This is a genomic window from Methylobacterium sp. Leaf93 (assembly GCF_001422345.1).
GTDB lineage: Bacteria > Pseudomonadota > Alphaproteobacteria > Rhizobiales > Beijerinckiaceae > Methylobacterium > Methylobacterium bullatum.
Genome location: NZ_LMMS01000023.1, coordinates 336436 through 426192, shown reverse-complemented (window position 1 = coordinate 426192; position 89757 = coordinate 336436). Strand labels below are relative to the sequence as shown.

Sequence of the window (89757 nt, the reverse complement as noted above, 5' to 3'; positions counted from 1 at the left end):
AGAGCGCCTAACAGAACCGTTTGATCTGGTTGAGAGTGATGAGGCTGGTCGCGAGGCTCGTGAAGGCCTCGTAGATGTCTGCACGTCGCTCGTAGCGGACGGGCAGGCGGCGGAAGCGGTTGAACCAGGCGTGGGTACGCTCGACGACCCAGCGATGCCGACCGAGTTTCTCGCTGCTTTCGATACCCTTCCGCGCGATGCGCGGGACGATCCCCCGCGCCCGGCACTCCTGACGGCGGGGTCGGGCATCGTAGGCCTTGTCGGCGTGCAGCTTGTCCGGACGGCGTCGCGGTCGCCCTCGTCGACCACTCCGCAGAGGCGGAATGGCATCGAGGGTGGCCGCCATCATGACGGTGTCGTGTCGGCTGGCCCCGCTCAGGCGGAAGCCGAGCGGCGTGCCGCGCGCGTCGGTGACGAGGTGGCGCTTCGTGCCCGGCTTGCCCCGGTCCGTCGGGTTCGGGCCGGTGGCAGCCCCCCTTTTTTAGCCGGGACAGACGCGCTGTCCAGGCAAGCCCGGTTCCAGTCGATCTCACCCGCTGCGTGCAGGCGCTCCAGCAGCACGTGATGCAGGCGGCTCCATCCGCCCGCCGCTTGCCAGTCCCGCAGCCGCCGCCAGCAACTCATGCACCCTTTTTTAGCCGGGACAGACGCGCTGTCCAGGCAAGCCCGGTTCCAGTCGATCTCACCCGCTGCGTGCAGGCGCTCCAGCAGCACGTGATGCAGGCGGCTCCATACGCCCGCCGCTTGCCAGTCCCGCAGCCGCCGCCAGCAACTCATGCCGGAGCCGCAGCCCATCTCKGCCGGTAGCATCTCCCACGGCAGACCCGAGCGCAGCACGAACAGGATRCCCGTCAGTGTGGCCCGGTTCGCGATCGGACGACGCCCGCCCTTCGGASGGGGCCGAGGCGGCGGGAGCAGCGGAGCGATCTCATCCCAGAGATCATCGGGGAGAAGCGGTCTGGCCATGCCAAACCAACGCTCAACATCCGACTCGGTGCCGTTCTGTTAGNGGAGCAGCGGAGCGATCTCATCCCAGAGATCATCGGGGAGAAGCGGTCTGGCCATGCCAAACCAACGCTCAACATCCGACTCGGTGCCGTTCTGTTAGTTGCTCTTAAGGTCCAGGCCGTGTCAAAACTCTGGGATTGAGGCTTTCGCGGTCGGGTGACGTCCCGGTCTCGCGAGAATGGGCTATTTATCGCGTCGGATGGGTTTTTGCGATTGAGAGACGACCGGTTTTAGGTGGAGGCGCCTCCTGAACGGCTCCTCGGCATCTCTGGCAAGCGGTCCATGCTCCCGCTCAGGTGGGAATCGCCGCCAGAAGTACCCGGCTTCCCAGGATGTTGAGAACGCGCGTCAGATTGTAGGCGAGGATCTGGAGCGCCATCTCGGTCGAGACGCGCGGCAGGGTCTTGCTCAGGAAGTGCGTGGCCCCCACCCGCGCCTTCAGCGTACCAAGGGGATGCTCGAGAGTCTCGCGCCTGACCCGCATGGCCAGCGGATCGGCGTCCAATCGGCGCTGCACCGTCTTCAGCACGTCCTCATGCTCCCAACGCGTCACCCGGCGCTCTTTGCCCGTCGTGCAGGCCGCCTTCATTGGTCAGGCCGAGCATACGTTCGTTCAGTAACGATGCAGCATCAGACCCTTCTCCACCGTGGTGCAACGGTGGGCCAGCGTCTCGCCCACCGGACACACGTAGGCTTTCTCTTCCCGACGGTATAGCGAGATCTGCCGGTCGGGCGTCGCCTTCATCTGCTCCTCCAGACCGGCCAACCGCTTCATCTCCTGCCCGAGGCGGGCGATCTTGTCCTTACGCCGCACCACCTTGGCGGCCAGTTCGGGTGTGGGATCCTGACGATCGGCCGTGTCGAGCTGCGAGAGGTAGAGCGACACGCTCTCCTCGATCTGCTGACAGCGCCGGTCGAGCTTGCCTTGGATGAAATTGCGGTCGCGGTCGTTGACCGCCTTGAACTGCGAGCCGTCGATCGCGACGCGTGTGCCGGTCAGCAGGCCCATCTCACGGCACACACCGACGAAGCGGGCACAGACGCGCCCGATGGCCGGTCCGTTCTGCCGGCGGAACTCGGCAATGGTCTTGTGGTCGGGTGACAGCTGACCCGTCAGCCACATGACCTCGACGTTGCGGCCCGCTTCACGCTCCAGACGCCGGCTCGACGGGACCCGATTGAGGTATCCGTAGACGTAGAGCTTCATGAGAGCGGCCGGATGGTAGCCCGGGCGCCCCGTCCGTTCCGCATCGACGTCCGCGAAGCCGAGCGCCCCGAGATCCAGCGCATCTACGAACGCATCGACAACGCGAACCGGGTTGTCCTCGGCGATCCAGTCTTCAAGACATGGCGGAAACAACGTCGTCTGATCGCGCTCGGCACCGACAACAAACCGTCCCATGCCATCCTCCGGTCGACCCGAAGAAAGGTACCAACATCCGGGTTTTGACACAGGCAGAGTCATGAGATCAATGCGGGGCGGGCGGGCGGGTGGGCGGCGCCGCGGGGGTGATCTCGCGCGCCTAGAACATCGGGGTGCCACCCGTCACCGGCACCAATGCGCCAGTCATGTAGCTGCCCTCACGTGAGGCTAGGAGGACATAGGCCGGCGCGAGTTCCGCGGGCTGACCTGCTCGTCCAAGGGGGGTATCCGCGCCGAGCTGCGCGATCTGCTCGGGACTTTTCACGATCGGCTGGATGGGCGTCCAGATCGGGCCGGGCGCCACGCAGTTCACGCGAATGCCCTTTGGAGCGAGCAAGTTCGAGAGACCGATGGTCAAGCTCGCGATGGCCCCCTTGGTCGCAGCGTAGATCAGCATCGTCTTGTCGGCCACCTTGGCCTGCTGGCTGGTCGAATTGACGATTGCTGAGCCGGGCTTCATATGCGGCACCGCCGCTTGGCAGAGGTAGTACATCGCAAACACGTTGGCTCGGAATGACCCTTCGAGATCCGCGGCGATCACGTCGTCAAGGTCTTCGTTGGCCGTTTGCGCAGCGGCGTTGTTCACCAGGATATCGATGCCGCCGAGGGCATCGACAGTCTGAGCGACGAGATCGCGGCAATGCGTTTCATTCCGCAGGTCGCCCGGCAACAACAGGGCGCGACGCCCAGCCTTCTCGATCCAATGCGCTGTGTCTTCGGCATCGGATTGTTCGACGGGTAGGTAGGAGATTGCTACGTCCGCCCCTTCACGCGCATAGGCGATCGCGACAGCTCGCCCGATTCCACTGTCTCCCCCGGTAATCAGTGCCACTTTACCCGCGAGCAAGTCCTTGCCGACATAGCTATCCTCGCCATGATCCGGCGTCGGCGTCATCTTCGACGTCAGGCCGGGCCGTTCCTGCTGCTGGTCTCCGGGAAAGGGCGGCCGGGGGCCGGCGGTGCGCGGGTCTGAGGTCATCGTCTATCCTTCCGAAGGCCTCGGCTAACGTGACAGAAGGTGGTTCGTAGCTGCGACAGAATGGTGTCGGAGCGCGCAATCTCTGCAGACTGGAGATCTCGTGGGCAGTAATGGAGACATCGACAGAAATCGTCCTACCGGGGGCATGGTAAAACTCGTCGCAGGCTACGCGCGGAAGGCATTCGATTGATCTCGCTATGGCTTACGAACCAACTGCGGCCCGGCCGTTTCCATCGCCAGGCCAAGGCAACAGCTCTCATCGCCGCTCATGGGCCGCTGGCCTATACCGAGGCTCGCGAGCTGGCCCGGATCGGTCGAGACGGCCAAACCCGGTACGGGGGGCGTGTCGCGGTCGAGATAGCGCGGCGCGAGGGACGAGAGGTCGGGGTGACGGACACTGACCAGTATTCAGGATCGTAGGCACCTTGCTAGGGATCAGGCTTTGCCAAGACAGGGCAAGGGCCGTTGGCAATTCGCCGACTTCCGTGGTGTAGCGCGGGCTCCGCATCTCGAATTTCGTCGACCAGCTCCGCTTTTTCTCCCGGCCTGCGCGGGCCGGCAAGACGGCCCTGCGGCCGAAGCGCCGGTTGCACTCGTCCATTGCGGCAACCAGTGGCGCGCTGCGCTCATGGTCGAGCTGCCCGACCAGGGCGCGCTGGGTATCATCCAGCATCTCGAGATCAATGGTGATGACGCCGTTTTTGCTGTAGCGCCATGGCCGGTCACCGGGGGAAGTCGATAGCGCCTTGCAGGAAGTCATCCACCGGCGACGGAAATCCTGCACAGTCCGTCGCACCGTTGATCGGCACGCGGTCCATGGACGCATCGTCGCGCGTCATCTCCTCGACGCGTAATAGGCCCACCGCTCGCTCAAATCCGTGATAGAACATAAAAAGAACAAACGGCCTGCCGGTTCGTGGTCAAGCTGAACATTGCGCGCATGTGGACAACCGGCCGACGAAGAGCACGACGATGGCGATCAAGACGACGTTCATGGTGTAGACCTTCACCATTAAGTGGAAGCGCTTCGTTCCCGGAGACCGCGAGCTAGCACCGACCGAGTTCGGAGCGCTGGAAAAGGTCGAGGCGATGGCTGACCGGATGCCGGGCACGGCAGCGATCAAGTTCATAGCCGACGACGAGACCGGCGAGCTGGAGAGGGCGACGATCCTCGGTCATTTCGGTGGGATCCCGGACAATTTCGGCGAAAGTCTACAGGGCGGGTAGGCTCGCCGCCGGATCAGGGAGACGACATGGCGTTCAAAGCAAAATCGGCCTCGGAAACGAAGGCCGCGGATCTGGCATCGGCCCTCGTCAGGATCGCGGATCGCGAGGGCGCGCCGGTCAGTATCGGTGGCGATCAACTGCGGCGGGGCAATCCGCGACTGACGCCCCTGGCAATCGGCCAGATGTACCGGAAACACCGCGACATCCTCGAAGCCGACCTCGCAGAGCGTGGCTATGCGCTGATCGACTATGCCGACCAAGGGCCAGGCAGGGGAATGGAATTCGAGATCGGGGTCGCCTGAACGTTCTCGCCACGAAGGGGCTTCTGCGGCCATCGCAATGATCCAGGCAAGTGGCACCAGGCGGACGGGCCTACTTCGCCGACAGGATCGGCACGGCCCCCTTCGGCCGGCTTGGCACGTTCCAAAAGTACTTGGTCGGCTCGAACCGGATGGCATTTGCCTCGACGGCCGACACCACCTCACCGCTCGGGACCATAGCCCCGCAGAAGTTGGATCGGATCACGCCGAGGTCGGGATGCACTCCAACGAGTTGGAACGTTGTCCACCTAAGGCGGCCGGCCTCGTCGGCGTGCTTGTCGCGGAAGGCTTCACGCCGCCGCCTCGCGGGCTGCCGGGTTCGATCTTGAAGGCTGTGACGCTGACATGAGGCCTGGCGGCTGTGATGAGCCGGACGGGATCGAGGGCGAGGATCGACCGCGCCAGGACATGCGAGCCACATGCGGCACTGCGCCTGCCGGCCCATCGCTCAAAGGCAGGCGTCCTGTGCAACCTCGAGCCTGCCAGCGGAGATCGCGGACAGAAACGCGTGATAGTCCGCGTCGTTCTGGTCCCCGTAAGCGTGTGCCCAATCCGCGAACGCTTCGCGCAGATCCGCGCGTCCGTCGTGACCACAATAGCCGGCAATGGCCGCAGCATCACCCGTGCGGGCATGCGCCCGCGCGAGGAGCGCCCCATAGGCGTGGGAAAAGTACAGAAGCGGCTGTCCTGCCATCCTGGCGATGGGGATATCACCTTTCATGTTCTTCATCTGACGGACGTAGAAGGGCCGATCATCAATCGACGTCCAACCCAGCAGAGGATCTCCCACCGCCTGCAGAAGCTTCTGTCCGTAGATGACACGCTCGCCCTCGTGGCTCGCATAGGGTTCGGGCATGCCAGTCAGATAGGGCGCGTGAGCCGGGCGAACGGCCTCCTTGACCTGAAGGAAGAGCGCGTCCTGATCGGAATTGCCGCAGAGCAGAGCCACGTAGGCGCGGGTTCCGACACTGCCGACCCCGACCACCCGATGGGCGACGTCCACCACGTGATAGCGGTTGAGCATGAAGCGGCGCTCGCGCGGTAAGGTCTCGGCATAGCGTTCGAGACCCGAGGTTACGTTCTGGCGCGTGGCCTCGTCGACGCGCATGAGGATTGGCGGCTCCTCGCGAAACCGCCAGCTGCCATCAGTGCGCCGCTCGCCAACCCGGTCGAGCAGGCTCTTGTTGTTCTTGCGGCGCGCCTTCTCGACGGCCTTGCGCACCACCATCTGGGATTGCGAGTCGCTCTCGATCCCGGAAAATTCGAGCTGGTCGGCCCGCGCCGCTCGCTGCCACACATCAAGGGAGCCGCGGGGCGCCAGATCGTCCATGGTATGTTGATACCCGGCCACGGCCGCGAGCACGGCCTCCCGCCGTTCCAAGGCCCTTACACCATCGTCACGCGCCGCCACTTCGACACTGGCGCAGAGCCTTTTCAGATCCCATTCCCAAGGTCCGATCGTCACCTCGTCGAAATCGTTGAGATCGAAAACCACTTCACCCTGCGGTGTGCCGAACAACCCGAAATTCGAGATGTGCGCGTCACCGTTCATGACGACGTCGATCGCACCGCGTGCGCCCTGTGCCAGGTCCCAGGCCATCACATGCGCCGCACCGCGCAGGAAGGCGAAAGGAGAACTCGCCATCCGGGCGATCCTCAACGGAATCAGTTGGGCTTGCCTGCCCTCATGCGCGCCCTCGATCAACGAGACTGGATCGGGGCGGTCGGAGTCTGTTTCGAGAGCGGCATGGACCGCATGAGGCACTTTCGCCCGCAAGGTCTTGCCGGCGGCGCGGCGTTTTTCCCAGGGCTCTACGCCGGTGCGAAGATCAATATGAGGGAAGTCCGCCAGCGGCTCGAGGACGGCGTCCGGCGCGGTCTTGACGGCCTCGTTCGGCTCGACATGTGTGACATTGGAAACATCCGTCGATTGATCCAAGTCGCAGATCCTTCTCATAGCGATGGATTAGAACGGGAGACAGACCGCGAGTAACGCAATGCTGGCGGCGGGCGCAGAAAATCGGCAATCGGCGAAACACATCATCGAGAACAGGCTTCAGGACTTTTGCGGGCGGATGCATCGCTCATGAGTGGCCCAGCCCCGGAGCCCCGATTTGCCTCGTGATCGAAACCAGCCGCCGTATCGGGATACCGTGGAACACCGATCGTGACCGAGGTGCATTCGAGGGAGGGTTCGAACACTCGGTGGCGCGTGCCTTCGCGCCCGTCGATGGAAATAGCAGTTCGAGAGATTGGAAAGAGCTTTGATAGAGCCCAAAACAGCGTTTGGGCTCTATCAAAGCTAACGGCCACGGACGCCGAGCCAAGGTGCGCGTACATCCGGCGTCACCCCAACCCGGCATCGTGGCCGTTCCCGATCAAGCGACGTGGGTCGCGATCGGCGTGATCCTCATATGGTGGTCATATGGTTAACGATCAATGAGGAGCCCTAACCCGCTACTCCGCAGCCTCGGCCTTGGCATCATCCTCGTCGAGGATGCCTTCCAGATCGCCGGTGAGAGCATCGAGTTGCTCGGCGGTCGCCAGGATCTTGAACTTGGTACCGTGCTCGGCTTCAACAGCGATCTCGACGTGGTCGCCAACCTTCGCCGCGAGAGCCTGCTTCAGGGTGTAGGTCGTAGCCTTGTCGTTCGCTGCCATGAGGGTCTCCTTGTTCGGCAGCAGCCAACGCGTCGGCGCTGAAAAGGGTCACGCTGCCTATCGAGTTTTAGCGCTTTCCGAGTGCGACTTCTTCGCGGAGGAACAGGCAAACCCACCACATGGTTGGTCGCCTGGACAACGATCCAGGAGGAAACATGACAATCATCCGTTCGCTCACCGCTGCCGCAGCCATACTGACGCTCACGGCCGCCACCACGATCGCGGCCCCCTGCGCCGTCGGCACAACGTCCAACAGTCAGGACAAGCAAGCCGCAGCGGACAAGAGTTCCAAAGTAGACGGTGGCTCCGACGCCAAGGTGACACCGGGCGCAAAGGCAGAGTCCCCCGGCACCGTCGGCGCCATGAACAATGTCGGTTCGAACACCCAGCCCGCCGCCGGGGAGAAGAAGCCGGCCGAGGGCCAAGTCGTGAAACCCGGCAGCGACGACTGCTGATAATCTCATTGCTTCACACAACCTGACGGAGAAAGCCCCGCGACGCCTATGGCCGCGGGGCTAATTTCGAGACAGGCTCGAGGGACACGGACTAACCCGCGCCGTAGCCACCCTTTTCGTTGGTTAAGTGATTGCTCGGGGAATGGTCGTCATACCCCCCTGTTGATGGCCCCTTATCTGTCGGGGGCTTTACAGAGCGCGGCCCTGTTGGACCGGCATCGGCGAGTCCATCAGGTTCTTTCGCCTTTTCGGCATGGTGGAGCGGTGACGGGGTTTTAGGTTCACCTGATGCGATATCATCGATCATTGGTTCGCTCCCTGTTTTCACTTCAACGGGAGCGGGATTGAGGTGTTCCTGCATGGCGGGACTAGATCGCGAAAGCCAGCAGCGGTTTGACGCAATCCAGCCCGTCGCCGATTTTGGAGAGTGAAGGTCCCATTGCTGAAATCGGCCTGTAGGGCGAACCGGAACTGGTGCGTCGTGCGAAGTACTGAGACTGGTCAAAAAGCAGTGCTGATGCCGGCCTTTTCCTCCACGACGTGTTTGATGATCGAGCGGGCAGGGCCGAGCGTCAGTCGCGCCCTGGAACGCTTCCGATCATGTGGGGCTTTGCTTCTTACAACGATGAGAGAATGAACCCATGACCGCAGCCGATACACCGCAGCCCGGCGCCGATTTGCAGCCCATCGACAGTCCGCCAGCGACGTCCCAACCGCTTGAGCAAAAGCCGCCCTCGATCCCGGAAGAAGACGATCCGGAGATCGAAAAGACTGAGGAGCAGCCGAGCTAGCACTACCTGGGCACTTTGAGGGCGTCTGCTGCGTTGTCTCGCTTGGGATGGCTTGTGGGGCGGCGATGGATCGGGATCGCGTGGGGATGGACGAGCTCGACACCTGGCTGGCGCCGTTCCTGGCGGTGATGGGTCGCAAGACCCGGCGGACCTGGGCACCGCTCTATCTCCGGGGTCTGCTCGGTCCGGGGGATCGCAAGAGCCTTCAGCCGATGGCGGCACGGCTCGGGCTGTCGGGCCACGACCAGTTGCAGCACTTCATCGCCAGCCCGGCCTGGGACGACGGACCGCTCTGGACGGAGCTGGCCCGCCAGGCGGATCGATTGGTCGGCGGACCCGATGCCTGCCTGGTGATCGACGACACGGCCCTGCCGAAGAAGGGCACGCGCTCGGTCGGGGTGGCGCGCCAGTACTGCGGTGCGCTGGGCAAGCAGGCCAACTGCCAGTCTCTGGTCTCCCTCACCCTGGCGCAGGGCGAGGTGCCCGTGCCGGTGGGCCTGCGCCTGTTCCTGCCCGAGGCGTGGACGCGCGATCCGCAGCGGTGCGGGCAGGCCGGCGTGCCCGAGCCCGCGACCGTGCCGCGGAGCAAGAGTGAGATCGCGCTCTGCGAACTCGATCGCTTGAGGGCGGAGGGGCTACGCTTCGGCACGGTGCTGGCGGATGCGGGCTACGGCGTCAGCGCCGCCTTCCGTCACGGCCTGGATGCGCGGGGCCTGCGCTGGGCCGTCGGCATCGTCAGGAACCAGAAGGTCTACGCGGCCGACGTGCAGCTCGTGCCGCCGACCGGTCGCGCGCGCAAGCCCTCGCCGGACCGGGAGCCGCGGGACGCCGAGGCGGTGCTGGCCGATCTGACATGGCGGCGCGTGACGTGGCGCCAGGGTACGAAGGGCAAGCTCTCGGCCCGGTTCGCCGCCCTCCGGGTGCGGGTCGGCGACGGTCCGGTCTGGGGCAACAACCGGCACCTGCCGGGCGAAGAGGCCTGGCTCGTGGGCGAGTGGCGCTCCTCGGGCGAGCGCAAGTACTACCTGTCCAACCTCCCGCCCGGCACGTCACGACGCGCGCTGGCCGGCACGATCAAGGCGCGCTGGGTCTGCGAGCAGGCTCACCAGCAGCTCAAGGAAGAACTCGGCCTGGATCACTTCGAGGGACGGTCCTGGACCGGGCTGCATCGCCACGCGCTGATGACGTGCATCGCCTGCGCTTACCTGCAGCACCTCCGCCTCGCCGAACATCATCGGACGGGGCGGGGAAAAAATGACGACCCGCCTGCCGAGCCCGCCGCCGTCGCCCAGCCTGCCCGCCGTGCGGCAGGCCATCCTCGGACGGCTGTTCGCCAAGCTGGCTCCACCCGTCCTGTGCCCCCACTGCCGAAGGCGCTTCCCGCTACCCTCTGACTCCAAAATGCCCAGGTAGTGCTAGAGGCTATTATGGATCTGGGCGATCTGGAATCCAGATGAAGAGGCATGACCTCTTCGTGCCAAGCCTACCCGTCCGATGTTCCCGATGATGAATGGGCGCTGGTCGCGCCGTATCTGACGCTGCTGCGCGAGGATGCAGGGCAGCGTGAGTATTCGCTTCGCTAGGCGTTCAACGGGTTACGCTACGTGGTGAAGACGGGAGCACCCTAGCGGTGGATGCCCCTGACCTTCTGCCCTGGGAGACTGTCTACCAGGAGGCGCAGTGCTGGCTGGCGGCAGGATGCTTCAAGCAACTCGCCGACGATCTGCCGGCGCTCCTGCGCCTGGCTTCCGGGCGTTCTCCCGAGCCGAGCGCGGCGATCCTCGACAGTCGGACCCTTCGCTCGACGCCCGAGAGCGGCGAGCGGGCCGGCTACGAGGACGTCAAGCGTAAGAACGGCTCGAAGGCCCATCTGGCCGTCGACACCCTGGGCCATCTCCTGGCCCTGCACGTCACGCCCGCCGATGCCGACGATCGTGCCCAGGTCGGGCATCGGGCCGAGGTCGTGCAGGCCGCCACCGGAATAACGTCGATCTCGCGTATGTCGACCAGGGCTACACTGGGGAAAAGCCGGCCAAGGCCGCCTGCGAACACGGCATAGAACTGGAGGTCGTCAAACTTCCGGAGGCCAAGCGCAGCTTCGTGCTGCTGCCGCGCCGCTGGGTCGTGGAGCGTTCCTTCGCCTGGGCGACGCGCTTCCGCCGCCTCGTCAAGGATGACGAGCGCTATCCCAGCATGCTCGCCGATCTCCACATCGTCGCCTTCGTCTGCCTCATGCTCAAACAGGCCGCTCAACTGGGAAGCGGTTCATAACAGCCTCTATCAGGTCGCTGAATAAGTCGCTGGTCGGCATGTCCTGGAGCTGATTCACTCTGTCCGAGGCAAGAGTGGGGGCGGGCGATGCGCGGGCGTGAGGATCGATCGGAGAGCCTGTTCAGCTACGTCCGCCTGGAGGAGCGCTTTCCGGCCGATCATCCCTTACGGCCGATCCGGGCGCTAGCGGACGAGGTCCTGGCCGGACTAAACGGGCGTTTCGAGGCGCTGTAGTCAGGGATGGGGCGGCCCTCGATCCCTCCGGAGATGCTGCTCCGGGCGACGCTGCTGCAGGCCTTCTTCTCTGTGCGGTCCGAGCGGATGCTGATGGAGCAGATCGACTACAATCTGCTGTTCAGGTGGTTCGTCGAGTTGAAGATGGACGCCTCCGTCTGGCATCCGACGGTGTTCACGCACAACCGCGCCCGGTTGCTGGAGGCGGATGTCGCCCGCGCCTTTCTCTCGGGCCTGATGGCCCTGAAGCCCGTCAAGCGGCTTCTGTCGAGCGACCACTTTTCCGTCGACGGCACGCTGATCGAGGCCTGGGCGAGCATGAAGAGCTTCCGGCCCAAGGACGGCTCGAGCGAACCGCCGGGACCGGGCCGCAACGGCGAACGCGACTTCCGCGAGGAGACGCGCTCGAACGAGACCCACGCCTCGGCCACCGATCCGGATGCCCGTCTCTATCGCAAGAGCGCGGGCCAGGAGAGCCGGCTGTGCTTCATGGGCCATGCCCTGATGGAGAACCGCAACGGGCTGGTGGTGGACGCGACGCTGACCCATGCCACGGGGACCGCCGAGCGCGAGGCGACGCTGACGATGCTCGACCGTCATCCGCGCCGGCATCGGATCACCCTGGGGGCGGACAAGGCCTACGATGTCCGGGCCTTCGTCGGCGACCTGCGGGCGCGCCGCGTCACGCCCCACATCGCCATCAGCGGGGCGGTGTCCAAATCCGGCAAGCCGCGCAAAACGGCCATCGATGGTCGCACCACGCGCCATCCCGGCTACGCGATCAGTCTGCGCTGCCGCAAGCGCGTGGAGGAGGTCTTCGGCTGGATCAAGGTCCAGGCGGGGTTGGCCAAGGTGGAGGCGGTCTTCACCTTCGCGGCCGTCGCCTACAACCTCGTGCGCCTGCCCAGGCTACTGGCCAAAGCGGCTGGATGAGGGGAAAGCCCGGGGCCGGGGCCCAACTACGGAAACGGAGGGGCCGCCGAAGGTGATGCCCCCCCCTCGAAGGTGCCGGTCGCCGCCAACACAGCCGACATCATCCATGCCAAGAGTCAAATCAGACTTTTTCAGCGGCCTGCTAGAAGCAAGCCGCCGGCAGGCCGCCGCCACGTCACCGGCGGCGGCGTCCTTCTCCACCGGACCTCGATGACCGTGACCCATGGATCAATGCTATCGAGACTCGGTTTGGGAGGGCTGGAGCGCGGCCGGAAAGCCGGACCGCTCCCGAAATCCCTATCTCCTGCGTCGGCGGCGGAGCCAGCGCCGGATTCCGATCACGAGTGAAGCGGCGAGCACGAGCAATCCCAGAACCGGATGCACGATGGCGGCGGCCTGGAACAGGACGAACACGCCGAGGACCGCCATCCAGGGCTTCAGCGGAGTGTCCTCCTCGACATCGCCGCCGCGCGGCGATCCGGGACGCGGCTGGTCAGTCGCCGGCGCGGGGCGACGGCCGATGGAGGGCAGGCCGCTTCGTCCGGGCACGCTTCTGGCGGGCCGCTCGGCCTCGAGCAGGATGGGATCGGGCTGCGGCAGCGGGCGTTCGGCCGGGCTCCACCAGCCCTCGCGCGGCGGCACGCCCCGGGCGGATTGCGCGCGGAAGGGGGTGATCCGGGGCTGGGCCGATTGCTGCGGCGCCCCGTGTTTCTCGGCGAGCCGCCGCGCCTGCGCGACCAGGGGAGCACCGGCTTCGGGCGTGACCATCCGGACGAAGCGGGCAAAGCCCAAAGCCGCCCCGAGCACCGCCTGCCCCTCGCTCCGGCCCCAGCGGCGGCCGGCGGGTCCGTGCCCCTCGATGCCGTGCAACAGGGCGCGGAACCGCCGCAGAGTCTCGCGCGGCACCGCGACCCGCTCGTTCACCGTGAGCCCGGTGACCTCCTGGTGCCGCCCCCGCCGCATCACCCGCGTCTTGTCGGGATGGACGGTGAAGCCTTCGGCGGCAACGATCTCGTGCACGAATTTCAGGAGCGCGCCGGTCTTGCCCGCCGCTTCGCCCGAGGCGGAAAACGTCATGTCGTCGGCGTAGCGCGTGTAGGTGAAGCCGAGCGACGCGGCGAGGCCGGTGAGGCGCGCGTCGAGGCGGGTGCAGACGAGGTTGGTGAGCGCCGGGCTCGTGGGCGCCCCCTGGGGCAGGCGGCGCGGTCCGCGCGCCGCGTAGAGACGCTGCCCGTCGATCTCGACCTCGTCCACGTCCGGCTCGGTGCAGAGCAGGGCGAGCACCGTAGCCACCGGCTCGGCATAGCCGAGGCCCCGGAACTTGCCCTTGATCCGGCGGTAATCCAGCGTCGGGAAGAAGTCCTTGAGGTCGAGGTTGACTACCACGTCCCGCCCCACATGGAGGGCGGCGTTCGTCAGGATCGAGCGGCCCGGAACGAAGCCGTGGGCCGCGTCGTGGATGCCGGCATGGGCCAGCACGGCATCGAGGATCCAGTATTGCGCCCGCTTGAGCCGGGGCATCGGCGCCGAGATGGCACGCAGCCCGCCGGTCTTCTTCGGGATGGTGAAACGCTGGTAATGGCTCACCGTGGCGAGCGCCCTGTCATAGGCGAGGAAGCGCAGCTCGCCGAGGCCGATCCCCATGGCCTCGGCCACCGCGACGGGGCTCGCCAGGTCCGGCAAGCCGTCGGCTCGCGACGCTCCGGCGTCTCCCCGCGCCGAGAGACCCGCTGAGACGCCCTCACCGAGATACAGGATCTCCCAGTTCCGGCGCCCGTGCCAGGCGAGCGCGCGTTCGTGCCGTCCGCGCGCGCCGTTGAGCTTGGTTTCGCGCCGCCGTTCCAGAGCCGCCTTCTTCCGGCGCTTGTGCATCGCCTTGAGGGCGGCATCCGGATTTTTCCAGAGCGCCGCGCTCCGATGCAGGTCCGTCAGTTCGCGGGTGAGCTCGCCCCGGCGGCGGATGACGTCCTCGGGGAGGTTCGGCTGATCCGTCCCGGCCGGCCAGTAGCCGAGCCGGATCATCTCTTCCAGGACGACCTCGTCCTTCGAGCTCTCGCGGATGCGGTCGTAGAGTTGCTGCCGGGTGAGCGAGCCGGGCTGGACGCTCATGGGCGGCTCGCCCGCACGGGAGGATGAATGAGGGACGCCGGCCGGAAAGCCTTCGTCAAGTCTCGGGACTGGTCCGGTCCACTCGATGCCGGCACGACCCCTACCGCGCGTTTGGGTTCAAGGAACCCAAACAGAAAGCGCGCGGTAGGGGTCTGTGCCGGCCCAGTGAAGAGCGGGCCAGTGACGCTTTGCCGGGCAGGGTGCAGGGACGGCGAAACGCCGCCCAGAATGCAAGGTCCGCTCCGCCCGACGTCCCTCAGGGGAAGAAGCTTAAAGCATGCCGGGGAGGGCATCAATCGGTTCCCGACGCGGTTCCTCACGCCTGACTCCTCATCGGCTTGCCCTCGACCTGCGCGTGGACGATGCGGCGCAGGGCCAGCATGTGCTCGCAGGGGCCGCGCATCAGTTTGTTGCGAATGTAGAAGCCGCAGGTGCAATGGCCGCCGACCATGCGGTCGTCCGCGTCGATCTCGACGGCGGTCGCCATGGCCCGGCCATCGTCCAGGACCGAGCCGGTGAGGCTGCGCCGGCCCTCGGCGCGGGTGATGGGGCCGAGGGTCACGAGCCCGGCGGCGAGGAAACGGTCGGCCTTGGCCTCCTGCTCCGAGGCGAAGCGCAGGGCGCCCGCATCGAGGGGTTCGCGGGTGAGTTCGCGCAGGCGAAACACCCGCTTGTCGAGATCGAACATGACCCGGCCGGCCTGGACGTAGCCGCCGAGCGCGGATTCCACCGTCGCCCGGTCGAGGCCGGTCTCGGCGGCGAGGGTCCCGGCATCGGCGAAGAGATGGCGGCCCAGCGCCGCGAAGACCCGCGCGGCCGTGCCCGCATCGACATCCGTGCGGGGCGCGAGGAGGTCGAACTGGCCGGCGCGGGACCAGTCGTTGGCGGTCCAGCCGGACAGGCCGAGGGTGAAGCGCAGGCCGCCGTAATCCACCACCGCGAAGGAGGGCAGCCCGGTGCCGAGGAGATGGAGCCGCACGGATCGGGCGAGCGGCAGGGCGCGGGCGAGGATCGTCAGACGGCGCCGGCCCCAGAGCCGGATCTCGGCGCTCGCCGGCCCCCGATAGATCGAGCGCCGGAAGGTCAGGCGCTCGTTCCAGGGTTCGATTAGCACGCTCACCGGCCGGTCCGGTTCGAGCAGGAAGCGCAGAGAGCGCGGGCCGTACCGCTCCCGGCGGGCGGCGAGCCGCGTGAGGATCGCGTGCAGGTCGACGGGGTGGAGATCGACCACGCAGGCGGGCTGCGTCATGGCGCTCGACACCTGCAGGAAGCCCCGCATCCAGGAATCGGGCAGATTGATCTTGTCCTCGCGATACTCCTCCGTTCCGGTGGTCTGGACGGAGAAGCCGGTGGGGTCGATGGCGAGTTCGGTGTCGCGGTCGCTGCGGATCTTCTGGAACTCGTCGTACAGAGCGTGGCTGTAATCGATGTTGGTGGTGCCGAAGGCCATCTCGCCCATGCGCTCGAACACGTCATGGTCGCAGGAGAGGCGTCCGTAGGTGGATTCGTCGAGGCTGAAACACTCGAAGAAGATCTCGTCGGGATGCACGGTGATGACCGGGTCGAGGACGATCCAGGCGTCGAGATCCTCCTTGTAGAGGCGGTCGAAATAGCGCTGCCGGGCCTTGTAGAACGGCCGCATCACCGTTTGGGACGCGGCATCGATGTCCGTGAGTTCGCGGCGCAGGACCTCGATCTCGGCCTCCAGACCGTCCCGCCCGGCCAGCGCCTCGGCCAGGAGCTGCTGCTCGTTGGCCTGCAGCCAGGCGAAATAGGCGCTACGGTCCTTCGGCTTGAAGCGCAGGTCCGACACCACGACGTGGTGCAGGGCCGAGATCGCCTCGCGGAACGGCAGGTGGCGGGCGACCCGTCCGTTGAAGAAGGTCGGCGCGCGCAAGGTATCGGGGGCGAAGCCGAGCCGCGTCGTACCCCCTTCCGTGACGGCGCGGCTCTCGCCGAGATAGCGGTGGACGACGTTCATCGGGCACCCTCCGGCAGGGATCCGGGGGCGGGCCGCGCCACGGAGGGGCGCCGGACGAGGGGCATCTCGAGATCCGGATAGGCGTTGGCGATGTCACGAAGCGCCAGGATTGCGGCGTTCCGGTCGCGCGCCGTGACGCTCAGGGACAGGTCGGCGAAGAGGGGCAGCAAACGGTGCGCCCGCTCCCGGCTGCGCAGGGCCTCCCCTTTCAGGAAGGCGGCCATCCTGTCCTTGGCGGTCCGCCCCGTCAGCACCTGCAGCATGACGATGCGGGCGAGCGGCACGAGACGGGCGAAGGCCTCCTCGCTGGCCACGGCCTGCGCCGTCAGCAACTCCGTCACCAGGAGGTGCATCGAGGGCGAGGGATGTTCGAGGAGGCGCAGGATCTGGGCATCCGCCTCGCCCGGCCGCAGCCGGCTGCGCAGGATTCGGCGGGCGAAGGCCAGGACCTCCGGCTTGACGCTGTCGGTGACGACGGAAAGCGCCTCCGGCGTCCAGGCCTCCTCCGGCCAGGTCGTGAAATGGCTCTCCGCGAAGGCGACGGTCTCCGGCCAGTCGCTCTCGACGAGAAGGACGGCCTCGGCCGCCTCGGCCTGGAAGCGGGCCGGCTCGGCCAGATAGGCGGCCATCGCCCATTGCCGCACGGAGAGATGCGAATGGCCCCCGAGCCGCGCGATCTGGCGCACGCTGAAGAGGCCCGGCGCCCGCTCGGCTAGCACGATGGCCCCGAGACGCTGCGCGCCCTTGGCCTGCGCCTGGAGGAGGCGCCACAGGGTGCCGGCGTCGAGGGCAGCGAGTTCCCCGGGCATCGCCTCGCCCAAGAGCGCGACGATGTCGGCGACGAACTGGTCGTCCGGCGCGGTGCGGAACAGGCTCGCGATGAGGGCTTGCGCCAGCGGGCCGGCGCTGGCCGGATCGGCATCGACCAGGCGCTTGACCAGGGGCCGCGCCGCCTTTCGCAGGACGGGCGAAGGACCGGAGGCGAAGGCGAGAATGTGGTCGGCGTGCCGGCGGAGCCGCTCATCGTCGAGGCGCGACAGGAGGCCGATGGCGGCGTCCCGCACGTCCAGGGAATCCGAGCCGATTAGGGCGTACCATTGCTCGGCGGGCAGGCCATCGGCATCGGTGCCGGACAGGGCCAGCAACGCGACGCCCGCAGCGATCATCTCCGGTGCCGGATGCGCCATCAGCGCGCCGATGTCGTGCCCGGCCACCGGCATGTCGTGGTTCGGCCAGAGCAGCGGGAGGCCGCCGCGCATGGCACGGATCGCCGCCTTCGATTCCTCGTCGAGGATGGGCGGCATCGCCCGCAGCCACGCCACCAGCCGCTCGGCCAGAGGCCCGGCCACGCCGGCCGGAAGCCCGCGCTCGCGGGCGAGGGGGACGAGCGCGGCCCCGACCTCCGGCGCGGCACTCGTGAGCAGCGCGAAGGCCAGAGCTACGTTCGACCAGGGCAAATCCGCCTCGGCCTCGATCCGCCACAGGGCGAGCATTCGCGCCTCCGGAAACCGGGCCTGGACGAGGACGGCGAGGAGTTCGGGATCGGCCCCGCCCCGGGCGAGACGCTCCCGCGCGATCTCCAGGCCGAGGGCGGCGACGGCGGGTAGAGTCGCGCCGAACAGGCGACCGATTGCGGCGGCATCGAGGGCGGCGCAGGCCGCGGTGTCGGCCCGCAGGACGCGCAGGCCCAGCATCGCCACAGGGTCGATCCGCCCCTCCGTGGCGAGACGGAGGGCGAGGTCCGGCCGCGCGCTCCAGAGGTCGGGGAAGGCCTCGTCCCGCGCGTCGAGGTCGGTGTCGGCATCGAGGAAGAACGTGGCCGAGCCCGAACGCGGCCGTGCCTGCGGGGCATGGCGGAACAGGAGATGGCTCGCCGCCCAGTGGGTCGCGAGCGGCCCGCGCAGGCGGGGCTGGCGGCCCCAGGCGCCGTCCGCCTGACGCCGCCACAGGGTCGAGACCGTGCGCTGGCTCAGATCCTCCGGCCGCAACCTCAGCAGCAGGCCGGCGGCCATCCCGGCGAAGGCCGGATCGCCGACCTCGCCGCGCTTGCGCAGGGCCCGCCAGATCCGGCGCTTGAGGTAGAGCGAGGTGGCCGAGGACAGGCCGATCCGCGCATGCGGGCCACTGCGCGCCTCGCGCACCACAACGAGCTGCCGCAGCTCGGGCGAGTAGAAGGAGCCGCTGCCGGATTTGTACATCGCCTTCGCGGTCTCGAGCCGCAGCGCGGTGGCGCCGAAGAGGCCGGCATCGTCGGCCATCTCGGCATGTTTGAAGAGGCGGCGCAGGCCGATGAGGTAGGGCGGCCGGGGGGCCAAGCGCGGGAGCGCGGCGCAGAGGCCCGCATGCAGCGCGGCATCGTGCTGCGCGCAGCGGCCGAGCGCCACCAGCGCCGGCCCGACGGCGAGCGGCTTGCCCCTGGCGAGGACGGTCAGCGCGGCGACGAGGCCGTCCGCGTCGCCGGCGCGGGCCGGCCGGGCGATGGTGTCGGGCAGGTCCGCTTCATCGCCGGGGGAGCGCCTCTGCGCGCCCATCAGCGGCGAGACCAGGGCGAAGCGGGCGAGATCGCGGATCACGACGCTGCTCGTCTCGGCCGCCACGGCCTCGAGGATTGGTGCCGCCTTGCCCCCCACGGCGCGGGCCAGCGCCCAGACCAGGGCGTAGCTCGCCCCCGCCGGTCCGACGTCCCGCACCATCGCCACGAGGTCCAGCTCCGCTTGCGCGATGCGGAGCTGGCCGATGCGCCAGAGCAGGCGCTCACGGTCCTTCTCCGGCCACGGCCCGCGCCGGCAGGATGCCAGCCGCGCGAGAAGGATGCCGTCGCGGCCCCCGGCCGGGGTGCCGCCCTCCCGCGATTCCGCCTCGGCCGTCTGTCCGGGGAAGGCGGCGGCCGGGTCGATCCGGCGGTAGCCGCTGTTGATCTTCGCAACGACGACGCTGTCGAACACTTTCGCGGCGGCATCGGCGGTGATCGGCTGCGCCGTCTTCGACCCCTCGCGCAGGATCGCGCCGCGTCGTCCGTAGCGGATATTCACGAGGAACCGCTCGGGCGCGGCGACCGCGTCGTTCTCCACGAGGTCCACCTCGTAGACCTTGTCGGAGGCTCCCTCCTTCAGGTGGAGGCGCGCCGCACGGACGACCCTCATGCGGCGGACCCGGAGAGGGCGACACTGCGATCCTCGGGTCTCTGCATCGTGGCTCCTCGCGAGACGGGGAAGAAGCGGCGACCGGCGCGGTGACATGCGGCGTTCCGGTCGCAGGGATGTCTAGCCGCCCTGGGATCGCGGGGGCAACCCTGGGGCCGGGGCGTGCATTGATGGACGCGTCCCCCATATCGCCCCGCCTGCTTAGCGCGGAACCACCGAGGCGGCGACGCGCTCTGCCCGCCTTTACGGCCGGACCGCACGTCCTTGCCGGTGGCCCGCAGGCGGATGAGGACCGCGCCGCCCTCGGTCGTGCGGCTCTCGTCGGTGACCGCGATGTCTTTCACCTCGCGGATGGTGCCCAGTGATCCTCCCCCGGTTTTGCGGACACCTCTGATACGCCCCTTACGGGCGGGGCAGGTGTTTGATGGCAAAGACGAGACGCAAGTTCACCCCGGAGTTCAAACGCGAGGCGGTGGCGCTGCTGGAAAGCAGCGGCCGAAATCGGGATCCCGCCGTCGATGCTGAGGCAATGGTGCACGGCGCTGATGGGCGGCTGCCTGCCACCGCGGCCAGCGGGATTGTCAGGAACCGCGCCGATGAGCCCGGTGTCATCGCCGTCCGATCAGGCGGCCGAGATCGCCCGTCTGCGGCGTGAACTCGACTGGACGCGCATGGATCGCCACGTCCTAGAAAAAGCGATCGGCATCTTCGCGGAGATGCCCAAATGACGTTCGCCTTCATCGAGCAGCATGCGAGCGGCCCAAGCCGGTGCGTCTCATGTGCCGCGTGCTCGGAGTCTCCCCCAGCGGCTCTTACGGCTGGCGATCACGTCCCGAGAGCGACCGGTCGTTGTCCAACCGTCGCCTCCTGGACAGCGTGCAGCGGATCCATGCCGAGCACCACAGGCGCTATGGCTCACCTCGGGTGCATGCGGCCTTGTGCGCGGAGCGCCGAACGGCCAGCCGCAGGCGGGTGGAGCGCCTGATGCGCCGTCATGGCATCCGGGCTCTGGCAGGGCGTCGATACCGGCCCTGCACGACCGACAGCCGTCACAATCTGCCGATCGCGCCCAACCTGCTGAAGCAGCTCTTCTCGGCTGCGATGCCCAACACGGTCTGGCTCGCCGAACCGAAGGACCGCGTAGCGATATCACCTACCTGCCCACCGGTGAGGGCTAACTCTACTTGGCTGCCGTGCTCGATCTCGCCACCCGCAAGATCGTCGGCTGGTCCATGCGCGATCACATGCGGACCAAGCTAACATCGGCCGCCCTGATGATGGCTACCCAACGGCAGCGATCAGCCGCTGGGCTCATCTGTAACTCGGATCGCGGCAGCCAATACGCCGCCGAGGCCTACCGAAAGCAGCTTGCCGACATGAAGGCGACACCCTCCATGAGCCGAACCGGCTGCTGCTACGCCAACGCCCCGATGGAAAGCTTCTTCCACACCCTCAAGGTCGAACTCGCCCACCAGCGACGATGAGCGGCCCGGCACGAGGCCAGACGCGATCTGTTCGCCTACATCGAAGGCTTTTCCAATCGACAGCGCATCTACTCGGCCCTCGGCTATATCACGCCCGAGCAGGCCCAACGGAACGCGAGCTAACCCCCGTGTTCGTCAAACCAGGGGAGGATCAGTTCATTCAAGGAGCACCAGCAAGAGCGCATCGAGCACGCCAGATGCAGTTTCAGAATGCGTAGCGAACGTGGCAATAGGGCATCAGCTCGGCCAGATGATCCTTGAGGCGCGCGATCCATCGGCCTTTCCATCCGGTCCGATAGCGCAGGTTGTCGCCGCCTCCCTGCGACCGTTTCCCCTCTTGGATATCGGGCCGCCAGAGCAGGTCCTCCGCGCGGGGGTGCCAGTTCAGATTGACCGCGTGGAGATCCGCATTGTGCGTGAGTAGAATGATCTCGGCCTTGAGCTGCGCCTTGGCCGCCGGGCCGATCCGCTCGTCGATGGCGGTGAACAGGTCGCGCCAATCGGCCTCCCAGCCTTCGTAGAGGATGACCGGCGAGAAGTTCACGTGGACTTCGAAACCGGCCGCCACGAAATCGTCGATGGCGGCGATGCGCTCATGCATTGGCGCCGTGCGCACATCGACGACCTTGGCGATCCGCTCCGGCATCAGCGAGAAGCGGATACGGGTCTTGCCCCGGGGATCATAGGTGAGCAGCTCCCGGTTCACGGCCTTCGTGGCGAAGGAGGCCTTGGCGTTGGGGAGATCGCGGAACAGCCCGACCATGTCGCGCACGTTGTCCGACAGGGTCGCGTCCACGGACAGATCGCCATTCTCGCCGAGATCGTAGACCCAATGGGCCGCATCCACCGTATCGGGCTCCGGTAGCGGCCCCTGGCGTGCAGCGTGGCGGGCGATCGCAGCGCAGACCTGCTCGATGTTCACGAAGAGCGAGATCGGATTGGCGAAACCCTTGCGCCGGGGGACGTAGCAGTAAGCGCAGGCCATCGCGCAGCCATTCGAGGTGGAGGGCGCGATGAAGTGGGCGCTGCGCCCGTTCGGCCGCATCGTCAGGCCCTTCTTCACACCGAGCACCAAGGTCGAGCGTTTGATCCGCAGCCAATCCTCCGCGGAGCCTGCGTTTCCGTGCAGGTTCGGGATGTTCCAGTGCGACGGGACCTCGATCCGCTCGGCGTGAGGAAAGCGGTCGAGGATCGCGAGCCCGCGCGCGAAATTCGCCACGGCGGGCTCGTGGTAGATCGTGCGGATATCCAGGATGTCGCGGGAAAGGGCCATGCGGTGTCCAGCGGCGCGCCGTTGCACCTCGGCCGGATAGATAGGGCGGAGAGCGCCGGAGAGGATGACGTTCCGGCCGGGGCGCGGCTCCACGGATACGTCGTTAACAGGAAGTTACCGTCAGCCCCTTTGTGGCGGCGCCGAAACATGCGCTCAAGGCGCTTGCGTGCGGCTCCCGTCGCAGGAGGTGAAACCATTGCCTTGGCTACCGCGTATTCCAGGCATGGTCAGTTTCGACATGCTCATCGATGATCTGGAACGAGAGAAGCAGGCGCTCGTGCAGGACACGGCGCGCCGTGGACCTGCGTCCTATGCCGTCATCGATATGCTGATCGCGCTCGACCTGAAGATCTTCGCCTTGAGAACGCTGAGCGAGGACCGCTGAATCCGGCCCGGACAGGACCGGGTCTATCGTCTCGATGTCGTCGAAACCACCGGGTTCTGCCTGCGACATCGAAAGGTCCGAGCGCCTCGGACGGCGCCGGGTCGCATCCCGCAGGCGGGGGAGATCGTGTTTCGGGCGAGCGTTGGTCGTCGGGTTACCGCTCGTGGAGCCTGTCAGGCCGCGGCGGCGTCCTTTTCGGCAAAGGCGAACTTGTACGCGTCTGCGGCGGGTAACGGCTCGCTCAAAAGGTAGCCTTGGGCTTCCGTGCAGCCTTCGCGACGGACGCGGGTCAGCTGCTCTTCGTCCTCGATGCCCTCCGCCGTGATGCTCGCCCCCAGCCGTTCGCCGAGACCGACGATGGCGCGCACGATGGCGGCCGTGTCGGCATCGGCGATCTCGCGAATGAACGAACGGTCGATCTTGATCTTGTCGAAGGGAAAACGCCGCAGGTAGCTGAGCGACGAGTAGCCGGTGCCGAAATCGTCCAGGGCGATGCGGACCCCGAACGCGCGAAGCCGGTGGAGGCAGGCGGTCACGCTTTCCACGTCGCCGATCAGCACCCCCTCGGTGATCTCCAGTTCCAGACGGTTCGGCGGCAGGCCGGAAGCGGCCAGAGCCGATATCACGCAATGTTCCAGGCCGGGCTCCGCGAATTGCACCGCCGAGACGTTGACCGCGACCCGTAGATCGCCCGGCCAGGTCGCCGCTTCCCGGCAGGCTTCCTGCAAGGCCCATGTCCCGAGGGGAACGACGAGGCCGGTCTCTTCGGCCAACGGAATGAAATCGGCGGGCGAGACGATGCCTCTCACGGGGTGGTGCCAGCGCATCAGCGCCTCGAAGCCGCTGGCGGTGTCGGTGGCAAGGTCGATGATCGGCTGATAATGCAGTTCGAACTCGCCGAGCCGTACGGCTTCGCGCATGTCGAGTTCGAGGACGTTTCGCGCGGCGATCGCCGCATCCATGGCGGGTTCGCAGAAGCGGAACGTGCCGCGGCCGGACGCTTTCGCGCGGCCGAGGGCGATGTCGGCGTTCTTCAACAACTGGTCCGGGTCGCCGCCATCCTGAGGCCCGACGGCGATGCCGATGCTGACGCCGACGCTGACCGAACGACCGTCGAGATCGAAAGGCAGCCTCAGCGCCTCGATGAGCTGCTGCGCCGCGGTGCTGGCATTCTGAGGTTGCTCGAGTCCCCTCAGCACGATGGCGAACTCGTCGCCGCCGAGCCGGGCGACGGTGTCCCCCTCGTGAACGGTCGCCGTCAGGCGGTCGGCGACCTGGCGCAGCAGACTGTCTCCCGTCGGGTGGCCGAGGCTGTCATTGATCGCTTTGAAGCGGTCCAGATCGCAGGCGAGAACCGCGAAGATGTGCCCGCGCCGTTCGACATTGTCCATTTCGCGGCCGAGTCTGTCGCGGAACAGCACGCGATTGGGCAAGCCGGTCAAGGCATCGTGCAACGCCAGATGCTCCAGCTGCTGTTCAGCATGCTTGCGCCTTCCGATGTCGATATGCGTCCCGACGATGCGCAAGGGGTGGCCTTCCGCATCGCGTGTCACCACCTTGCCGCGCGACAGGACCCAGCCATACGCTCCGGCCTTCGTCCGCATTCGGAACTCGCATTCGAAAACCGGCGTCCGTCCGTCGATATGGTCCGATAGAAGCCGCCGGGCCGTCGCGGCATCGTCGGGATGCATCAACTGTTGCAAGGCGCGCATATGTCCGTCGATCTCGCCCGGTTCGTAGCCGAGCATGGTCTGCCAACGGTCCGAGAACCAGATGTTGCCCGTGGGGATGTTCCAATCCCAGAGGCCGTCGCTGCCGCTGTCCAGGGCGAAAGCGAGCCGTTCCTCGCTGGACCGTAACGCTGTTTCGGCGGCCTTGCGGTCGGTGACGTCGCGAAGCGACGACACGTAGCCGATGGGCTCGGACGAGCCCGGCAGGCGCGTGACCTTGAGGCACGCCTCGATCCACACCCAGGACCCATCCCGCCGACGATGGCGCTGGGTCGTGATGGCCCCTTCGATCCGGCCTGCCACGAGATCGGCGAGGACCTGCTCAAGGTCGGCGACATCGTCCGGATGGATGAAATCGAGGGGCCGAGTGCCGATGATGTCCTCCGGGCGATAACCGAGGACGGTCATCGAGGCAGGCGATACATACCGGCGGGTCCTATCGAGATCGGACCAGATGATGACGTCGGTGGTATTCTCGGCCAGGAGCCTGTAGGCGGCTTCGCTTTCGCGCAAGGCGTGATTGGCCCGGCGCATACGGTCGACGAACAGGGCGAGTGCCGCGAAACCGACAATCGTGAGCATGATCGCGGCGATGCCCGCGGCGAGCGCGAAATGCGGCAGACTCGATGCCGTGTCGGGCGCGGCCATGTTCGGAACCAGCTCGGCCGCGCCCATGGCGATGAAATGCACGCCCGCGATGGAAACCGTCAGAAGCATCGCCGCCACGGCTGTCGCGTATCGCAGCGTGTCACGCGCGAAAACGACGAAGGCGATGGCGGTAAGCGACCAGCCGACGAGCAGCGCGGTCACGAGGAGCGGCAAGTTCATTGATTGGACGACGGCGAACCGGATACTCGCCATCCCCGCGAGATGCATCCCCGTCATGCTCATGCCCAGGATCACCGCGGCCCCTACGGCCACCACAGGTATGGCGCACCACCGGGACAAGGTGAGCGCCGCCATGGAACCGAGGATGCCGACGAGAAGCGAGACGAGGGTGAGTTTCAGATCATAGGCGATCGCGATGCCGGGATCGTAGCCGAGCATCCCGATGAAGTGGGTGCTCCACATCCCGGCACCGGCCGAGAAACCAGCCGCGAACAGCCAGGCCCATGTCTCGAAGCCCCGGCTCCGAAAAACGTGGCGAGCGAGCCGCAGGGCAGTATGGCACGATACCCAGCATACGAGCGCCGCCAGCGGCAGGACCCACCAATGATGCTGCTCGGTCATGCACAAAAAGGCACGATACATTCTACGACAGCCTTTCGCCACCTTAGGGGCGACACTGCCGAAGTGTGGTTTAACAAAATCGGAATTTTGACCGCAAAATAGAATATAGCTCTATTTGAGGAGTGGATTGCTTTAATGGAGCCGGCTCTTCGTGCCTCGGCGCCGATCCGTTCCCATGCCGATTGTTGATGATGGGCCTTACACGGCGACCCTCGCCGTGTAAGGCGGCGGACAATCTGCCTTGATGCGCGCGCATCGCCCGCCTCTCGGAGGGGGCGGACCGGCTACTTCCATCCGCCCCCGGGCAGGCGGCCGTGATAGGGCGTGTTGCGGCAATGGCCCCACGGCCCGCGCCAGTAACCGGGAGGGCAGCCATTGCCGGCCCGTGCCTGATACCACCCGCCCGGAAGACGTCCGACATAGGGTGTCGAGCGGCAATGCCCCCATGGGCCACGCCACGCTCCGGGGCCGCAGCCGCCCGCGACACGCAGCACGGGTGCCTCGCTCGCGGAGGCTGGGGCGATGGGAAAGGCCATCGCCGGCAGCGATGCGACGCTAAAGATGGCGACCAGGGCGACGAGGCGTGGCTTCACGTGCTGATCCTCTCATGACGAGGGAATTACACATGGGCGCGTCACGTTCGGCAACCAACATCATGAGCGGCGGTTAGCGAAATCTATCGACAAACTGCGCATTCATTGATGAATGTCGCTAAGGCGTGCGCGAAGACGCTGGGCGCCTCCTGTCGCGGGTCGCGAATTCCGCTGAAACCCGCATCGCTCAGGGCGTCCATTTCCCGCCAGCCATCCCGCATCGCGGGCGCGCCGCCGATGGCGACGCGATCGTGGCAGCCCCTTTAGGTCACCAAGCCCGCGCGGCCATGGCCGCGCATGACTTCTTCCCATCCCATCCCAGTCTTCGCCGAGGGAGACGGTGCGGTTCGAGCGCGCCGGCCATTCGGATCACGGCGTAGCGCGCTCCAGAACGCCATTCCGGGCGGCCATCCGCACCCGGTCCGCCGCATCGTCGGCCTGGGCGAATTGCGCATTGTAGAGGCGCCGGTAGGCCCCGTCCGCCGAAAGGAGCGCCTCGTGCCGTCCCTGCTCCACGATGCCCTCCGAGCCGACCACGACGATCCGGTCCGCCTTGCGGATGGTGGCGAGCCGGTGGGCGATGACGAGGGTGGTGCGGCCCTCGGAGAGTTCCACGAGGGAGCCCTGGATCGCCTGTTCGGTCTCGCTATCGAGGGCCGAGGTGGCCTCGTCGAGGATCAGGATCGGCGGGTTCTTGAGAAACACGCGGGCGATGGCGAGGCGCTGTTTCTGGCCGCCCGAGAGCTTCACGCCGCGTTCGCCGACGACGGTGTCGAGGCCGTTGGGCAGTCCCTCGATCAGGGCGGAGAGCTTGGCCCGCTCCGCGGCCTGCGCGATCTGCGCCTCGGTGGCGTCGAGCCGGCCATAGGCGATGTTCTCGCGGATCGTGCCCGCGAACAGGAAGACGTCCTGCTGCACGATGCCGATCTGCCGGCGCAGCGAGGCGAGGGTGAGGTCGCGGATGTCGATGCCATCAATGGTGATGCGCCCGCTCTCCACCTCGTAAAACCGCGGAATGAGGGAGCACAACGTCGTCTTGCCGGCCCCGGACGGGCCGACGAAGGCGACGGTCTCGCCGGCGGCGATGTCGAGATCGAGCCCCGACAGGACGGGCCGGCCGGCGGTGTAGCCGAAACTCACGGCCTCGAAGCGGATGTCGCCCTTCAGGGCCGGCACGGAGATGGCGCCGGGGCGGTCGACGATGTCGGGCTCGGTGGCGAGCAGCTCGGCGTAGCGCCGGAAGCCCGCGACCCCCTTCGGGTAGGTCTCCACGACGGCACCGATCTTCTCGAGCGGCCTGTAGAACACGCCCACCAGCAGCAGGAACCCGATGAACCCACCGGGCGAGAGCTCGCCACGCACGACGAAGGCCGCGCCGCCCAGCAGCACGACGATCTGGACGAGCCGCATGCCGAGATAATTGATCGACAGGCTGGCGGCCATAATCCGGTAGGCTTCGAGCTTGGTCTCGCGGTACTTCCGGTTGTCGGAGGCGAACAGGCGCCGCTCGTGCGGCTCGTTGGCGAAGGCCTGCACCACGCGCATGCCGCCGACATTCTCCTCAATGCGGGCATTGAAGGCGGCGACCCGGCCGTATTGCGTCTGCCAGTTCCGCGTCATGCGACCGCCGTAGCGGAGGGTGACGAAGGCGATCACCGGCAGGATGGCGGCGGTCAGGAAGGCCAGGGGCGGGTGGACGTAGACCATCAGCGCGAAGGCACCGATGAGCGTCATCACCGCGATGAAGAGGTCCTCCGGCCCGTGATGGGCGACTTCGCCGATCTCCTCCAGGTCCTTGGTGACGCGGGCGACGAGGTGGCCGGTCTTCTGGTTGTCGAAATAGCGGAACGAGAGCTTCTGCAGATGATCGAAGGCACGGCGACGCATCTCGGTCTCGATATTGATGCCGAGCACGTGCCCCCAATAGGTCACCACCACCATGAGGCCGGCATTGGCCACGTAGATCACCCCGAGGCCGAGGGCGGCGAGCACGATCAACTGCCAATCCTGGCGCGGCAGCAGCACATCGACGAAGGCCTTCACGGCCATCGGGAAGCCGAGTTCGAGCAGGCCCGACAGGACGGCGCATCCGAAATCGACGAGGAACAGGGTCCGGTGCGGGCGGTAATAGGCGAGGAAGTCCTTCAGCATGATGCTTTCGTCAGGTGATCGACGGGGCAGAGGGCACCGCAGGAGGGGACGCCCGGTATGCGGTAGCGCATACAGCAAACCCGCCGCCGCCGCTCCTCGCCGCCACGGAAAGCCTGGGCCAGCGGGCAGCGGCCGAACGCATCGCCACCGCATCGGCCGAGGCACGCCTCGGCGCGGGAGGAGGCCGGCAGGGCGTCACCACTCAACGCGCGCAGGGCGAAATCGGCGGTGACGCCGGCATTGCACCAGAGGACATGGCGGGAGAGACCGTAATGCGTCTGGCACAGGTCGAAGAACGGTCGCAGGTGACCCTCGATCAGGGGATCGAGGCCGGGCTCCGGGCCTGCGCGCCGGTCGTCCTCCTCCGCCACGATGAACCGGGAGACGATGCCGCCTTCGTCGAGTTCGAAGCCGACCCTGTCGAACCCGATCGGCAGGGGACGGCCGAGGCGGCTGAGCGCGGTGAAGTAGGGGATGATCAGGGCGGGGAGGTAGTACTGCGTCCAGAGCGAGACCAGGGCGCGACGGTCGGCGGTCTCGAAGCCGTCGCCTGACGCCCTGCCGAACCCGTCCACCACCTCGTCGAAGGCCGCCTTGCTGGTGAGGATCGAGAGCGGCCGGGTTCCGGACCCGGACGGCGCCGTGGCGATCCGGCAGCCGAAGGCCGACAGTGACGGCGGAACCAGCGCGGCGAGTTGATCGATCATGCGACCCCCGCGACCCGGTCGGCATCGAGGGTCCGGCGGATCGTCGCGCGCAGGGCGGCAACGGCGATGGCGTAGAATAGGATCGCGATGCTGAAATAGGCCGGCCAGCCCACATGCGCCGCGAGCGCCGGCACGGCGACGCGCAGGGGCATCGCGGCAAAGAACGCCGCTCCGAACAGGAGCGCGTAATCGGTGGCGGGACGAGGCCCCTGCGCCCAGCGATAGATCATGTTGAACACCGGAACTCCGAGGCCGCCGCCGCCGACGATGCCGAGGATCGTCGCCGCGATCGCGAGAGCGGCCGACCCGGTGGCGGCGCCGGCGACCATCAGACCGCCGCCGGCGATCACGCCCAGCGCCGAGACCGTGATGAGCCGCAGGGTCCCGACCCGTCGCACGAGGACGCCCGAGACCAGGGCCATGACGAGGTTGATGACAGGCGAGAGAGAACCGGTGACGAACCCGACCTCCCGCAACGACACCCCCAGATCCAGCAGGGCGAGGTTGTTCAGGCCGGAGAGGGCGAACATGGCGGCGAAGTACAGGCCCAGGACCAGAATGCGCGGCCCCAGGAGGCGCAGGCGTTCGAAGGGGGCCGTCATGCGTTCCGCCGGACCGGCATCGCGGCGAAGCCGGACTTCCGGGTAGCGCAGCATCGGCAGCAGGCAGAGGAGATTGAGGCCGGCGATGCCCAGCACGGCGACCTGCCAGCCGGTCGTGTCGTAGTACCCGACCAGCAGGCCCGAGCCGGCGATTCCGCCCAGTGACGCGCCGGAGAGTTTGGCCGATGCCACAAAGGGGCGCCGGTCGGCGGGCACCGTCTCGACCACCAAAGCTTCGAGGGCGATGTCCATGGTGGCGACGCAGAAGCAGGTCGCCACCGCGAGACCGAGGAGAAGGCCGAGCGGCCACGCCTCGCCCAGGCTCAGCACCAGCAGCAATGCGATGGTCGCGCCCTGCATCAGCGCGATCCAGCCGATGCGATGCGGCAGGCGGGGCAGGCGCAGCCTGTCGATGGCGACGGCCCAGAGAAACGTCAGACCGACGGGCAGGTTGATGAGCTGCAGCAGACCGATCTCGGCGAGCTCGACGCCGCGTGCCCGCAGGATCAGCGGGGCGCCGCTGGCCAGGAAGCCGAGCGTGGTCCCGAAGGTGATGTAGAGGCTGAAGAACGGCAGCAGGGGCCGCGCCCGGCGCCACGCTCTGGACGCCCCGTCGAACCGGGTCCCGCTCATGCGCTCCGCGCCGCCCGGCCCGGTTGCTCGTTGGGGATAGGCACGGACCCTGGGAACCATGCTTCCGCGCCGGTCACGCCGGCTCCTCCGAGACGGCGCTGTACCGGCCTCGACTGACGCGGCGACCGATCCGCGATCCGGCGCGCGACGGGACAGGGCCTCCCTTCGGACATCCGGAGCCTCCCTGTGTCTTGACGCGCGCAGTTTTTAAACAGTCTAATCTACTGTAAACATTGGCCTTTCGTTCGGATTATGACGTGCCCCGCTTTCATGCAAGGTCCGTTTGGACGCAGTGCCGCCGGCCTTCGCTCCTCGCGCTCCGTATCCGGCTCCTATTGCCCCGGCATGGTGAGGATCAGCGGCCCGCTGCGCGAGGCGATGACCGTATGCTCGTATTGCACCGTGAGGGCCTTCGGCTGGCTGTAGAGGGTCCAGGGGTCGTCGCCATCCGCGGCGAACTCGGCGCCGAGGGACAGGAACGGCTCGACGGTGAAGACCAGCCCCTCCTGCATGATCCGTCGCTCGGAGGCGTCGGGCCAGGTGGCGATCTCGGTCGGTTCCTCGTGCAATGACAGGCCGACGCCGTGGCTCGCGAGGTTGCGGACGAGAGTGTAGCCGTTCTTCCGCGCGAAGGCTCCGACGGCCCGTCCGATATCGGCCAGGGGCTTGCCGGTACCGACCTGGCGCAGGCCTGTCCACATCGCTCGGCGCCCGTCCCTGCACAGTCGCTCCACCGCCCGCGTCACCGGCGGCACCGCGAAGGACGCGCCCGTATCGGCGAAGTAGCCGTCCTTCTCGGCGGACACGTCGATATTGACGAGATCGCCCGGATTGATCCTGCGGTCGCTCGGAATGCCGTGGGCGATTTCCTCGTTGACGCTGATGCAGGTGGCTCCGGGGAAGGCGTAGACGAGTTCCGGTGCCGGGCGAGCTCCGGCCGACTCCATGATCCGCCGCCCGATCCCGTCGAGGTCGCGGGTGGTCATGCCGGGCTCGATGGCCTTGCCCATCGCCTCGAGGGTGTCGGCGACGATGCGCCCGATCCGCTTCAGGCCGGCCAGCTCGTCGTCATTCGACACCGTCATGTCGTCATCCCTTCATGGCGCCGGAGGCGGCTCCGCTCGCGCGGTTCTGCCATCCTCCGCGAGCCCGGCAAAGCCTGGGCCGCCCCAGATGCCGTTCGCTCCCCATGGGTCTGACGGGCCTATGACGTGCTGGCTCCCGCTCAGGCGGCGAAGGCGCCGCGCAAGCGCAGGGCCTCGATCTCGTCCGCCGAGAGGCCGAACTCCGAGAGCACGTCCTCGGTATGTTCGCCGAGAAGCGGCGCATGCCTGCGGGCACGCTGCGGTGTGCCCGTGAGCTTCACGGGGAAACCGATGTTCGGCACCGTGCCCTCGATCGGGTGGGGAACCTCGATGCGCATCTGCCTGTGCCGGCCATGCTCGCTTTCGAACGCTTCCGGATAGGTGTTCATGCGGCCGGCCGGAATGCCGGCAGCGAGAAGCAGAGACACCCATTCCTCACTGGTCCTGGCGGCAAAGCTCCGCTCCAGCTCCTCGATCAGCTCTTCGCGGTTGGCGAGGCGCGCGGGGATGTCGACGAAGCGGGCATCCTCGAACAGTTCGGCGCGATCGAGCACGTCGCAGAGCAGGCGCCAGAGCTTCTGGTTCGTGGCCCCCATGACGAAGTAGCCGTCCGAGGCCCGCACCGCCTGGTAGGGGGCGCTCATGCGGTTGGAGGTGCCGAGCGGCTGCGGGATCCGTCCCGTCCCCCAATATTCCGAGACGTCCCAGATCGAGAAGGCCAGGGCCGCGTCGAAAAGCGAGGCGTCGATATACTGGCCCTCACCGCTCGCCTGTCGGCCGATATAGGCTGAAAGGATCGCGTAGACGGTGAACAACGCGCAGCCGATATCGGCGACCGGCACGCCGGCCTTCACCGGCGGACCGCCCGGATGGCCGGTGACGCTCATCACCCCCGACATCGCCTGGGCCATCAGGTCGTAGCCGGGGCGCTTCGCCCAGGGACCCGACTGGCCGAAGCCCGAAATGCTCGCATAGATGAGCCCTGGATTGCGGGCGCGCATCGCCTCGTATCCGAGGCCGAGGCGCGCCATCACGCCGGGCCGGTAATTCTCGACCAGCACATCCGCATTGGCGGCCATATCGAGGAGCAGGTCGCGCCCGGCATCGGATTTGAGGTTCAGGGCGAGGCTGCGCTTGTTCCGGTTCATGTTGAGGAAGCCCATGCTGTCGGGCCCCTTCATCTTGAACCCCATGGCGCTGCGGGTCTGGTCGCCCGTGCCCGGCGGCTCCACCTTGATGACATCCGCTCCGAGATCGCCGAGCAGCATGCTGCAGAACGGCCCCGCCATCACCTGCGTCACGTCGAGGACGCGGATGCCCGCGAGGGGGAGGGGGCGGGGTTCTTCGTGCACGGAGTGATCCATCGTGCTCGATTCCTGTTTTGCGCCGGGGGTGGGTGCGGCCCGCCGGCGGTGGCGTTACGCGAGGAGGACACGACTCGCTGTGTGCATCTCCTCTCCCCGCGTGCGGGGAGAGGGGATTGCGCTCTGGCTTCGGCTCAAGCCAGCGCAGCCAGGATCGCGCTACTCCGCAGGAACCGCCCGTCCCAGGGGCGGTACCACCGGCTCCTCTTCGAACGGGCGCTCCGGGTGCATGGTGAAGGCGAGGACCGCGCCCAGGAGGCAAAGGCCGATGGAGCCGACGAAGGGCAGGGTCCAGCTTCCCGTCATGTCCACGATCATCCCGAACACGATCGGCGAGATGATCGCCGCCACCGCCGAGCCGGTATTCATCAGGCCCGCTGCCGTGCCCGAATATTTCGGCGCGATGTCCATCGGCACCGACCAGATCGGGCCGATCACCAATTCGGCGAAGAAGAAGCCGGAGCTGAGCAGCAGCGCCACCAGGGTCAGGTCCCGTGTGAAGAACACGCCGGTGAGACTCGCCGCCGCGCCGAGGAAGCCGACCACGATGACGCTGAGCCGGGCGAGCTTGAGATCCCCTGTGCGCTTCAGGATGCGGTCGCTGAACACGCCGCCCAGGGTATCGCCGACGACGCCGGCGAAGAATACGCCCGAGGCGAACAGGGCCGAATTCTTCAGGTCCAGCCCATAGTTGAGCTTGAAGAAGCTCGGGAGCCAACCGAGGAACAGCCACAAGGTCCAGCCGTAGCAGAAATAGGTCAGCGTCACCGGCAGCATGCGCCGGGTCAGGCGGCCCCAGGGCACGTTCTGCTTGGCGCCCACTTGGCTCGGGGGCGGCAGCACCGCGAGTTCCTCCGGTGTGATCGCAGGGTGATCCTTCGGGTCGTCGCGGAAGTAGAGGTACCAGACCACGACCCAGGCGAAGCTCGCCACCCCTAAGATGACGAACCCGATGCGCCAGCCGAACTGGTAGATCAGGAAGGCCACGATGGGCGGCGCCACCGCGTTGCCCAGTCGAGCGAAGGCATGCGTGATGCCCTGCGCGAAGCCGCGCTTGCCCGGCGCGGTCCAGTTCTGCATGGCGCGGGTGGCGGTGGGGAAAGTGGCGCCCTCGCCGAAGCCGAGGAGGACGCGGGCGAGGAACAGGCTGATGAGCCCGCCCACGAACCCGGTGAGGATCGTCGCCGAGGCCCAGATCAGGCCGCAGACGAGGAGGGTCCGCCGCGCGCCGAACTTGTCGCCCACCGAGCCGCCGATGACCTGGAAGATGGCGTAGGGATAGGCGAAGGCGGACAGGATCAGGCCGAACTGCGTGTTCGAGAGGCCGAGATCCTTCATGATCTCACCGCCCGCCGTAGCGATGTTCACCCGGTCGAGATAGGTGACGAAATACATCAGGCAGAGCAGGAACAGCACCATATTCGACGCGGAGACGCGTCTTTTAGCGGGCGTCATCGGGGTTTCCTCGGGTTGAGCGCGCCACCCGCCCCGGTTTGATCACCGGTTGTTTGTGGGATCACGCGTGGTTGGTATGATCGGCGCGGCTCTCCTCCCCACAAGGGGGGAGGGGGCCTGCTACTCAATCGTCGATACCGGAGCGCAGGGCGTCCATGGCCGCCAGCACGCCGCCGCGCTGGTGAGGGACGCCGCCGGCCTTGAGACCCATCTCGACACCCGACAGCGCCGCCATCAGCGTCAGGTCGTTGCATTCGCCGAGATGGCCGATGCGGAAGACCTTGCCCGCCACTTTCGCGAGGCCGGTGCCGAGCGAGAGGTCGTATTTCTCCAGGATCAGAGTGCGCAGGGCATCCGCGTCATGGCCCTCCGGCATCACCACGGCGGTGAGCACGGGCGAGTATTCGGACGGTTCCCGGCACAGAACCTCGAGGCCCCAGCCCTCGACCGCGGCGCGGGTGGCGGCGGCGAGACGCTGGTGGCGGGCAAAGACCTGGGGCAGGCCTTCCTCCCGCAACATGGCGATGGCTTCGCGCAGGCCGTAGAGGAGATTCGTGGCGGGTGTGTAGGGGAAGTAGCCGCCGGCATTCGGCTTCAGCATGTCTTCCCAATCCCAGTAGGAACGGGGCAGCGTCGCCGTCTTCGTGGCGGCCAGAGCCTTGTCCGACAGGGCGACGAGACCGAGACCCGGCGGCAGCATCAGGCCCTTCTGCGAGCAACTCACCGCGACGTCGACGCCCCATTCGTCATGGGCGTATTCGGCCGAGCCGAGCCCCGAGATCGTATCGACGAGGAAGAGCGCGGGATGGTTCGCCCGGTCGATCGCCTTGCGGATCTCCGCGATCCGGCTCGTTGCGCCGGTGGAGGTCTCGTTGTGGACCACCATCACGGCCTTGATCGACTTGGCGCGGTCTTCGGCCAGGATCGCCTCGACCTGCGCCGGATCGAGTCCGCGGCGCCAGTCGCCGGGGACGAATTCCACCTCGATGCCCCAGCGTGCCGCCATCTGGCGCCACAGGGTGGCGAAATGGCCGGTCTCGAACATCAACACCCGGTCGCCGGCCGAGAGCGTATTGACGATGGCCGATTCCCAGGCGCCCGTGCCGGAACCCGGATAGATGATCACCGGCGACCGCGTCTGGAAGATGGCCTGGGCGCCTTCCAGCACCGCCTTGCCGAGTCCGGCGAAATCGGGGCCGCGATGGTCGATCACCGGCATGTCCATGGCGCGCAGGACACGCTCGGGCACCGGGCTGGGGCCTGGAATATGCAGGAAATGGCGTCCGGTCCGTGTCGTCATCGAGATCTCCGCGATGGCCGGTCGAGGGAAAGCTGCGCCCGGATCGATGATCCACTGTGCGTCGGAGCAGAAAATTGCATTCATTTTTTGAGAGGGCAAGCATTATTATGCGAACATCTCGTCTCGACCTTCCTGCTTTCGGCTGCTAGGTTCGCATTATGGTGCTTGAGCCTGTCACTGAACCGGAGGCCGATGCCGGCCTCGAACCCGCCGATGGAGCGCGTCTTTCCGCGATGCCGTCGCTGGCGAAATCCCTCCACGGCGAGCTTCTGGCACGCCTGCGGGACTACATCGTCGAGGGCAATCTGGCCGCCGGCGCGCGGGTGCCGGAGCGGATGCTCTGCGAGCGCTTCGGCATCTCGCGCACGCCACTGCGCGAGGCGCTGAAGGTGCTGGCTTCGGAGGGGCTGATCGAGCTCCTGCCGAACCGGGGCGCGCGGGTGCGCCAGCTCGGCGCCGAGGAACTCGTGGATCTGTTCGACGTCATGGGCGGGCTCGAGGCCCTGGCCGGACGCCTGGCCTGCGAGAAGATCACACCCGCCGCCTATGACGAGATCGAGCGGCTGCATCACGAGATGTACGGCTGCTACATGCGGCGCGACCTGCACGGCTACTTCGCCTGCAACCAGGCGATCCACGACCGGATCGTGCAGGCAGCGGACAACGAGCCGTTGCGGGCGAGCTACGCCAATTTCGCCGGGCGCCTGCGCCGCGTGCGCTACTCGGCCAATCTCGACGAGAATCGCGACCGCTGGGGCGAGGCGATGCGCGAGCATGAGGAAATCCTCGATGCATTGCGCCGGCGCGCCGGCAATGAGCTCAGCGACATCCTGTTCGGGCACCTGCGCAACAAGCGCCGGGCGGCGGCGGGGCGGGAGACAGCGGGTCCGCCGGACTCCGCCGCCAACGTCGCATCGTGACGGCGGCTCAGGGGCGGGCCTCGTGACAGCGTTCGGCCTGTGCCCGGATCACGTCCGCCGCTTGCAGGATGCCGGCCCGGTCGACGTCGAGATGGGTGGTCGCCCGGATCTGATGCGCGCCGATGGCGCGGATACGCACATCTTCCGCGAGACACGCCTCGGCGAAGGCGGTTGCGCTGATGCCCAGCGGCTCCACCGAGAAGCACAGGATGTTGGACTGGGCCGCATCGGGCGCGATGGCGAGGCCCGGCGCGCCGGTGATGTGGGCCTTCAACTCGCCGGCATTGGCGTTGTCGAGTTCCAGCTGGTCCACATGGTGGTCGAGGGCGTAGAGGCCGGCCGCGGCGAGGATTCCCGACTGGCGCATGGCGCCACCGAGCCGGTACTTCCACCGCCACGCCTCGACGATGAAGTGGCTCGAGCCGCACAGAACGGCGCCGACCGGGCAGCCGAGTCCCTTGCTCAGATCGATCCAGACGCTGTCGAAGCCTTTGGCGTAGTCCCTGGCGGAGATGTCGGTGGCGGCCACGGCGTTGAGGAGGCGCGCCCCGTCGATATGCGCCTTCATGCCCTTGTGATGGGCCAAGTCGCGGATGCGGCGCATGTCGGTGAGTGGCCAGACCGAGCCGCCCGAAAAGCTCGTGGTCTGCTCCACCGAGACCAGGGCCGAGCGCGGCGCCGTGCGGGCGGGGGGGCGGATCGCCGCCTCGAACGCCTCGGGCGTATAGAGGCCGGCCGGGGTGGAAAGAGCCTTCACCGAGACGCCGCCGATGGCCGCCGAGCCGGCGGCCTCGGTGTTGTAGATGTGGGACTGATCGTCGACCACGATCTCGTCACCGGGCCGGGTCTGGACCAGAATCGAGACGAGGTTGCACATCGTGCCCGAGGGCATGAACACCCCCGCTTCCATCCCGAGCAGGTCGGCGATGCGCTCGCACAAAGCCAGGGTCGTCGGATCGGAATCGGATTGCTCGTCGCCGACCTCCGCGCGGGCCATGGCCTCACGCATGCCGGGTGTGGGCCGCGTTTGCGTATCGCTATACAAATCGATCATCTGCCGGCCCTGTTTTGCATGCAATCCGTGTGGGCCATTCTAGCCGGTCGGGACGATCCCGCCACCCTACCGGAACCCGCATCGCTTTGAAGCCGGCCCACGGCACTCCCACGAGGACGATGGATCATGACCGCAACGGCTGAGCCCGCCACCGGCCCGAACCGCGCCCCTTCGCCCGTCTCCGGGCCGGGGCCGGTCAGTCCGCGTGCCGCCAACCGCCAGGGCGCCGGCCTGCCGCGCCGCCTCGCCGAGGCGCTCGCTGGCGAGGCGAAGTTCGATACCTTCACCCGGGGGCGCTATGCCAACGACGCGTCGATCTACCAGATCATGCCGGCGGGCGTGGTCCTGCCCCGCAGCGCCGCCGACATCGCCGCCACCCTGAAGATCGCCGCCGAGCACGACGTGCCGGTGATCCTGCGCGGCGGCGGCACGTCCCAGAACGGCCAGCCCATCGGGCGCGGCCTCGCGGTCGATTGCTCGCGCCATTTTAACGGGATCATCGCCTACGACGCGCAAGCCGGAACCATCACCGTCGAGCCCGGCATGGTGCTGGAACGGCTGAACACGCGGGTGAAGGCCGATGGCTGGTTTTTTCCCGTGGAGCCCTCCACCGCCACCCGCTGCACCATCGGCGGCATGGCCGGCAACAATTCCTGCGGCGCGCGCTCCCTGCGCTTCGGCAAGATGAGCGACAACGTCCTCGGGATGGAGGCCTTGTTCCATGACGGCGAGCCCTTCGGCTTCGGCCTCACCGGGAACGCGGCGACGGGCGTCACCGGCTCGCGGCGGGCGGACGCCCTCGCCGCCGCCATGCGGGCTCTGGCCGAATCCGAGCGCGACGAGATCCTGCGCATGTACCCGCGCGTGCAGCGCCGGGTCGGCGGCTACAATCTCGATGCGCTGATCGAGGCGCGGCCGAACCTCGCCCATCTCCTCGTCGGCTCGGAAGGGACGCTGGCGGCCACCACCAGCGTGACGTTGAAGCTGTCGCGCCTGCCGACGCACCGGGTCATGGGCGTCTGCCACTTCCCGTCGTTCCGCTCCGCCATGGAGACGACGAAGGCCATCGTCGATCTCGATCCCGTGGCGGTGGAGCTCGTGGACAACAACGTGCTGGTGCTCGGCGCCGACATCCCGCTGTTCCGGGCGACTTTGGCCGACATCACCCGTGGCACGCCGAACTGTCTGCTGCTGGTGGAGTTCGCCGGCGACGACCGGGACGCGCTCCTGGCCGATCTTCGGCGTCTCGACGCGTGCATGGCCGATAACGGCCATGTGGACGCCGTGGTGGAGGTGCCGGAGCCGATCCGCCAGAAATCGGTCTGGGAGGTGCGCGAGGCCTGCCTCAACATCATGATGTCGATGAAGGGGGATGCCAAGCCCGTCTCCTTCATCGAGGATTGCGCGGTGCCGCTGGAGCATCTCGCCGATTACACCGACGCGGTGACGGAGGTGTTCACCCGCCACGGCACGCGCGGCACCTGGTACGCCCACGCCTCCGTCGGCTGTCTGCATGTCCGCCCGATCCTCGACATGAAGCAGGGCGGGGACGTCGCCAAGATGCGCGCCATCGCGGAGGCCGCGAGCGAACAGGTCCGCCGCTTCAAGGGCTCCTATTCGGGCGAGCACGGCGACGGCATCTCGCGCTCGGAATACATCGCGCCGATGTTCGGCGAACGCCTGACCCGCGCCTTCGAACAGGTGAAGGACGCCTTCGACCCGGAGAACCGGCTCAACCCCGGCAAGATCGTCCGGCCGCTCAAGATGGACGACCGCTCGCTGATGCGGTTCCAGCCGGGCTACGCGGTGAGCCAGCCGAAGAAGACCGCCCTCGACTGGTCGGAATGGGGCGGTTTCGGCGGCGCCGTCGAGATGTGCAACAACAACGGCACCTGCCGGAAGCTCGCGGGCGGGGCCATGTGCCCGTCCTACCGGGCCACGAAAGACGAGCAGCATCTGACCCGTGGCCGGGCGAACTCCCTGCGGCTCGCGATTTCGGGTCAGCTCGGCGCGGACGCCTTCACCAGCCGCGAGATGAAGCGGACCCTGGATCTCTGCGTCTCGTGCAAGGCCTGCCGCCGCGAATGCCCCACAGGCATCGACATGGCCAAGATGAAGGTCGAGTTCCTGCACCATTACCACGCCCGCCACGGCCTGCCCCTGAAGGAGCGGCTGGTGGCGGCCCTGCCGCTCTATGCCGGCACCGCCGCCTGGCTGGCGCCGCTCCTCAACCTGCGCGACCGGGTGCCCGCCTTGGCGAGGCTGTCGGAGCGGGTCGCCGGGCTCTCGGCGCGGCGCACCCTGCCGCGCTGGCGCAGGCCCTGGGTCGAGCAGGGCGAGCCGGCCCATCCGGGCGACGTGACCGGGGATTTCCGCGACATCGTGTTGTTCGGCGACACGTTCAACCGCGCCTTCGAGCGGGAGAACCTGGAGGCGGCCGAGCGTGTGCTGATCGCCGCCGGTTACCGCCTGCACCGGGTCTTCCCCAACCGTGGACGCCGCCCCCTCTGCTGCGGCCGCACCTATCTCGCCTCCGGTCAGACCGACCGAGCCCGCGAGGAGGCGAGCCGCACGCTCACCACCCTACTGCCGTTCATCCGGGCCGGTGCCCGGATCGTCGGGCTCGAACCGTCCTGCCTGCTGACCTTCCGCGACGAGTTCGCGTCCCTGCTTCCCGGACCGGAGGCGGGGGAATTGAGCAAGGCGAGCCTGCTGTTCGAGGAACTGCTCGCCGTCGATCTCGATGCCGGGCGGATCGCCCTGCCTCTGGCGGACCAGGGCGGGCGCGTCGCCCACCTGCACGGCCATTGCCACCAGAAGGCCTTCGCCGCCATGGGCGCGGTGGAGACGGTGCTGCGCGCGGTGCCGGGGCTCGACGTGCGGGTCATCGAGTCGAGCTGCTGCGGTATGGCGGGCGTCTTCGGATACGGCGCCGAGACCATCGACGTGTCGCTCGCCATGGCCGAGCTCTCGCTGTTCCCGGCCCTGCGCAAGGCCGGCCCGGACGATCTCGTCGTGGCCGACGGCACCAGCTGCCGCCACCAGATCCACGACGGTCTCGGGCTCGAAGCGCTCCATGTGGCGCGCGTGCTGGACGCGGCGATGGCGGCGTCGGCCGACCGTCACTGACGGCCGGGCAGGGCGGCCGGTCATGGTCGTGAGGGCGTGATGGATGGTATCGAGAAAGGCGGGCCGCCTTTCTCGAGTGGACTCCGCCTCGCTCAGGGGACAATATGACCGACCTGGAGCAGAACAAGGCGACTGTGATCGCCTTCTATCGGTTGATGTTCGACGAGTGCCTGCCGCGCGAAGCCATTGAGCGTTATGCGAGCGACAACTACATCCAGCACAACCCGCATGTGGCGAACGGCAAGGACGGCTTCATCGCCTATTTCGAGCGCATGGCGCATGAATGGCCGGGCAAGCGGGTGGAGGTGAAGCGGGCGGTCGCCGAGGGGGATCTCGTGGTGCTGCATTGCCTGCAGCACTGGCCGGGCGACCACGATTATGCGGCCATCGATATCTTCCGGCTCGATCAGGGCGGCAGGATCGTCGAGCATTGGGACGTGCTGCAGATCCTGCCCGATTCCTCCGCCAATCCGAACGGGATGTTCTAGGGAGCGCGTGGCCCGCTTTCGGCCTTGGCCATTTCAGTCTCAGCCATTTCCAGTCTTGGCCATGTCATCCGGATGTCGTCTGGCTGATGACGTCTGGCGATCTGGGCACGTTAGAGCTCCCCACACTTTGGCATGATGCGCTGCCGGCCGCTTCCGCCGTTCCACGCTCGATCGTGCCCCGATCTGGACCCAGTTGGGCGTCGATGCGCTCGGTTTGCCCAGGATGCGTATCGAGATCCGCGTCATCGCCATCATTCCCTGAGCCGTCCCGGCACGCTCTGCGTCGGGCCGTGGCGACAGGATATTTTGGATTGACAGCGACGCTTCGGCGTTCGACCTCTCGGTGGGCGCGGGGGCTGCCGCCGGGACGTCGTTTCTCATTCTCGATAGCGGGTTCTCTAGGTTCGGCCGCGTCGGTCCGCCACGAAAGAACTCGGTCCAAGTGGCTCACTCGACCGGGGCCGGAGTCTCCGAATGATCGTCTACGTGTCGGCCCTTGCCGGGGGCGCCCTGATCGGCACCTCCGCCGCCCTGCTCCTCGTCCTCAACGGCCGCATCGCCGGGATCAGCGGCATCGCCGCCGGGGCGATGCTGCCGTTGAGCCGGGACACGCCGTGGCGCTGGGCCTTCCTCGCCGGCCTGCTCCTCGGCCCGGTCCTGTATCGCCTCGCCTTCGGTGCATGGCCCGTCGTGCAGCTCGACGCACCGTGGAGCCTCATCGTCCTCGGCGGCCTCCTCGTCGGCTACGGGACGCGGCTCGGCGGGGGCTGCACCAGCGGCCACGGCGTCTGCGGCCTCGCCCGGCTGTCGCCCCGCTCCGTCGCGGCGGTGGCGACCTTCATGGCCGCCGCCGCCGCGACGGTGTTCCTCGTCCGCCACGGAGGATGGTGATGGACACCTTGCGTTCCGCGGTGGGCTTGCTCGCCGGCCTCCTGTTCGGATTCGGCCTCGCGCTCTCGGGCATGATGGACCCGGCGCGCGTTCTCGGCTTCCTCGACGTGGCCGGCGCCTGGGACCCGAGCCTCGCCTTCGTGCTGGCCGGCGCGGTCGCCGTCTCGGCGTTGGGCTATGTCCTCGTGTCGCGGATGGGCAAGCCCGTGCTGGCCCAGCGCTTCGAGATTCCCCACAACCGTCCCATCACGGCGAGCCTGATCGGCGGCGCTGCTTTGTTCGGCATCGGCTGGGGCCTCGTCGGCCTCTGTCCCGGCCCGGCGCTGGCGGGCCTAACGCTGGGCTTGCCGCAGGTGATCGGGTTCGTGGCGGCGATGGTGGCGGGCATGCTGCTCCACCGCTTCACCGCCGCCGCATCCGGCAAGTGATACCGGCCGACTGCGCGGCGGTGGGCGTCCGCCGGACGCGCCGAGGACGACCATCGGCCGGGATCAGCGCCGCCTGGTATGTAACGCAAACGCATTCGGCTCGGTCGGAGAACCGACCGGGCCGAATGATGTCACACCGCGTTCTCGGATCCCGACGCTACCGGCGCGGCAGGCTGTGGAGCCCCTTCAGGAAGGCGTCCACCTCCGCGCGGGTGTTGTAGAAGGCCAGCGAGGCGCGAACCGACTGGTCGACCCCGAACCGCCGCAGGGCGGGGAGGGCGCAGTGATGGCCCGAGCGCACGGCGATGCCGCGGGCGTCGAGGTGCTTGGCCACCGCTTCGTTGTCATGCCCGTCGACGACGAAGGACATGACGCTGGCTTTCTGTCGCGCGGTTCCGATCAGGCGCAGGCCCTTCACCTCGGCCAAGCCCGCCTGCGCGTATTCGAGCAGGTCGTGCTCGTAGGCCGCGATGCCGGGAAGTCCGACGCTCTCGAGGTAGTCCAGGGCCGCGCCGAGCCCCACCGCTCCCGCGATGTCCGGCGTGCCCGCCTCGAACTTCTCGGGAACGCCCTTGTAGACCGTCTTCGAGAAGGTGACGTCCTCGATCATGTGGCCGCCGCCCTGCCACGGAGACATCGCCTCCAGCAGCGCGCGCTTGCCGTAGAGGGCGCCGATGCCCGTCGGCCCGAACACCTTGTGCCCGGAGAAGACGAGGAAGTCGGCGTCCAGCGCCTGCACGTCCAGGGGGATGTGCGGCGATGATTGCGCCGCATCCACCAGCACCGGCACCCCATAGGCATGCGACAGGGCGATGATCTCACGGACCGGGTTGATGGTGCCCAGAGCGTTGGCCACATGGGTGATCGAGACGATCTTGGTGCGGCCCGACAGGAGGGTCGCGAACTGCTCGAAGATGATCTCGCCGCGATCGTCCACGGGAATCACGCGCAGGGTCGCCCCGGTCGCCTGGGTGAGGAGCTGCCAGGGGACGATGTTGGCGTGATGCTCGATGGTCGAGATGATGATCTCGTCGCCCGGGCCGATATTGGCGCGACCGTAGGAGTTGGCGACGAGGTTGATCGCTTCCGTGGTGCCCCGGAGGAAGATGATCTCGTCCGTCGAGGCGGCGTTGATGAAGCGACGCACCTTCTCGCGCCCGCCCTCGAACAGGTCCGTGGAGCGCGCCGCGAGGGTGTGCGCGGCCCGGTGGATGTTCGAGTTGTGGCGGGCGTAGAACTCGGACGTCGCGTCGATGACGCTCTGCGGCTTGTGGGTGGTGGCCGCGTTGTCGAGCCAGACCAGCGGATGCCCGTTGATGCTCTGGTGCAGGGCCGGGAAGTCCTTGCGCACCCGCTCCACGTCGAAGGGGGCCGCCACCGGGCTGGAGCCCTGCGACGAGACATGGGGCGCATGGCCGGGGCGAGGCTCGTGGCGAGTCGACGGGGCGGGCGCGGCGTTGCCCGTCCGGCTGCGGTCGGTCAGGAAATAGTACTCGCCCGATGAGAACGGCTCGTCGGCGATCTCCACCTTCCGGCCGGCGCGGGAGACCGTCTCCTGCGAGGCCTCCTGATGCGAGGCGTTCTGGCCCCGATGAACGGGCGTTTCCGGCACCAGGGACGGTGCGAACCCATGCGCGAACGCATTGGCGCGCGGGTGGTCCTTGGCGATCGTGGCGTGGAGATCGTGGCCGCCGGGGAGGAAGGCGGCGACATCGGCGACGCTCGGCACGAAGAACTCGGGCAGGCCCCCACGGGGAGCCTGCGCCTCGGGATGGACCGAGGGAAATGCCGATGATTGAGCGAAGCCCGGACCGGTGAGGCCGGGAAGGCCGACCGGAGGCGATCCGAACGAGCGGGCGGCCAGCGCCGAGGCGTCGGGCTGGAGGCCCGACGGCGCGGCGCCCGAGGGGATCGACGGCGTGCCGAGATCCGCTTTGGGGGCGAGGGGGTGGCCGAAGCCCTGGGGAATGTTCTCCAGGGCCTGCGGTGCTTGCGGCGTCTGCGGCAGGTTGGGGGTCAGGGGCGCGGACGCCGCCTGACCCTGACCGTAGATCTCGCGGGCGAGGCGCCCGACGAGATCCGCATGCGCCGTGTCGCCGAACACCCCGGTGGGGAGGCCGACAGACGGCGCGTTAAGCGTAGTCATGGTAGTTGCCCAGCAGCACGTTATCGAGGCGTGCGATGGCGTCTTCCACCAGCACCGCGGCCGAGAAGTAGCGGGTCACGAGGTGCGAGGCGATGGAATGGTCGTTGGTGCCCATGTAGCGCACCGACAGGCCGGTCTCGATCTCGCCGGTGACGCCGGACTTCTGCAGACCGACCACGCCCTGTTCGCCTTCGCCGACGCGGAGCAGCAGGATCGAGGTGGTTTGGGCGCCGGTCACCGGGTCGATGTCGATGGGGAGCTTGTCGCTGGGCACGATCGGCACGCCGCGCCAGGTGATGAAGGGCGAGCCGAACAGGTGGATCACCACCGGCGGCACGCCGCGACGGGTGGCTTCACGGCCGAAGGCCGCGATGGCGCGAGGATGGGCCACGAAGAAGGCGGGCTTCTTCCAGACCAGGGTCAGGAGCTCGTCGAGGTCGTCCGGGGTGGGCGGTCCACCACGGGTGGGGATGCGCTGGCGCTGGCTGACTTCGTGGAGCAGGCCGAACTCGGAATTGTTGAACAGCTCCCACTCTTCCCGCTCCTTCACGGCATCGACCGTGAGGCGGATCTGCTCGCGCAGCTGGTCGATCTCGTTGGAGTAGAGATCGGTGACGCGGGTGTGGGTGTGCAGGATCGTCTGGATCGTGGAGAGGTGGTACTCGCGCGGGTCGACCTCGTAATCGACATAGGTCGTGGGCAGGCGCGGCTCGCCGGTATGGACCGCCAGAAGCTCGATGCCCTGCTCGCCCTCGCTGTTGGTGTGGCCCTTGAGGCGGTCACGCTCTTCCACGAACTGGGAGATGCGCGAGCGGATGCCCTCGTCCTCGATGGCGGCGCGGTCCAGGGTGAGCAGCGTCACCGCCGAGAGCGCCTTCACGGCGGGGGCGGGGGCGTTCTCGCTCACCAGATCGTTGTCGCCGAAATAGTCGCCGCCGGTGGCGAGACCCTGGCGCAGGCGGTTCTTGAACGGACCCGACAGGGTCAGTTCGACGGTGCCCTCGGCCACGACGGTGAGGCTGCGGCCGGTGGAGCCCTCCTCGGCGATGATCTCGCCCGCCTTGTGCTGGGAGACGGTGAACTTGGAGGCCAGCGCCGACAGTTCGTTGTCGCCAAGACGGCTGAACAGCGGGACGCTGCGCAGGGAGGCCGGGCGCACGGTGCGGGTGCCGCCGTCATTGGCGAGGACGATCCGGCCGGGCTTGGCCAGCACCACGGCGCGGCGGTTGACCCGGTAGACGCCGCCGGCGACGTCGACGAAGGGCAGCAGGCGGTGGAACCAGCGGGGGGTGTTGGCCGCGTTCTGGACCGACGTGACGGTCGCCGTTGCGAGATTGCGTGCCGCCGAGGCGCTCACGCTCAGACCGGGTCCACTCATGGGGGTTCGTCTCCGTATTGCGGCAGGAGGCGTCGGCCGGCCGTGACGCGGCGCATGCCGCATCGTAGCCGCGCCTGTCACGCGTCCGCTCTCGCTCGATGATGATCTTGGACTGATCTTGGTTGGCCTCCGCTGCCTCAGACAAAGCGTCACTGCGGGGGCGGGTTGTTTCTAACTCTCGACATTGAAGGGGGTCAATGAAATTCTGTTCTATAAATTTGCGGTATTAGAGAATGGATATTCTATTTTTCATCGTCTAAGCTAATTTTATTCTATATTATACGGATATAGGAGATATTTTATCTCTATCTGTAAGGTGGGGCGGGAGAAGAAGAGTTGAAAAATCGTTCCTAAATCCCATCACCGAAAAACTGGTCCATGCTGAGGGCGGGGTCCTCGGTGGGGCTGATCCGCGACACGACGCGGGCCGGCACGCCCGCGACGGTGGTGTGGGCGGGCACGTCGTGCAGCACCACGGCGGCGGCGGCGACCTTCGCGCCCTCGCCGACCCGAATGTTGCCCAGCACCTTTGCGCCGACGCTGAGAAGGACCCCGCGTTCGATCTTCGGATGGCGGTCGCCGCTCTCCTTGCCGTTGCCCCCCAGCGTCACCGATTGCAGGATCGAGACATCGTCGGCGATCACCGTGGTCTCGCCGATGACGACGCCGGTGGCGTGATCGATGAAGACGCCCGAGCCGATTCGCGCGGCGGGATGGATATCGGCCCCGAACACCTCCGAGATCCGGCTCTGAATGTGGAGCGCCAGGGTGGCGCGGCCCTGGTGCCAGAGCCAATGGGCCACCCGGTAGCCCTCCAGGGAGGCCAGCCCCTTGTAGAACAGGAAGGGATCGAGATAGCGGCGGCAGGTGGGGTCGCGCTCGCGGATGGCGACGATGTCGCGTACCGCGTGATCGCCCGCATGCGGATCGGCCTGGAAGGCGGAGAGGCAGAGGTCGCGGGTGGACAGGCGCGAGAGATCGCCGTCGCCGAGGCGATGGGCGAGCCGGTAGGCGAGGGCATGAACCAGGCTCGGCTGATCCAGGACCGTCGCCTGGATGATGCCGGCATAGAGCGGTTCCTCAATCAACGCGGCTTCGGCCTCGGCGCGCATGGCACGCCAGAGGTCGGCTTCGACGGTGGTCTGGCTCACGGTGCGCAGGGGCGGACGGAGGATATTGGTGGGAACGCTGCGCGTCGCCAGGCTGCCCGCTGTCATGATCGGTCTTCCACTCCTCGCGCCCGGCTCGCGAGAGCCTGCCTCTTACCCCCGCGGACCGCGCGCTCAGCCGATGCGTTGGAACAGCGTCGCGATGTAGCCGACGAGCAGGCCGTGGCCCTCGAACTGGACGTTCACCGCCTCTGCCCCGTCGGGGCCGGAGACGATGTCGACGATACGACCCGTAGCGTGACGCCAGATGCCCAGCGCCTCGGCGACATCGAGTCTCGCGAATACGACTTGATCTCCGAGAACCATCGTTCCCTCCTCCGGGTGTCGTTTTTCCAGTGTTGGGGGATCGTCCGAGCGCCTGACGACCAGTACCGGTCAGGGCCTCACATGCCTCGAACCGCTCGTCTCAAGGGGTCGAGGCTATGAGCTTTCGCCGAGTATCGGCATTCGTGCGAGGCGAGGCGTGCACTCGCCATGTGCCGGGTGGGTCGTCACGTCTGCGGGTAACAGTCCAAGGGGTAACGACACGGATTTCCAATCCAAGCATTGCCTTCGGACAAACCTGTCTCGGGAGGCATGGTGCAGGCAGGCGGTGCTTTCTTTTGTCTCCCAGCATTGTGCATATCTTGGCCCGTTCTGGTCAACGAGAGTGGTTTTCAAAGACCAGGCGCTTCTCGAAAAATCCTTCCCTCGGGTCCGGTGCGAGGAGCAGGCTTGTCCTTCCGCTTCGATTCCGAGCCGTCGGCCTCAGGGGGGCCGGCATTGCCGATGCGTGACCCCGGTCAGATTCCGCTGAACCAGTTGTAGCCCTGGTCCTCCCAGTAGCCGCCGGGATAATCGTTGGTCACGAAGACCGAGACGATGTGCTTGGGGCTCTTGAAGCCGAGCTTCGTCGGCACGCGCACCCGGAGGGGGTAGCCATATTCGAGAGGCAGGGCGCTGCCGCCGAAATCCAGGGCCAGCACCGTCTGCGGATGGAGGGCGCTCGGCATGTCGAGGCTGCCGTAATAGCGGTCGGCGCATTTGAAGCCGACATACTTGGCGGTGAGGTCGGCCCCGACCCGTTCGAGGAAAGTCTTCAGTGGCACGCCGCTCCACTGGCCGATCTGGCTCCAGCCCTCGATGCAGATGTGACGGGTGATCTGACTCTCCTGCGGCAGGGCGCGCAGCTTTTGCAAGGTCCAGGGCGTCTTGTCGGCGACGAGGCCCGACACGTCGAGCTTCCAGGTCGCCTCGTCGATCTCGGGGATGTTGTCCGGCGGGTAGTAGGCGTTGAAGCGGAACGGCGTGTCGATCATGCTCGCCGGATAGGTCGGTGCCAGCGTATTCGGATCGAACAGCCAAGCCTGGACCCGGTCGTTGGCGCGCGACATCGCCCACAGCGTGCGGTCGATCAGTGTGCCGTTGGTGCCGGTGGAGAGGTCGCAGCCCGAAAGCAGCGACAGGGCGCCGAGGGACAGGCCCGAGCGCAGGAACAGGCGACGCTCCAGCTTCACCAGTTCCGGTTGGATCTCCCGGCGAAGCGCGCGCAGGCGTTTCGCCTCGGTCTCGTCACGGCTCATGAGCGCGTCTCCACGGGGTCGACGGGAATGCGGGCGCGGCCTGTGACCATCGCCACGAGGGTGTGCGGCACCAGGATGACCAGCGCGAGATGAAGCAGGATGAAGCCGACGAGGCCGGACATGGCAAGGAAATGCACGCGCCGCGCCCATTCATAGCCGCCGAACAAAGCGGCGAGTCCCTGCAACTGGACCGGTTTCCACAAAGCGAGGCCGGAGGCGACGAGGAGGAGTCCGAGAAGGAACGCCACCAGATAGGCGACCCTCTGCACCGCGTTGTACTCGCCGATCCGGTGGGCGAGGCGCAGCCTGACGGCGTCGGCGGCGTCGCGCCAGAACGCTCTCGGGCTCAGCGGCAGGAACGATCTGGCGAAGTGACGCGCGAACAGGCCGTAGAGGACATAGGCGAGGCCGTTCAGGGCGAACAGCCACATGGCGGCGAAGTGCCAGGCGAGCGCCCCTCCCAGCCATCCGCCGAGGGTCGCCCATTTCGGGAAGACGAAGGGAAAGAACGGCGAGGCGTTGTAGATCGCCCAGCCGCTGAACAGCATGCAGAACACCGCGACCGCATTGATCCAGTGGGTCACGCGCACGATGAGCGGGTGGATCACCGTGATGCGAAACTGCGTGTTCGAGGAGACGGTCATCCAGAACATCCTATGAGCGGTGGCGTCTCGGTCCCTGCTCCCATCCGCGACCTCATTCTGAGGCGCCGGAGCGAAGCGAAGGCCTCGAAGGAGATCTCCAGATATCGCTGTGCGTTCCGGAGGGCTCCTTCGAGGCCGCTTCGGGGCACCTCAGGATGAGGTGTCTGGGTGGGGAAGCGGTCGACGAGGCCTGTGAATAGCCTCGTTGACGTTGTCTCATTCACATCGACGGGACGGTGCCGTTGCGGCCGACGATGAGGATCACGGCGGTGGGCTTGCCGTCCGTGCCCTTCTTGGTGAAGGCCACGACCTTCGCGCCATCGACGACGATGGACTTGTCGCCCGGATCGACCAGGGTCACCGGCACGTCCTCGGGGACATTCACCTTCTTCTCACCGCCCTGGTACTTGACCAGCAGGGTCCGCCCCGCGGTGCCGGAGATGGTGCCGATGGCGCCGTTGGTCATGGTGGAGTTGGAGCCGAGATCCCACGGGTAATGCCCGTCCGCCGTGCCACGCAGGGAGGAGGCGAAGACGGTGACCTGGAGCGCCTTCTGCGAACCGTCCGGCTGCGGGATCGCCGCCGTGCCGATGTAGCTGTCGGGCTTGATGTCGGTGATCTTGCCGGTGGAGGCCGCCAGCACCTTTACGTCGGGTGCCATGCTGACCGTCAGCGCCTCGCCCACGCGCGGCTTGATCGTCACGGCCGTGCCGTCCACCTTCTCGATGGTGCCGCGATAGCGCGTGATGTCGTCGGCCTGGGCGGCGGTGGCCGTCACGGCGAGGGTGAAGGTGAGCGTCGTCAGGAAGGATTTCAGCATGGCGGTTCCTCGATCGTTCGGCGTCGTTGTGGTCGGGTCGGATTCATGAAGTCCGTCCCCGGTGCCGGGGCTGCGCCGCTGCCCCGGAATGACGTGTGCGTGGGGCGGCCGCCTACATCGGCGGGACGGTGCCGTTCTCGCCGACGATCATCCGGTCGGCGACCATCGTGCCGGCGGCATCCGTCTTGGTGATCGCCACCACGCGGGCGCCGACCTTGATGACGGATGTGTCGGAGGGGGTGAGGGAGACGATCGGCACGTCCTCGGGGACCGTGATGGTCTTCTCGCCGCCCTTGTAGGTCACGGTGATCGTGCGGCCGGTGGTGCCCGCGAGGGCGCCCACGGCGCCGTTCGTCATCGTGTTCTCCTTCTCGAGGTCCCACGGATAATGGCCGTCGCCCGTGCCGCGCATGCTCGGGGCGAAAACGGCGACTTCGAGGGCCTTGAGGGTGCCGTCGGCCTGGGGCGTCGCGGCGGTGCCGACGTAGCTGTCGGGCTTGATGTCGCCGATCTCGGCCTTGCTGGCGGCGGCCACCCTCATCGCATCGGCGAACTTGACCGAGACGGCCGGACCGGTGCGGGGCTTGATCGTGACGTGATCGGCGGCGACGGATTCGATCGTTCCGCGCACGCGGACCGGTGCGGAATCGGCCAGGACGGGCAGGCTGGAGAACAGGCCGAGGCCGAGGGTGGCGGCCGTGAGGATCCGTCGTGTCATGGAATGCCTTGCGCTGGGGCGGTCCCGTCTGTCGGGACCCTCGCCGGACGCCTCCGCCTTCACGGCAGGAAGCGCTCGGACAACGCGCGATGTGGCATCGGGTTCGTATGCGCACAAATCAATTGCGCGCTATCGTGGACCTGTCAGTGGGCCATCAGCATCGGCATGGTGGCATGGGCCAGCACGTGGCTGGTGGCGCCTCCGAAGATCATCTGGCGCAGGCGGCTCTGGGTATAGGCACCCTTGATCAGGAGATCGCAGCCGAATTCCTGCGCCTCGTTGAGGAAGACCTCGCCGGGCGTGCGCCGGCCTTCGGTGAAGGCTTTATGGTCTGCGAAGATGCCTTCGCAGGCGAGCGCTTTGGCCAGATCCTCCGCGCTCGGTCCCGGCACCATGCCGCCCTCCGCGCTGACGACGCGGATGCGCGAGGCCTTGCGCAGGAAGGGCATGGCGAAGGCCACGGCGCGTGCGGTCTCGCTCGACCCGTTCCACGCGATCAGGATCGCCTCGCCGAGGCTCGTGGGCGGAGTGGGGGGCGCCAGCAGGATCGGCCGGCCGCTCTCGAACAGAGCCGTCTCGAACGTGGTCATGCGCGGGGCGCCGTCGCCGGAGCCGGGCCGGCCCACCACTGTGGCGGTGAACAGGCGTGCGTAATGTCCGAGGAAGGCGTCGCCCGCCGGCACGTCCGGGCGCCAGCGGTAGCGGGTTCCGGCGGCGGCCACGAATTCCGGAGTGCACGGCCCTTCCGTGGCGACGGGAATGCCGGCGCCGGCGAGGAAATCGACGAAGCGTTTGCCGGCATCCTCGGCCTCGGCCTTGTCGGCCTCCTCGTCTCGCAGCCACGTCATGCCGCCGACCATGTCCACCGGAACGTATTCGGCGAGCGCCGGGCGCAGGGACACGCCTTCGATCAGGCTGCCGAAGCGGCGTCCCACCAGGAGCGTGGTCGCGAAGACGGAGGGCAGCGCATCGTGAAGCGCCACCGGAACGAGCAGGGTCTTCATCGCCGGGAGCCTCCATCCGCGCCATCGCCGCCGACGGGCAGGCTAGTGCGGTTTCGCGTTCCGGAAAACTCCGGCTCGTCGTCAACGCACGCTTTTCTGCGACCTTCGCGGACCGCGGCGTGAATCCGTCGCGGAGCGATGCCTTCGACGAGACGGCGAGGCTAAAACGACAGATGAAGCTTGGCTATAGAGCCGCGCCGATCATCGCCGTGATACGGACGATATCAGTAGAATGGCGCGCGTTACGATGACATTCGCCGGGAACCCAATGGAGGGACTGTCGTTGTCCGGCAAACGTGGCGTTGTCGGATACGCCGATCCGCAGGGATGTGGTCCGGTCCGCCGCCTTTGCGTTTTCAAGATCATATCCAGAGGTCAGAATCATGAACAAGTACGTTGCGCTGTCCGCCATTGCCGTCGTCATGGCGACCCCCGCCGCCGCACAGACCATGTCCGGCGATTTCCGGCTGCAGGCGATGCAGGCCAATGCATTCGAGGTCCAGTCGGGCCAGATCGCGCTGTCGAAGAGCCGCAACCCGCAGGTCATCCGCTTCGCCCGTGACGCCGTGCGTGACCACCGGGCCGCGAACGTGGCCCTGGCCGGCGGCGAGCGGACCTATGCCGGCAACGGTGGTCCCGGCGGCCTGATCGGCGCACCCCTGGCGATCGCCGGTGGCGCGGTGGGCGCGGCCACGGGAGCCGCTACGGGTGTCGTGGCCGGTACGCTGAGCGGCGGCCCTGTCGGCGCCGTCGAGGGGATCGGCAGCGGCGCGAGCCGTGGCGCCGCCGCCGGAAGCCAGGCCTTCAACGGCGATGTCGACACCACCGCCGGCACCACCATGGTCCCGGTCGATCCGCAGCAGCAGGCCATGCTTTCCGAGCTCGCCGCCGCTCCGGCCGGCCCGCGCTTCGACCGTCTCTACGGCCAGATCCAGGTGCGCTCGCACGAGGCGGCCATCGGCATGTACCAGTCCTACGCCCAGACTGGCACGAACCCGGCCCTGCGCGCCCATGCCGAGCAGGCGCTGCCGGTGCTCCAGCAGCATTATCAGATGGCGCAGCGCCTCCCCGGCGCCCGCTAAAGGGCTGACATCCACCGCCGGTCGATGGGCCGGCGGTGGAACGGATGCACGAAAAAACGCCGGGCCGATGAGGCCCGGCGTTTTGCTTGTGCGTGCATCCCACCGGATCGGATGATGGCCCCCGTATCCGGCAGGATACAGGGGGCCAGGATACGGGGGACGATGCGATCAGACTTCGCTGCTGTGCATCAGGGAGGCCGGGGTCATCGTCTTTCCGCCGCCATCGACGGCGGGCTCGAAGTCCCCCGTCTCGGGATTGCGCAGGAGAAGCTCGCCATGAGCGATGCCGAAATGCGCGCCGTGGAGCGCCAGACGGCCATCGGCGACGCGCTCACGCACGAAGGGGAACGTCATCAGGTTCTCGAGGCTCTGCGCCACGGTGGCGTATTCGAGGCGCGTCAGGTGGTCCGGCCCCTTCTGCACCTTGAGCTTCTCCTCGGCGCCCTTCACCAGGGAGACCCACTTGCCGATGAAGTCGCTCGTCGAGAGCGGGCCCGGCGGGTTGGCGTAGGCCTTGATGCCGCCGCAGGTGGCGTGGCCGAGAACGACGATGTGCTTCACTTCCAGGGCCTGGACCGCGAACTCGATGGCCGCCGAGGTGCCGTGATACTCGCCGCCCTCCTCGAAGGGGGGAACGAGGTTGGCCACGTTGCGGATGATGAAGAGTTCGCCCGGTCCGGTATCGAAGATCACTTCCGGCGAAACGCGGCTGTCACAGCAGCCGATCAGCAGGACTTCCGGGCTCTGCCCTTGTGCCAGGGCGGCGTAGCGTTTCGCCTCGTGGGACAAGCGTCCATCGAGGAACGACCGGTATCCTGAGGTCAGCTTTTGTGGGAACATGCGTTTGCCTTCCTTGAGCGTTGTTGTTGGGGGTCGCCGTGGCAACCCGGTTCTCGACATTCAGCCTCGACTAGCGAGACCTGTGCCGTATCTGGTTCCGAGGCCCTGTGTGGCCCAGTCTCGGGCCGGTGGCCCAGTGCGGGTTCACACCTGATGCCAGGTCAGGGTGATGGGCGGCTCGGGCCGCTCGCCCGACGCGATGCGTCTGGCCAGGCGAGCGAGGCCGGCGGGCTCGATCCGCTCACCGCTGGCCTCCAACTCGTCGAGCGTCCACCAGCGCGTGCCGAGGACCGTGCTGTCCTCGGTCTCCGCGAGGCGGCTGGTATCGACCTCGTCGCTGGGCAGACGCACGACGAAGTAGCGTTCGCGCGCATCACGCGGCTTCGGGAACAGGAAGAACGGACCGTCGCAGGCAGCGACCTGCGGCCCGATCTCGGCATCGAAAACCCCGATTTCCTCGCCGAGTTCCCGAAGGCAGGCTTGCGCGTGGCTTTCGCCGGGCTCCAGCCCGCCACCGGGCATGAACCAGAACGTCCGCTCCTCCGGCCTCGACGGATCGATGGGGCGTTGCGCCTCGTAGGCGATCAGGAGCAGCCGGTCCTGCGGGTCGAAGACGAGGGCGCGGGCGACGTGGCGCAGGGGGGGCGCACCGGACCCTTGGCTCGACTCGCGTTCGGGGGGCTGGGTCGACGAGGAAAGAATCATGACGACGGTCTAGCAGGGAATCGGGCCCTCGCCAGCAGGCGCCCAGATCACCACGGGCAGGCCGTGACTGTCGCGTCCCGGCGGGTCGGGCATCGGGATGGCGCGTCCGAGGACGATGTCGCGGGCGACGACCAGGGCGGCGAGGGCGTCGAGGTGATCGTCGGCCCCCACGCCCGCCGGTCTGTCTGCGTCCACCAGCGCTGCGGGGAGACCGGCCCCTCGCAGGAGCGCGCGGCGCTCCTCCAGCCCTTCCCGACGCCCCGGCCCCTTCTTGGCCGATGCCAGCGGACGGTCGCCGTTGAGGCGGCGGAACGCCACTTCCGGGTGAACCTCGTGAACCCGCTCGCGCAGCGGCGGCCGCGCGAGGAGTAGATCGTCCACCTCGCGGATGTAGCGGGTGATGTTCCAACACTGGATCGAGGGCGCGAAGGGAGGGACGCTGGCGGCGCGGGAGAGCGCCTTGGCCTCCTCGTAGCTGCCGGCATGGATCGCTGCCCGAGGCGGCACCGGGAAGACGCTCGCCCGGCCGCCCGCGAGATAGGCCCTGGCCGCGCGGTCGGCGACCCGGCCGCCGCCCTCGACGCGGTCGGGAAGGCCGATCGGGACGTCGATCCCGACGCAGACCGGGGCTTCCGGCCCGTCCAGGATATCGGAGACGCGGGCAAAGCGCCCGGCGCGGTATCGGCCGGGATCGTCGAGATCGAGGAGGGCTCCGGCCCAGGTGCCGCGGCAGCCGTCGAGTCCGGCGATCCAACGCGTCATGCGAGCCCCGCGAACCGCGACGGCTCTGGCGGGTTGACGCTGCTCAAGGACGGCCGGCTTCGAGGGCCGTCCCGTCGCACCGGGTAACGCCGCCGCCGGCGGCACGCTTCACAGGATCGTTCCATGGACATCGCCGTCGACAAGGTCACCGAGATCATCCTCCGGGTCAGGGCGCTCGACGTGAAGGAAGGTGCCACCGACCCCGATTCAGGCTCCAACCCGATCGATGACGGCTCCACTGACGTGCTCACGTCGGGCACCGACGATGCCACCGAGTCGGAGGTCCGCTCGATGATCTCCGGCCTCAACGACGACGAGCGGGCCAACCTCCTCGCCCTCCTCTATGTCGGGCGCGGCGACATGGAGGCGGAGGAATGGGGCGAGGCCGTGCGCTTCGCCCGCGAACGCGAGGCGGTGGGCGAGGGGGCGCTTCACGAGATCATGGCCTCGCCCGATGCGGGCGATCTCCTCGACGAAGGGCTCGCCGCCCTCGGGATCAGCCAGGACGTCTCGGAGGCATGAGACCGGACGGTGGTGAGCCAGCCTCACCACTGTCCTCCCGCGTGATGACTCGTGACTCCCGAACGCGCCGTGGTCGACCGTCGGCATGTGCGGTTCGGCGTGGCGCTGGGGCCACGATTTCCCGTTTCCGCAAACATGCCCCGAAATCCACAGCGTTAACCTTTTATTAACCCGACGATTGCCGATCCAACGTGGCCGTGAGACGTTCGTTAACAAGAGATTAACGGGACGAGCGGCGGCCATGCGGATCGCGATTTCGAAGTTCCACGATGCGGTGCACGCCCTCAAGCGCGGCATCGGCGGTTTGGGTCTGCTCTCCGGCCTGGCGGTCGCCTCCCTCGCCGCCATGCCGAACCTCGCCTCCGCTCAGACCCTGGCTTCGCTCCCCAGCGTGGCGAGCACCATCTCCACCACCGGCGCCGCCCGCCCGATCAGCGCCTGGGTCACCTTCTGCGAGACCTACGCCGCCGAATGCGCGGTGAATGTCTCGGAGCCCGCCACGATCAGCCTGACGCCGGGTGTCTGGAACACCATCGTCTCGGTGAACCGCCGCGTGAACAAGTCCATCCGTGCCGTCACCGACATGGAGCAGCTCGGCTTGGCCGACCGCTGGGATCTGGCCGAATCCGGTGCCGGCGATTGCGAGGATTTCCAGCTCCTGAAGCGCAAGCTCCTCGCCGAGGCCGGCCTGCCGCGTCGAGCCATGCGGATGACGGTGGTCATCGACGAGAAGGGGGAGGGTCATGCCGTCCTCACCCTGATCACCGACCGGGGCGACCTCATCCTCGACAACAAGACCAACAGCGTGCTGCCCTGGCGCCAGACCGGCTACACCTTCATCAAACGCGAGAGCCAGAGCGCCATGGCCTGGGTGTCCCTCGGCCGCGCCGCGTCGCCGGTGACCACCGCCAACCGCTAGGAGCGGGACGCGCCGTCCCAGAGGGAGATCGCATCAAAGGCAATGGATTAGCGACTTGTTAAGCGCGTGCGAGTGAGGGTTGCCGGGTTCGGGAATCCCTCGCCATGACGAAGCTGAGCCGCTCGCCCGCAGCATTGCTGCTGGCCACCATCCTGCCCCTGTGCTGCACGGCCCCCGCCTCGGCCCTGAATTCCGACGTCGCTGCCCTGCACGCCTCCTGGCGCGGATGCCTGCATCGGAATTTCGACTTGCAGGTACTCGTGACGAGCCGGACGCTGGCCGTCGAGTCGGCCGTGAAATCCTGCCGTGCCAGTGAAGCGGCTTATCTCGCCGCCCTGTCGACGTCCCCCCTGGTGGATGACGAGGACGTATCCCGGGTCCGTCCGGCCCTGATCCAGCGCGCCAAGGGCTGGCTTCTCCAGAAGGCGAGCGGCACGCGCCCGCTCTGACGCCTTGTCAGGCCGCCCTGGGACCCCGCCTGCCTTCGACCCGCCCGCCCATGACCAGGGCGGCCAGCGCCTCGGCGGTCATGGCCCGGCCGTAGAGATAGCCCTGGCCCTCGCGGCAACCCATGATGCGCAGCATCGTATCCTGCTCGATCGTCTCGATTCCTTCCGCGATGACATCCAGGCCGAAGCTCTGAGCCATGCCGAGCACGGCCCGGACGATCTCCGCGTCGTGCCGATCCGTGAGGATGTCCCGCACGAAGCCGCGGTCGATCTTCAGGCGCGTCAGCGGGAAACGCTTGAGCGAACTCAGCGAGGCATATCCCGTGCCGAAATCGTCGAAGGCGATGGAGACGCCGTGCCGATGGAGCTCGCGCAACGGGTCCAGCAGGAAATCGTCGGTCTGAAGGGCGATCCGCTCCGTCACCTCGATTTCGAGCAGGCTCGGCGGCAAGGCGTGGCGTTCCAGGGCGCCGATCACCTCCCGAGCCAGCCGTCCCGTCCTGAGATGAGCCCCGAACAGGTTCACGGCGACCCGCAAGGGAGGCAGGCCGAGGGCGCGCCAGAGCGCGGATTGCCGGCAGGCATCGTCGACGATCCATCGGCCGATGGAGGCGGCGAGGGGATGGGCTTCGAGGGCGTCGATGAAGGCGGCCGGTAAGAGCAGGCCGCGGGTGGGATGCTGCCACCTCAGCAGGGCCTCGGCACCTATGACCTGTCCCGAATCCAGCTCGACCTGCGGCTGGTAGTGAAGCACCAGTTCGGCACGCTCCACCGCTCGGGTCAGCTCGTCGTGGAGCGTCCGCCGGGCGACCACCGCATTGCGCATGGATTGTTCGAACAGGCGAAAGCAGCGCCGCCCGTCACGCTTGGCCTGGTAGAGGGCCAGATCCGCATCGGCGATCAGCTCGTCTCGGACGGTTCCCGGCCCGCCTATCGCCGCGCCGATGCTGAGACCCACATGGAAGACGTGCCCTGCCACCGGGAACGGGGTCTGGAACGCCTCTAGGATCTGCGCGGCCAGGGCCCCCGCATCGAGCGGGCTGCCCCGGCCCGGCAGGAGCAGCGCGAACTCGTCCCCGCCGAACCGGGCCACCGTGATCTGGGCGGTGACCCAGGACGACAGCCGAACCGCCACGGCCTGGAGCAGCACGTCCCCGACGGCGTGGCCCAGGCTGTCGTTGACCTCCTTGAAGCCGTCGAGATCGAGCAGCATCACCGTGGCGTACCGGTCCGTCGCAAGGCTGGCGTCCAGGCGCTCGTCGAAGAGAGCGCGGTTGGTGAGGCCGGTCAGCTTGTCGTGGTGGGCGAGTTGAACCAGCTTGGCGTCGCGGGCGCGCCACTCGCTGATGTCGCGGATGACGGCGCCCATCCCGATCCCGTCGGGTCCCTCCCAGATCGACATCGAGAACTCGACCGGGAACGTGCGACCGTCGCGGTGCAGGGCCGTCAACTCGATGGTGCGGCCAGCGAGGTGTGACGCCCCCCCGGAGACGATCCGGCGAAGCCCTGCTTTGTGGGCGGCGCGGAGTGGCTCGGGAATGATGATCTCGGCGGGCCGGCCGACCATCCCGTCCGCACCATGGCCGAACAAGGCCTCGGCCGAGGGATTGCAGAAGGTGATTGTTCCCGTCCCATCCACGACGAGCAGGGCATACTCGGCGGCTTGAGCGAAGCCGATTGCCGCTGCGTTGGCCAGTTGCGCCCGGCGAATCTCCAGCCGGTCCATGACGAGGTCGGCGAAAGCGGCGAGCTTCACTTGCTCGGCATCGTCGAAACCGTTGCGCGGCTTCGTGTCGAGAACGCAGAGCGAGCCGATGCAATGCCCCTCGGCCGTGATCAGAGGCGCGCCGGCATGGAACCTGACACCCGGCAGATCGCGAAAGAGGAGCCCGTCGTCGTCTGCGTTCACCACCACGATCCCGGACTGCGTGAGGACGCGCTCGCAGGGCTGGCCGTGTCGCGGAAGGCGGTGAAGATCGACGCCGATCCGGGCCACGAGCCAGGAGACCTCGTCGTCCACGAGGGAAACCCAGGCCATCGGCATGCCGAGGCTCGCCGCCGTCACCGCGACGATGCGTTCGAGGCCGGCATCCGGGGCGGCGCCGATCACGTGGCTGGAGTGCAGAGCGGTCAGACGCTCGGCGTCGTCCGTGGGGGCCGTTCGGTCGTCGGTTCCGGCAGGTGCCGATGGTGAAGGAAGCATGGAATCGGCACCGAACATGAGCGGTTTGAGGGGGATACTCTGTCAAATGCTAACAGACCGTGCCGCAAGGGCTCGCACGTATCGATGTCGTTGGTGTGTTCGAGATACCGCTTTCATGGGGCGAAGGCAGGATGATCGGCCGTCTTCGGAAGAACAGGTCAACAATCCTGACGGATATTGCCGAACCTCTTGGGAGGCGGTCGACGATACCTCAAACATCAGATGTGGCTACGGTTCCGCCCATGGGCCGACTTGAGGCGACATTGGTCACGTGCGTCGTTTTTCAGACCGAGAGACGTCTGGGGAAATGCTGCGCAATGATCAATCAAATATCCAAAATCCTATTAAAATCCCTTAACCATGTCGAAAAATCACCGCAAACCAAACCTTTGATAATGGCTTGATGTATATCTATCGTTCCATCAGATTTCGATCCGACGGAGGTCAATCATGGCGCATTCGATCTACGTGAGGAAGATCGGCGATGGCTGCGAGAGTTCTTGGAGGACTCTAGCCCATGCCATCCAGACCCGGAGCGAGGCGGTCATGCTCGCTCGGAGACTGGCATCGTCCTATCCGGAATCGGGTGCGGATCCCTTCAAGCGGGTGTTCTGGTTCCGCGACCGGACCGGGCTGCATGAGATCCGGGCCTCCCCCGAAAGCTAATTCCGGATCGCTGTTCCTGCGCGGTGAGAGCTTGAAACGGGAGGGGGGCGGCGGTATCGCCGGGCGGCCGGTGCATCGAGCCACGGCGTCAGGAGATCGCCGCGCCATGACCGAGATCCGTCCGCGTCGCAGCGTCCTTGCCATGCCCGGCTCCAATCCACGGGTCCTGGAAAAGGCGCGCGGCCTGCCCACCGACGTCGTGATGATCGATCTGGAGGATGGCGTCGCCCCCGAAATGAAGGCGGAAGGACGGGACGCCGTCGCAGCCACGGTGGCTTCCCGGCCCTACGGGCAGCGCGAGGTCGTGGTCCGCATCAATGGCTTCGATACACCATGGGGCGAGGCCGATCTCGCGCGCATCGCCCCTGCCGGTCCGGACGCGATCGTGATCCCGAAGGTCTCCGGACCCGATGCCCTCGTGGCGGTCGGCTCGCGCTTGCGCCGCCTCGGTGCGCCGGACCATACCCGGGTCTGGGCGATGATCGAGACGCCGCTGGCGATCCTCCACATCGCCGAGATCGCCAGCGCCGCCCGCGACGTGGATACGCGCTTGTCCTGCCTTCTCGTCGGGCCGAACGACCTCGCGAAATCCAGCCGGGTGCGACTCGGAATGCCGGGCCGTCCGGCCCTGATGCCGTGGCTGATGAACGTGGTCATGGCCGCCCGAGCCTACGAGATCGACGTGATCGACGGCATCTACAATGCTTTTCGCGATGAGAGCGGGTTCAGGGCCGAGTGCGAGCAGGGCCGCGACAGCGGCTTCGACGGCAAGATGGTGATTCATCCCGGCCAGATCGCCACCGCCAACGAATTGTTCGGTCCCTCGGAGGCCGAGATCGAGGAGGCGCGGGCGATCATCGCCGTCTTCTCGGAGCCGGAGAACCGGCCGCGCGGGGCCATCGCCTTTCGCGGCCGGATGATCGAGCGGCTCCACGCCGTGGAGGCCTCACGGATCGTCGCCCTCGCCGACGCCATCGCGGCACGGGCGGCGTGAGCGGCGCGTCTCCGACTGTTCCCCCGGCGGTCGATTTGCGAATCCGCGACCCGCGATTGCGGGAATGGGGCTTTCCGCGCTGGGGCTCGGCGGCGGCGGCGGGGCTCGACCTCCATGCCTGTCTCGACCAGCCCCTGACCCTGGCGCCGCAGGCCCCCGCAATCCTGATCCCGGCGGGTTTCAGTGTGCTGATCCGGGATCCGGACTGGTGCGGCCTCGTCTTCCCGCGTTCCGGCCTCGGTCACCGCGACGGCCTCGTCCTGGGCAACGGGACCGGTGTCATTGATGCGGATTACGAGGGGCCTCTCATGATCTCGGCCTGGAACCGCAACGCCGACCCGGCCGCGACGATCGTCATTCGCCCCGGCGACAGGATCGCGCAACTGGTCTTCACCCGCGTGACGCGACCGGCCTTCACCATCGTTGACGCCCCTGATCTCGACGAACCCGGCCCGCAATCCGGGCGCGGGCAGGGCGGCTTCGGATCGACAGGCCGACGCTAGCCGGAATAGGGCGTCGCACCGCGAAGTCAGAGAACTGAGACACGCTCCTCAGCCGCAATTTCCGTTTATGAGCCTTGTGTCCGGCCTGCCGGCGATGGACCTTGCATCCATCGCGGTCTGGCCCAATTGCGTCCCGTCTTCCGGATCGTCCGGCAGTCGCCGCGGCTTTCGATGGTCGGGAGAGACCGTGTCCTGATGCCTGCCATGCCCGCATCCGTAGAAACGGCTTCGGCCCTCATCGCCATCGTCTGCGCCTCCGCGCCCGTCCATCTCGTCCTGAATCTCCGAAGCCTCGATTGCGCCATCCGGCTCGTCACCGGGGCGAAGGCCGCCGCGAGCGACGAGCTGTTTCACCCGGCCGATCTCATCATCGTGATGCACGATCCCCATAGCGGGATCGATGGTCCGACCGTGATCCGGGACCTGCGCGGTCACGATGGACATGCCCGCACGGCGGTCCTGTTGCTCGGGGCCTCCTCCGCCCTGCGGCGGTCGGGGATCGAGGCCGGTGCCACCGACGTGATGACCGGTCCCATCGATCCCCTCGATCTGCAGATCCGCGTCTGCAACCTGCTCGAACTCGCCCTGGCGCGTCAGGTCCTCCACCGGCAATCGGTCGCGATGTGCCGCGACGTGGACCGGGCGGGCGCCGAGGCGGCCTCGCGGGAGCGGGAGATCATCCGCCGCCTGATGCTGGCCGCCGAGTTCCGCGACGATCAGGCGGGGGATCACCTCACGCGGGTCGCCGGCTGCGCCATCGCCATCGCCGAAGGGCTCGGCCTGTCGGAGGGGGATGCGAACGACATCGCCCTGGCCTCGACGATGCACGACATCGGCAAGATCAGCATCCCCGACAGCATCCTGATGAAGCCGGGGCCTCTCAGCGACAGCGAGCGCGAGGAGATGAAGCACCACGCGATCCGCGGCTACCGCATGCTCTACGACAGCCCCTCGCACCTCCTGCAGCTCGCCTCCGACATCGCCCTGACCCATCACGAGCGCTGGGATGGCGGCGGCTATCCGCAGGGATTGAGCACGACGCAGATCCCGCTCGCGGGCCGCATCGTCGCCGTCGCCGACGTGTTCGACGCCCTGATCTCCGAGCGGGTCTACAAGAAGGCCTGGACCCCGGAGGCCGCGCGCCGGCATCTCGAAGAGCATGCCGGCACCCATTTCGACCCGGATTGCGTGGCCGCCTTCGTGGCCCGCTGGGACGACATCCTCGGGCTGGTGGAAAGCAACCCGCCGGAATCCGCCACCGTGTGAGCCGCCTGGAGGATCAGGCGTCGGCGACGCCGGCCTCGTCCTGTGCCTGGAGCACGTCCGGCCGGGGCATCGAGATGATGTTGTAGCCGGAATCGACGAAATGGACCTCGCCGGTGACGCCGCCGGACAGGTCCGAGAGCAGATAGACGGCCGACCCGCCGACCTCTTCCAGCGTTACCGTGCGCCGCAGGGGGGCGTGGGCGCGCTGGTGATTGAACATCAGGCGCGCATCGGCGATGCCGGCGCCGGCCAGGGTCCGCATCGGGCCCGCCGAGAGGGCGTTGACGCGGATCCCCTCCGGGCCGAGATCGCCGGCGAGATAGCGCACCGACGCCTCCAGTGCGGCCTTGGCGACGCCCATGACGTTGTAGTTCGGCATGATCCGGGTCGAGCCGCCATAGGTGAGCGTCAGCATCGAACCGCCGCGGCGCATGCGCTTGGCCGCCCGCTGCGCGATCTCCGTGAAGGAAAAGCACGAGATCACCATGGTCCGCGAGAAGTTCTCGCGGCTGGTTACGTCGACATAGCGCCCCTTGAGCTGCGCCTTATCCGAGAAGCCGATGGCGTGGACGACGAAATCGATCCCGTCGGTGAAGCGCTCGTCGACGGTGGCGAACAGCGCGTCCACGCTGGCGATGTCCTCCACGTCGCAGGGGATGACGATGTCGGAGCCGAGGGAGGCGGCGAGCGGCTTGACGCGTCGCCCGAGGGCGTCCCCCTGATAGGTGAACGCGAGTTCCGCGCCGTGGTCATGTAGGGACTTGGCGATGCCCCAGGCGATGGAATGATCGTTGGCGACCCCAAGAATCAGGCCGCGCTTGCCTGCCATCAAACCCGTCATACGTGTCCCCGCATCCATCACGCCGAAGTGTCAGACAGTTCCGGCCATTGCGAGGACGCTTAGCGCGTGCATCGACGAACTGTCCAATCCGGCATCGAACGGATGAGCGGGCAACCGTTCGAGTTGGGCACGCTCAGACAGACAAGTGGCGATCAGAAATACCCGCGCGTCTCGTCCAGGGCCGTATCGACGAGCGCCTGTTTAGCCCGGATGCAGGCTGTGGCCACGATACCGAGGCCTGCGAGAGTGCTCAGGGAAATCAGGATCATCACCATCGTGGACTTTCGGCTTCATTCTGGAAACGCGATGTCGAATCCGCGGTTCCGCAAAAAGAAGCCGGCGTCACGCCAGCAAAGCCGAAGTCGATCTCCGAAAGCTTGGCCGTTCAGGCGTCGATATTCTTGAGGACGAGGGTGGAATTGGTTCCGCCGAAGCCGAAGGAATTCGACACGACATGGCCGAGTTGGACGTTGTTGCGGCGCTGCCGGAGGATCGGCATGTCGGCGAAGGCCGGATCGATCTCGTCGATATGCGCGCTCTCGCAGATGAACCCGTTCTGCATCATGAGAAGGGAATAGATCGCCTCGTGTACGCCGGTGGCGCCGAGGGAATGCCCGGTGAGCGACTTGGTGCCCGAGATCGGCGGACAATCGTCGCCGCGGCCGAAAACTTCACGAATCGCCTCGATCTCCTTGAGATCGCCCACCGGCGTCGCGGTGGCATGGGGGTTGATGTAGTCGATCCGGGCGCCCTTCAGCCCTTCCATCGCCTGCCTCATGCAGCGCACGGCGCCTTCACCGGAGGGGGCGACCATGTCGTGGCCGTCCGAGGTGGCGCCGTAGCCGGCGAGCTCGCCGTAGATCCGCGCGCCGCGCGCCTTGGCGTGCTCCAGCTCCTCGAGGACGAGGACGCCGGCGCCGCCCGCGATGACGAACCCGTCGCGGTTGACGTCATAGGCGCGCGAGGCCCGGGCGGGGGTATCGTTGTAGCGCGAGGACATCGCTCCCATCGCGTCGAACAGGACGGAAAGCGTCCAGTCCAGATCCTCGCAGCCGCCGGCGAAGATGATGTCCTGGCGCCCGCTCTGGATCACCTCGCCGGCATTGCCGATGCAGTGGTTGGACGTGGCGCAGGCCGACGAGATCGAATAGTTCACGCCCTTGATCTTGAAGAAGGTCGCCAGCGTCGCCGAAGCCGTCGAGCACATGGCCTTCGGGACGGCGAAGGGACCGACGCGCTTGGGTCCTTTCTCGCGGGCGAGATTGGCGGATTCGACGATCGCCTTCGTCGAAGGGCCGCCGGACCCCATGATGATCCCGGTGCGGTCGTTCGAGACGTCACCCGCCTCGAGGCCGGCATCGCGGATCGCCTGGTCCATGGCGATGTGGTTCCAGGCGGTGCCGCCGCCGTGGAAGCGCATGGCGCGCCGGTCGACGAGGCCCTCGGGGTCGACGCTCGGGCGTCCCTCGACCTGGCTGCGGAAGCCGAGTTCGGCATAGGAGGCCGAGTGGCCGATGCCCGACTTGGCCTCGCGCAGGGAGGCAAGGACTTCCTGGGTGTTGTTGCCGATGGACGAGACGATGCCCATCCCGGTGATCACGACACGCCGCATGGAAACGCTCTTCTCTTTCGCCGAAGCGCCGTCGCACCGACGCGTGTCAGGTAGGATGATGCCGGGGCAATCTCAACCACCGGCGGGCCGGAGGGCTAGCCTTAGGCCTGGAACAGGGCAACCCTCAGATCCTTGGCGTCATAGATCCGGGCGCCGTCCGCTTCCAGCCAGCCATCGGCGATGCCGAGGACGAGCTTGCCCTGGCGCACGCGCTTGATGTCGATGCCGTAGACGACCTTGCGCACGGTCGGCAGCACCTGGTCGCTGAACTTCACCTCGCCGACGCCGAGCGCCCGGCCCCGGCCCGGCGCGCCGAGCCAGCCGAGATGAAAGCCCACGAGCTGCCAGAGCGCGTCGAGGCCGAGGCAGCCCGGCATCACCGGATCGTTCTTGAAATGGCAGCCGAAGAACCAGAGGTCCGGCCGCACGTCGAATTCCGCCAGGACATGGCCCTTGCCGTAGGCGCCGCCCTCGGTCCCGATCGAGGTGATGCGGTCGAACATCAGCATCGGCGGCAGGGGGAGCTGCGCGTTGCCGGCGCCGAACAGTTCGCCACGGCCGCAGGCCAGCAACTCCTCATGGGAGTAGTGGGAGGCGCGGGGAACGGTCTGTTCTGTGCCGGCGGCGGCGGGCGATTCGGAATCGGAAGACATGATCGGTGTGTCGGTCCTTGGTGGAGGGCGCGTTCGAAACGCCGGACATCGCCCACGAACGCCGGAACGGTCGTGGCCATCGCGGGTCCACGACATCGTCCGAACCCGCGAGCGGCGCTTCGTTAACACACCGCCTGAGCGGCACAAAACACCTCGTCTCCATATGAGTCGAAGGACGAGCCGCGAAGTTGGTCGCAAGGCTGGTTGCCTGCCCTGTTGAATGGAATGACTTTAAACAAGCTGCATGTTCACACTGCGTAGCTACTCAGCACCGGCTTGGGTTGCGACGAGGGGGGAGGTTCGTATAGAGTTGTCTTGTATTTTGTTGGTTCCGTGAGATGTCAGTACCGCCGATGTCCAATCCGCTGCCGCTGCAGGCCATGCTGAACGCACGTGGCGCTTCCCTCGATATCGCTTCGGTCGCGGGGCGCCGGGGATGCCCCCTGTCCGACCTGCGCGACCGTCTGCGCCGCTCCGGCCTCCGCCCGACCCGTCAGCGCCTGTCGCTGGGCTGGCTGCTGTTCGGGCGTGGCGACCGCCACCTGACGGCGGAAATGCTCTACGACGAGGCCATGCGCGCCAAGGTGCCGGTCTCGCTCGCCACGGTCTACAACACCCTGCACCAGTTCACCGAGGCCGGGCTTCTGCGCCAGCTGGCCCTCGACGGGTCCAAGGCCTATTTCGACACCAACCCGAGCGAGCACCACCACTTCTTCCTCGAAGACGAGGGGCAGGTTCTGGACATGCCCGATTGCGGCATCACCGTCGATTCGCTGCCCGATGCCCCCGAGGGCATGGAAATCGCCGGCGTCGAAGTCATCGTCCGCCTGCGTCGCCGACACGGTGCGCGCCAGTCCTGAGAGAGGCTTCTTTCGCTTCATACTCCATGAAAAAGGCCCGGCTCAGCCGGGCCTTTTTCGTGAGGCGCTACCGATGTCGCCGCACTCGGAATGCCTCGCCAAACTTCCGATCACGGTTGGTTTTCGCTCCGAGCACGACGGCGCAGCGGAAGTTTCGCGAGAAACACTCAGTCGATCTTCTCGTTCGGATAGACGCCCCAGAGCCGGTCCTGGCGGATGTAACCGTCCACGTCGCCGCTCCTCTGGGGTAGCGCGACAATGACCCGGCACCAGCTTCCGGTGCAGCTCTTCACGCTGCCGATGACGCCGGGCTGGAGCTTGGCCTCCACGCCCGACCCCTCTTCCGCCCGTGAATGGAGTGGGATCGCGGCATCGCCGCCCCTGGCCGCCATGACGATGGACGTGCGCCGGCCGGAGAGGAGGGAGTGGAGCACCCAGCCTTCGGTCCCCTCGGAATCGCGGATGCGCCGCCAGGTCTCGAACTCGGCGACGATTTCGATGGGAAGGCCGGCCCGCTGGAACACCCACAGCGTGCGGTGGTCCTTCGACGGGCCCTCGCGCAGGTTGACTCGATCGGTTTTGAGGCTTGCATAGCGAGGCAGGGGCAGGCCCGTGGCCGGGCCGCGATTCGCGTCCGACGCGCCTCCCGCCGCCGGGGCGGCCAGCGCCGGGGAGAGCGGCGCCACGAGGGAGGAGGCCGCCGTCAGGCACGTGAAGAACAGAAGTCCAGGCAGGCGCGTCATCGGTCTTCCCAAAGGTTCACGATCGTCATGGCCACGATCGCCATCGTCAATCCTCGTCTAGCGATCCCTCGCGCGCGATGTTTGGGGCGCGGGGGCACGTTGTGTTCCGTGCCCTCTCTGGTAGAGAAGCCTCAAGAACCGGCAGCCGAGGCGTCGGGGCTATGGGACCTGTCTGGCCGATGCGTGGTTAATGCCGGGTCAAGCCTCGGCATGAACCGTCGCTCCCGGCAGCGGCCGGCCTGGCAGAAACGTTCGCGGAGGGTGCATGTCGTCGTTGAAGCGCAAGCCACTCGTTGTGGTCACGCGTCGCCTCCCCGAGGTGGTCGAGGCGCGCATGCGCGAGTTGTTCGATATCCGCCTCAATCCCGACGACGCGCCGATGGGCAGCGAAGCGCTGGCCGCCGCGTTGCGCGAGGCCGACGTGCTCGTTCCCACCGTCACCGACAGGATTGATTCCGGCCTCCTCGCCCAGGCCGGGCCGAACCTTCGCCTGATCGCGAATTTCGGCAACGGCGTCGACCACATCGATGTGGCGGGGGCGCTGGAGCGGGGCATCACCGTCACCAACACCCCCGGCGTCCTCACCGAGGACACCGCCGACATGACCATGGCCTTGATCCTCGCCGTGGCCCGCCGCGTGGCGGAAGGGGCGCGCATCATCCCGGACGACAATTGGGATGCGGGCTGGTCCCCCACCTGGATGCTCGGCCGCCGCATCACCGGCAAGCGCCTGGGCATCGTCGGCATGGGCCGGATCGGCCAGGCGCTGGCGCGTCGAGCCAAGGCGTTCGGCCTGCAGATCCACTATCACAACCGGCGCAAGGTGCCGGTGCAGATCGAGCGCGAGCTCGACGCGACCTATTGGGAATCCCTCGACCAGATGCTGGCGCGGGTGGATATCGTGTCGGTGAACTGTCCGCACACGCCAGCGACCTATCACCTGCTCTCGGCCCGCCGCCTCAAGCTGCTCAAGCCGGAGGCGATCGTCGTGAACACGGCGCGCGGTGAAGTGATCGACGAGAACGCCCTCGCGCGTCTCATCGAAGCGGGCGAGATTTCGGCGGCCGGCCTCGACGTGTTCGAGCAGGAACCGGCCGTGAGCCCCCGCCTCGTCAAGCTCGCCCGGTCCGGTAAGGTCGTTCTCCTGCCGCATATGGGATCAGCCACCCACGAGAGCCGCACCGATATGGGCGAGAAGGTCATCATCAACATCAAGACCTTCATGGACGGACACCGTCCGCCGGACCGGATCCTGCCGAGCATGCTCTGACGGCCGGCAGCCGGCCCCCCCCGGGTCGATTCCGGCGGCGGGCGCGGGTCCGGTTTGCACAATGTTTGCAGGGCCGTTGATCTATGTGCATTCGCATACCGAGGCCGTAGGAACGGCGTCATGTTCGATACGTTGACCGGCGCCGATGGGGATCATCGGTTGTCGCGTATCGGGTAGAGTGGGAGCAACATGGCCGCGGAGACAGAGTCGACCGAGGCGAGCGTCGGAGAGGCCGTGCCGTGTGACGAGTTTCGTCGCTTCGCGGATTTCGTGCCCCTGATGATGTGGCGTTCCGACATCGAAGGCGCGGCGGTCCATCACAACGAGTGCTGGCTCGATTTCACCGGCCGGAGCCGCGAAGACGAACTCGGCCATGGCTGGCGGCGTGGGCTGCACCCGGACGATTTCGACCGTCATGCTGCCCTGGTCGAGGACGCCTTCGCCTCGCGCAGTCCCTACTCCATCGAGTTTCGCCTGCGCCGTCACGACGGTGCCTACCGCTGGCTCCTGAACAACGCCCGTCCCCTCACCGAGAACGGCACGTTTCAGGGCTATCTAGGCTCGTGCTTCGACATCACCGACCGCAAGCGGGCCGAGGAGCATGCTGAGCATGCTCTCGGCGAGAAGGAGGCCCTTCTCGCCGAGGTCTATCACCGGGTGCGCAACAATCTGCAGGTGATGGTGAGCCTGATCGGTCTCTACGGCCGCGCCGCGCCGCCGCCGTGCCGCGGGAGCTTCGAGGCACTAGGCCAGCGTGTCCGTGCCATCGCCCTCGTTCAGCAGCATCTGCACGAGGCGCCGCACATCGCCTCCATCGACCTGCGCGATTACCTTCATCGGCTCGCCTCCGGCCTCGGCCAGTTGCGGCGGGCGGGCCGCATCAGCGTGGCGGTGGGCGGCAGCGGCACGAGCCTCGTGGAACCGCGCACCGCCAACGCCCTCGGCATGATCGTGGCCGAAGTCGTGGCCGAATGCCTCGACGCCACCGCCGATTCCGTCTCCTGCACGATCGCGATCACCATCGACGCCCAGGCCGGCGCGCCGGTCCGTCTCACCATCGTGTCGGGCGGCGATCAGCCTGGGGCCCATGCCACGGACGTGCCCAATCTCGGTCCTCGGCTTGTGGCGGCCTATGCCGCTCAGGCCGAGATCGCCGTTCGCGGCACCGGCACGCAGGCCGATCCGATGGAACTGCAGCTGCCCGAAGCCCTAGTGCATCCGTCGGAGTAGCGGACATTGACGCTCGCCGGACGGCGGGCCGCTCCCTATATCGACGGGGCGAGGAAGTGCCGCCGCTTCGCTCGATCGTCGCCGAGAGTTCAGCCTGACACCATGCTTCCACCCATCGCAACGATCATCGACAATTTCGAAATCCTCGACGACGGACCGGATCAGCTCGAGTACCTCATGGAACTCGGCCGTGCCCTGCCGCCCTTTCCGGACGAGTTGCTCACCGAGCAGAATCGGGTCCATGGCTGCGAAAGCCAGGTCTGGGTCGATTCGAATGTCGATCATTCGCAGTCGCCGCCGCGCCTACATCTGCGCGGCACCAGCGATTCCTTCATCACCAAGGGGCTGATCGCCCTGGTGATGGCCCTGCACGATGGGAAGACGCCGACCGAGATCGCGGATGTGGACGTTTTCCAGGTGTTCAAGCAGATCGGCCTCGGCGCTCACCTGACGTCGAAGCGTTCGAACGGCGTCCGGGCCATGGCCGAGCGCATCCATCGGGACGCGGCGCGGCTCGCGGCCTGAACCAGGCTCTGCGCTTCAGGCCCGCTCGCGCCACAGGCGTAGCCGCGACTGGCTCGGACCCACCGCCTCCCGTTCCAGCCCGTAATGCTCCGCGAGCCTCGCCAAGGCGATGCGGATGACGACCTTGGCCGAGCGCGCCGGCCAGCGGCGCTCCGCCTCGATCGTCTCGAGGCCTTTCACGAAACCGCACAGGTCGATCAGCAATCCGGACAGGTCGCTCCCTACTGCTGATAGAGCCGCGCGGACGCGCTGTCGGGCCGCCAGCATGGCATCCGACCCGGCCGAGGGATCGCGGCGGCCGCCGCCATCGACTTTGACCCCGCTCCAGTCCGACCCCAAGCGCGGCATCAGCGCCCCCATGGTCATGTCGCGGCGCAGTCGCTCGCCCGCCTCAAAACAAGCTGCATCGATCAAGGGGCTTCCATCGCGGTCACGGCGCCGTGCCATCCAGGCGAGGGGACTCTCGGACGCGTCGCGGACCGGCCGCGTCGGCTCGCCTTTGCCTTCGAGATCGAGATGCTGGGCGAGATAGGGCGTATCCCGGCCGGCCCGGTCCCGCCGCAGCCTCGCTCGCCCGGCGGCGCTGATGGTGAGCCGAGCGCGCCGTCCTGCCGCCTGTTCGGCGAGATCACAGGCGAGGAGAGCCTGTCCCGCCTGCGCACCATAGCGTCCGCTGCTCACTGAGATTCCATCGCCGCCGCTTCGCACGATGATCTCGCCCTCCGTCAGCGGATCGGGCAGCGCATAGGCTCCCTCTTCGTCGAGGGCCGCGAGGAGCTGGGCCGCATCGCGACCAAGTTCCGCCTGACCCCGGACCGGCATGGACCGCCGCCCCGTGCCGTGGGTCGCCGCATTCCGGATCTTGTTCATGATATGTTCCCTGGCGTAACGAGACGGCAATCGCCGCGGCACCGGGAATATTATAAGAAAATAGTCCTAGTGCAAGTCTCAATCGCAAGGTCGTCGACGACGGGGAAGGGCCGGGCGGCGAGAGTTCGCCAGCGCCCGACCCCACTTCCCTTACGCGGCTTCGTCGTAGGTCCCGTTGCGGGTCTGGCCGAGGCCGATGGCCTTGGCGAGGTCCGAACGCGCCTTGGCGTAGTTCGGAGCGACCATCGGATAGTCCGAGGGGAGGCCCCACTTTGCGCGATATTGTTCCGGGCTCATGTCGTACTTCGCGCGCAGGTGGCGCTTGAGCGATTTGAATACGCGCCCGTCTTCGAGACAAATGATGTGATCGGCTGTCACCGACTTCTTCACGGGGACGGCGGGCTGCTGCGGCGCGGAAGCGACCTTGGCCTCGGCCTCACCGCTCGCGACCTGGGTCAGCGAGGTATGGACGCGGGTAATGAGTTGCGCGAGCTCGCCGACCGGCACCGGGTTGTTGCTCACATAGGCCGAGACGATATCGACCGTCAGTTCCACGAAGTCGGCCGAATTCTCAATGTCGCTCATTGTTTAAACAGTTCCTCTTAGCACGATGCCGGACGCGGTCTGTTGAGTATGCAGGCGATGGGTCAAGGGACAGTCTGGCAATCCATAGCTGGACTCTCGGCAACGTGGCTTCATCCAGTGGTGCTCTACGATGGTGGGCGACGATAATCGCCATATCGCTCATTTAATATATTCAAATTGATCTCGCAAGACGGGAGTCAGTCATGACGGGCCGCAGAATCAACGGTTCTGAACGATATTTCAATTTAACGTGAGTTCGCATCGACGCAGGGTAAGTCGACGCGCTGTCAACCAAGCCTTTCAAGGATAGAGTACCAGTTGCATCCATGATGCCTTCGCCTCTCGTCGGTCGAGCGCTCCGGCACCGCGCCGAAAAGACTTCCACCTCGACCTTGCCCATGGCCCCCGGCTGGGACACATGCAGGCATTGAAGGCGACCGGTAAACGGATCGGACGCCGCTACGCTATTCAGCCGACGGTGGTTGGCAACCTTACAGGTCTATCCATGGACGATCTTTTCCACTTGGAAAGCAAGCAACCCGTCGCCGAGGTGCGCCCGCACACATTCACCGTGCATGGCCGAGCAATTTCCGACAATTATTCTTGGCTCAAGGCCGAGAACTGGCGCGACGTGCTCAAGGATCCCACTGCGCTCCCGGCCGATATCCGTGCATATCTCGATGCCGAGAACGCCTATACCGAAGCGGCGCTTGGCGATCTGGTTTCTTTACGCAAGACATTGGTCGCGGAAATGCGCGGGCGCATCCGCGAAGACGATAGCGGCGTCCCCGAGCCGGACGGCGCCTTCGCCTATTACACCCGGCATCGCGAGGGCGGGCAGCATCCCCTCGTCTGCCGCCGTCCGCGTACGGTGGTGGTGATCCCCGGACGGGGGGCAGAGACGGCCGGGACGGGCGGTCCGGAGGAGGGCGAGGAGATTCTTCTCGACGGTGACGAGGAGGGCAAGGGATTGCCCTTCTTCGAGCTCGCCGCGGCGGTTCACGCGGACGATCACACCCGCCTCGCCTGGAGCGCCGATTCCAAGGGGTCCGAACTCCATACCATCCGTGTCCGCGACCTCGGCACCGGGCAGGATCTCCCGGACAGCATCGAGGCGACCACCGGCGAGGTGGTCTGGTCCGCCGACGGGTTGTCGTTCCACTACGTCGCCGTGGACGAGAACCATCGTCCCGCCCGCGTCATGCATCACGTGTTGGGCACGGAGCAGGCCGCCGATACGTTGCTCTACGAGGAGCGGGATTCCGGATTCTTCGTTCATATCGAGACCACGCAATCGCGCGATTACCTCGCCATCACGGCGAGCGACCACGAAACCTCCGAAGTGCATCTTCTCGACCGCAAGTCGCCGGACGCAACCCTGCTATGCGTTCAGCCGCGGGAGCCGCTGCTGATCTACTCCGTGGAGAATTGGGGGAACCACCTTTTCATCCTGACCAATGCGGACGGAGCCGAAGACTTCAAGATCGTCACCACCCGCATCGGCGCGTCGGGCCGCGCCGATTGGAACGACCTGATCCCCCACCGGCGCGGCGTGATGATCCGCCACCAGCACGTCATCGCCCAGCACCTCGTGCGCCTCGAGATCGAGAATGCGCGGCCCCGCATCGTCGTCCGCGACACGCAGGGCAACGAGCACGTGGTGGCCTTCGCCGAGGAGGCTTATTCCCTCGGCCTCCAGCCGGGGCACGAGTTTGAGACGGCGGTGATCCGCTTCACCTACTCGTCGATGACGACGCCGGCCGAGACCTACGATTACGATTGCACGACCCGCGCACGCCAGTTGCGCAAGCGCCAGACGATCCCGAGCGGGCACGATGCCGCCGCCTATGTGACGCGCCGGATATTCGCTACGGCCCCGGATGGGGAGAGCGTGCCGATCTCGCTCCTCCACCGCCGCGACCTCGTCCTCGACGGCTCGGCTCCGCTGCTGCTCTATGGCTACGGATCCTACGGCACGCTGATGCCGGCCGCGTTCCGCACCAACCTGCTGTCGCTGGTGGATCGCGGCTTCGTCTATGCCATCGCCCATGTCCGCGGCGGCACCGAGAAGGGCTGGCACTGGTACATGGACGGCAAGCGGGGCAAAAAGCCCAACACCTTCACGGACTTCGTCGCCTGCGGCCGCGCCCTGGCGGAAGCCGGATACACCACACCCGGCCGTATCGTCGCCCATGGCGGGTCGGCCGGCGGGATGCTGATGGGGGCGGTGGCCAACCTCGCGCCGGAGCTCTTCGCGGGGATCGTCGCCGACGTGCCCTTCGTCGACGTGCTCAACACCATGCTCGACGGCGACCTGCCCCTGACCCCGCCGGAATGGCCGGAATGGGGCAATCCCGGCGCGAGTGCCGAGGATTTCGAGACCATTCTGTCCTACTCGCCCTACGACAACGTCTCGGCCCAGAACTATCCGGCGATCCTCGCGCTCGGCGGCCTCACCGATCCGCGCGTGACCTATTGGGAGCCGGCGAAATGGGTGGCGCGTCTGCGCGCCACGATGACCGGCGGCGGCCCCGTCCTGATGCGGATCAACATGGAAGCCGGCCATGGCGGGGCGGCGGGACGATTCGACCGGCTGGAGGAAGTGGCATTGATCTATGCTTTCGCCCTGCGGGCGGTGGGCCGGGCCGGAGCCGGCGAGGAGCCGCAATCGTGACGGCCTTCGCCCGCGCCGCCACCGCCGCCGCGTGTCTGCTGGCGACCTTAGGCCCGGGCGCGGCGGCGGACAGGGCGGTGTCCCTCGAGGTCCCCCCCGATCTCGCCAAGGATCTGTCGGCGATGCCGCGGATCGCCAACCCTGTCGACGACGCGGAACGGCGGATCAACGCCGCCGTGCAGCGCCTCGACAAAGCAGTGCTGAAAGCCGCCGCCGAGTGTCTGGCCGAGGGAGGCAAACATGCCGATTACGGCCGGCACATCGAGGTGACCATGCGGGGACCCCGCTTCCTCAGCTACACCATGACGGACAGCGCCTTCTGCGGCGGCGCGCATCCCAATACCGGCACCTCGGCGATCGTCTACGACCTCGTCTCCGGTGCTCCCGTCGATTGGACCGCGCTGCTTCCGCCCGCCCTCACCGGCAAGGTGGCGCTCCAGACCGAGATGGATGGAAGCAGGATGGTGTCCCTGTCCTCCAAGCGGCTCTTCGACCTCTACCTCAAGGCTTATCGCCCCAGGACCGGCCAGGCGAAGGCGGATGCCGATGACGACGAGTGCCGCGAGGCGGTCGCCATGCCGAATGGCGACGGGCCTCCGACCATGACCGTCTGGCCCGATGCGAAGGCGGGCGGCCTCGCGGTGCAGTTCGACCTCGCCCATGTGGTCCAGGCCTGCGCCGACGTGGTGGTCGTTCCGGTGGCGACCCTCAAGGCCGAGGGCGCCAATCCGGTGCTCACCGATGCGATCGACGCCGCCCGGGCCGCGCGGCCGGCTCCCTGATCGTCTTACGCAACGACACCGTCCGCGATCAGGGCTGCGGCGCGGTCGGATCGACGGCGCGGCCTGGAACCTCCAGCACCGGCAGCCCGTCGGCGGCACGGCGCGCGGCATCCTCCAGGCTTGGTGCCAGGGCGCGGATGCGCGCCTGACGAGCGGCTTCCTCGGCCGCCGCCTTCTCCGCTGCCGCTTTCTCGGCCGCGGCTTTCTCCGCTGCGGCCTTGTCGGCCGCCGCCTTGATGGCGGCGGCGCGGGCCTTGTCCATCTCGATCCGTGCGCGACGCCGCTGACGCTCAATCTGATCCGCCTCGAACAGCTCGATCTTGTCGAGCTCGCGCTGCAGGACCACGGCGGCGAGGCCGTTGGTCAGCGGGCCGGCATCGACGCTGCGCTCGGGTTTGCTGAGCGGGCCGGAATAGACGAGCTGCACCGACGGAACCCCGCCCGTCCAGCCCTTCGGCGAGCCTCCCCCCGTTAATGTCCCGCGCGCATCGAACCGCCCGGTATTCAGGTCGATGCCGAGGGTGCCGGCCCAGCGCGGTCCACCGAGATCGAAGGCGAGGGGGGCTGCGCGGAGCGACCCGCCGGAGAGGGTCGCGGGCGCCTTCACGGTCCCTTTAACCGCCATCGGCGCGGCGGCGAGCTCCTCGGCGACGAGGGCCTGGAGCCGTCCGTCCCGCAGCGGATCGTCTTCTGCCAGCGCCCTGGCCAGGGCGCGCTCGATCCCACCCGGATCGCCGCCGGGCAGCACGAGATCGGTCAGGGCGATATCGCCGCTGCCACCGAGATTGTTCGCCATGTTCAATACGCTCTGGCCCGAGGCACCGAACCGCAGAGTCGCGCTGGCGCGGCCGGAGATCGGTCCCAGACCGACGAGATCGGCGATGGAGGCGTCGTTCAGGCTCCCGTCCCCGGTGATCGCCGCCGCTCCGCCCTGCCGGGACAGGGTGACGGTCCCCATGAGACGGCCCCCGGCGAGGCGGCCGCTGAGGTCGCGGATCGAGAGGACACCGTTGTCGAGACGGGCACCGAAGGCGGCGCCCTCGGCGGTGAAGCGACGGCCGAGATCGAGCGCGTCCACCCGCACGTCGAGGTCGATGGGCGGCCGGTCCGCCGGTGGGGCGCCGAACCGGGCGCCGTCCCCGGCCTCTTGCTTCTTCCCGTCCGGGGGAATCACCAGGGCCGCGGCGAGCCAGGGCAACGACAGCCGACCCAGCGCCACGCTGCCGAAGATATCGCCCGCTGGCGACCGGTTGACGTTGGCGAGGATCGTGGCCCCGGCGATCCGCCCGGCCACATCCGCATGGGCGTCCCGCCCCGCCCGCGATAACCCCACCAGCAATTCCGCCGGTAGCGGCGAGGGCAGGGCGGAGGTGCTGCCGGCGAGGAGAAGGAAGGGCGCGATGTCGGGGGTCTTGACCTGGATCTCGCCGGCCTCCGGCGGGGCCTGGCCCGGACCAGGCACGACTGGCTTCACCGTCGAGAGCGTGAGGTCGGCGATGGTGCCGGAGATGTCGAGGCCGAGGGGCGGAACCGCGCCGTCGGCGCCGGTCTGCCCGCGTGTCCCGGTGATGCGCAGGGCGGCGGGCTTGCGCAGGGCCACCATGTCCTCGCGTTCGAACCAGCGCCCGGCGAGCGGGGTCGTCAATCCAAGGGAGAGGCTGTCGATGCGGCCGCTTCGTGACAGCAGGTCGAGGTCGAGGCTGCCGCCCGCCGCGGTCCCGTCGGCGCTGGTGCGCAGGGTGTCGGCGTCCCCGGCCTCGCGCTCCAGGGTCACGGCGAGATCAAGGGCACCGGCCCGGAGGAAGCCGGGGATCATCCGGGCCTCGGCGATCCAGGTCCTGTCGAGGAGGGCGATGAGGGGGGCGGCCACCGGCGCCCACATCCGGCCGGCGATGCGGCCGGACCCATCAGGGGCGATGCGGCCGGAGAGCTTGGCGTTGGCGCCGGCCACATCCGTGACGTCGAGGCTGCCGACATTGAGGCTCGCCCCGTCCGATTGGATGCTCGCGGCGATGGTCCCATTGCCCGAACGCGCCCCGGCCGGCCCGTAGCGCACGTCCCGCGCCTGGATCGTCAGGCCGATATCGTGGTCGTGGAGGCCGGACAGGGCACTACCGAAGGAGGGCAGGGCGGCGATGTCGATGCCCTGCGCCGAGAGCTGCGCGTCGAAGCGGCCGCGCCCGCCCGCCTCCGCCTGGGTGTAGCGGGCGTTGCCGGTGATCCGCGCCTCGCCGAGGGAGAGCCGCAGGTTGCGCAGCGACAGCGACGGGCTCGCCGTCGAGAGGTCCGCGGATGCCTGGATCGGGCGCCCGTCCATCACCGCGACGGCCGGGCCGCCGAGGCCGAACTTGCGCAGGTAGCGTCCGAACCCGTCCGAGGCGGCGGCGTCGAGGGAAACGCTGCCCGTGAACCGGAGGGCAGGCTGCGTATCGAACTCACCGGATGCGGTGAGCGCAGCCTCGCCCGGTGCTGTCACCGAGAAGCGCCGAAGTGCGAGCCCCCCCGTCCGGTCGAACGTGCCGGACAGTTGAAGCTTCGTCCAATCGTCGAGACCGAGGGCGACGCTCTCGATGCCGAGATCGAGATCGACCATCATCGGCAACTCGGAACTTGCCCGCGGCATCCCGCGCGCCAGGAGAGCCTGTCCTCCCGTCGAGATCAGGAAGGCATCGAGGTCCAGGCGGCGCGTCTCGAGGGTCAGTGCCGCCCGCCAGGCCCGCAGGTCGATCCGCCCGGTGCCGGCGAGGCGCATGGCCTGACCGCCGGGATCGATCTCGGCCTTCACGTCGGAGAAGCGCACGATGGGGCCACGCGCCTTGAACGTTCCGCCCAGCGAGAACGGCAGGTAGGCGCCCGCCGCCTGGACCGGCGGCCCGACCACGACCCGCGCCGTGCCTTCCGCCTTCGGGATCATCGCGCGCAGAGCGTCCCCGGCCGCCTCAGGCTCGCCCGGCATCGCATCGAGGCGGATGCGGGCATCGGCCTCGAAACGCGGATGGGTGTCGCCGCCGCCCGAGATCTTCACCGCGACGCTGCCGTCCTCCGCGGGCTCGCCGGTGGCGACCCGGAAGGCGACCGCGCCGCTCACCCCCTCGATCCGCCAGGGGCCGAGCAGCCGGGGCGCCGAGAGGTGCACCGTCTCGGCGCGGACCTGATCGGTGCGGCCGCTCTGCGGCACGAGGGTCGTCAGCACGACCTGTCCGATCGTCAGGTCCTCGATGGCGAGGTCCTGGTCGGCGAGGGTCCGGTAGAGGTCGGCGGGCAGGCGGATCGCGTCGTCGTCGCTGATCGGAAGCTTGATCTCGGCCCGGCCGATCCGCGTCTCGGTGAAGCGGATGTCTCCCGTCAGCAGCGGCGTGAGGCCGATTTCGGCCCCAACGGACTGGAGGTCGAGGGCCGGCTTGTCGGCCTGTCCGCCGATACGGAGGCGATCGACGCTCAATCGCGGCGAGGGCAGGAGCCTGACGCCGATCCGCCCTTCGGTCCGTGCGTCGAGGCCGAGGGATCGCCCGATCGCCCGGTCCACCAGCGTGCGGTAGCTTTCCCAGGCCACGAGGGGCGGGACCGCGAGGGCCGCGACGAGGATCAGGATGACGGCGCCCGCCAGCGCGGTCAGGATGTCTCGCACCGTCTTGGTTTCCGCCTCGCTCCGGCCCGGTCTCGGGGCCTGCCATGGGGCGGGCACACGGTCTCAACCGGACGTCATGCCCGGTTCGTGCCCCCACCCCATGCGGCATAGCACACCGATCCCGGATGCGCGCCAGGGTCGAACCCCGCGGTCAACAGGTGCCGGGCTTCACCCTTGACCGGTCCGATCAGCGGCGCGGGGCGATGCCGGGGCCGATCGGCGCCGGACGGGTGATCTCGTTGCGCTGCATCTGCATGCGGATCTGGTTGTTCTCGAACTGCTGCTGGTGCCGGACGCCGCGAATCTCGCTCTGTCTGGAGAGACGGTCATTGGTCTCGTTCAGCGACCGCGTGCCGGGGGACTGGGCCATGGCCGGAGATAAAGCGAGGCCGCCCGCCAGGGCCGCGAGGGAGAGGACGGACAAAGAACGCGTGTGCATGGCGGACCTTCTGTGATGATGGCCGGGATATGGTGAGACGACGCCCGAGATGAAACCGGAGTTCCGTATTCCGGCCGAGGGCGGGGCGGCCACTTTGTCCCGACCCTCGACGCCGTTCGCGTTTTGGTCCAGGGAGGCAGCATGAAACAGCATCCCGACGCAGCGGCGGCGTCCGTGCCGGCGCCGGCCTCCGGCGTGGCGGCCGAGGCCGCGCAGAGCTCCATCGCCGCCCGCGCCATGGCCTCCCTCAGGCCGCAGGGCTCGCCCTATCTCGAAGGGCTGAACCCCGAGCAACGCCGCGCCGTCGAGACGACGGAAGGGCCGGTCCTCGTCCTCGCGGGCGCGGGTACCGGCAAGACCCGGGTGCTCACCACGCGAATCGCCCATCTGGTCTCGACCGGTAAGGCGCGGCCTTTCGACATCCTGTCGGTGACCTTCACCAACAAGGCCGCCCGCGAGATGAAGCACCGTATCGGTGCCCTCATCGGCCCGGCCGGGGAGGGGATGCCCTGGCTCGGCACGTTCCATTCCATCGGCACCAAGATCCTGCGCCGGCACGCCGAGATGGTGGGCCTGAAATCCGATTTCACGATCCTGGGGATGGACGACCAGCTTCGCCTGATGAAGCAGGTCATCGTCGACCAGAACATCGACGAGAAGCGCTGGCCCGCCCGCGCCCTGTCCTCGGCCATCGATGGGTGGAAGAATCGCGGGCTCCTGCCCGAGCAGGTGCCTCCCGGCGAGGCGGGGGCCTTCGCCTTCGGCAAGGGCGGCGCCCTCTACACCGCCTATCAGGCCCGGCTCCTGACCCTGAACGCCGCCGATTTCGGTGATCTCCTGCTGCTCTGCCTCAAATTGTGGCGCGAGAACCCGGACGTGCTGGCCAATTACCAGCAGCGTTTCCGCTACATCCTCGTGGACGAGTACCAGGACACCAACGTCGCCCAGTATCTCTGGCTGCGCCTTCTGGCCCAGGGCCACCGCAACGTGGCCTGCGTCGGCGACGACGACCAGTCGATCTATGGCTGGCGCGGGGCGGAAGTCGACAACATCCTACGCTTCGAGCACGATTTCCCCGGCGCGATCGTGGTGAGGCTGGAGCGCAATTACCGCTCCACCGGCCACATCCTCGCCGCCGCCTCGGGGCTCATCGCCAGGAACGAGGGCCGCCTCGGCAAGACCCTTCGTACCGAGGACGTCGCCGGCGAGAAGGTGACGGTGTCCGGCGCATGGGATTCGGAGGAAGAGGCGCGCCAGCTCGGCGAATCCATCGAGAGCCTGCAGGCCAAGCAGCATCCGCTCTCCGAGATCGCCGTGCTGGTGCGCATCTCGGCTCAGATGCGCGAGATCGAGGACCGGTTCGTCCAGCTCGGCCTGCCGTATCGCGTCATCGGCGGCCCGCGCTTCTACGAGCGCGCCGAGATCCGCGATGCGCTGGCCTATCTACGCGTCACCATGAACCCGGCCGACGACCTCGCCTTCGAGCGCATCTTCAACACACCGAAGCGGGGCCTGGGCGACGCCACCCTGCAGATCCTGCACGGTTATTCCCGCTCGCAGCGCGTGCCGCTGCTCCAGGCGGCGCGCAGCCTGATCGAGACCGACGAGCTGAAGCCCCGCGCCCGCTCCGGCGTCCGCGCCCTGGTGGAGAGTTTTTCGCGATGGGCGCGGATGGTCGGCACCCAGCCCCATTCCGAGGTGGCCCAGACCGTCCTGGAGGAATCCGGCTACACCGAGATGTGGCAGAAGGACAAATCCGCCGATGCCGCCGGGCGTCTCGAAAACCTCAAGGAGTTCGTGCGCTCCATGGAGGAGTTCCCCGACATGGCGGCCTTCCTCGAACACGTCTCCCTGGTGATGGAGGCGAGCGAGCAGGAGGGGGCGGACCGGGTCTCGCTGATGACGCTGCATGCCGCCAAGGGGCTCGAATTCGACACGGTGTTCCTGCCCGGCTGGGAGGACGGCCTGTTCCCGAACCAGAGGGCGCTCGACGAGAGCGGCCGGGCCGGGCTCGAGGAGGAGCGCCGCCTCGCCCATGTGGGCCTGACGCGCGCGCGCAAGCGCGCCAAGCTGTCCTTTGCCGTCAACCGGCGCATCCACGGCCTGTGGTCCTCCACGGTGCCGAGCCGCTTCATCGACGAGTTGCCCGCCGACGCCGTCGACGTGGTCGACGCCCCCGCGCATTTCTCCGCCGGTGCCTCGCGCTTCGACCGGAACCCGGCGCCGTTCGGCTCGTCCTACGGGACGCCGGGCTGGCAGCGGGCGCAGGCCAACACCGCGGGAAACCAGGGGTTCGGAGGCGGGGGTGGGCAAGGTTTCGGAAGATCGTCCTCGCCCGGCCGGAGCAATGGCGGCCCGCGCCAGATCGAAGGCGAGCTCGTGGCGAAGTCGACGGGTGCGCCGTCCGCGTTTTCGGATGGTATGCGAGTCTTCCACACCAAGTTCGGCCCCGGCAACGTGGCGGCCGTCGACGGCAACAAGCTGACGGTTGACTTCGATAAGGCCGGCCGCAAGATGGTTCTCGACAGCTTCATCCAGCCAGGGTGAAGCACCCCGCCGGCCGCATGCGACACGTCGTGCGGACCCGGCCGGTTTCGCCCCTCGTGAAGGGCCGTGGTCGAGATGGATGCTTCGTCGTTCCACCATCTCACCTGTCGAAAACTGAAACTCTCCCTCATCTGCGCGTTTCCGAAGCGAAACTCGGACACACGTCCAGGATTTCGTGCCGTCATGCCCCTGTCGCCACCGGAGCGGCATGGTGTGTGCGTGGGTGATTCGTGGCTTGCCGCACCGGGAGCCCGTCACTCATAGGCCAAGTCGTCCACAGGTCGTGGGGCGACATCTGGAACTAAAAGACCTGCCGTCGAATTCATTCGTTAACGATTCTCAGAGATAGTGTAACAAATCTTATCGAGGGCAGGGCGCGTAGGCAGGTCGAAGATCAGTTGAACCCTAGTTGGCAAGTCCAGTTGGAGTGTTGATCGATGAAAAGACGGCGCACACGACTTGAGCTGGTAGAAGACCGCCCGGTGCGGCTGCACCGCACCCGGTTCGACGACGAGCGTAATTTAGGCCCCATCCAGCCTCTCACCGTCCGACAGGCCGAGTACCTGGATGCCCTCGCCGTCAGCAAGCAGGTCATCGTCCTCGGTCCGGCCGGCACCGGCAAGACCTACATCGCCGGAACCCGCGCCGCGGATCAACTCCGCCAGCGCCGTATCGCCAAGGTCATCATCACCCGTCCCAACGTGCCATCGGGCCGCTCGCTGGGCTTCTTTCCCGGCAGCTTGGAGGAAAAGATCGCGCCCTGGGTCACGCCGCTGACCGAGACCATGAAGGAGCGCATGGGCGACGCTGCCTACGAGATCGCCATGAAGACCGGCGACATCGAGGTGGTCCCCTTCGAGGTGATGCGCGGACGCACCTTCAAGAACTGCCTCGTGATCCTCGATGAGGCGCAGAACACCACCACGGCCGAGATCAAGATGTTCCTGACCCGCATCGGCGACGATTGCCAGGTCATCATCAACGGCGACGTGTCCCAGACCGACCTGCGCGAGACGTCGGGCCTCCGGACCGTGATCCACCTCGTGAAAAGCCGCATGATGCAGGTTCCCATCGTCGAATTCACCCTCGACGACATCGTCCGTTCGGGCATCTGCGCCGAATGGGTTCGGGCTTTCGAGGAAACGAAACTCTGACTTGAGTGTTATCAGCGGCGGGTCGAACCGGACCCGCCGCACGTCTCGGCGTGCGGCAATCATCTCTCCGGCGCGAGCGGGGGAGATTAATCCGAGCGCCGCGCTCGGGTGAAAGAGAACGGAAACGCCCGATGAAGAAATTGATCCTCGCGCTTGCCATGGTCGGAAGCCTCGGCGCTGGCGCCCTCGCGACAAGCGCTTCGGCCGCTCCTGGCGCCCCGATGGGCGTGACGTCCTCCGAGACCGTCACCCCCGTGCGCATGCACCGTGGGGAGCACCGGATGCATCGCCGCATGCACCGTCGTCACCACATGCGCATGCACCGCAACCACATGCGTCATCGGATGATGCATCACCGTCGCATGCACCGCATGTGATCGCAGTAGCGATCCGAACGACGAAAGGGCCCTGACGGGCCCTTTTTTCATGGCCCATCCGCTGCGGGCCTCCAGGAAAGGGGCGGCGGGGTGAGGACGGGCGGGGATTTCGACCCCCGCTCCGTTCTCCGGAGGGGGCGGCGCGAGCGGAACCCGATCCGGAATCCAGCAGACAAGTCGCGACGCGTCTATTCGGCCAAAGCGAGCCTCAGAGCTTAGGCGTCGCCTTCGCGGTACCATCCTTCACCAAACCGTCCTTAGTCGTGGCCTCCTTGGCGGGAACGGCCTTGGCCGCCGGAGGCTTTCCGGCCTTGGGCGGCTCGGCCGCCACCTTGGCCTTCTGCCCTACGGCGCCGGTCACCGTCGGGACCGTGATCGCATGGGCGGTATGGGTGGCCTTGCCGGATTTCGGCGCCGGCTGGATCGTCTCCGGGGCAACAGCGGCGGCCGGGATCGTGGCGGCGTCGGCCGCAGGGGTCGGCGAGGCCTTGCCGGTGAGGAGACTGCCCAGAACCTTCGTGTAAGAGGGTGAATCCACGTCGGCATCGGCGACCATGATGCGCGCCGGCGTCGCGGGCTTCACCGGTTCGGGTGCCGCGTTCGTCTTGGCGACGACGCTGCCGGGCTTGGTCTTGTCGGAACCTGCCTTGAGGGCCGCCGCGGCGGCCTTGGTCGGGATCGGAGCCTCGGCGGCGGCCAGCATCACCGGCCGTCCCTTTGCATCCACCTCGATCTCGCGCTCGCCGGCCAGACTCTCGGGCCGGCTCACCTCGCCGAGATGACGGCGGGCGTATTCCTTGGGGTCGTAGGGCGCCTCCGGCTCGTCCTTCTTCGTCAGGTTGGCGAAGGCCATGGTCGAGGCAGGAGCCTGGGAACGGAAGACCGGGTTCTGGCCGCCGTCGTCATAGACGACCCTGGTCGCCGGCGTGCCCTTGGCGACGAGTTCGGCGATGTCGTGGTTGTCCTTCGCCCGCTTCTCGGCGACGAGGGTGTCCACCTTCGGCGAGCATGAGCCGGCGGCCACGTCCTGTCCGCCGAAGACGTAGCGCGTGCCGCAGACGTTCACGCGCGGCTCCTCGCGCAGGGCCTCGAAATAGTCCGAGCCTTCCTTGAGGTTCTTCCAGAACGGCGCGTTCGGGTCGTTGCGGTACTTGGCGAGGTTCTGCGCCGTCATTCGGAACGGGTAGGATTGGAACTGGAACGCGCGCTGCCCGCCGGCGAAGGAATCGCGGGCCAGGGCGTAGAGCTCGCCCATGGACTCGTCGGTCATGGCAAAACAGCCCGAGGACGAGCAGGTGCCGTGCACCATGATGTAATTGCCCGTCCGGCCGTTGGCCCGGTCGTAATTGTTCGGGTAGCCGGTATCGAAGGAGAGGTAATAGGACGAGTTCGGGTTCATCTGCCCCGGCGTCACCGTGTAGAATCCTTCGGGGGCCTGCCGGTCGCCCTGCTTGGTCTTGGGGCCGAGCTGACCCGACCAGCGGCAGATCGGGAAGGTCTTGAGGAGCGCGTACTGGCCGTTCGTGCCGCGCTTCCACACCTCCATCTCCGCTTCCTTCTTGTAGGCGCGGATCAGAATGGGGTCGTTGGCGGACATGCCCTTCTGGGCCATCAGCGCCAGGGTCTTGGCCGGAACCGGCGTGAGCGCGCGCAGCGGCACGCCGCCGCCCATCGAGCCATCCTGGCAGGCGGAAAGGGAGAGAGCGAGCGCAACGACACCGGCAGCCGTAGCCAAGCGTAGAGCCAGCGGGCGCAAAGCCATGGGGAACCCCGTCCTCATACATGCGCTCGCGGGATCTCGCCCGTCGAACGCCACTCCCCAACCCAATAGCGTCGTTAAACTTACCCGGTTGTTACCGCAAGAAGACGCAAATGGCCGGCGTGGCGAGATGTGGATTTCGGTGGCTTCCTTGGTGTGGGCACCACATTGCCGCAAAGTGTCGGTCGGCCTCGATGGTCACGGGCACCGTCCCGATGGCAATCGACTTGATTCCACTGGTATTTCCGGTCCCAGCGCGGAGCGCGTAGAGGCATGCCGCCCAGAGCGGCGAGCTCCGAACGGGAGAAAGAAGCGGGGTTTAACGAAACCCTTATCGGTTCCTTGAGTCCGATGCGCCAAAACGACGCATGATAAGCCGGGGCTACAGTTTGCGGCCGATATCGAGGAACTTCACCGCCCGGCGGTCGCGGATCTCCTCGGGGCTCAGACCGTCGAATTCGGCCAGCGCCTTGGCCACGGCCTTGCCCGTGTTGGCGATCGCCGCGTCGCGTCCGCGATGAGCGCCGCCGGTAGCCTCCGGGATGATGCCGTCGATGATACCGAGACGCAGGAGATCCTGGGCCGTGATCTTCATGGCGGTGGCCGCGTCCGCTGCCCGGCCCTGGTCGCGCCAGAGGATCGAGGCCGCGCCCTCGGGCGAGATCACGCCGTAGATCGCGTGTTCCAGCATGAGGACGCGGTTGGCGGTGGCGAGCGCGATGGCGCCCCCCGAACCGCCCTCGCCGATAACCACGGCGACGTTGGGCACGCCGAGTCCGAGGCAGGTCTCGGTGGAGCGGGCGATGGCCTCGGCTTGGCCGCGCTCTTCCGCCTCGATGCCCGGAAAGGCACCGGCCGTATCGACGAAGGCGAGGACGGGAAGGCCGAACCGGTCGGCCATCTCCATCAGCCGCACCGCCTTGCGGTAGCCCTCGGGCTTGGCCATTCCGAAATTGTGGCGCAGGCGGCTCTCGGTGGTGGAGCCCTTCTCCTGGCCGAGCACGCAGACGGCGCGGCCCTCGAAGCGGCCGAAGCCGGCGACGATGGCCTGGTCCTCTCCGTAATGGCGGTCACCGGCCAGGGGCGTGAATTCGGTGATCAGGCCTGCACAGTAATCGATGAAGTGCGGGCGCTGCGGATGGCGCGCCACCTGCGTCTTCTGCCAGGGCGTCAGGGTGGCGTAGATATCGGAGAGGGCGGACGCCGCCTTGGCTTCCAGGCGGCCGACCTCCTCGCTGATGGAGACTGCGCCGTCGCGGGAGGCCAGGGTCCTCAGCTCCTCCAGCTTGGATTCGAGCTCGGCCACCGGCTTCTCGAAATCGAGATAGGAGCGCGTCACCGACATCGGTCAGAGATCCTTGTTCGTCGCCGTCGGCGCGCCGTGGGGCCGTGCCGGGCATGACGGCGGCGGGAGGCGTTCGGGGCGGGCGGGAAAAGCCGCGGTTGGCTCGGCGGTGTTGGCGAAGGAACACCGCCTGTCAACCATCCCGCCCTCCCGAGCCGCCTTCGCACTGCGGGAGACGATGGTCATCGGTTCGGCCTTGGGTCATGGTGCCGTCATCGTTCGACGTCCATCTCGCTTCACCGGTGAACAGCGTCGAGGGACGTCCGTGAGAGGTCCGCGCCCGTGACAGAATTTTCCAGCGGCGAGTCCCATGTCCTCGTGCTCCAGGGCGGCGGGGCCCTCGGCTCCTATCAGGCCGGCATCTACGAGACCCTGGCGGCGGAGGCCATCGCGCCCGATTGGGTGGCGGGCATCTCTATCGGCGCCATCAACGCGGCCGTGATCGCCGGCAACCCGCCCGAGCGCCGCGTGGAGCGGCTGAAGGCGTTCTGGGAGCAGGTCTCCTCCGGGGTGATGGGCTCGCCCTGGTTCCCCGGTGAGCAGGCACGGGCGGCCTTTAACGAGGCCAGCGCCAACTGGATCGCCACCGTGGGCGTGCCCGGTTTCTTCAAGCCGCGCTTTCCTCCGGCCACCCTCTACCCACCCGGCGCGCCGGAAGCGTTGAGCTACTACGATACCGCTCCGCTCAGGGCGACGCTGGAGCGGCTGGTGGATTTCGACCTCATCAACGAGGGTCGGACCCGGCTCAGCATCGGTGCCGTGAACGTGCGCACCGGCAACTTCGTCTATTTCGACAACCGCTGCGACCGCATCACGCCCGAGCACATCATGGCTTCAGGCGCGCTGCCGCCGGGCTTTCCGCCGGTGACCATCGACGGCGAGCAATATTGGGACGGCGGCATCGTCTCGAACACGCCGTTGCAGTACATCCTCGACGAGGAGCGCAGCCGCGACCTCGTGGTCTATCAGGTCGATCTGTTCGCCGCGCGCGGGCCGATGCCCCGCACCCTGATCGAATCGGCCGAGCGCGAGAAGGACATCCGCTTCTCGAGCCGCACCCGGCTCAACACCGACAAGAACCTCGAAGCCCGCCGGGCGAAGGCCGCGTTCCGGCGCCTCGCCGAGAAGCTGCCCCCCGAACTGATGAGCGACGAGGACGTCACCTATCTGCGCCAGGTCACCCATGCCAACTTCACCACGGTGATGCAGCTGATCTACCGGCGGAAGACCTATGAGGGGAACTCGAAGGATTACGAGTTCTCCCGCGCCACCATGCTCGAACATTGGGCGGCGGGTGCCGGTGACATGCGCCGTTCCCTGCGTGCGCCTGCCTGGCGCGATCGCGTGCAGGACGAGACGGGGGTGGCCGTGTTCGACCTGACGCGGGACGCCCGCGACTGACCCCGCCCTGATTTTCTACACGGGAGCCCCACGCCATGACCCGCGACGAGATCCTGCACGTCCCCTCGATGCCCGCCTTCAGTCCCAGCTATCCGCGCGGGCCGTATCGCTTCCTCAGGCGGGAATACCTCATCATTACCTACGAGACCGATGCGGAGGCCCTGCGCCGGGCGCTACCGGAGCCCCTGGAGCCGCACCCGGAGAACCTCGTCTATTACGAGTGGATGAAGATGCCGGATTCCTCCGGCTTCGGCGATTACGAGGAGAGTGGCTCGGGTGCCATCGCCACCTATAACGGCGAGGCCTGCAACTTCTCGATCCAGATGTATCTCGACGACGAGCCGCCGATCACCGCCGGCCGCGAGATCTGGGGCTTCCCGAAGAAATGGGGCGTGCCGCGCCTCAAGGTCACGAAGGACACCCTCACCGGCACCCTCCATTACGACGAGGAGCGGGTGGCGATGGGCACCATGACCTACAAGCACAAGAGCCTAGAGAACGAGCTCGACACGGTAAAGGCCGGTCTCGGCCGCCTCAACGTGAACCTCAAGCTCCTCCCCGACGTCACCGGCGCCCCGAAGGTGGCCCAGCTCGTGGGCTATCGCCTGGAGGACATCACCGTCCACGGCGCCTGGGACGGCGAGGCCCGCCTCGACCTGATCCCGCACGTGAACTGCCGGGTCGCCGACCTGCCGGTGAAGCGCATCGTCGGCGGCCGGCACATGATCGTCGACTTCACCTTGCCCTATGGGCAGGTGCTGCACGACTATCTCGCCTGATCGCTCAGTTGACCCGAGAGGCTTCCATGATCCTGACATCCAAGACCGCCGTCGTCACGGGGTCCACCAGCGGCATCGGCCTCGCCTATGCCCGCGCCTTCGCTAGGGAAGGCGCCAACGTCGTCATCAACGGCTTCGGCAAGCCCGAGGACATCGAGAAGGAGCGCGCCGGGATCGAGGCGGATTTCGGCGTGAAGGCGGCCTATTCCCCGGCCGACCTGACCAAGCCCGGCGAGATCGAGGGGCTGATCCGGCTGGGCGAGGAGACGTTCGGTTCGGTCGACGTGCTCGTGAACAATGCCGGCGTCCAGTTCGTCTCGCCGATCGAGGATTTCCCGCCCGAGAAGTGGGAACAGATCATCGCCCTCAACCTGTCCTCGGCCTTCTACACGATGCGCTACGCCATCCCCGGCATGAAGGCGCGAAAATGGGGCCGAATCATCAACACCGCCTCGGCCCATTCGCTCGTGGCTTCACCCTTCAAATCGGCCTACGTCTCGGCCAAGCACGGCATCGCGGGCCTCACCAAGACCGCCGCCCTCGAACTCGCCACCCACGGCATCACCGTGAACTGCATCTCGCCGGGCTACGTCTGGACGCCGCTGGTCGAGGCGCAGATCCCCGATACGATGAAGGCGCGGGGCCTGACGAAGGAGCAGGTCATGAACGACGTGCTGCTGGCAGCCCAGCCCACCAAGCAGTTCGTGACGGTGGAGCAGGTGGCGGCCCTCGCCGTGTTCCTGTGCGGCGACGGCGCCAGCCAGATCACCGGCGCCAACATTCCCATGGATGGCGGCTGGACCGCGCAGTAGCCGACACAGAAAGCCCTGCCTCGCCGGAGGGCGGGGCAGGGCGATCGACAGGCGATGGGCCGTGAAGGCTCAGCGGCGACCG

At 67.3% G+C, this 89757-nt stretch carries 73 protein-coding genes and 5 pseudogenes (1 of these 78 only partly in view); 33 read left to right on the top strand and 45 right to left on the bottom strand.

Features of this window, described 5'->3' with window-relative positions:
• Positions 1 to 7: 7 nt before the first annotated feature.
• The 4 genes and pseudogenes from ASF26_RS23155 to ASF26_RS23755 form a co-directional block, all read right to left on the bottom strand.
• Positions 8 to 966, bottom strand: a pseudogene (locus ASF26_RS23155) (IS5 family transposase).
• 334 nt (positions 967 to 1300) lie between these two features.
• Positions 1301 to 2410 (bottom strand): annotated as a pseudogene (locus tag ASF26_RS13680) (transposase).
• A 121-nt stretch (positions 2411 to 2531) separates the two neighbouring features.
• Positions 2532 to 3410, bottom strand: coding sequence for an SDR family oxidoreductase (locus ASF26_RS13675; protein ID WP_056254789.1), 879 nt, complete (start codon positions 3408 to 3410; stop codon positions 2532 to 2534).
• Positions 3411 to 3666: 256 nt separating this feature from the next.
• Positions 3667 to 4083, bottom strand: coding sequence for a DUF4113 domain-containing protein (locus ASF26_RS23755; protein WP_348271090.1), 417 nt, complete (start codon positions 4081 to 4083; stop codon positions 3667 to 3669).
• Between the two features lie 338 nt (positions 4084 to 4421).
• Here ASF26_RS23755 and ASF26_RS13670 point away from each other — a divergent pair, with 338 nt between their 5' ends.
• Together ASF26_RS13670 and ASF26_RS13665 are read left to right on the top strand one after the other, a co-directional pair.
• Complete coding sequence (locus tag ASF26_RS13670) at positions 4422 to 4637, top strand: hypothetical protein (RefSeq protein WP_244475934.1); 216 nt, start codon at positions 4422 to 4424, stop codon at positions 4635 to 4637.
• Positions 4638 to 4663: 26 nt separating this feature from the next.
• Complete coding sequence (locus ASF26_RS13665; protein WP_056254786.1) at positions 4664 to 4939, top strand: hypothetical protein; 276 nt, start codon at positions 4664 to 4666, stop codon at positions 4937 to 4939.
• 466 nt (positions 4940 to 5405) lie between these two features.
• Here ASF26_RS13665 and ASF26_RS13660 read toward each other — a convergent pair whose 3' ends face one another.
• Both ASF26_RS13660 and ASF26_RS13655 read right to left on the bottom strand, forming a co-directional pair.
• Positions 5406 to 6896, bottom strand: a complete 1491-nt coding sequence (locus ASF26_RS13660; RefSeq protein ID WP_056254783.1) for a DUF2252 domain-containing protein — start codon at positions 6894 to 6896, stop codon at positions 5406 to 5408.
• 518 nt (positions 6897 to 7414) lie between these two features.
• Complete coding sequence (locus ASF26_RS13655; protein ID WP_056254779.1) at positions 7415 to 7618, bottom strand: hypothetical protein; 204 nt, start codon at positions 7616 to 7618, stop codon at positions 7415 to 7417.
• Between the two features lie 155 nt (positions 7619 to 7773).
• On the opposite strand from ASF26_RS13655, the gene ASF26_RS13650 reads away from it, so the two are divergent.
• The 5 genes and pseudogenes from ASF26_RS13650 to ASF26_RS13630 all read left to right on the top strand — a co-directional run bounded on the left by ASF26_RS13650 (position 7774) and on the right by ASF26_RS13630 (position 12302).
• The gene (locus tag ASF26_RS13650) at positions 7774 to 8073 is read left to right on the top strand and encodes a hypothetical protein (protein ID WP_056254775.1); all 300 of its coding nucleotides are present in this window, start codon (positions 7774 to 7776) and stop codon (positions 8071 to 8073) included.
• Positions 8074 to 8714: 641 nt separating this feature from the next.
• On the top strand, positions 8715 to 8864 hold the full coding sequence (locus ASF26_RS22720) for a hypothetical protein (protein WP_156462990.1): 150 nt from the start codon (positions 8715 to 8717) through the stop codon (positions 8862 to 8864).
• A 65-nt stretch (positions 8865 to 8929) separates the two neighbouring features.
• Positions 8930 to 10258, top strand: a complete 1329-nt coding sequence (locus ASF26_RS13645) for an IS701 family transposase (protein WP_056254770.1) — start codon at positions 8930 to 8932, stop codon at positions 10256 to 10258.
• Between the two features lie 69 nt (positions 10259 to 10327).
• Positions 10328 to 11135, top strand: a pseudogene (locus tag ASF26_RS13640) (IS5 family transposase).
• Positions 11136 to 11222: 87 nt separating this feature from the next.
• Positions 11223 to 12302, top strand: a pseudogene (locus ASF26_RS13630) (IS5 family transposase).
• Positions 12303 to 12599: 297 nt separating this feature from the next.
• Here the strand turns inward: ASF26_RS13630 and ASF26_RS13625 are convergent.
• From ASF26_RS13625 to ASF26_RS13615, 3 genes are all read right to left on the bottom strand, one after another.
• Entirely contained in the window at positions 12600 to 14411 is a 1812-nt protein-coding gene (locus ASF26_RS13625) for a reverse transcriptase family protein (protein ID WP_056254766.1), read from the bottom strand.
• Between the two features lie 316 nt (positions 14412 to 14727).
• Positions 14728 to 16392 (bottom strand): hypothetical protein, encoded by a 1665-nt coding sequence (locus ASF26_RS13620; protein ID WP_056254762.1) that lies wholly within the window; start codon positions 16390 to 16392, stop codon positions 14728 to 14730.
• Positions 16389 to 19535, bottom strand: coding sequence for a hypothetical protein (locus ASF26_RS13615; RefSeq protein WP_056254757.1), 3147 nt, complete (start codon positions 19533 to 19535; stop codon positions 16389 to 16391). Before ASF26_RS13615 ends, ASF26_RS13620 begins: the two co-directional genes overlap by 4 nt.
• A gap of 424 nt (positions 19536 to 19959) precedes the next feature.
• Between ASF26_RS13615 and ASF26_RS13605 the strand changes: the two are divergent.
• Positions 19960 to 21142, top strand: a pseudogene (locus tag ASF26_RS13605) (IS3 family transposase).
• Between the two features lie 82 nt (positions 21143 to 21224).
• On the opposite strand, the gene ASF26_RS13600 reads toward ASF26_RS13605, so the two are convergent.
• Positions 21225 to 22292: a spore photoproduct lyase family protein gene (locus ASF26_RS13600; protein WP_056254936.1), complete on the bottom strand. Its 1068-nt coding sequence runs from the start codon at positions 22290 to 22292 to the stop codon at positions 21225 to 21227.
• Positions 22293 to 22356: 64 nt separating this feature from the next.
• On the opposite strand from ASF26_RS13600, the gene ASF26_RS22715 reads away from it, so the two are divergent.
• On the top strand, positions 22357 to 22677 hold the full coding sequence (locus tag ASF26_RS22715) for a hypothetical protein (RefSeq protein ID WP_156462989.1): 321 nt from the start codon (positions 22357 to 22359) through the stop codon (positions 22675 to 22677).
• 173 nt (positions 22678 to 22850) lie between these two features.
• On the opposite strand, the gene ASF26_RS13595 is transcribed toward ASF26_RS22715, so the two are convergent.
• The 9 genes from ASF26_RS13595 to ASF26_RS13560 all read right to left on the bottom strand — a co-directional run bounded on the left by ASF26_RS13595 (position 22851) and on the right by ASF26_RS13560 (position 35527).
• Positions 22851 to 25637, bottom strand: coding sequence for an EAL domain-containing protein (locus tag ASF26_RS13595; protein ID WP_244475927.1), 2787 nt, complete (start codon positions 25635 to 25637; stop codon positions 22851 to 22853).
• Between the two features lie 284 nt (positions 25638 to 25921).
• Positions 25922 to 26173 carry a hypothetical protein gene (locus tag ASF26_RS22095; protein WP_147831115.1) on the bottom strand — a complete coding sequence of 84 codons (252 nt, stop codon included), beginning with the start codon at positions 26171 to 26173 and terminating at the stop codon, positions 25922 to 25924.
• A gap of 426 nt (positions 26174 to 26599) precedes the next feature.
• Positions 26600 to 28381: an ABC transporter ATP-binding protein gene (locus ASF26_RS13590; RefSeq protein WP_056139763.1), complete on the bottom strand. Its 1782-nt coding sequence runs from the start codon at positions 28379 to 28381 to the stop codon at positions 26600 to 26602.
• Positions 28375 to 29088 (bottom strand): siderophore-iron reductase FhuF, encoded by a 714-nt coding sequence (fhuF, locus tag ASF26_RS13585; protein ID WP_056254752.1) that lies wholly within the window; start codon positions 29086 to 29088, stop codon positions 28375 to 28377. Before fhuF ends, ASF26_RS13590 begins: the two co-directional genes overlap by 7 nt.
• The gene (locus ASF26_RS13580) at positions 29085 to 30323 is read right to left on the bottom strand and encodes an MFS transporter (protein ID WP_056254749.1); all 1239 of its coding nucleotides are present in this window, start codon (positions 30321 to 30323) and stop codon (positions 29085 to 29087) included. The genes fhuF and ASF26_RS13580 overlap by 4 nt, the downstream gene beginning before the upstream one ends.
• 332 nt (positions 30324 to 30655) lie before the next feature.
• Complete coding sequence (gene map / locus ASF26_RS13575; protein WP_056139772.1) at positions 30656 to 31408, bottom strand: type I methionyl aminopeptidase; 753 nt, start codon at positions 31406 to 31408, stop codon at positions 30656 to 30658.
• A gap of 140 nt (positions 31409 to 31548) precedes the next feature.
• Positions 31549 to 32772 carry a CoA transferase gene (locus ASF26_RS13570; protein WP_056139775.1) on the bottom strand — a complete coding sequence of 408 codons (1224 nt, stop codon included), beginning with the start codon at positions 32770 to 32772 and terminating at the stop codon, positions 31549 to 31551.
• Positions 32773 to 32931: 159 nt separating this feature from the next.
• Positions 32932 to 34227: an MFS transporter gene (locus tag ASF26_RS13565; RefSeq protein WP_056254744.1), complete on the bottom strand. Its 1296-nt coding sequence runs from the start codon at positions 34225 to 34227 to the stop codon at positions 32932 to 32934.
• Positions 34228 to 34351: 124 nt separating this feature from the next.
• Positions 34352 to 35527, bottom strand: coding sequence for an aminotransferase class V-fold PLP-dependent enzyme (locus ASF26_RS13560; RefSeq protein ID WP_056254932.1), 1176 nt, complete (start codon positions 35525 to 35527; stop codon positions 34352 to 34354).
• Positions 35528 to 35685: 158 nt separating this feature from the next.
• On the opposite strand from ASF26_RS13560, the gene ASF26_RS13555 reads away from it, so the two are divergent.
• Positions 35686 to 36447: a GntR family transcriptional regulator gene (locus tag ASF26_RS13555; RefSeq protein ID WP_056254742.1), complete on the top strand. Its 762-nt coding sequence runs from the start codon at positions 35686 to 35688 to the stop codon at positions 36445 to 36447.
• Between the two features lie 7 nt (positions 36448 to 36454).
• Here ASF26_RS13555 and ASF26_RS13550 read toward each other — a convergent pair whose 3' ends face one another.
• Positions 36455 to 37501: a threonine aldolase family protein gene (locus ASF26_RS13550; protein ID WP_056254739.1), complete on the bottom strand. Its 1047-nt coding sequence runs from the start codon at positions 37499 to 37501 to the stop codon at positions 36455 to 36457.
• A 126-nt stretch (positions 37502 to 37627) separates the two neighbouring features.
• Here ASF26_RS13550 and ASF26_RS13545 point away from each other — a divergent pair, with 126 nt between their 5' ends.
• From ASF26_RS13545 to ASF26_RS13530, 4 genes are all read left to right on the top strand, one after another.
• Positions 37628 to 40630, top strand: coding sequence for an FAD-binding and (Fe-S)-binding domain-containing protein (locus ASF26_RS13545; RefSeq protein WP_056254735.1), 3003 nt, complete (start codon positions 37628 to 37630; stop codon positions 40628 to 40630).
• Between the two features lie 104 nt (positions 40631 to 40734).
• A complete protein-coding gene (locus ASF26_RS13540; protein ID WP_056254732.1) occupies positions 40735 to 41118 on the top strand; it encodes a nuclear transport factor 2 family protein in 384 nt (127 codons plus the stop codon).
• A gap of 474 nt (positions 41119 to 41592) precedes the next feature.
• Positions 41593 to 42009, top strand: coding sequence for a YeeE/YedE thiosulfate transporter family protein (locus ASF26_RS13535; protein ID WP_056254728.1), 417 nt, complete (start codon positions 41593 to 41595; stop codon positions 42007 to 42009).
• A complete protein-coding gene (locus ASF26_RS13530) occupies positions 42009 to 42437 on the top strand; it encodes a DUF6691 family protein (RefSeq protein ID WP_200925930.1) in 429 nt (142 codons plus the stop codon). The genes ASF26_RS13535 and ASF26_RS13530 overlap by 1 nt, the downstream gene beginning before the upstream one ends.
• Positions 42438 to 42594: 157 nt before the next feature.
• On the opposite strand, the gene ASF26_RS13525 is transcribed toward ASF26_RS13530, so the two are convergent.
• The 9 genes from ASF26_RS13525 to ASF26_RS13485 all read right to left on the bottom strand — a co-directional run bounded on the left by ASF26_RS13525 (position 42595) and on the right by ASF26_RS13485 (position 51878).
• Positions 42595 to 44583 carry a family 2A encapsulin nanocompartment cargo protein cysteine desulfurase gene (locus tag ASF26_RS13525; protein WP_056254726.1) on the bottom strand — a complete coding sequence of 663 codons (1989 nt, stop codon included), beginning with the start codon at positions 44581 to 44583 and terminating at the stop codon, positions 42595 to 42597.
• Positions 44570 to 45961: a family 2B encapsulin nanocompartment shell protein gene (locus ASF26_RS23685; protein WP_056254724.1), complete on the bottom strand. Its 1392-nt coding sequence runs from the start codon at positions 45959 to 45961 to the stop codon at positions 44570 to 44572. Before ASF26_RS23685 ends, ASF26_RS13525 begins: the two co-directional genes overlap by 14 nt.
• 350 nt (positions 45962 to 46311) lie before the next feature.
• A complete protein-coding gene (cysE, locus tag ASF26_RS13515; protein WP_056254721.1) occupies positions 46312 to 47178 on the bottom strand; it encodes a serine O-acetyltransferase in 867 nt (288 codons plus the stop codon).
• A gap of 66 nt (positions 47179 to 47244) precedes the next feature.
• Entirely contained in the window at positions 47245 to 47436 is a 192-nt protein-coding gene (locus ASF26_RS13510) for a hypothetical protein (protein WP_018045405.1), read from the bottom strand.
• Positions 47437 to 47912: 476 nt separating this feature from the next.
• Entirely contained in the window at positions 47913 to 48692 is a 780-nt protein-coding gene (locus tag ASF26_RS13505; protein ID WP_056254718.1) for a molybdopterin-dependent oxidoreductase, read from the bottom strand.
• On the bottom strand, positions 48689 to 49345 hold the full coding sequence (locus ASF26_RS13500; protein ID WP_082477622.1) for a cytochrome b/b6 domain-containing protein: 657 nt from the start codon (positions 49343 to 49345) through the stop codon (positions 48689 to 48691). Before ASF26_RS13500 ends, ASF26_RS13505 begins: the two co-directional genes overlap by 4 nt.
• 211 nt (positions 49346 to 49556) lie before the next feature.
• Positions 49557 to 50156 (bottom strand): hypothetical protein, encoded by a 600-nt coding sequence (locus tag ASF26_RS13495; RefSeq protein ID WP_056254715.1) that lies wholly within the window; start codon positions 50154 to 50156, stop codon positions 49557 to 49559.
• 112 nt (positions 50157 to 50268) lie between these two features.
• On the bottom strand, positions 50269 to 50874 hold the full coding sequence (locus ASF26_RS13490) for a hypothetical protein (protein WP_056254711.1): 606 nt from the start codon (positions 50872 to 50874) through the stop codon (positions 50269 to 50271).
• Between the two features lie 143 nt (positions 50875 to 51017).
• A complete protein-coding gene (locus ASF26_RS13485) occupies positions 51018 to 51878 on the bottom strand; it encodes a universal stress protein (RefSeq protein WP_018045400.1) in 861 nt (286 codons plus the stop codon).
• Between the two features lie 380 nt (positions 51879 to 52258).
• On the opposite strand from ASF26_RS13485, the gene ASF26_RS13480 reads away from it, so the two are divergent.
• Positions 52259 to 52960 carry a DUF4142 domain-containing protein gene (locus ASF26_RS13480; RefSeq protein ID WP_056254923.1) on the top strand — a complete coding sequence of 234 codons (702 nt, stop codon included), beginning with the start codon at positions 52259 to 52261 and terminating at the stop codon, positions 52958 to 52960.
• 168 nt (positions 52961 to 53128) lie between these two features.
• Here ASF26_RS13480 and ASF26_RS13475 read toward each other — a convergent pair whose 3' ends face one another.
• From ASF26_RS13475 to ASF26_RS13465, 3 genes are all read right to left on the bottom strand, one after another.
• Positions 53129 to 53800 carry a carbonic anhydrase gene (locus ASF26_RS13475; RefSeq protein ID WP_026176208.1) on the bottom strand — a complete coding sequence of 224 codons (672 nt, stop codon included), beginning with the start codon at positions 53798 to 53800 and terminating at the stop codon, positions 53129 to 53131.
• Between the two features lie 144 nt (positions 53801 to 53944).
• Positions 53945 to 54505: an NUDIX domain-containing protein gene (locus ASF26_RS13470; RefSeq protein ID WP_244475926.1), complete on the bottom strand. Its 561-nt coding sequence runs from the start codon at positions 54503 to 54505 to the stop codon at positions 53945 to 53947.
• 9 nt (positions 54506 to 54514) lie between these two features.
• Positions 54515 to 55267 (bottom strand): DUF429 domain-containing protein, encoded by a 753-nt coding sequence (locus tag ASF26_RS13465; RefSeq protein ID WP_056254708.1) that lies wholly within the window; start codon positions 55265 to 55267, stop codon positions 54515 to 54517.
• 123 nt (positions 55268 to 55390) lie between these two features.
• Between ASF26_RS13465 and ASF26_RS13460 the strand changes: the two genes are divergently transcribed.
• The 3 genes from ASF26_RS13460 (at position 55391) to ASF26_RS13450 (ending at position 57157) form a co-directional block, all read left to right on the top strand.
• Positions 55391 to 55789, top strand: a complete 399-nt coding sequence (locus tag ASF26_RS13460; protein ID WP_018045395.1) for a DUF3775 domain-containing protein — start codon at positions 55391 to 55393, stop codon at positions 55787 to 55789.
• 346 nt (positions 55790 to 56135) lie between these two features.
• A complete protein-coding gene (locus ASF26_RS13455) occupies positions 56136 to 56708 on the top strand; it encodes a transglutaminase-like cysteine peptidase (protein WP_244475932.1) in 573 nt (190 codons plus the stop codon).
• Positions 56709 to 56812: 104 nt separating this feature from the next.
• Positions 56813 to 57157 carry a hypothetical protein gene (locus ASF26_RS13450; protein WP_056254700.1) on the top strand — a complete coding sequence of 115 codons (345 nt, stop codon included), beginning with the start codon at positions 56813 to 56815 and terminating at the stop codon, positions 57155 to 57157.
• Between the two features lie 7 nt (positions 57158 to 57164).
• Here ASF26_RS13450 and ASF26_RS13445 read toward each other — a convergent pair whose 3' ends face one another.
• Complete coding sequence (locus ASF26_RS13445) at positions 57165 to 59360, bottom strand: EAL domain-containing protein (protein WP_244475925.1); 2196 nt, start codon at positions 59358 to 59360, stop codon at positions 57165 to 57167.
• 450 nt (positions 59361 to 59810) lie between these two features.
• Here ASF26_RS13445 and ASF26_RS13440 point away from each other — a divergent pair, with 450 nt between their 5' ends.
• From ASF26_RS13440 to ASF26_RS13425, 4 genes are all read left to right on the top strand, one after another.
• Positions 59811 to 60026, top strand: coding sequence for a hypothetical protein (locus ASF26_RS13440; RefSeq protein WP_056254693.1), 216 nt, complete (start codon positions 59811 to 59813; stop codon positions 60024 to 60026).
• Positions 60027 to 60132: 106 nt separating this feature from the next.
• On the top strand, positions 60133 to 61020 hold the full coding sequence (locus ASF26_RS13435; RefSeq protein ID WP_056254690.1) for a CoA ester lyase: 888 nt from the start codon (positions 60133 to 60135) through the stop codon (positions 61018 to 61020).
• Positions 61017 to 61523 (top strand): dUTP diphosphatase, encoded by a 507-nt coding sequence (gene dut, locus ASF26_RS13430; RefSeq protein WP_056254686.1) that lies wholly within the window; start codon positions 61017 to 61019, stop codon positions 61521 to 61523. The genes ASF26_RS13435 and dut overlap by 4 nt, the downstream gene beginning before the upstream one ends.
• Before the next feature lie 204 nt (positions 61524 to 61727).
• Entirely contained in the window at positions 61728 to 62789 is a 1062-nt protein-coding gene (locus ASF26_RS13425; RefSeq protein ID WP_018045386.1) for an HD domain-containing phosphohydrolase, read from the top strand.
• A 13-nt stretch (positions 62790 to 62802) separates the two neighbouring features.
• Here the strand turns inward: ASF26_RS13425 and fabI are convergent, their stop codons facing one another.
• From fabI to fabA, 4 genes are all read right to left on the bottom strand, one after another.
• Positions 62803 to 63630, bottom strand: coding sequence for an enoyl-ACP reductase FabI (gene fabI / locus ASF26_RS13420; RefSeq protein WP_056139840.1), 828 nt, complete (start codon positions 63628 to 63630; stop codon positions 62803 to 62805).
• Positions 63631 to 63782: 152 nt separating this feature from the next.
• Positions 63783 to 63905, bottom strand: coding sequence for a hypothetical protein (locus ASF26_RS23680; RefSeq protein WP_018045384.1), 123 nt, complete (start codon positions 63903 to 63905; stop codon positions 63783 to 63785).
• 110 nt (positions 63906 to 64015) lie between these two features.
• Positions 64016 to 65242, bottom strand: a complete 1227-nt coding sequence (gene fabB / locus ASF26_RS13415; RefSeq protein ID WP_056254680.1) for a beta-ketoacyl-ACP synthase I — start codon at positions 65240 to 65242, stop codon at positions 64016 to 64018.
• A gap of 101 nt (positions 65243 to 65343) precedes the next feature.
• Positions 65344 to 65895 (bottom strand): 3-hydroxyacyl-[acyl-carrier-protein] dehydratase FabA, encoded by a 552-nt coding sequence (gene fabA / locus ASF26_RS13410; RefSeq protein WP_056254677.1) that lies wholly within the window; start codon positions 65893 to 65895, stop codon positions 65344 to 65346.
• A gap of 353 nt (positions 65896 to 66248) precedes the next feature.
• On the opposite strand from fabA, the gene irr reads away from it, so the two are divergent.
• Positions 66249 to 66755, top strand: coding sequence for a Fur family transcriptional regulator Irr (gene irr / locus ASF26_RS13405; protein ID WP_018045381.1), 507 nt, complete (start codon positions 66249 to 66251; stop codon positions 66753 to 66755).
• Between the two features lie 167 nt (positions 66756 to 66922).
• On the opposite strand, the gene ASF26_RS13400 is transcribed toward irr, so the two are convergent.
• Positions 66923 to 67498, bottom strand: a complete 576-nt coding sequence (locus ASF26_RS13400; protein WP_056254674.1) for an SH3 domain-containing protein — start codon at positions 67496 to 67498, stop codon at positions 66923 to 66925.
• Positions 67499 to 67763: 265 nt separating this feature from the next.
• On the opposite strand from ASF26_RS13400, the gene ASF26_RS13395 reads away from it, so the two are divergent.
• The 3 genes from ASF26_RS13395 to ASF26_RS13385 all read left to right on the top strand — a co-directional run bounded on the left by ASF26_RS13395 (position 67764) and on the right by ASF26_RS13385 (position 70523).
• Positions 67764 to 68768 carry a D-glycerate dehydrogenase gene (locus ASF26_RS13395; RefSeq protein ID WP_018045379.1) on the top strand — a complete coding sequence of 335 codons (1005 nt, stop codon included), beginning with the start codon at positions 67764 to 67766 and terminating at the stop codon, positions 68766 to 68768.
• Positions 68769 to 68957: 189 nt separating this feature from the next.
• A complete protein-coding gene (locus ASF26_RS13390; protein WP_056254671.1) occupies positions 68958 to 69998 on the top strand; it encodes a PAS domain S-box protein in 1041 nt (346 codons plus the stop codon).
• Positions 69999 to 70100: 102 nt separating this feature from the next.
• Positions 70101 to 70523: a SufE family protein gene (locus ASF26_RS13385; RefSeq protein WP_018045377.1), complete on the top strand. Its 423-nt coding sequence runs from the start codon at positions 70101 to 70103 to the stop codon at positions 70521 to 70523.
• 15 nt (positions 70524 to 70538) lie between these two features.
• Here ASF26_RS13385 and ASF26_RS13380 read toward each other — a convergent pair whose 3' ends face one another.
• Together ASF26_RS13380 and ASF26_RS13375 are read right to left on the bottom strand one after the other, a co-directional pair.
• Positions 70539 to 71345, bottom strand: coding sequence for a DUF6456 domain-containing protein (locus tag ASF26_RS13380; RefSeq protein ID WP_056254916.1), 807 nt, complete (start codon positions 71343 to 71345; stop codon positions 70539 to 70541).
• A 198-nt stretch (positions 71346 to 71543) separates the two neighbouring features.
• A complete protein-coding gene (locus ASF26_RS13375) occupies positions 71544 to 71978 on the bottom strand; it encodes a MucR family transcriptional regulator (RefSeq protein WP_018045375.1) in 435 nt (144 codons plus the stop codon).
• A gap of 505 nt (positions 71979 to 72483) precedes the next feature.
• Here ASF26_RS13375 and ASF26_RS13370 point away from each other — a divergent pair.
• On the top strand, positions 72484 to 74652 hold the full coding sequence (locus ASF26_RS13370) for a S9 family peptidase (protein WP_056254668.1): 2169 nt from the start codon (positions 72484 to 72486) through the stop codon (positions 74650 to 74652).
• Entirely contained in the window at positions 74649 to 75434 is a 786-nt protein-coding gene (locus ASF26_RS13365; RefSeq protein ID WP_056254666.1) for a hypothetical protein, read from the top strand. Before ASF26_RS13370 ends, ASF26_RS13365 begins: the two co-directional genes overlap by 4 nt.
• A gap of 28 nt (positions 75435 to 75462) precedes the next feature.
• Here the strand turns inward: ASF26_RS13365 and ASF26_RS13360 are convergent, their stop codons facing one another.
• Both ASF26_RS13360 and ASF26_RS13355 read right to left on the bottom strand, forming a co-directional pair.
• On the bottom strand, positions 75463 to 79062 hold the full coding sequence (locus ASF26_RS13360; protein ID WP_056254663.1) for an AsmA family protein: 3600 nt from the start codon (positions 79060 to 79062) through the stop codon (positions 75463 to 75465).
• A gap of 187 nt (positions 79063 to 79249) precedes the next feature.
• Positions 79250 to 79501, bottom strand: coding sequence for a hypothetical protein (locus ASF26_RS13355; RefSeq protein WP_056254660.1), 252 nt, complete (start codon positions 79499 to 79501; stop codon positions 79250 to 79252).
• Between the two features lie 141 nt (positions 79502 to 79642).
• On the opposite strand from ASF26_RS13355, the gene ASF26_RS13350 reads away from it, so the two are divergent.
• Together ASF26_RS13350 and ASF26_RS13345 are read left to right on the top strand one after the other, a co-directional pair.
• Positions 79643 to 82048, top strand: coding sequence for a UvrD-helicase domain-containing protein (locus ASF26_RS13350; protein WP_056254657.1), 2406 nt, complete (start codon positions 79643 to 79645; stop codon positions 82046 to 82048).
• A 437-nt stretch (positions 82049 to 82485) separates the two neighbouring features.
• Positions 82486 to 83202, top strand: coding sequence for a PhoH family protein (locus ASF26_RS13345; protein WP_026176203.1), 717 nt, complete (start codon positions 82486 to 82488; stop codon positions 83200 to 83202).
• A 585-nt stretch (positions 83203 to 83787) separates the two neighbouring features.
• Here ASF26_RS13345 and ASF26_RS13335 read toward each other — a convergent pair.
• Positions 83788 to 85341 (bottom strand): murein L,D-transpeptidase family protein, encoded by a 1554-nt coding sequence (locus tag ASF26_RS13335; protein WP_244475924.1) that lies wholly within the window; start codon positions 85339 to 85341, stop codon positions 83788 to 83790.
• A gap of 379 nt (positions 85342 to 85720) precedes the next feature.
• Positions 85721 to 86683, bottom strand: a complete 963-nt coding sequence (locus ASF26_RS13330; RefSeq protein WP_056254649.1) for an acetyl-CoA carboxylase carboxyltransferase subunit alpha — start codon at positions 86681 to 86683, stop codon at positions 85721 to 85723.
• A 282-nt stretch (positions 86684 to 86965) separates the two neighbouring features.
• Here ASF26_RS13330 and ASF26_RS13325 point away from each other — a divergent pair, with 282 nt between their 5' ends.
• From ASF26_RS13325 to ASF26_RS13315, 3 genes are read left to right on the top strand one after another with little or no spacing between them, the layout of a single operon-like run.
• Positions 86966 to 88084, top strand: coding sequence for a patatin-like phospholipase family protein (locus ASF26_RS13325; RefSeq protein WP_056254646.1), 1119 nt, complete (start codon positions 86966 to 86968; stop codon positions 88082 to 88084).
• A gap of 35 nt (positions 88085 to 88119) precedes the next feature.
• On the top strand, positions 88120 to 88863 hold the full coding sequence (locus ASF26_RS13320) for an acetoacetate decarboxylase (protein WP_056254644.1): 744 nt from the start codon (positions 88120 to 88122) through the stop codon (positions 88861 to 88863).
• Positions 88864 to 88889: 26 nt separating this feature from the next.
• A complete protein-coding gene (locus ASF26_RS13315; RefSeq protein ID WP_056254642.1) occupies positions 88890 to 89675 on the top strand; it encodes a 3-hydroxybutyrate dehydrogenase in 786 nt (261 codons plus the stop codon).
• Between the two features lie 69 nt (positions 89676 to 89744).
• On the opposite strand, the gene ASF26_RS13310 is transcribed toward ASF26_RS13315, so the two are convergent.
• Positions 89745 to 89757, bottom strand: partial view of a CsbD family protein gene (locus ASF26_RS13310; protein WP_056254641.1) — the 3' portion only. The gene runs 332 nt beyond the window's last position; the window shows 13 of its 345 coding nt (coding positions 333-345); its start codon lies beyond the right edge, outside the window; it ends in the stop codon at positions 89745 to 89747.

Coding starts and splice junctions, on each gene's coding strand:
- ASF26_RS13675 (WP_056254789.1), bottom strand. CDS start 3,410: ATGACCTCAGACCCGCGCACCGCCGGCCCCCGGCCGCCCTTTCCCGGA.
- ASF26_RS13650 (WP_056254775.1), top strand. CDS start 7,774: ATGACAATCATCCGTTCGCTCACCGCTGCCGCAGCCATACTGACGCTC.
- ASF26_RS13535 (WP_056254728.1), top strand. CDS start 41,593: ATGATCGTCTACGTGTCGGCCCTTGCCGGGGGCGCCCTGATCGGCACC.
- ASF26_RS13440 (WP_056254693.1), top strand. CDS start 59,811: ATGGCGCATTCGATCTACGTGAGGAAGATCGGCGATGGCTGCGAGAGT.
- ASF26_RS13385 (WP_018045377.1), top strand. CDS start 70,101: ATGCTTCCACCCATCGCAACGATCATCGACAATTTCGAAATCCTCGAC.
- ASF26_RS13615 (WP_056254757.1), bottom strand. CDS start 19,535: ATGAGGGTCGTCCGTGCGGCGCGCCTCCACCTGAAGGAGGGAGCCTCC.
- ASF26_RS13475 (WP_026176208.1), bottom strand. CDS start 53,800: ATGTTCCCACAAAAGCTGACCTCAGGATACCGGTCGTTCCTCGATGGA.
- ASF26_RS13485 (WP_018045400.1), bottom strand. CDS start 51,878: ATGAAGACCCTGCTCGTTCCGGTGGCGCTTCACGATGCGCTGCCCTCC.
- ASF26_RS13490 (WP_056254711.1), bottom strand. CDS start 50,874: ATGACACGACGGATCCTCACGGCCGCCACCCTCGGCCTCGGCCTGTTC.
- irr (WP_018045381.1), top strand. CDS start 66,249: ATGTCCAATCCGCTGCCGCTGCAGGCCATGCTGAACGCACGTGGCGCT.
- ASF26_RS13425 (WP_018045386.1), top strand. CDS start 61,728: ATGCCCGCATCCGTAGAAACGGCTTCGGCCCTCATCGCCATCGTCTGC.
- ASF26_RS13335 (WP_244475924.1), bottom strand. CDS start 85,341: ATGGCTTTGCGCCCGCTGGCTCTACGCTTGGCTACGGCTGCCGGTGTC.
- ASF26_RS13655 (WP_056254779.1), bottom strand. CDS start 7,618: ATGGCAGCGAACGACAAGGCTACGACCTACACCCTGAAGCAGGCTCTC.
- ASF26_RS13600 (WP_056254936.1), bottom strand. CDS start 22,292: ATGGCCCTTTCCCGCGACATCCTGGATATCCGCACGATCTACCACGAG.
- ASF26_RS13450 (WP_056254700.1), top strand. CDS start 56,813: ATGACGAAGCTGAGCCGCTCGCCCGCAGCATTGCTGCTGGCCACCATC.
- ASF26_RS13470 (WP_244475926.1), bottom strand. CDS start 54,505: ATGATTCTTTCCTCGTCGACCCAGCCCCCCGAACGCGAGTCGAGCCAA.
- ASF26_RS13330 (WP_056254649.1), bottom strand. CDS start 86,683: ATGTCGGTGACGCGCTCCTATCTCGATTTCGAGAAGCCGGTGGCCGAG.
- ASF26_RS13645 (WP_056254770.1), top strand. CDS start 8,930: ATGGATCGGGATCGCGTGGGGATGGACGAGCTCGACACCTGGCTGGCG.
- ASF26_RS13570 (WP_056139775.1), bottom strand. CDS start 32,772: ATGGATCACTCCGTGCACGAAGAACCCCGCCCCCTCCCCCTCGCGGGC.
- ASF26_RS13400 (WP_056254674.1), bottom strand. CDS start 67,498: ATGACGCGCCTGCCTGGACTTCTGTTCTTCACGTGCCTGACGGCGGCC.
- ASF26_RS13375 (WP_018045375.1), bottom strand. CDS start 71,978: ATGAGCGACATTGAGAATTCGGCCGACTTCGTGGAACTGACGGTCGAT.
- ASF26_RS13370 (WP_056254668.1), top strand. CDS start 72,484: ATGGACGATCTTTTCCACTTGGAAAGCAAGCAACCCGTCGCCGAGGTG.
- fhuF (WP_056254752.1), bottom strand. CDS start 29,088: ATGATCGATCAACTCGCCGCGCTGGTTCCGCCGTCACTGTCGGCCTTC.
- ASF26_RS13665 (WP_056254786.1), top strand. CDS start 4,664: ATGGCGTTCAAAGCAAAATCGGCCTCGGAAACGAAGGCCGCGGATCTG.
- ASF26_RS13380 (WP_056254916.1), bottom strand. CDS start 71,345: ATGCCGGTCCGGGGTCAGGCGGAACTTGGTCGCGATGCGGCCCAGCTC.
- ASF26_RS13550 (WP_056254739.1), bottom strand. CDS start 37,501: ATGATCGATTTGTATAGCGATACGCAAACGCGGCCCACACCCGGCATG.
- ASF26_RS13620 (WP_056254762.1), bottom strand. CDS start 16,392: ATGAACGTCGTCCACCGCTATCTCGGCGAGAGCCGCGCCGTCACGGAA.
- ASF26_RS13530 (WP_200925930.1), top strand. CDS start 42,009: ATGGACACCTTGCGTTCCGCGGTGGGCTTGCTCGCCGGCCTCCTGTTC.
- ASF26_RS13625 (WP_056254766.1), bottom strand. CDS start 14,411: ATGAGCGTCCAGCCCGGCTCGCTCACCCGGCAGCAACTCTACGACCGC.
- map (WP_056139772.1), bottom strand. CDS start 31,408: ATGACGGTGTCGAATGACGACGAGCTGGCCGGCCTGAAGCGGATCGGG.
- ASF26_RS13390 (WP_056254671.1), top strand. CDS start 68,958: ATGGCCGCGGAGACAGAGTCGACCGAGGCGAGCGTCGGAGAGGCCGTG.
- ASF26_RS13525 (WP_056254726.1), bottom strand. CDS start 44,583: ATGACTACGCTTAACGCGCCGTCTGTCGGCCTCCCCACCGGGGTGTTC.
- ASF26_RS23685 (WP_056254724.1), bottom strand. CDS start 45,961: ATGAGTGGACCCGGTCTGAGCGTGAGCGCCTCGGCGGCACGCAATCTC.
- ASF26_RS13500 (WP_082477622.1), bottom strand. CDS start 49,345: ATGTTCTGGATGACCGTCTCCTCGAACACGCAGTTTCGCATCACGGTG.
- ASF26_RS13595 (WP_244475927.1), bottom strand. CDS start 25,637: ATGACCGAGCAGCATCATTGGTGGGTCCTGCCGCTGGCGGCGCTCGTA.
- ASF26_RS13460 (WP_018045395.1), top strand. CDS start 55,391: ATGGACATCGCCGTCGACAAGGTCACCGAGATCATCCTCCGGGTCAGG.
- ASF26_RS22715 (WP_156462989.1), top strand. CDS start 22,357: ATGACGTTCCGGCCGGGGCGCGGCTCCACGGATACGTCGTTAACAGGA.
- ASF26_RS13560 (WP_056254932.1), bottom strand. CDS start 35,527: ATGACGACACGGACCGGACGCCATTTCCTGCATATTCCAGGCCCCAGC.
- ASF26_RS13580 (WP_056254749.1), bottom strand. CDS start 30,323: ATGAGCGGGACCCGGTTCGACGGGGCGTCCAGAGCGTGGCGCCGGGCG.
- ASF26_RS13445 (WP_244475925.1), bottom strand. CDS start 59,360: ATGCTTCCTTCACCATCGGCACCTGCCGGAACCGACGACCGAACGGCC.
- fabA (WP_056254677.1), bottom strand. CDS start 65,895: ATGTCTTCCGATTCCGAATCGCCCGCCGCCGCCGGCACAGAACAGACC.
- ASF26_RS13315 (WP_056254642.1), top strand. CDS start 88,890: ATGATCCTGACATCCAAGACCGCCGTCGTCACGGGGTCCACCAGCGGC.
- ASF26_RS13345 (WP_026176203.1), top strand. CDS start 82,486: ATGAAAAGACGGCGCACACGACTTGAGCTGGTAGAAGACCGCCCGGTG.
- ASF26_RS13355 (WP_056254660.1), bottom strand. CDS start 79,501: ATGCACACGCGTTCTTTGTCCGTCCTCTCCCTCGCGGCCCTGGCGGGC.
- ASF26_RS22720 (WP_156462990.1), top strand. CDS start 8,715: ATGACCGCAGCCGATACACCGCAGCCCGGCGCCGATTTGCAGCCCATC.
- ASF26_RS13455 (WP_244475932.1), top strand. CDS start 56,136: ATGCCGAACCTCGCCTCCGCTCAGACCCTGGCTTCGCTCCCCAGCGTG.
- ASF26_RS13505 (WP_056254718.1), bottom strand. CDS start 48,692: ATGAGCCGTGACGAGACCGAGGCGAAACGCCTGCGCGCGCTTCGCCGG.
- ASF26_RS13435 (WP_056254690.1), top strand. CDS start 60,133: ATGACCGAGATCCGTCCGCGTCGCAGCGTCCTTGCCATGCCCGGCTCC.
- ASF26_RS13320 (WP_056254644.1), top strand. CDS start 88,120: ATGACCCGCGACGAGATCCTGCACGTCCCCTCGATGCCCGCCTTCAGT.
- ASF26_RS23680 (WP_018045384.1), bottom strand. CDS start 63,905: ATGGTGATGATCCTGATTTCCCTGAGCACTCTCGCAGGCCTCGGTATC.
- cysE (WP_056254721.1), bottom strand. CDS start 47,178: ATGACAGCGGGCAGCCTGGCGACGCGCAGCGTTCCCACCAATATCCTC.
- ASF26_RS13590 (WP_056139763.1), bottom strand. CDS start 28,381: ATGCTGAAGGACTTCCTCGCCTATTACCGCCCGCACCGGACCCTGTTC.
- fabI (WP_056139840.1), bottom strand. CDS start 63,630: ATGACGGGTTTGATGGCAGGCAAGCGCGGCCTGATTCTTGGGGTCGCC.
- ASF26_RS13465 (WP_056254708.1), bottom strand. CDS start 55,267: ATGACGCGTTGGATCGCCGGACTCGACGGCTGCCGCGGCACCTGGGCC.
- ASF26_RS13350 (WP_056254657.1), top strand. CDS start 79,643: ATGAAACAGCATCCCGACGCAGCGGCGGCGTCCGTGCCGGCGCCGGCC.
- ASF26_RS13565 (WP_056254744.1), bottom strand. CDS start 34,227: ATGACGCCCGCTAAAAGACGCGTCTCCGCGTCGAATATGGTGCTGTTC.
- ASF26_RS13545 (WP_056254735.1), top strand. CDS start 37,628: ATGACCGCAACGGCTGAGCCCGCCACCGGCCCGAACCGCGCCCCTTCG.
- fabB (WP_056254680.1), bottom strand. CDS start 65,242: ATGCGGCGTGTCGTGATCACCGGGATGGGCATCGTCTCGTCCATCGGC.
- ASF26_RS13495 (WP_056254715.1), bottom strand. CDS start 50,156: ATGCTGAAATCCTTCCTGACGACGCTCACCTTCACCCTCGCCGTGACG.
- ASF26_RS23755 (WP_348271090.1), bottom strand. CDS start 4,083: ATGCTGGATGATACCCAGCGCGCCCTGGTCGGGCAGCTCGACCATGAG.
- ASF26_RS13540 (WP_056254732.1), top strand. CDS start 40,735: ATGACCGACCTGGAGCAGAACAAGGCGACTGTGATCGCCTTCTATCGG.
- ASF26_RS13510 (WP_018045405.1), bottom strand. CDS start 47,436: ATGGTTCTCGGAGATCAAGTCGTATTCGCGAGACTCGATGTCGCCGAG.
- ASF26_RS13555 (WP_056254742.1), top strand. CDS start 35,686: ATGGTGCTTGAGCCTGTCACTGAACCGGAGGCCGATGCCGGCCTCGAA.
- ASF26_RS22095 (WP_147831115.1), bottom strand. CDS start 26,173: ATGGCCTTTCCCATCGCCCCAGCCTCCGCGAGCGAGGCACCCGTGCTG.
- ASF26_RS13395 (WP_018045379.1), top strand. CDS start 67,764: ATGTCGTCGTTGAAGCGCAAGCCACTCGTTGTGGTCACGCGTCGCCTC.